At 67.6% G+C, this 115,343-nt stretch carries 103 protein-coding genes and 4 pseudogenes (1 of these 107 running past the window's edge); 63 read left to right on the forward strand and 44 right to left on the reverse strand.

What is annotated here, in order from left to right:
* Positions 1 to 128: 128 nt before the first annotated feature.
* The 4 genes from GVY39_RS16105 to GVY39_RS16120 all read right to left on the reverse strand — a co-directional run bounded on the left by GVY39_RS16105 (position 129) and on the right by GVY39_RS16120 (position 8,577).
* Positions 129 to 4,319, reverse strand: a complete 4,191-nt coding sequence (locus tag GVY39_RS16105; RefSeq protein ID WP_159925540.1) for a TIGR02680 family protein — start codon at positions 4,317 to 4,319, stop codon at positions 129 to 131.
* A 3-nt stretch (positions 4,320 to 4,322) separates the two neighbouring features.
* Complete coding sequence (locus GVY39_RS16110; protein ID WP_159925538.1) at positions 4,323 to 5,747, reverse strand: TIGR02678 family protein; 1,425 nt, start codon at positions 5,745 to 5,747, stop codon at positions 4,323 to 4,325.
* Positions 5,747 to 7,282, reverse strand: coding sequence for a TIGR02677 family protein (locus GVY39_RS16115; protein ID WP_195071414.1), 1,536 nt, complete (start codon positions 7,280 to 7,282; stop codon positions 5,747 to 5,749). Before GVY39_RS16115 ends, GVY39_RS16110 begins: the two co-directional genes overlap by 1 nt.
* A 155-nt stretch (positions 7,283 to 7,437) precedes the next feature.
* Positions 7,438 to 8,577: an XRE family transcriptional regulator gene (locus GVY39_RS16120; protein WP_159925590.1), complete on the reverse strand. Its 1,140-nt coding sequence runs from the start codon at positions 8,575 to 8,577 to the stop codon at positions 7,438 to 7,440.
* A 331-nt stretch (positions 8,578 to 8,908) separates the two neighbouring features.
* On the opposite strand from GVY39_RS16120, the gene GVY39_RS16125 reads away from it, so the two are divergent.
* Positions 8,909 to 9,214: a hypothetical protein gene (locus GVY39_RS16125; RefSeq protein WP_159925534.1), complete on the forward strand. Its 306-nt coding sequence runs from the start codon at positions 8,909 to 8,911 to the stop codon at positions 9,212 to 9,214.
* On the opposite strand, the gene GVY39_RS16130 is transcribed toward GVY39_RS16125, so the two are convergent.
* Together GVY39_RS16130 and GVY39_RS16135 are read right to left on the reverse strand one after the other, a co-directional pair.
* On the reverse strand, positions 9,116 to 11,716 hold the full coding sequence (locus GVY39_RS16130; RefSeq protein ID WP_159925532.1) for an AMP-binding protein: 2,601 nt from the start codon (positions 11,714 to 11,716) through the stop codon (positions 9,116 to 9,118). The two genes, GVY39_RS16125 and GVY39_RS16130, sit on opposite strands and share 99 nt — an antisense overlap.
* A 110-nt stretch (positions 11,717 to 11,826) precedes the next feature.
* Positions 11,827 to 12,711, reverse strand: a complete 885-nt coding sequence (locus GVY39_RS16135; RefSeq protein WP_039798445.1) for a PAC2 family protein — start codon at positions 12,709 to 12,711, stop codon at positions 11,827 to 11,829.
* A gap of 166 nt (positions 12,712 to 12,877) precedes the next feature.
* Between GVY39_RS16135 and metH the strand changes: the two genes are divergently transcribed.
* The 10 genes from metH (at position 12,878) to GVY39_RS16185 (ending at position 26,751) form a co-directional block, all read left to right on the forward strand.
* Positions 12,878 to 16,474 (forward strand): methionine synthase, encoded by a 3,597-nt coding sequence (gene metH / locus GVY39_RS16140; protein ID WP_159925530.1) that lies wholly within the window; start codon positions 12,878 to 12,880, stop codon positions 16,472 to 16,474.
* 341 nt (positions 16,475 to 16,815) lie between these two features.
* Positions 16,816 to 18,636 carry a serine/threonine-protein kinase gene (locus GVY39_RS16145; RefSeq protein WP_159925528.1) on the forward strand — a complete coding sequence of 607 codons (1,821 nt, stop codon included), beginning with the start codon at positions 16,816 to 16,818 and terminating at the stop codon, positions 18,634 to 18,636.
* Between the two features lie 286 nt (positions 18,637 to 18,922).
* The gene (locus tag GVY39_RS16150; RefSeq protein ID WP_321212605.1) at positions 18,923 to 19,594 is read left to right on the forward strand and encodes an HAD family phosphatase; all 672 of its coding nucleotides are present in this window, start codon (positions 18,923 to 18,925) and stop codon (positions 19,592 to 19,594) included.
* A gap of 159 nt (positions 19,595 to 19,753) precedes the next feature.
* On the forward strand, positions 19,754 to 20,617 hold the full coding sequence (locus tag GVY39_RS16155) for an arpA protein (protein ID WP_159925526.1): 864 nt from the start codon (positions 19,754 to 19,756) through the stop codon (positions 20,615 to 20,617).
* Positions 20,618 to 20,661: 44 nt separating this feature from the next.
* Entirely contained in the window at positions 20,662 to 21,498 is an 837-nt protein-coding gene (locus tag GVY39_RS16160; protein ID WP_201295244.1) for a class I SAM-dependent methyltransferase, read from the forward strand.
* Positions 21,495 to 23,309: a choline/carnitine O-acyltransferase gene (locus GVY39_RS16165; RefSeq protein WP_159925524.1), complete on the forward strand. Its 1,815-nt coding sequence runs from the start codon at positions 21,495 to 21,497 to the stop codon at positions 23,307 to 23,309. Before GVY39_RS16160 ends, GVY39_RS16165 begins: the two co-directional genes overlap by 4 nt.
* A 120-nt stretch (positions 23,310 to 23,429) precedes the next feature.
* Positions 23,430 to 23,693: a phosphoribosyl-ATP diphosphatase gene (locus GVY39_RS16170; protein ID WP_039798430.1), complete on the forward strand. Its 264-nt coding sequence runs from the start codon at positions 23,430 to 23,432 to the stop codon at positions 23,691 to 23,693.
* Positions 23,694 to 23,738: 45 nt separating this feature from the next.
* Positions 23,739 to 24,590: an ATP phosphoribosyltransferase gene (gene hisG / locus GVY39_RS16175; RefSeq protein ID WP_159925522.1), complete on the forward strand. Its 852-nt coding sequence runs from the start codon at positions 23,739 to 23,741 to the stop codon at positions 24,588 to 24,590.
* A gap of 141 nt (positions 24,591 to 24,731) precedes the next feature.
* Entirely contained in the window at positions 24,732 to 26,183 is a 1,452-nt protein-coding gene (locus tag GVY39_RS16180) for a DNA-binding transcriptional regulator (RefSeq protein ID WP_159925520.1), read from the forward strand.
* Entirely contained in the window at positions 26,176 to 26,751 is a 576-nt protein-coding gene (locus tag GVY39_RS16185) for a flavin reductase family protein (protein ID WP_159925518.1), read from the forward strand. The genes GVY39_RS16180 and GVY39_RS16185 overlap by 8 nt, the downstream gene beginning before the upstream one ends.
* A 20-nt stretch (positions 26,752 to 26,771) precedes the next feature.
* Here the strand turns inward: GVY39_RS16185 and GVY39_RS16190 are convergent, their stop codons facing one another.
* A complete protein-coding gene (locus tag GVY39_RS16190) occupies positions 26,772 to 27,683 on the reverse strand; it encodes a RecB family exonuclease (protein ID WP_159925516.1) in 912 nt (303 codons plus the stop codon).
* A 75-nt stretch (positions 27,684 to 27,758) separates the two neighbouring features.
* Here GVY39_RS16190 and GVY39_RS16195 point away from each other — a divergent pair, with 75 nt between their 5' ends.
* The gene (locus GVY39_RS16195; RefSeq protein ID WP_159925514.1) at positions 27,759 to 28,592 is read left to right on the forward strand and encodes a tRNA (adenine-N1)-methyltransferase; all 834 of its coding nucleotides are present in this window, start codon (positions 27,759 to 27,761) and stop codon (positions 28,590 to 28,592) included.
* A gap of 53 nt (positions 28,593 to 28,645) precedes the next feature.
* Here GVY39_RS16195 and GVY39_RS16200 read toward each other — a convergent pair whose 3' ends face one another.
* On the reverse strand, positions 28,646 to 29,182 hold the full coding sequence (locus GVY39_RS16200) for a hypothetical protein (RefSeq protein ID WP_159925512.1): 537 nt from the start codon (positions 29,180 to 29,182) through the stop codon (positions 28,646 to 28,648).
* A gap of 179 nt (positions 29,183 to 29,361) precedes the next feature.
* Between GVY39_RS16200 and arc the strand changes: the two genes are divergently transcribed.
* Together arc and GVY39_RS16210 are read left to right on the forward strand one after the other, a co-directional pair.
* The gene (gene arc, locus GVY39_RS16205; RefSeq protein ID WP_159925510.1) at positions 29,362 to 31,122 is read left to right on the forward strand and encodes a proteasome ATPase; all 1,761 of its coding nucleotides are present in this window, start codon (positions 29,362 to 29,364) and stop codon (positions 31,120 to 31,122) included.
* A 178-nt stretch (positions 31,123 to 31,300) separates the two neighbouring features.
* Entirely contained in the window at positions 31,301 to 32,824 is a 1,524-nt protein-coding gene (locus tag GVY39_RS16210) for a glycosyltransferase family 39 protein (RefSeq protein ID WP_159925508.1), read from the forward strand.
* Between the two features lie 6 nt (positions 32,825 to 32,830).
* On the opposite strand, the gene GVY39_RS16215 is transcribed toward GVY39_RS16210, so the two are convergent.
* Positions 32,831 to 34,936 carry an acyltransferase family protein gene (locus GVY39_RS16215; protein WP_321212607.1) on the reverse strand — a complete coding sequence of 702 codons (2,106 nt, stop codon included), beginning with the start codon at positions 34,934 to 34,936 and terminating at the stop codon, positions 32,831 to 32,833.
* A gap of 206 nt (positions 34,937 to 35,142) precedes the next feature.
* Between GVY39_RS16215 and GVY39_RS16220 the strand changes: the two genes are divergently transcribed.
* The 3 genes from GVY39_RS16220 (at position 35,143) to GVY39_RS16230 (ending at position 37,327) form a co-directional block, all read left to right on the forward strand.
* Complete coding sequence (locus tag GVY39_RS16220) at positions 35,143 to 35,625, forward strand: cation:proton antiporter regulatory subunit (RefSeq protein WP_159925506.1); 483 nt, start codon at positions 35,143 to 35,145, stop codon at positions 35,623 to 35,625.
* Between the two features lie 5 nt (positions 35,626 to 35,630).
* Entirely contained in the window at positions 35,631 to 36,812 is a 1,182-nt protein-coding gene (locus GVY39_RS16225) for a cation:proton antiporter (protein ID WP_159925504.1), read from the forward strand.
* Positions 36,813 to 36,874: 62 nt separating this feature from the next.
* The gene (locus GVY39_RS16230; protein WP_201295243.1) at positions 36,875 to 37,327 is read left to right on the forward strand and encodes a VOC family protein; all 453 of its coding nucleotides are present in this window, start codon (positions 36,875 to 36,877) and stop codon (positions 37,325 to 37,327) included.
* A gap of 51 nt (positions 37,328 to 37,378) precedes the next feature.
* Here GVY39_RS16230 and GVY39_RS16235 read toward each other — a convergent pair whose 3' ends face one another.
* Entirely contained in the window at positions 37,379 to 38,110 is a 732-nt protein-coding gene (locus tag GVY39_RS16235) for a peptidylprolyl isomerase (RefSeq protein ID WP_236565496.1), read from the reverse strand.
* Between the two features lie 206 nt (positions 38,111 to 38,316).
* Between GVY39_RS16235 and GVY39_RS16240 the strand changes: the two genes are divergently transcribed.
* From GVY39_RS16240 to GVY39_RS16250, 3 genes are read left to right on the forward strand one after another with little or no spacing between them, the layout of a single operon-like run.
* A complete protein-coding gene (locus GVY39_RS16240) occupies positions 38,317 to 39,153 on the forward strand; it encodes a nitrilase-related carbon-nitrogen hydrolase (RefSeq protein WP_159925502.1) in 837 nt (278 codons plus the stop codon).
* A 16-nt stretch (positions 39,154 to 39,169) separates the two neighbouring features.
* Complete coding sequence (hydA, locus tag GVY39_RS16245) at positions 39,170 to 40,591, forward strand: dihydropyrimidinase (protein ID WP_159925500.1); 1,422 nt, start codon at positions 39,170 to 39,172, stop codon at positions 40,589 to 40,591.
* A gap of 35 nt (positions 40,592 to 40,626) precedes the next feature.
* Positions 40,627 to 41,664 carry a TIGR03842 family LLM class F420-dependent oxidoreductase gene (locus tag GVY39_RS16250; protein ID WP_159925498.1) on the forward strand — a complete coding sequence of 346 codons (1,038 nt, stop codon included), beginning with the start codon at positions 40,627 to 40,629 and terminating at the stop codon, positions 41,662 to 41,664.
* Positions 41,665 to 41,703: 39 nt separating this feature from the next.
* Here the strand turns inward: GVY39_RS16250 and GVY39_RS16255 are convergent, their stop codons facing one another.
* Positions 41,704 to 42,114 carry a MarR family winged helix-turn-helix transcriptional regulator gene (locus GVY39_RS16255; RefSeq protein WP_159925496.1) on the reverse strand — a complete coding sequence of 137 codons (411 nt, stop codon included), beginning with the start codon at positions 42,112 to 42,114 and terminating at the stop codon, positions 41,704 to 41,706.
* Here GVY39_RS16255 and GVY39_RS34395 point away from each other — a divergent pair.
* On the forward strand, positions 42,106 to 42,549 hold the full coding sequence (locus GVY39_RS34395) for a cupin domain-containing protein (RefSeq protein WP_236565495.1): 444 nt from the start codon (positions 42,106 to 42,108) through the stop codon (positions 42,547 to 42,549). The genes GVY39_RS16255 and GVY39_RS34395 overlap by 9 nt on opposite strands.
* Before the next feature lie 261 nt (positions 42,550 to 42,810).
* On the opposite strand, the gene GVY39_RS16265 is transcribed toward GVY39_RS34395, so the two are convergent.
* From GVY39_RS16265 to GVY39_RS16300, 8 genes are all read right to left on the reverse strand, one after another.
* Positions 42,811 to 43,215 (reverse strand): hypothetical protein, encoded by a 405-nt coding sequence (locus GVY39_RS16265; protein ID WP_159925494.1) that lies wholly within the window; start codon positions 43,213 to 43,215, stop codon positions 42,811 to 42,813.
* Between the two features lie 73 nt (positions 43,216 to 43,288).
* Positions 43,289 to 43,618, reverse strand: coding sequence for a DoxX family protein (locus tag GVY39_RS16270; protein ID WP_201295241.1), 330 nt, complete (start codon positions 43,616 to 43,618; stop codon positions 43,289 to 43,291).
* An 86-nt stretch (positions 43,619 to 43,704) separates the two neighbouring features.
* Positions 43,705 to 45,018, reverse strand: a complete 1,314-nt coding sequence (locus GVY39_RS16275; RefSeq protein WP_159925492.1) for a flavin-dependent oxidoreductase — start codon at positions 45,016 to 45,018, stop codon at positions 43,705 to 43,707.
* Positions 45,011 to 46,159, reverse strand: coding sequence for a monodechloroaminopyrrolnitrin synthase PrnB family protein (locus GVY39_RS16280; RefSeq protein ID WP_159925490.1), 1,149 nt, complete (start codon positions 46,157 to 46,159; stop codon positions 45,011 to 45,013). The genes GVY39_RS16275 and GVY39_RS16280 overlap by 8 nt, the downstream gene beginning before the upstream one ends.
* A 12-nt stretch (positions 46,160 to 46,171) precedes the next feature.
* The gene (locus GVY39_RS16285; protein ID WP_159925488.1) at positions 46,172 to 47,764 is read right to left on the reverse strand and encodes a tryptophan halogenase family protein; all 1,593 of its coding nucleotides are present in this window, start codon (positions 47,762 to 47,764) and stop codon (positions 46,172 to 46,174) included.
* A gap of 130 nt (positions 47,765 to 47,894) precedes the next feature.
* Positions 47,895 to 48,482 (reverse strand): flavin reductase family protein, encoded by a 588-nt coding sequence (locus GVY39_RS16290; protein WP_201295240.1) that lies wholly within the window; start codon positions 48,480 to 48,482, stop codon positions 47,895 to 47,897.
* A gap of 291 nt (positions 48,483 to 48,773) precedes the next feature.
* Positions 48,774 to 52,457: an FkbM family methyltransferase gene (locus GVY39_RS16295; protein ID WP_159925486.1), complete on the reverse strand. Its 3,684-nt coding sequence runs from the start codon at positions 52,455 to 52,457 to the stop codon at positions 48,774 to 48,776.
* A 14-nt stretch (positions 52,458 to 52,471) separates the two neighbouring features.
* Positions 52,472 to 54,343: a type I polyketide synthase gene (locus GVY39_RS16300; protein ID WP_159925484.1), complete on the reverse strand. Its 1,872-nt coding sequence runs from the start codon at positions 54,341 to 54,343 to the stop codon at positions 52,472 to 52,474.
* A gap of 766 nt (positions 54,344 to 55,109) precedes the next feature.
* On the opposite strand from GVY39_RS16300, the gene GVY39_RS16305 reads away from it, so the two are divergent.
* Entirely contained in the window at positions 55,110 to 56,438 is a 1,329-nt protein-coding gene (locus GVY39_RS16305) for an aspartate aminotransferase family protein (RefSeq protein ID WP_195072385.1), read from the forward strand.
* 9 nt (positions 56,439 to 56,447) lie between these two features.
* Here GVY39_RS16305 and GVY39_RS16310 read toward each other — a convergent pair whose 3' ends face one another.
* Positions 56,448 to 56,951 (reverse strand): nitroreductase/quinone reductase family protein, encoded by a 504-nt coding sequence (locus tag GVY39_RS16310; protein WP_159925480.1) that lies wholly within the window; start codon positions 56,949 to 56,951, stop codon positions 56,448 to 56,450.
* A 103-nt stretch (positions 56,952 to 57,054) separates the two neighbouring features.
* On the opposite strand from GVY39_RS16310, the gene GVY39_RS16315 reads away from it, so the two are divergent.
* On the forward strand, positions 57,055 to 57,423 hold the full coding sequence (locus GVY39_RS16315) for an arsenate reductase family protein (RefSeq protein ID WP_159925470.1): 369 nt from the start codon (positions 57,055 to 57,057) through the stop codon (positions 57,421 to 57,423).
* Between the two features lie 117 nt (positions 57,424 to 57,540).
* Complete coding sequence (locus GVY39_RS16320; protein ID WP_159925468.1) at positions 57,541 to 58,221, forward strand: TIGR00266 family protein; 681 nt, start codon at positions 57,541 to 57,543, stop codon at positions 58,219 to 58,221.
* 16 nt (positions 58,222 to 58,237) lie between these two features.
* On the opposite strand, the gene GVY39_RS16325 is transcribed toward GVY39_RS16320, so the two are convergent.
* Positions 58,238 to 58,822 (reverse strand): NUDIX domain-containing protein, encoded by a 585-nt coding sequence (locus GVY39_RS16325; protein ID WP_159925466.1) that lies wholly within the window; start codon positions 58,820 to 58,822, stop codon positions 58,238 to 58,240.
* Positions 58,823 to 58,875: 53 nt separating this feature from the next.
* Between GVY39_RS16325 and GVY39_RS16330 the strand changes: the two genes are divergently transcribed.
* Positions 58,876 to 59,256: a nitroreductase family deazaflavin-dependent oxidoreductase gene (locus GVY39_RS16330; RefSeq protein WP_159925464.1), complete on the forward strand. Its 381-nt coding sequence runs from the start codon at positions 58,876 to 58,878 to the stop codon at positions 59,254 to 59,256.
* A gap of 275 nt (positions 59,257 to 59,531) precedes the next feature.
* On the opposite strand, the pseudogene GVY39_RS34400 reads toward GVY39_RS16330, so the two are convergent.
* Positions 59,532 to 59,821, reverse strand: a pseudogene (locus GVY39_RS34400) (transposase); the annotation flags it as partial.
* 124 nt (positions 59,822 to 59,945) lie between these two features.
* On the opposite strand from GVY39_RS34400, the gene GVY39_RS35270 reads away from it, so the two are divergent.
* The 6 genes and pseudogenes from GVY39_RS35270 to GVY39_RS16360 all read left to right on the forward strand — a co-directional run bounded on the left by GVY39_RS35270 (position 59,946) and on the right by GVY39_RS16360 (position 64,009).
* Positions 59,946 to 60,173, forward strand: coding sequence for an integrase core domain-containing protein (locus GVY39_RS35270; protein ID WP_369412156.1), 228 nt, complete (start codon positions 59,946 to 59,948; stop codon positions 60,171 to 60,173).
* Between the two features lie 227 nt (positions 60,174 to 60,400).
* Positions 60,401 to 61,192, forward strand: a complete 792-nt coding sequence (locus tag GVY39_RS16340) for an N-acetyltransferase (RefSeq protein WP_159925460.1) — start codon at positions 60,401 to 60,403, stop codon at positions 61,190 to 61,192.
* Between the two features lie 308 nt (positions 61,193 to 61,500).
* A pseudogene (locus tag GVY39_RS16345) lies at positions 61,501 to 61,731 on the forward strand (transposase); the annotation flags it as partial.
* Positions 61,732 to 61,777: 46 nt separating this feature from the next.
* Positions 61,778 to 62,526: pseudogene (locus GVY39_RS16350) on the forward strand (transposase); the annotation flags it as partial.
* Positions 62,493 to 62,987: pseudogene (locus tag GVY39_RS16355) on the forward strand (transposase); the annotation flags it as partial. The pseudogenes GVY39_RS16350 and GVY39_RS16355, both read left to right, overlap by 34 nt.
* Before the next feature lie 206 nt (positions 62,988 to 63,193).
* On the forward strand, positions 63,194 to 64,009 hold the full coding sequence (locus GVY39_RS16360) for a GNAT family N-acetyltransferase (RefSeq protein WP_159925458.1): 816 nt from the start codon (positions 63,194 to 63,196) through the stop codon (positions 64,007 to 64,009).
* A gap of 307 nt (positions 64,010 to 64,316) precedes the next feature.
* On the opposite strand, the gene GVY39_RS33905 is transcribed toward GVY39_RS16360, so the two are convergent.
* Complete coding sequence (locus GVY39_RS33905) at positions 64,317 to 64,856, reverse strand: hypothetical protein (protein WP_201295239.1); 540 nt, start codon at positions 64,854 to 64,856, stop codon at positions 64,317 to 64,319.
* Between the two features lie 296 nt (positions 64,857 to 65,152).
* On the opposite strand from GVY39_RS33905, the gene GVY39_RS35275 reads away from it, so the two are divergent.
* The 4 genes from GVY39_RS35275 (at position 65,153) to GVY39_RS16385 (ending at position 67,189) form a co-directional block, all read left to right on the forward strand.
* A complete protein-coding gene (locus GVY39_RS35275) occupies positions 65,153 to 65,323 on the forward strand; it encodes a hypothetical protein (RefSeq protein ID WP_370523798.1) in 171 nt (56 codons plus the stop codon).
* Positions 65,320 to 65,628, forward strand: coding sequence for a hypothetical protein (locus tag GVY39_RS16375; protein ID WP_159925452.1), 309 nt, complete (start codon positions 65,320 to 65,322; stop codon positions 65,626 to 65,628). Before GVY39_RS35275 ends, GVY39_RS16375 begins: the two co-directional genes overlap by 4 nt.
* 233 nt (positions 65,629 to 65,861) lie before the next feature.
* Positions 65,862 to 66,173 carry a hypothetical protein gene (locus GVY39_RS16380; protein ID WP_159925450.1) on the forward strand — a complete coding sequence of 104 codons (312 nt, stop codon included), beginning with the start codon at positions 65,862 to 65,864 and terminating at the stop codon, positions 66,171 to 66,173.
* A 203-nt stretch (positions 66,174 to 66,376) separates the two neighbouring features.
* The gene (locus tag GVY39_RS16385) at positions 66,377 to 67,189 is read left to right on the forward strand and encodes an HNH endonuclease (protein WP_159925448.1); all 813 of its coding nucleotides are present in this window, start codon (positions 66,377 to 66,379) and stop codon (positions 67,187 to 67,189) included.
* Positions 67,190 to 67,512: 323 nt separating this feature from the next.
* Here GVY39_RS16385 and GVY39_RS16390 read toward each other — a convergent pair whose 3' ends face one another.
* Positions 67,513 to 67,797: a hypothetical protein gene (locus GVY39_RS16390; RefSeq protein WP_159925446.1), complete on the reverse strand. Its 285-nt coding sequence runs from the start codon at positions 67,795 to 67,797 to the stop codon at positions 67,513 to 67,515.
* Between the two features lie 31 nt (positions 67,798 to 67,828).
* On the reverse strand, positions 67,829 to 68,026 hold the full coding sequence (locus GVY39_RS16395; RefSeq protein ID WP_159925444.1) for a hypothetical protein: 198 nt from the start codon (positions 68,024 to 68,026) through the stop codon (positions 67,829 to 67,831).
* A 250-nt stretch (positions 68,027 to 68,276) separates the two neighbouring features.
* Between GVY39_RS16395 and GVY39_RS16400 the strand changes: the two genes are divergently transcribed.
* The 3 genes from GVY39_RS16400 (at position 68,277) to GVY39_RS16410 (ending at position 69,989) form a co-directional block, all read left to right on the forward strand.
* Positions 68,277 to 69,209 (forward strand): helix-turn-helix transcriptional regulator, encoded by a 933-nt coding sequence (locus GVY39_RS16400; protein ID WP_159925442.1) that lies wholly within the window; start codon positions 68,277 to 68,279, stop codon positions 69,207 to 69,209.
* Complete coding sequence (locus tag GVY39_RS16405) at positions 69,199 to 69,405, forward strand: DUF397 domain-containing protein (RefSeq protein ID WP_159925440.1); 207 nt, start codon at positions 69,199 to 69,201, stop codon at positions 69,403 to 69,405. Before GVY39_RS16400 ends, GVY39_RS16405 begins: the two co-directional genes overlap by 11 nt.
* Positions 69,406 to 69,620: 215 nt before the next feature.
* Positions 69,621 to 69,989, forward strand: a complete 369-nt coding sequence (locus GVY39_RS16410) for a hypothetical protein (RefSeq protein ID WP_201295237.1) — start codon at positions 69,621 to 69,623, stop codon at positions 69,987 to 69,989.
* Positions 69,990 to 70,985: 996 nt separating this feature from the next.
* On the opposite strand, the gene GVY39_RS16415 is transcribed toward GVY39_RS16410, so the two are convergent.
* From GVY39_RS16415 to GVY39_RS16430, 4 genes are all read right to left on the reverse strand, one after another.
* Positions 70,986 to 71,780 carry a helix-turn-helix domain-containing protein gene (locus GVY39_RS16415; protein ID WP_369412155.1) on the reverse strand — a complete coding sequence of 265 codons (795 nt, stop codon included), beginning with the start codon at positions 71,778 to 71,780 and terminating at the stop codon, positions 70,986 to 70,988.
* Between the two features lie 230 nt (positions 71,781 to 72,010).
* A complete protein-coding gene (locus GVY39_RS16420) occupies positions 72,011 to 72,298 on the reverse strand; it encodes a DUF427 domain-containing protein (protein WP_159925438.1) in 288 nt (95 codons plus the stop codon).
* A gap of 64 nt (positions 72,299 to 72,362) precedes the next feature.
* On the reverse strand, positions 72,363 to 73,091 hold the full coding sequence (locus GVY39_RS16425; protein ID WP_240679463.1) for an NUDIX domain-containing protein: 729 nt from the start codon (positions 73,089 to 73,091) through the stop codon (positions 72,363 to 72,365).
* Positions 73,052 to 74,257: a DUF418 domain-containing protein gene (locus GVY39_RS16430; protein WP_159925436.1), complete on the reverse strand. Its 1,206-nt coding sequence runs from the start codon at positions 74,255 to 74,257 to the stop codon at positions 73,052 to 73,054. Before GVY39_RS16430 ends, GVY39_RS16425 begins: the two co-directional genes overlap by 40 nt.
* A gap of 122 nt (positions 74,258 to 74,379) precedes the next feature.
* Between GVY39_RS16430 and dop the strand changes: the two genes are divergently transcribed.
* From dop to GVY39_RS16495, 13 genes are all read left to right on the forward strand, one after another.
* Complete coding sequence (gene dop / locus GVY39_RS16435) at positions 74,380 to 75,879, forward strand: depupylase/deamidase Dop (protein ID WP_159925434.1); 1,500 nt, start codon at positions 74,380 to 74,382, stop codon at positions 75,877 to 75,879.
* Positions 75,880 to 76,266: 387 nt separating this feature from the next.
* Positions 76,267 to 76,461: a ubiquitin-like protein Pup gene (locus GVY39_RS16440; protein WP_014986166.1), complete on the forward strand. Its 195-nt coding sequence runs from the start codon at positions 76,267 to 76,269 to the stop codon at positions 76,459 to 76,461.
* The gene (gene prcB, locus GVY39_RS16445) at positions 76,458 to 77,312 is read left to right on the forward strand and encodes a proteasome subunit beta (RefSeq protein ID WP_159925432.1); all 855 of its coding nucleotides are present in this window, start codon (positions 76,458 to 76,460) and stop codon (positions 77,310 to 77,312) included. The genes GVY39_RS16440 and prcB overlap by 4 nt, the downstream gene beginning before the upstream one ends.
* Positions 77,313 to 77,314: 2 nt before the next feature.
* On the forward strand, positions 77,315 to 78,109 hold the full coding sequence (prcA, locus tag GVY39_RS16450; RefSeq protein ID WP_159925430.1) for a proteasome subunit alpha: 795 nt from the start codon (positions 77,315 to 77,317) through the stop codon (positions 78,107 to 78,109).
* Between the two features lie 220 nt (positions 78,110 to 78,329).
* Positions 78,330 to 79,688 (forward strand): Pup--protein ligase, encoded by a 1,359-nt coding sequence (gene pafA / locus GVY39_RS16455; protein WP_174186519.1) that lies wholly within the window; start codon positions 78,330 to 78,332, stop codon positions 79,686 to 79,688.
* An 18-nt stretch (positions 79,689 to 79,706) separates the two neighbouring features.
* Positions 79,707 to 80,003 carry an MTH1187 family thiamine-binding protein gene (locus tag GVY39_RS16460; protein ID WP_159925428.1) on the forward strand — a complete coding sequence of 99 codons (297 nt, stop codon included), beginning with the start codon at positions 79,707 to 79,709 and terminating at the stop codon, positions 80,001 to 80,003.
* A 90-nt stretch (positions 80,004 to 80,093) separates the two neighbouring features.
* Positions 80,094 to 81,089, forward strand: coding sequence for a YafY family protein (locus GVY39_RS16465; protein ID WP_159925426.1), 996 nt, complete (start codon positions 80,094 to 80,096; stop codon positions 81,087 to 81,089).
* Positions 81,086 to 82,063 (forward strand): YafY family protein, encoded by a 978-nt coding sequence (locus GVY39_RS16470; RefSeq protein WP_159925424.1) that lies wholly within the window; start codon positions 81,086 to 81,088, stop codon positions 82,061 to 82,063. Before GVY39_RS16465 ends, GVY39_RS16470 begins: the two co-directional genes overlap by 4 nt.
* Before the next feature lie 22 nt (positions 82,064 to 82,085).
* Positions 82,086 to 83,135, forward strand: a complete 1,050-nt coding sequence (locus GVY39_RS16475; protein WP_159925413.1) for a 2-dehydropantoate 2-reductase — start codon at positions 82,086 to 82,088, stop codon at positions 83,133 to 83,135.
* 64 nt (positions 83,136 to 83,199) lie between these two features.
* Positions 83,200 to 83,460 carry a Sec-independent protein translocase subunit TatA gene (tatA, locus tag GVY39_RS16480; RefSeq protein ID WP_159925411.1) on the forward strand — a complete coding sequence of 87 codons (261 nt, stop codon included), beginning with the start codon at positions 83,200 to 83,202 and terminating at the stop codon, positions 83,458 to 83,460.
* A gap of 98 nt (positions 83,461 to 83,558) precedes the next feature.
* Positions 83,559 to 84,512: a twin-arginine translocase subunit TatC gene (tatC, locus tag GVY39_RS16485; protein ID WP_159925409.1), complete on the forward strand. Its 954-nt coding sequence runs from the start codon at positions 83,559 to 83,561 to the stop codon at positions 84,510 to 84,512.
* Positions 84,513 to 84,515: 3 nt separating this feature from the next.
* Positions 84,516 to 87,218 (forward strand): RNA helicase, encoded by a 2,703-nt coding sequence (locus GVY39_RS16490; RefSeq protein WP_159925399.1) that lies wholly within the window; start codon positions 84,516 to 84,518, stop codon positions 87,216 to 87,218.
* Between the two features lie 161 nt (positions 87,219 to 87,379).
* On the forward strand, positions 87,380 to 88,063 hold the full coding sequence (locus GVY39_RS16495; RefSeq protein WP_159925397.1) for a DUF4333 domain-containing protein: 684 nt from the start codon (positions 87,380 to 87,382) through the stop codon (positions 88,061 to 88,063).
* 405 nt (positions 88,064 to 88,468) lie between these two features.
* Here the strand turns inward: GVY39_RS16495 and GVY39_RS16500 are convergent, their stop codons facing one another.
* The gene (locus GVY39_RS16500) at positions 88,469 to 89,434 is read right to left on the reverse strand and encodes a 5'-3' exonuclease (RefSeq protein WP_159925395.1); all 966 of its coding nucleotides are present in this window, start codon (positions 89,432 to 89,434) and stop codon (positions 88,469 to 88,471) included.
* An 83-nt stretch (positions 89,435 to 89,517) separates the two neighbouring features.
* Here GVY39_RS16500 and GVY39_RS16505 point away from each other — a divergent pair, with 83 nt between their 5' ends.
* Positions 89,518 to 90,645, forward strand: coding sequence for a Xaa-Pro peptidase family protein (locus tag GVY39_RS16505; RefSeq protein WP_159925393.1), 1,128 nt, complete (start codon positions 89,518 to 89,520; stop codon positions 90,643 to 90,645).
* A gap of 73 nt (positions 90,646 to 90,718) precedes the next feature.
* Here the strand turns inward: GVY39_RS16505 and GVY39_RS16510 are convergent, their stop codons facing one another.
* Positions 90,719 to 91,135, reverse strand: coding sequence for a PPOX class F420-dependent oxidoreductase (locus GVY39_RS16510; protein WP_159925391.1), 417 nt, complete (start codon positions 91,133 to 91,135; stop codon positions 90,719 to 90,721).
* 113 nt (positions 91,136 to 91,248) lie between these two features.
* On the opposite strand from GVY39_RS16510, the gene GVY39_RS16515 reads away from it, so the two are divergent.
* From GVY39_RS16515 to GVY39_RS16530, 4 genes are all read left to right on the forward strand, one after another.
* Positions 91,249 to 92,004 (forward strand): SDR family NAD(P)-dependent oxidoreductase, encoded by a 756-nt coding sequence (locus GVY39_RS16515; RefSeq protein ID WP_159925389.1) that lies wholly within the window; start codon positions 91,249 to 91,251, stop codon positions 92,002 to 92,004.
* Positions 91,983 to 93,266, forward strand: coding sequence for a precorrin-6y C5,15-methyltransferase (decarboxylating) subunit CbiE (gene cbiE / locus GVY39_RS16520; RefSeq protein WP_159925568.1), 1,284 nt, complete (start codon positions 91,983 to 91,985; stop codon positions 93,264 to 93,266). The genes GVY39_RS16515 and cbiE overlap by 22 nt, the downstream gene beginning before the upstream one ends.
* Before the next feature lie 78 nt (positions 93,267 to 93,344).
* Entirely contained in the window at positions 93,345 to 93,962 is a 618-nt protein-coding gene (locus tag GVY39_RS16525) for a hypothetical protein (protein WP_159925387.1), read from the forward strand.
* Positions 93,959 to 94,708 (forward strand): cobalt-precorrin-6A reductase, encoded by a 750-nt coding sequence (locus GVY39_RS16530; RefSeq protein WP_159925566.1) that lies wholly within the window; start codon positions 93,959 to 93,961, stop codon positions 94,706 to 94,708. Before GVY39_RS16525 ends, GVY39_RS16530 begins: the two co-directional genes overlap by 4 nt.
* Before the next feature lie 46 nt (positions 94,709 to 94,754).
* Here GVY39_RS16530 and GVY39_RS16535 read toward each other — a convergent pair whose 3' ends face one another.
* From GVY39_RS16535 to GVY39_RS16555, 5 genes are all read right to left on the reverse strand, one after another.
* Entirely contained in the window at positions 94,755 to 95,285 is a 531-nt protein-coding gene (locus GVY39_RS16535; RefSeq protein ID WP_159925385.1) for a PadR family transcriptional regulator, read from the reverse strand.
* Positions 95,286 to 95,342: 57 nt separating this feature from the next.
* Entirely contained in the window at positions 95,343 to 95,759 is a 417-nt protein-coding gene (locus GVY39_RS16540) for a hypothetical protein (protein ID WP_159925383.1), read from the reverse strand.
* A 32-nt stretch (positions 95,760 to 95,791) separates the two neighbouring features.
* A complete protein-coding gene (cobJ, locus tag GVY39_RS16545; RefSeq protein WP_159925381.1) occupies positions 95,792 to 97,360 on the reverse strand; it encodes a precorrin-3B C(17)-methyltransferase in 1,569 nt (522 codons plus the stop codon).
* Positions 97,357 to 97,992 (reverse strand): precorrin-8X methylmutase, encoded by a 636-nt coding sequence (locus GVY39_RS16550; protein WP_159925379.1) that lies wholly within the window; start codon positions 97,990 to 97,992, stop codon positions 97,357 to 97,359. The genes cobJ and GVY39_RS16550 overlap by 4 nt, the downstream gene beginning before the upstream one ends.
* A 102-nt stretch (positions 97,993 to 98,094) precedes the next feature.
* Positions 98,095 to 98,532 (reverse strand): Lrp/AsnC family transcriptional regulator, encoded by a 438-nt coding sequence (locus GVY39_RS16555; RefSeq protein ID WP_159925377.1) that lies wholly within the window; start codon positions 98,530 to 98,532, stop codon positions 98,095 to 98,097.
* Between the two features lie 137 nt (positions 98,533 to 98,669).
* On the opposite strand from GVY39_RS16555, the gene ddaH reads away from it, so the two are divergent.
* Positions 98,670 to 99,512 carry a dimethylargininase gene (ddaH, locus tag GVY39_RS16560; RefSeq protein ID WP_236565491.1) on the forward strand — a complete coding sequence of 281 codons (843 nt, stop codon included), beginning with the start codon at positions 98,670 to 98,672 and terminating at the stop codon, positions 99,510 to 99,512.
* Positions 99,513 to 99,535: 23 nt separating this feature from the next.
* Here the strand turns inward: ddaH and cobG are convergent, their stop codons facing one another.
* The 3 genes from cobG to GVY39_RS34410 all read right to left on the reverse strand — a co-directional run bounded on the left by cobG (position 99,536) and on the right by GVY39_RS34410 (position 102,113).
* Entirely contained in the window at positions 99,536 to 100,762 is a 1,227-nt protein-coding gene (gene cobG, locus GVY39_RS16565) for a precorrin-3B synthase (RefSeq protein ID WP_370523799.1), read from the reverse strand.
* A gap of 38 nt (positions 100,763 to 100,800) precedes the next feature.
* Positions 100,801 to 101,817: an alpha/beta fold hydrolase gene (locus GVY39_RS16570; RefSeq protein ID WP_236565490.1), complete on the reverse strand. Its 1,017-nt coding sequence runs from the start codon at positions 101,815 to 101,817 to the stop codon at positions 100,801 to 100,803.
* Between the two features lie 98 nt (positions 101,818 to 101,915).
* Entirely contained in the window at positions 101,916 to 102,113 is a 198-nt protein-coding gene (locus tag GVY39_RS34410; protein ID WP_236565489.1) for a hypothetical protein, read from the reverse strand.
* A gap of 199 nt (positions 102,114 to 102,312) precedes the next feature.
* Here GVY39_RS34410 and GVY39_RS16575 point away from each other — a divergent pair, with 199 nt between their 5' ends.
* The 3 genes from GVY39_RS16575 to GVY39_RS16585 all read left to right on the forward strand — a co-directional run bounded on the left by GVY39_RS16575 (position 102,313) and on the right by GVY39_RS16585 (position 104,788).
* Positions 102,313 to 103,386: a hypothetical protein gene (locus GVY39_RS16575; RefSeq protein WP_236565488.1), complete on the forward strand. Its 1,074-nt coding sequence runs from the start codon at positions 102,313 to 102,315 to the stop codon at positions 103,384 to 103,386.
* 151 nt (positions 103,387 to 103,537) lie between these two features.
* Positions 103,538 to 104,338, forward strand: coding sequence for an SAM-dependent methyltransferase (locus tag GVY39_RS16580; protein WP_159925371.1), 801 nt, complete (start codon positions 103,538 to 103,540; stop codon positions 104,336 to 104,338).
* Positions 104,339 to 104,347: 9 nt separating this feature from the next.
* Complete coding sequence (locus GVY39_RS16585) at positions 104,348 to 104,788, forward strand: nuclear transport factor 2 family protein (protein ID WP_159925369.1); 441 nt, start codon at positions 104,348 to 104,350, stop codon at positions 104,786 to 104,788.
* Positions 104,789 to 104,904: 116 nt separating this feature from the next.
* Here GVY39_RS16585 and GVY39_RS16590 read toward each other — a convergent pair whose 3' ends face one another.
* The gene (locus tag GVY39_RS16590) at positions 104,905 to 106,461 is read right to left on the reverse strand and encodes an MFS transporter (protein ID WP_159925367.1); all 1,557 of its coding nucleotides are present in this window, start codon (positions 106,459 to 106,461) and stop codon (positions 104,905 to 104,907) included.
* Positions 106,462 to 106,564: 103 nt separating this feature from the next.
* Between GVY39_RS16590 and GVY39_RS16595 the strand changes: the two genes are divergently transcribed.
* The 3 genes from GVY39_RS16595 to GVY39_RS16605 all read left to right on the forward strand — a co-directional run bounded on the left by GVY39_RS16595 (position 106,565) and on the right by GVY39_RS16605 (position 111,656).
* Positions 106,565 to 107,251 (forward strand): TetR/AcrR family transcriptional regulator, encoded by a 687-nt coding sequence (locus GVY39_RS16595; RefSeq protein WP_236565487.1) that lies wholly within the window; start codon positions 106,565 to 106,567, stop codon positions 107,249 to 107,251.
* A gap of 133 nt (positions 107,252 to 107,384) precedes the next feature.
* Positions 107,385 to 110,960 (forward strand): cobaltochelatase subunit CobN, encoded by a 3,576-nt coding sequence (gene cobN, locus GVY39_RS16600; RefSeq protein ID WP_159925365.1) that lies wholly within the window; start codon positions 107,385 to 107,387, stop codon positions 110,958 to 110,960.
* A gap of 171 nt (positions 110,961 to 111,131) precedes the next feature.
* Positions 111,132 to 111,656: a hypothetical protein gene (locus GVY39_RS16605; RefSeq protein WP_159925363.1), complete on the forward strand. Its 525-nt coding sequence runs from the start codon at positions 111,132 to 111,134 to the stop codon at positions 111,654 to 111,656.
* A 68-nt stretch (positions 111,657 to 111,724) separates the two neighbouring features.
* On the opposite strand, the gene GVY39_RS16610 is transcribed toward GVY39_RS16605, so the two are convergent.
* From GVY39_RS16610 to GVY39_RS16625, 4 genes are all read right to left on the reverse strand, one after another.
* Positions 111,725 to 112,684, reverse strand: a complete 960-nt coding sequence (locus GVY39_RS16610; protein ID WP_159925361.1) for a YafY family protein — start codon at positions 112,682 to 112,684, stop codon at positions 111,725 to 111,727.
* A 50-nt stretch (positions 112,685 to 112,734) separates the two neighbouring features.
* A complete protein-coding gene (locus GVY39_RS16615) occupies positions 112,735 to 114,087 on the reverse strand; it encodes a cytochrome P450 (protein WP_159925359.1) in 1,353 nt (450 codons plus the stop codon).
* Between the two features lie 115 nt (positions 114,088 to 114,202).
* The gene (locus GVY39_RS16620; RefSeq protein ID WP_159925357.1) at positions 114,203 to 114,571 is read right to left on the reverse strand and encodes an STAS domain-containing protein; all 369 of its coding nucleotides are present in this window, start codon (positions 114,569 to 114,571) and stop codon (positions 114,203 to 114,205) included.
* Between the two features lie 672 nt (positions 114,572 to 115,243).
* A protein-coding gene (locus GVY39_RS16625) for a DUF4235 domain-containing protein (RefSeq protein WP_159925355.1) crosses the window boundary here: on the reverse strand, positions 115,244 to 115,343 show its 3' end. It continues 158 nt past the right edge of the window; 100 of the gene's 258 nt are visible here — the last part of the coding sequence; its start codon lies off the right edge, out of view; the stop codon is at positions 115,244 to 115,246.

The raw sequence follows: 115,343 nt of genomic DNA on the forward strand, positions 1-115,343 counted from the left end.
GAAGGTCTCCTGTTCGTTGCAGTGGTTGTCTCAGCAACTCCCACTCCACGACAGGAGACCTTCGCCATTCAACGATCACCTACAGCGTGTCGTCACAAAACCTCGACCAACCTCCCTGGGCAGAACAGCTAGGTCACCGAGGTGAGTTCGAGCCCGCCCTCGATCGTGTCGGGCACCCGGCGCCGATCCGGGGATCCGAGCGCGGTCGTCAGATCGGCGCCGTCGTGTTCGGCGAGCAGGTCGCCGCTGTCCCACACCAGCAGGGTGGCGCTGACGGTGTTCTCGGCCGCGGCGTGCGCCAAGTCGTAGTGCGCACACGCCGGGACATGCGGATAGGTGATCCACAGGTCGTAGCCGGTCATGAACAGATCCAGATCGAATTGCACACTCAGTCCGAGCAATTCGCTGCGGCCGTTGTCGTCGACGCCCGCGAACGCCTCGTCCAGCGCCAGCAGACGGGGGGCCTGCGGGTCGGCCGAATCGAGCATCACGTGCGCCGCGGCGAACAGCGGCAGGTGCAGCGACACCGACTGCTCACCGCCCGACAGCGCGCTGTGCCTGGCCACGGTGAGCTTGTCCTCGCTGCCGTCGGCGGAGACCAAGGTGAACGAGAACACCCGCCAGGCGCGGTAATCCAGGGTCGCGGCGAGAATCTCGGGATAGGACCGTTCCGGATGCGCGGCCCGCGCCGCACGGATCTCCGACGCGAAGTGCGCCCGGATGGCCGACAGGTCCTCCGGCGTGAGCGCCGAGGTATCCCGGTCGAGCAGCTTGCACGTCGCCCGCGCCGCGTCGGACAGGCTGTCGGCGAGCACCCAGTGCACGCCGATGGTGTTGCCCGAGGACATCCGCCGCTGCTTCATCTCCGCGCCCATCCTGGCGATGAGATCGCGGGCGTCGCTCGTGCGTTCGTGGATCTGCTGGGCCAGGCCGGTCAGCAGAGCATCTTCCAGAATGCGCCGTTCGGCATCGGTGAGTAGCAGTTCCTGGTCACGGCGCGCGCCGTCGATGCGGGTGGCGAAGTCGGCAAGCGCGGAGACGCCGTGCTCGTCGTGCACTTGCACGACGGTGAGGCCGTCGGCGGCGTCCCATTGCAGCCGGTAGTCACGGCCGCAACCGGCGAGCGCGGCGTCGAATTCCTGCAGCGCCGCGGTCACCGCCGTGCGCGTGGACTTGCGCGTCGCCTCGCTCGCGCGCACCGACGCCGTGGCGGCGGCGAGGCTGTCGAACAGCACGGCGACTTCGTCGGGCAGAACGCGCGGCAGCGCCTGCGGTCCCGCCGCGGCGATCCGGTACAGCAGTTGCTCAGGTGTAGACCACGCGGCCTCGCTGCTGGGCCAGCGCTCGTCGGCCTGGGCGCCGAGCAGCCTGAGCAGATCCGGTTGGGCGTACGGCGCAAGGGCTTTGACCTCCGCGAGCACCTCGGTGAGCGCGGTGGCGAGGGACTCGTGCGCGGTGCGGTAGGCGGCTTCGGCGTCGCCGACCGCCTCGATGGCCTCGTTGGCGGCCTTGCGCGCGGCTTTCTGCTCGGCTTTGGTCGCCTCGATCCGGTGTCGGGCCTGCTCCAATTCGCGATCGATGTCGGCCGCGCCCGCGCCGAGCGCCTCACGCAAGGTCTCGAGCTTGCGCACCTGTTCCTGATAGCCCGATCGCGCGGCCTCGGCCTCTTCCGCGAACGCCTCGGCCAAGTCGGCGGCCTCGGTCAATCGGTCCTCGGCTTCGCGTTCGCGCTCGCGTTCCCGCTCGTGATCGCCTCGCAGCCGCAGCAGTCCCGTGCCGATGTTCTCGAAGTGCCGCACGGCGGCGGCGAGGGCGTCGATCTCGGCAGCGGTGCGCGGTGTGGCGTGGGCGGTGGCGGCGGCCCGCAACTTCTTCTCCGCGGCCGACACCTGCGCGACCGCCTGGTCGAGATCCCGCTCGGCGTGGGCGGCGGCTTCCGCACGCGACCGCATCACGCCCGCGGCCTCCGACACCGCCCGCAAGGCGGTGGTCACCGCGGTCGGACGCGGAAGGGCCTTGACGGCTGCGGAGATTCGCGCGAGGTCGGCGGTGGCTTCGGCCTCCTGTTGCTCGGCGGCGCGCAGGTCCTCCTCGGCGGCGGCCGCGGCGGCGGTCAGCTCGGCCGAGCGGATCTCGCGGCGCTTGGCTCGCGCGGTGGCGCCGATGAACTCGGCGTCCGGCTTGCGGTGCCTGCCGATCTGCACGCCTTGCCGGAACGCGCCGTCCGCTCCGATCGCCACCGTGCCGCCCGGCTCGCCCGCGCCCTCGTGCAGCGCGATGGAGGCCAGCACGTCGGCCACGACCTGCCGGGGCACGATCGAGCAGTCCGAATCGTCCTCCACGACGAGCACGTCGGCGAGTGTGCGACCGCTCGGGCGGTCCGGCGGGGGCAACGGCGCCAGGAACTGATCGGATTCGTAGTCCGGCGGCAGCTCGCCGCCCGGGCACACCCAGCCGTCGAGCAGATTCGCCGCCTGCAGCGCGGCCTCGATGCCTGCCGCGGTCTCGGGCGGCACGCCGTCGGCGAAACGGACCAGTCGCCACAGTGCGGCGCCGGGCCGATCGCCGGTCCGGCCGCGGCGCCCGGCGAATGCCGGTGGCGCGTCGTCGCGCTGGGCTGTGACCCGATCACGTTCGGCGACCAGCTCACCGATGCGCGCCGTCGCCGTGGCCGCGTGGGCGCGCGCCTCTTGGCGGCGGGACCGGATCTGTTCGAGCAAGGGTTCCGCGCGCTCGGTCAGCACCTCCGCGACGGTGGGCGCGTCCGAACCGGCCTCGGCCAGAGCCGAGTTCAGCGCCTCGAACAGACCGGCGCGCACCGGGGCGTAGGCCTCGCGGTGTTCGTCCCACCAGGCCCGCAACGCGGCCGCCGCCTCGGAGCGGGACAAGGTGACCGCCGCCTCGGCATGCGCGACCTCCGCCGCGGCCGCGTCGCGCAGTTCCCTGGCGCGCTCGGCGAGCCGCTCGGCCCTGGTGCGTTCGGCGGCGGCGGTGTCCACCGCTCCCACCGCCTTGCGCACGGCGCGCACGTCGGCGTCACGCTCCTCGGCGTGCCCGCGCACCGCGGCGGTGAGCTGCTCGTCTCGCGTCGACTCCGGCAGCGGCGTCCACGCGATCCCCGCCTGTTCGGCCGCGTCGCGCAGCTCTTGCTCGCCGCGGGCCAGCGCGGCGGCGGCGGTACGCACCGCGGTGCGGGCGCGCTCGGCCTCCTGGGTCCGCTGGTCCAGGGTCTGGCGCGCCTTGAGCGCCTTGTCGGCGTGCACGCCCGCCGAGGTCTCCAGTCGCCGCACCGCGTCGGCCAGATCCTCGAGTTGCTGTTTGCCCTCATAGGCGCTGGAACGCTGAAGATTCTCCCGATCGGCCAAGGCCTGTTCGTAGGCGCGGTCGGCATCCTCCGCCCTGGTCTCCGCCGCGGCGCGCTCGCCGTCCCTGCGCTCGCGCAGAGCCGTGGCGGCGAACAGCGCGGTGCTCGCGTGGGTCACCGCGTCGAGCCGCGCACGCACCTGGTCGACGTCCGTCTTCGCCTGGACCGCGAGATATCTGCGGTACACCTCGACGAACGCCCTCGTCGCGGTGTCGGCGTGCACCAAACCCTCCAGGGTGCGGCCGACTTCCTCCATATCGCTGAACGACCGGGCGGCGTCGAGGATCAGTTGCTCGTCGAGCGGGCGCAGACCGTCGGTGAGCGCCTGGGACAGGCCGCGCGGGTCCAGGTTCTTGGCCAGCTGCGGTCTGCGGAGCGTGAGAATCAGGTTGATCAACTGGTCGTAGCGTTGTGCGCCGAGACCGAACATCCGCGCGTCGATGGCGTTGCGGTAGTCCACCGGCCGGTCGACGATCGAATCGGTGCCGATCTGCTCGGCGAGCTGTTTGCGGGTGAACGGACGATCGTCCGGGCCGATGAGGGAGAAGTCCACCCCGACCCGGCCGTCGGCGACGAAGTACCAGCGGGTCACCTTGTCCGAGGAACGGGTGGCGCGCATGCCGATGCCGACGGTGACCGCCTCGGGATCCTCCCAGCGACCCCGTGCGAACTCCATCCACACATAGGAGTAGGCCGAGTCCTGCTTGCGGTAGAGCAGGTTCGACTTCATCGTGCGTTCCTCGCCGGCGAACGGGTTGAGCCTGCGCGGCTCGATTCGTCCGTCCAGGACGAAAGGGAACAGCACCTCCAGCGCTTTGGTCTTGCCCGACCCGTTCGGCCCGCGCAGCACCAATCTGCCGTCGGCGAAGCAGAACTCCTGGTCACGGTAGTCCCACAGGTTGACGATCCCGGCGCGGGTCGGGGTGAACCGCACTCCGCCGTGAATGAGCGACATACGTCAGTTCCCTTCCGTGCCGGTGCCGTCGGGTCCGTAGGTGTCGGCCGCGGTGACGAACAGTTCCGCGGCCCGCTTGGCGCGGACCGTGACCACCGCGCCACGGTAGCGGGCCAGCGCGGGCAGCACGAGCAGCCCCTCGTCGACCACCCGCACCAGCCGCAGCCGCTCGAGCAGGGCCACCACCTCGGTGGTCAGGCGCGGAACGTCGGCCTGCCACTGCGCGGCGAAGGTCGCGCCGTAGCGGTCGGCCAGCGCCCGCACGGTCTCGCGCAGCCAGTCCCGGTCGATGAGCGGATAGGCGGGCGGAGCCGGCCGGTCCCGCTGTTCGTGGGTGTCGTCCAGCGGATCCGTCTCGTCAGCGGGCGAATCCACCGCACGCAGTTCCGCCAGCGGGGCGAACACGGTGGATTCGGGGATGGCTCGGTCGAGCTGGTCGGCCAGGGCCGCGCTGGGGTCCTGGGTGGGGCGCAGCCGCGGCAGCGGGTTGTCGATATCCAGCACCCGGTCGGCGATCTCGCCCGCCAGCAGCAGAGCGACCTGCGCGAGCGTGCCGGTCCCCGGGAAGCGGACGTCCGACAGTCGCCCCGAAGTGTCGATCAGTGCGACGCCCTCGGCTCGGCGCTCGGCGCGCAGCCCGGTGAACAGCTCGACATCCGCGACGACACGGTCCTGGACGAGCACGGGGCGCTCTTCGGGCGCGAGGTCCTCGGCATACACCACCGGCTGCTCGACCAGCGCCCTGCGCACCCGGCGCGCGGTCTCGGCGATGGTCGCCGGGTGCGCGGAACCGCCGGCGGCCGTGGGCTCGTCGGCGAGCAGCCCGCGAACGCTGTGCAGATGTTGCAGCGCCCGCGGCGGCCGGAACAGGGCGAAGACCACCGGCCGGTCGATATCGTAGAGCGCCTCACCGGCCTCCGGATCGCTGGCCCAGCCGCCCGCGTCGCCGTCGGCCAAGGTGAGCGCGCCGCGCACGGTCAGCCAGGCCACCGCGTCGACGAACGCGTCGCGGTCGGCGGCCCGGTCGGTGGCGAGCTCGAGGCCGTCCACCCGGCCTGCGTAGGCGGCGACCTGATCGGCTAGCTCGGACAGTGTGATCTGATCCCCGGCGCGCCCCAGCGCGGCGAGCGCCAAGGCGAGGTAGGCGTAGCGGCGGCGGTCGAAGACGCGCTCGCCGGGTGTACGCGCGGGCCTGCCCGCGTCGAGGCGGTCGGAGACCGGGAACACCCGTGCGGTGGTCTCGGTGACTTCCAGCCGGTAACCGAACAATTCGGCGAGATCTTCGCGGAGTTCGGTGGCCCAGCGGCGGATCAGCGGCAGCGCGATCCGGTCCGGGTAGGTGCGGGTCACCAAGTGATTGGCCAGGATGACTCGGGCGGCGCGCTGATAATTGTCCAGCGCCAGCGCATCGATCGTGCGTCCGTGCATCAGCCGCGCCCCCCGAGCGGCCGGGTCCGGGTCGTCTGCTCTATCTTCAGCGCCCTGTTGTTCAGATGCAGCAGCCCACGGGCGGTGCGCACGACGGTCGGACCTTCGTGCTCGGACACCGTCAGGGTGACGCCGCTGTCGGAGCCGGTGGTGCCCGCCACCCGGCCGCGCACCGGAACCCAGGCGGTGGACGCGGCGTCCAGCAGCCGCAGCAGCACTTCGGTTTCCCGTTCGTCCAGGACCCGGTCGTGCACGTCGCCGGAGGCCAGCGATCTCGCGGCCTCGGCGCGGGCCCGCTGCGCGTCCAGCTGTGCCTCCCGCAGGCGCCGGATGCCCGCGTCGTTGCGGTGGATGCGCGCGGGCGCACCCGCAGAGGGTGGGCGCCCGGTCTCGGCGAGCGTGCGCGAGATCTCCAACGGCGGTGCGTCCCACCAGGATCGGATCGCCGGAATCACGTCGGCGTCCGGGTGCTCCATCGCCAGGTGCCGCGGCTTGCCCAGTCCGAACACCGCGTCGAACAGCGCGTGGGCGCCCTCCACCGTCGGCGCCGCGGTGAACCAGCCGGCCAGATGCCGCAGGGCCGACTCGCGGCTGACTCCGCCGCGCCGCGTCTCGGTGACCCGCCGCAGCAGCGACAGCACCGCGGCGATGGCGCTCATGGTGGCCTCGCGCAGCCGCTCGGCTTCCGTCGTCGCCTCCGGCTCCGCGCCTCCGGACGCGACGAACCAGATCCGCAGCCCGTCCCACCTGGCCTGCCAATCCGCCTGACGTTCATCGATACTCAGCAGCACCCGTTCGTCGCAGCGCGCCGCCCGCACGATCAGGTCCTCGACTCCGGTCTCCTCGATCTCGGCGATCGCCGCCGCCAGCCGGGGGGTGAACCTGGCCAGATCGAGGCTGAACTCCCGCATGTGCGCCAGCAGCGCGTCCTTGTGCGCTAGAAACGATTCCGGGGTGATCTCGGTGGTGCGGACCAGGTCGCCGAGTCCCAGGTAGAAGTGCGCGGCGCGGGCGGCGAGGTCGGACAGCGCGGTATCGAGGCGACGCAGGGTGCGGTAGACACGTTCGGCGTCGCCCGCCCGGTTGGCCTCGGCCAGGGTGTGCAGATCGGCCAGCAACTCGGGCAGGACCAGGCGCGACAACGAGGCTTCGTCGAGGCGGGCGCTGAGCACACCGGCGACCGCCCGGTATGCCTGGAATCCCGCCTGGGAGAACTGGTAGACGTAGTGCCGGTTGCGGTATTCGGCCAGCGTCGCGGCGCGGGTTCCGTCGTAACTGCGTTCCAGCACGCCCCATTGATGGAGCTGGTCGAGCAGCGGGCCGGCCTCGGCGGCGGACAGCCGTGGCGCCGTGGCCGGTTGGTACGCGGTGTCCGGATCGAGGCTGCGCGGTGTGTTCCTGTCGCGTTCGATCCACTCCGCGACGTCGTCCGCGTGCAGCAACACCACGTACGCCGCCCGCGCACTGTCGAACGCGCGCAGTACCCAGAGGTAATCGGCGCGCCGTTCGGCGGTGGCGAAGGAGAACAGCCGCAGCCGGTCGTCCCAGCGCGGGTCGGCACGGCCGTCATCGGAGTCGGTCACCGGGAACAGGGTAGTAGCGGGCCGGTCGCCGCCTGCGCGACGTTCCGGGGTCGGGCGTGGCCGCGTCCGGTTCGTCATCGTTCGCCGGCGCCGCGCCGCAGGTCGGCTCACTCGGCGGACAACGAACGCAACTGGTCCAGGTACGCGCGGGTGCGCGGGTCACCGGGGTAGCACTCGATGAGCTCGCGCGCGACTTCACCCGCGATCCACAGCAGCGACGGCAGCGAGCGCCTGCTTCCCGCGAACGCGCGTGTGCCCTCGGCCACCGCCAGTTCCAGGTCACGGTTGCGCACCGCGACCACGGCAAGGGTCAGGTGTGCCTCGGCGACCCGCATCGGGTGGCGCAGCGTGCCGTCGGGGCGGGTGGCGTGGCGGATCACCTCGCGCGCGTAGGTCTCGGCGAGCCGATCCTCGCCCGCCACCCGGCAGCAGTCCATCGCGTAGAAGTCGAACTTGTTCGCGTCGATGACGAAATGGTTGTCCAAATTGGCCGGATGGTCGAGTCGCTCCAAGATAGCTCGACCGTCGTCGAGTGCGGCATCCACCTCGCGCGGGTTACCCAGCCTGGCCCAGGCTTTGGCGCGCTGGGCAGCCAGCTGGACGCCGACGCGCAGGTTCTGGCTTACTTCCAGCGTCGGCTGCACGGCCTCGATGACGCCGCGGTAGTTACCCTCGGTGAGCGCGAACCACGCGGTCATTTCCGCTGCCCACGCGGAGATCTCGATGTTCTCCGCCTCCTGGCCCAGCGATTGGGCGGCGCGGCGGGTCGCCTCGGCGGCGGTGCGCCGGCCCAGGTCGTAGTCGACGCAGCCGACCAGCAGCGCGACCCATCCGGCGAGAACGAGGATTTCGCGGTGCTGCGCCAGGGTCAGGCGACCGTCCAGCAACGAGGTGATCCTGCGCAGCCACGCGGTGCCCTCGGCGTGCAGGTCGTGCGGGTCGGCGTAGGAGTATTCGCAGCACAGGCGTTCCGCGGTGATCCGGATTGCCTCCAGCGTCACCGAGGACACATCGGACATGCGCAGTCGTCCGATGAACTCGAGGGTGTCCATGCCCGTCGCCGAGAGCAATTCGTCGTCGCGGTTGGGCCTGGCTTTGGGGAAGAACGCCGCGGTCACCGTGTCGAAGGTGGCGGCGATGATGGGCGCGTAGAAGTCGTCGGGGCGCGATTCGCCCGATTCCCAACGGCGCCAGTTGCGTAGGAGAGTACTGTCGGTCGGCAGATTGTGCGAAGACTTTCCTCGCATCACGCGAACAGCGTCGGCTTGCGACCACCCCCTCGCGTCACGCTCGGAACGCATTCGGACTGCCCAGACGGGTCGATCGTCGGTAGCGGCCACATCTGTAGTATCGCACCAGTTAACGCTCGGTGGCCCCAATAGGGCAGAGGGATGTCCGTGTGTTGACAGCTACATTCGCTCGGCGATGCTGTGCATGCTGGACATGGCGCCGAAAGTTTGCCAGGCCCTCGTGTAAGAGCAACTGCAAGTACATCTGCTCTTGCATGAAGCGCAAATACCCCGTAAAACGGGTGGATCCACATAAGAGAACAGCGATCCCAATCCAACGGAGGTTCGGGTGGAAGCGTTGATCTATGGATACTTGCGTGACGATCTGGCCGATGGCCATGGCAAGGAGCTCGAGGCCGCGATGAGCAGCCTCGCCCGCGAGGAAGGGCTGTGCTTCGCCGCAACGTTCCATGAATCGACCGGAGGTGACGGGACGGCTTTCGCCGAACTCACGGCGGAACTCAAGCGCGCCGACGCGCATCACGTGGTGGTTCCGTCACTCGATCACTTTGCCGGTCAGACGATTCCGCGCGACATCCTGATCGCGAAACTGGCTCAGGAGGCGGCGGCGCGGGTATGGACCGTGGAGAGCTGACCGCCGCGACCGAATTGCCCGGTACCGCACCGGCCCCCAGCGTCGCAACACGGTCGCCGTCCCGGTCACGGCCAGGCCCGCTACCAGGGAAGCGAACAGCCCCGCGAGCCGGTGCTGTTCGAACAGCGGGTACACCTGCCAGTGCAGCAGATATGCGAACAGCGAGCTGTCGGCCAGCGCCGCCGCACAGACGGCGACCGCGGCGGGAACCCTGATCGTGGACAGCCACACCAGTGCGAGAAGGCCCACCACGATCAATCGTTCCCGATCGGTGACACCGAAATAGCCAGGTACGGCGATCAGTACGACGGCGCTGACCGTCATCCGCTGCCACATCGACGTCGCCTTCGCCGCCGCCCAGCCGAGCGCGAACAGCCACACCGCAAGCGGAGAGAACGGAATGTCCTTCGCCGAATACAGACCGAACGCCTGGTATCGGAAGACGAGGCTCAGCGCGACCAGCGCCATCGCGAACCAGAACGGCTCGGCGCGTTGCCACCGGTCCACCGAGGGAACCCGGATCAGCAGCGCGGCGGCCAGCATGAAGTACACGAGCACCTCGAGAAACCACAGGTGCCCGGCGGTGGCGCTGTCGTGCGGGCCGAGAATCTTGTTCAGCAACAGGACATTTTGCCAGCCGTAGTAGTCGGTGAACGTCAATGTCACCGCCACCCAGAGCGCCGTCGGCGCCGCTATGGAGCCCACGGTACGCAGGGTGTGGCGCAAACGCTCGGCCGGCGGCGCCGTGGTCACGGCGAACCGCCCGAAGTTGAAGCCCGCCACGCCGAGCAGCACGTGCGCCGCGCCCCACAGCACGAACACTCCGGCGTGCGAGCCGATGATGAGCACGATGCCGACAGCGCGTAGCAGCGTCGCGGTGTCGAGCGTCCGCCCGACGCCCCCCGGACTCCCGGGGGTCCGCTCCAGCTCCGCCACGGGCGTATTCGGCCAGTCGGTGGGCAGGCGCCCGAGTGCGCGCTCCAGCCGCGCCGCGGTGGTCACGTAGGTGAGTGAGTTCCCACCGAGATCGACGAACGTGCTGTGCGCGTGGATGCGCGCGGGGTCGATGCCGAGGGCGGAGGCGAACAGGGCGCGGATGTCACGCACCTGCGGCGCGCTACCGGCCAACCGGTGGATGGCCGGATAGTCGGGTTTGCCGTTGGGCAGCCGTGGCATCCGCTCGACCTGGCAGCTCCGGACCGCCGCGGCGGGCAGGCCGGACAGTCGCGCGGCCAGCTCGGTCGGATCGGACCGCGAGGTCTCCACCGCGACGACCAGGTGGGTGTCGTCTGCGGCGCAGCACGCGGTGCAGCCGGCCTCGGCCAGGCGGGATTCCAGACGTTCCAGATCGATGCGCAATCCGAAGATCTTCGCGAATCGGCTGCGTCTGCCGACCACCTGATAGAGGCCCTCGGGCGTGCGCCGGGCCAGATCGCCGGTGCGCAGAGCCTCGATCGTGTGACCGAGTGCCAGGCCGTCGGCGGACGTCGCGTACCCCATCATCACGTTGGGCCCGTGATAGACCAGCTCGCGGGGCGCGTCGTCACCGTCATCGTCATCGGCTTCCTCGACCGGTTCGAGGGTGAATTCGCCGCCGGGGATCGGTATCCCGATACAGTCGGGGTGGGCGTCGGCCAGATGCGCGGGCAGATAGGCCATCCGGGCGGTGGCCTCGGTCTGGCCGTACATGACCACGAAGTCCCAGCCGCGTTCGCGGCCGAGTTCGGCGTATGCGCGCACGCGCTCGGGCGCGAGCCTGCCGCCCGCCTGGGTGACGTAACGCAGGTGCGGCAGCGTCATATCGGCGAAACCGATCCGGTCGAGCAGATCGATGGTGTAGGGCACCGCGGCGAAAGACGTTGCGCGGCAATCCCGGAATTCGCGCCAAAATTCCTCGTCCAGTACCGACCGGTCGGTGAGTAGGAGGCTCGCCCCGCGCCATAGGTGGCTGTGCACCACCGACAGCCCGTAGCAGTAGAACATCGGCAAGGTGGTGGCCGCGCGGTCGTCCGGGCCGATGGCCAAGTACTCGGCGATGGCCGCGGCGTTGGAGCGCAGGTTCGTCGTCGAGAGCCGCACCAGCTTCGGCGACCCGGTGGATCCCGACGTGCTCAGCAGCAGCGCCAGATCCGGATGCAGGCGATGCGCCGAGTTCTCCCGGACCACGCGGGTGCGGCCCGCTTCGACGAGGACGTCTGGGTCGTAGGTGTCCCGCAATTCCGCAGTGATCTTCTCGGCCAGCAACACGACGCACCCGGCGCTGAGCGCGCCGAGATAAGCGACGAGCGAGGCGAGGTCATTGCGCGCGGCGAGCGCGACGAGGCGACGGGCCGGCCCCAGCTCGGTCGCGTAGTTCTCGACGAGCGTGGCAAGCCGTGCGTAGGTCACCTGCCGCGCGGAGCGCGCCCGGGCGGCGCCGTCCACGCCCGCGAAGCCGGGGCAATGGACGGCGATTCGGTCGTCGAAGCCGCGCAGACGCTCGACGATCGGATGCACGGTCACCGGCGAAGTGTAGGAGGCGGTCGTTTCCCGGTCCGAAGGTGCCCCCAGCGAACTTCCGGTGAACTCGGCGGCGTCCGGTCGCGGAAGCGAAGGCCCCGCCGCGCAACCGATCAGAGACCGAAGCTGCCCGGACCCCGTCTGCGCAGGTATTTCTCGAATTCGGCCGCGATGGCGTCGCCATCGATCTTGGCCATCGCCTCGTTCACGTCGACGGCGGCGTCGCCGCGCTCCTCCAGCGAGCGCACGTACTCGCTGATCTCCTCGTCACCCACGGTCATCTCGTTCACCGCGGTTTCCCAGTCCTCGGCCTGCTTGGGCAGCTCACCCAACGGCACCTCGATGTCGAGCACGTCCTCGACCCGGTGCAGCAGTGCGATGGTCGCCTTCGGGTTCGGCGGCTGGGAGACATAATGCGGGACGGCGGCCCAGAACGACACCGCGGGGACGCCCGCCTTCACGCACTGGTCCTGCAGTACGCCGGTGATCCCGGTGGGCCCCTCGTAGCGCGTCTGTTCCAGGTTGAACCGCTCGGCCGCCTCTTTGCTGTAGGCCGAGCCGGTGACCGGCACCGGTCTGGTGTGCGGAGTGTCGGCGAGCAGCGCGCCGAGGATGACCACGGTCTGCACTCCGAGCTGCTCGATGAACTCCAGCAGGTCGCCGCAGAAGCTGCGCCAGCGCATATTCGGTTCGATACCGCGCAGCAGCACCACGTCGCGGTCGCTGCCGGGCGGCGAGCAGACCGACAGCATGGTCGACGGCCACTGGATTTCCCTGGTCACACCGTCCACCTGACGCACGGTGGGCCGGTTGACCTGATAGTCGTAGTAGTCCTCGGAGTCGAGTTCGGCCAACGGTTCGGCGTCCCAGATCAGTTCCAGATGCTCGACGGCGCCGCTGGCCGCGTCACCGGCGTCGTTCCACCCCTCGAAGGCGGCGACCAGTACCGGATCCCGCAACGTCGGCAGTTCCGGATCGGGAGTTTCACTGGCGTTCACTCGGTCAGCCTACGGTGTGCGGCGATATGGCGTGTCGTATGACGGCCGGAGAGGGTGGCGTGTTTCCGCCCGCGCCCACGGCGGTGTGGCGCCGGACATGTGGTCCAGGCCACCGAGCCTCGATGTGGGGGCCGGATCGTCCGCCCCGCCCACTACGCTGGAACGCATGTCTGCGTCCATCCCCGCCGAGTTCGATACCACGCTACTCGACACGCTGCGCCGCCGTGTCGTCATCGGCGACGGTGCGATGGCCACCATGCTGCAAGCCGCCGATCTGACCCTGGACGATTTCCGCGGGCTGGAGGGCTGCAACGAGATCCTCAACGACACCCGCCCCGACGTCCTGCGCGGCATCCACCGGGCTTATTTCGAGGCGGGCGCCGACGCGGTCGAGACCAACACCTTCGGCTGCAACCTCCCCAACCTCGCCGACTACGACATCGCCGACCGGATCCGCGACCTCTCCGAGCGGGGCACCCGGCTGGCCCGCGAGGTCGCCGACGAGATGGGTCCGTCCTCCGACGGTACGCCACGGTACGTGCTCGCTTCGATGGGACCGGGCACGAAGCTGCCCACGCTGGGTCACGCTTCCTTCGCCGCGCTGCGCGACGCCTACACCGAGGCCGCCCTCGGCATGCTCGACGGCGGCGCCGACGCGATCCTCATCGAGACCTGCCAGGACCTGCTGCAGGTGAAGGCGGCGGTAACCGGCAGCAGGCGCGCGATGGCGAAGCTCGGCCGCCGGATCCCGGTCATCACGCACGTCACCGTCGAGACCACCGGCACAATGCTGGTCGGCAGCGAGATCGGCGCGGCGCTCACCGCGCTGGAGCCGCTCGGTATCGACATGATCGGCCTGAACTGCGCGACCGGCCCGGACGAGATGAGCGAGCATCTGCGCCATCTGTCCAAGCACGCGCAGGTGCCGGTCTCGGTGATGCCGAACGCCGGGTTGCCGGTACTCGGCGCGGGCGGGGCGGTGTACCCGCTCACGCCCGAGGAACTGGCGGTCGCGCTGCGCGGATTCGTCTCCGAATTCGGGCTGGCCCTGGTCGGCGGCTGCTGCGGGACCACGCCCGAACACATTCGCCAGGTCACCGCCGCGGTGCGTGAGGTAGAGGCCGCCCTGCCGCCGATCGCCGAGCGGCGCGCGCCGGTGCACGAGCCGAGCGTGTCCAGCATGTACACCGCGGTGCCGTTCGAACAGGACGCCTCGGTCCTGATGATCGGCGAGCGCACGAACGCCAACGGCTCCAAAGCCTTCCGCGAGGCCATGCTGGCCGAGGACTGGCAGAAGTGCCTGGACATCGCCAAGGACCAGACCCGCGACGGCGCGCACATGCTCGACCTGTGCGTCGACTACGTCGGCCGCGACGGCACCCGCGACATGGCGGAGCTGGCCGCGCGGCTGGCCACCGCCTCGACGCTGCCGATCATGCTCGACTCCACCGAGACCCCGGTGCTGCAGGCCGGGCTGGAACACCTCGGCGGACGCTGCGCGGTCAATTCGGTGAACTACGAGGACGGCGACGGTCCCGATTCGCGTTTCCAGCAGACCATGCGGCTGGTCGCCGAGCACGGGGCGGCGGTGGTCGCGCTGACCATCGACGAGGAGGGCCAGGCCCGCACCGCGGCGAAGAAGGTGGAGATCGCCGAACGGCTGATCGCCGACATCACCGGCAACTGGGGATTGTCGGAGAGCGACATCATCATCGACACGCTCACCTTCACCCTCGGCACCGGCCAGGAGGAGTCCCGTCGTGACGGCCTGGAGACCATCGAGGCCATCCGCGAGCTCAAGCGCCGCCACCCTCGGGTGCAGACGACGCTGGGTCTGTCCAATATCTCCTTCGGTCTCAACCCGGCGGCCCGGCAGGTGCTCAACTCGGTCTTCATGCACGAATGCGTGGAGGCCGGTCTGGATTCCGCGATCGTGCACGCCTCGAAGATCGTCCCGATCAGCCGGATTCCGGACGAGCAGCGCGAGGCTGCGCTGGATCTGGTGTACGACCGCCGCTCCGAGGACTACGACCCGCTGCAGAAGCTGATGGCGCTGTTCGAGGGCGTGTCCACCTCATCGTCGAGGGCGTCGCGGGCCGAGGAGTTGGCCGCGCTGCCGCTGTTCGAGCGGCTGGAGCGGCGGATCGTGGATGGCGAGCGGGCGGGGATCGAGGACGATCTGGACGCGGCCATGGCCGAGGTGCCGCCGCTGCAGATCATCAACGAGACCCTGCTGGCGGGGATGAAGACGGTCGGCGAGCTGTTCGGCTCCGGCCAGATGCAGCTGCCGTTCGTGCTGCAGTCCGCCGAGGTGATGAAGACCGCTGTCGCCTACCTGGAACCGCACATGGAAGCCACCGACGACAGCGGCAAAGGCCGCATCGTGCTGGCCACCGTCAAGGGCGACGTGCACGACATCGGCAAGAACCTGGTCGACATCATCCTGTCCAACAACGGCTACGAGGTGGTCAACCTCGGCATCAAGCAGCCGATTTCCACCATCCTCGACGCGGCGGTGGACAAGAAGGCCGACGTCATCGGCATGTCCGGCCTGCTGGTGAAGTCGACCGTGGTGATGAGGGAGAACCTCGAGGAGCTCAACGCCAAGGGCGTGGCCGAGCAATTCCCGGTGTTGCTGGGTGGTGCGGCGCTCACCCGCTCGTACGTGGAGAACGACCTGACCGAGGTCTACGAGGGCGACGTGCACTACGCGCGCGACGCGTTCGAGGGTTTGCGGCTGATGGGCGACATCATGACCCGCAAGCGCGGCGGCGGGCTCGATCCGGACAGTCCGGAGGCCATCGCCGAGCGCGAGAAGGCCGCCGAGCGCAAGGCGCGTCACGAGCGCTCGAAGCGGATCGCCGCCGAGCGCCGGGCGGCGGAGGTGCCCGTCGTGGTGCCCGAGCGCTCCGACGTCGCGGCGGACCTGCCGGTGCCGGTGCCGCCGTTCTGGGGCACGCGGGTGGTGAAAGGCCTCGCCCTGCACGAGTACTCGGGCTTGCTCGACGAACGGGCGTTGTTCCTGGGGCAGTGGGGGCTGCGCGGGCAGCGGGCCGGCGACGGCCCCAGCTACGAGGAACTGGTGGAGACGGAGGGCAGGCCGCGGCTGCGCGCCTGGCTGGACCGGCTGAGCACGGAAGGCGTGTTGCAGCACGCCGCGGTGGTCTACGGCTACTTCCCGGCGGTTTCCGAAGGCGACGATGTCGTCGTGCTCACCGAACCCGATCCCGATGCGCCGCAACGGTATCGGTTCACCTTCCCGCGCCAGCAGCGCGACCGATTCCTGTGCATCGCCGACTTCATCCGTTCGCGGGAGTACGCCAGGACGACCGGTCAGGTCGACGTCTTGCCGTTCCAGCTGGTCACCATGGGGCAGCCGATCGCGGACTTCGCCAACGAGCTGTTCGCGGGCGACAGCTACCGCGATTACCTCGAGGTGCACGGCATCGGCGTCCAGCTCACCGAGGCGCTCGCCGAGTACTGGCACCGCCGCATTCGCGAGGAACTCGTCCTCGACGGCCACGCCGTCGCCGACTCCGACCCCGACGACGTGCAGGAGTACTTCAAACTCGGCTATCGCGGCGCCCGCTACTCCTTCGGCTACGGCGCCTGTCCCGAGCTGGAGGACCGCGCCAAACTGGTCGACCTGCTCGAGGCCGATCGCCTCGGCGTCGTTCTCTCCGAAGAGCTGCAGCTGCATCCGGAGCAGTCCACCGACGCCTTCGTCCTGCTGCATCCGGAGGCGAAGTACTTCAACGCGTAAGCGTCCGCGGGAAGGCGGTGCGGCATCGCGCCAAGGGCCTTTGCTACCTGCCCGGATGCCGTATCGCACACGGAACGCGGCGCTCATCGGCGCGTCACGGTGCGCGGGCGCGCGGTGTTGACCTGGGCGATCGTCCGTCCCGGGACCGGGAGGTGGATGTGTGTCGGGTGGATGTGCCATTGTCGAAGGCGTTGTAACTGCATCCGGGGCAGTCGGCGGATGCGTTCGCGTCCCTGCTCAGTGGTGCAAAGCAGCTCGGCGCGTACGCCTTCGGAGACCTTCCGGGCTTGCGCGCGGAATGCGGGAACGGCTAGGCGCGCAAGTAGGAGAGGCACACCACCATGACGGCGGATCGATTGATCGCGGGACGGTACCGGCTCACGGATCCGATCGGCACCGGCGCCATGGGTGTGGTCTGGCGGGCCACCGATGTCCGGCTGCAGCGCACCGTCGCGGTCAAGCAGGTGCTGCTCGGTCCCGGACTGTCCGGGTCGGCGAAGCTGGAGGCCAAGCGGCGCGCCATGCGTGAGGGCCGGATCGCGGCGCGGCTGCACCATCCGAACGCCATCACCGTGTTCGACGTGGCCGAGGAGGACGGCCAGCCCTGGTTGGTCATGGAGTACATGGACGCCCCGAGCCTGGCGACCAAACTGTCGGGCGGTCGCACGCTGCCGCCGCTCGAGGTCGCCCGGATCGGCGCGCAGGCTGCGAGCGCCCTGACCGCCGCGCACGCCGCGGGGATCATGCACCGGGATGTGAAGCCGGCGAACCTGCTCGTCGCCGACGACGGCACGGTCAAGATCACCGACTTCGGCATCTCCCGCGCGGTCGGCGACGTGACAGTCACGGCCACAGGCTTTCTCGCCGGTACGCCGGCCTATCTGTCGCCCGAGGTCGCGCGCGGCGAGGATCCGGAACCCGCTTCCGACGTCTTCGCCCTCGGTTCGACGCTGTACGCGGCGGTGCAGGGTACTCCGCCGTTCGGCGAGGGCGACAACCCGCTCGCCCTGCTACACGCGGTCGCGCGGGCCGAGATCCCGCCACCCGAGTCCGCCGGCCCGCTGGGGCCGGCGCTGATGTACCTGCTCGCTCCGGCCGTCGCCGACCGCCCGAGCATGCCGGAGGCTCAGGCGGTCCTCGAAGCCGTTGCGACGGGCCGGGATCCACAATTGCCCGCGCCGGTGACGAAGGTGATTCCCACCTCCGCCACGGCCGCCGCCGAGACGACAGTGCTGCCGAGCCGCGCCGCTGCCGCATCGCCGGAGCAGCCGGGCGACTCCGGCGTCACCGCCGTCGTGCCCGCCGCTGTGCCGGGGCCGCCCGCGCCGCAAGCGGTGACGTCACCGCCGGTGCCGAGGCGCGGGGCCGCGGCGACGTTGCCGGGCGTTCTGAGTGGCCGACGGCGCGGCCGACTGATCGCCGTGGAAGTTGCCGCCGTGGTCGGGGTGTTGATTCTGGTCGGCATCATCGCGATGCTGGCCAGAGGAGACGGCGAGGGTGGCGCCGCGCCGACGTCGTCGATCGTCCCTCCGGCCGCCGTAGGTCCCGAGAACGCGCCGTCACCGGCGGACGCGGCCGGAACCGAGCCGCGACAGGCTCCTGCCCAAGCCCCGGCGCAAGCCCCCGCCTCTGCGGCACCAGTGCCCACTTCCGTGCCCGTGCCGGGGCCCGCGACCACTTCAGCGGTTGCCCCGCCGCCTCCGCCCGCCCCGGGAACCACCGCTCCGGCGCCGACGACGAACCCCGCCCCGAGCGCCACCACCGCGCCTCCCAGCCCCACGCCCCAGCCCACCACGTCGAGCCATGCCCCGACCACCACCGGCCCGGCTACCACCGCGACGACCACTCCGTCCGGTCCGCCGACGCCCGACCGGATCGCCTCGTTCATCCAGGGTTACTACGGCATGCTGCCCGCCAACGTGTCCGGCGCTTGGACGCAGCTGGCCCCCGGATACCAGGCCAGGACCGGTTACGACTCCTACGTGAACTTCTGGGGCACGATCCGCTCGGTAAGCGTGGGCCCGGTCACACAGAACGGTGCGAATCGGGCGGTGGTCGCGCTCACCTATACCCTGAAGAACGGCACGACGACCTCTGAGAACCGATGGATCGAGGTCGTCGGGGACAACGCCAAGCTGCAGATCGCCGCCTCGGGAACATAGGTGCTGCTCGCCTCTGCCGCGGCCCGCGGTGGTGCCGCTCGCCCGGCCGAGCGCGGGATGGTGGCCGCACGTTGTCGCGCGGTGCCGGTCCCGCCGACTGGTCAGCGCCGTCCGTTCCGGCGCGATGGGCGCCGGGCCGCGCTGTTCGATACGGCCGCATCAGCTGGGCGGCGCTACAGCCGGTCTTCGTCCGGCGACACGGTTCGTGCGGCCGTCTCGGACGGGTGATCGGGTTCGCGCCGGGCAGTACGCATGACATGAACGAGATCGAGGAGACGCACCGAACGTGACAGCGCGATTGGCCGGAGTGCTCTGGGACATGGACGGCACGCTGCTCGACTCCGAGAAGCTCTGGGACGTAGCGGTGCGCGAACTGGCGCGTGAGCACGGCCACGAGATGACCGACGCGATCCGGCACGCGCTGATCGGTGCATCGGGTCCGGACGCTCTGCGGATCATGTTCACCGGCCTGGGGATCGAGCCCACCCCCGACTCGCTGCGGGCGGCGGGGGAGTACTTGGAACGGCGGGTGACCGAGTTGATGACCGGCCCCATCCCGTGGCGCCCTGGGGCGAAGGACGCGCTGGCGATGGTGCGCGCGGCGGGGCTGCCGAGCGCGCTCGTCACCAATACCAAGCGGTCGCTCGCGGAGTTCGGGCTCGACACGCTGGGGCGCGACTTCTTCGATGTCTCGGTCTGCGGCGACGAGGTGGCGCACGGTAAGCCGGAGCCGGATGTCTACCTGCGCGCCGCCGAACTGCTCGGGCTCGACCCGCAATGCTGTGTGGCGGTGGAGGACTCGCCCACCGGTGCCCGCGCCGCTGAGGCGGCGGGCTGCGCACTGGTGGTCGTGCCGTGCGAGATCCCGGTGCCGCGCACACCGCGACGAGTGTTCCGGGATTCGCTCATCGGCTTGGCCGTCACGGATCTCGAACGCGCTCTGCGCGTGCGCGGTTGAGTCGTCCGGCCCACGTCATCGCGCGACACACCCGACTCCCGTACACCGAGAGTTACTGTGCCGCAACAGGAGTGCGCGCAGATAGTATGTGTGACCGTGATCACCGGCAATCTCGCCGAATCCCGGGCGTGTCGGCGGGCGCTCCACCAAAATGACGCCATGGCAGCGTTGGGCGTACTCGACGAGATCGTAGATACGGCACGGTATCCTCTCGGGGATCAGGACGGACCAGGGCTGCGGGAAGCGGTGCGACGCGCCCGTGCGGAACTGGCCGACACCGGCTGCACCGTCCTGCGGGGTTTCATCCGGCCGGAGCTGACCGAGACACTGCGGGCGCAAGGGGAGCTGATGGCTCCACACGCGCACTACGAGGTCGAACAGGTCAACGCCTACAACATTCCACTGGACGCCGAACTGCCGGAGGATCATCCCGGCCGGATCGTCTTGGAGCGGGGTAACGCCTTCGTGCCCCGCGACCGCATCCCCGCCGACGCGCTGATCCACCGGCTCTACACCGACGAGCTGTTCCAGCGGTTCGTCGCCGACTGCTTCGGCCTGCCCGAACTGCATGAGTTCGCCGATCCCCTCGCCGGACTGTGCCTCAACGTCGTCGCGCCGGGTATGTCGCATCCCTGGCATTTCGACACCAACGAATTCACCGTCTCGATGCTGACCCAGCCCGCCGAGGACGGTGGCGTCTTCGAGTACTGCCCGAACATCCGCACACCCGAGGCGGAACACCTCGACGACGTCCGCGCCGTGCTGACCGGCACCGGCGATCGTTTCGTCCAGCGGCTCGAACTGCGTCCTGGCGACCTGCAGCTGTTCCAGGGTCGCTTCTCGTTGCACCGCGTCTCACCCGTCGGCGGTGCGCGTCAGCGCCATTCGGCCATCTTCGCCTATACCGATCGTCCCGGAATGGTCGGCACGGTGGAACGCACTCGGCAGTTGTTCGGCCGCGTGCTACCCGACCACCTGGCCGCCGCGGCCGCCGCCGTCCGGGGCGATCGACTGCTCGACTGAGCCGAACGGCTCGACTGACCGAGCTCGACCCGAGAGGACCGACAGTGCCAGTGCCGTTACACACGACCGGGAAAGCGTCTTTCGACGACATCTACGACCGCCCCGATCCACGTGCGTATTACGCGCGCATGTCCGATCTGGACTACCGCATACCGGAACTGGCGAAACCGTTCTTCCAGCAGCAGATCCGGGAGTTCCGTGCCTCCGCGCGGATCGCCGTGCCGACCGTGCTCGACATCGGCTGTTCCTACGGCGTGAACGCCGCGCTGTTGCATTTCGACACGACGATCGGCGAACTGGCCGGGCACTACGCCGTCACCGACATCGATCGAGCCGGTCTGATCCAGCGCGACCGGGCACGCGTCGCGGCGCGGGCCGGAGCCGACGACGTCCGGTTCCTCGGCATGGACGCCTCCCGCCCCGCCCTCGACTACGCGCGGGAAGCCGGTCTCCTGCACGAGGTCGTGCACGCCGACCTGGAGTCCGGCGAACCGACCGACGAGCAGCGCGCCCTGCTGGCGAGCGCCGATCTCGTCGTCTCGACCGGCTGCATCGGCTACGTCACCGAAAAAACTCTGACTCGCGTGGCCACCGCGCATCCGCGCAGGCGGCCGTGGATGGCACACTTCGTACTGCGCATGTTCGACTTCGCACCGATCGAGGCGGAACTCGCCGCGCTCGGCTACCGGACCGAGCAGGCGCCGGGGTTGTACGAGCAACGCAGGTTCGCCTCCGCGACCGAGCAAGCGCAGGTGCTGAACACCCTGTCCGCCAACGGAATCGACACCACCGGCCGGGAAGACCAGGGATGGCTGTATGCCAACCTGTACGTATCCAGGCCGCTGCCGAAACATCACGCCGACACCGAGGACTCGCATTGACCGAACGCACCTTCGCCGCCGACGACCACCTACCCCGGGTGCCCCTGCCGACGCTGGAGGACAGCTGTGGCCGGTTCCTGCAGTGGTGCGAGCCGCTGCTGACCGCCGACGAACTCGCCGCCACCCGGGGGGCGGTCGAGGACCTGTTGCGACCCGACGGGCCGGGACGCAGGTTGCACGCGGCGCTCGCGGAATACGACGCGACGCCGGGTGTAGGCAGCTGGCTGGACTTGTTCTGGCCGTCGCGATACCTGGGCAGGCGGGACCGGATCGCCCTGAACGCGAACTTCTTCTTCCTGTTCCGGGACGACACCCCGCTGGCCACCTCCACTGCCGCTACCCAGGTGGACCGCGCCGCCGGCATCATCTCCGCCGCGGTCGACTACAAACTGGCCCTCGACCAGGAGGCCGTCCCGCCGGTGACCCAGCGGGGACAGAAGCTGTCGATGTGGCAGAACAAGTATCTGTTCTCCGAGACCAGGATCCCGGGCGAGGAACAGGACTCGGTGCGGGTCCCTTACAGCGAGGAGTGGCCGGGCCCCTCGCAGGCCCGGCACATCGTGGTGTTCTTCCGGGGTAGCACGTTCAGGATGGACGTTCTGGGCCCGGAAGGGGCGCCGTACTCGCCGGAGGATCTCGCCGACGGGTTGCGCGCGGTCTTGAAGGCGGGCGCACGCCCGGCCCGCGCCGACAGCGCAGTCGGACACCTCACCACCAAGCCCCGCGCGGAATGGGCGCGCAGCAGGCAGCGGCTGCTGGACGAGCCTGCCAACGCCGCGGCGCTCGACGCCATCGAGACCGCGCTGTTCGCCGTCTGCCTGGAGGACTTCGCTCCGCGCGACGAACTGCACGCCTGCGATCAGCTGCTGCACGGCGACAGTGCGAACCGGTGGTTCGACAAGTCGGTGTCCTTCATCGTCTTCGGTGACGGACAGGCGGGCATCAATGTCGAACACTGCGGCCTGGACGGCACCACCATCCTCTCGTTCGTGGACAACCTGCTGGAAACCCCGGTGCGGGAGCACGCCACCCGCTCCGGCGCCCAGGCGCAGGGGCTGCCCGCGGTCGAGCCGATCGAGTTCGTGCTGGACGAGGCGCAGCGCGGCGATATCGCCGCGGCGGGCGCGGCCTTCGCCGACTACGCCGCCGCGAACGCCACCCAGACGGTGTCGTTCCCGGACTTCGGCACCACCGAAGCCAAGCAGCTGGGCATCTCGCCGGACGCGTTCGCGCAGCTGAGCTACCAGTTGGCCCATCGGCGCAGCAAGGGGCTCACCGGCGCCACCTACGAGTCCATCGCGACCAGGCAGTACCGCAACGGCCGCACCGAGGCCATGCGGGTGGTCACCCCGGAGATGATCGCGTTCGTGGACACGATGCAGGACCCGGACGCGGGCGTCGAGGCCCGGCTCGCCGCGGCGCGGACGGCTGCGGCCGCGCACGTGGAACGGGCCAAGCAATGTCAGGCCGGAGACGCGCCGGAGCAGCACCTGTGGGAGCTGCAGTGGATCCAGCGCCGTCGCGGGGCGGAGCTGGGTCTCACCGACCCGATCCCGCTCTACGACAGCCCTGGCTGGACGATCATGCGCGACGACTACTTGAGCACCAGCTCGGCGCCCTCGGTGAACATCCGCTACTTCGGTTTCGGCTCCACCAGCTCCAAGTGCATCGGCATCGCCTACGTCCTGCTTCCGGACCGCTGGAATCTCTACCTGGCCACGCCGAAGCCGGTCGCCGACCAGATGTACGCCTTCGCCGACCACCTCCGCACGGCGGTCGCCGACCTGCGGGCGCTGCTCGCCGGAAACTAGGCGCAACCCGCCCGGTTCTTCCGTACCCGGCCGGGTACGGAAGAACCGGGCGGTCGCCGTTCAGGGCCATCGTGGGCCGGAGCAACGGGTCCTCATCCGGGTCTGAAACAATGGCTCATCGTGAAGAACTTCGAATCCCTGTTCGCCGAGCTGCAGGATCGTGCGGTCAACCGCCCCGAGGGGTCCGGAACCGTCGCCGCGCTGGACGCGGGCGTGCACACCCAGGGTAAGAAGGTGCTCGAGGAGGCAGGCGAGGTGTGGCTGGCCGCCGAACACGAGAGCGACGAGTCGCTCGCCGAGGAGATCTCCCAGCTGCTGTATTGGGTACAGGTGCTGATGGTGGGGCGCGGGCTGAAGCTCGAAGACGTGTACCGACATCTGTGACGGCCGTCCGATACCCCGATTCTCCTCCCGAAAGGACTTCCTCCCATGCTGCGCGTCGCAGTTCCCAACAAAGGCGCCCTCTCCGAATCCGCCGTCTCGATCCTCGCCGAAGCCGGTTATCGCAAGCGCACCGATTCGCGTGACCTGACCGTCCTGGACCCGGCGAACCAGGTCGAGTTCTTCTTCCTGCGGCCCAAGGACATCGCGATCTACGTCGGCTCCGGTGAACTCGATCTCGGTATCACCGGACGTGATCTGGCACTGGACTCCGGCGCACCGGTGCAGGAACGGCTCGCCTTGGGTTTCGGCCGCTCCACCTTCCGCTACGCCGCACCTGCCGAGCTGGAGTGGAAGGTCGAGGATCTCCACGACAAGCGCATCGCCACCTCCTACCCGAACCTGGTGCTGAACGATCTGCGCCGCCGCGGCATCGAGGCGGAGGTGATCCGACTGGACGGCGCGGTGGAGATCTCCATCCAGCTCGGCGTCGCCGACGCCATCGCCGACGTCGTCGGCTCGGGGCGGACGCTGCGTCAGCACAATCTGGTGGCCTTCGGAGAATCGCTGTGCGACTCCGAGGGCGTGCTGGTCGAACGCAAGGATGCCGACCAGGGTGACCGGGTGCGCAACCAACTCGTCGCCAGGGTGCAGGGCGTGGTCTTCGCCCAGCAGTACGTCATGCTGGACTACGACTGCCCGAAGGACCTGCTCGACCAAGCGTTCGTCATCACCCCGGGGCTGGAGTCGCCGACCGTGGCCCCGCTGGCCGATACCGGCTGGGTCGCGGTGCGCGCGCTCGTTCCACGCAAGCAGAGCAACGAGTTGATGGACCAGCTGGCGGATCTGGGTGCGAAAGCCATCCTGGCCACCGACATCCGCTCCTGCCGCGCGTTCTGAACGCCGGATGAGCCCGACCGCCTGATCCATTCAGGCTGAGCGCAATCGGTGTGCGCGCAGCACCGCCGCCATTGGAGTCACACGACCCCCACAGACGCTCTACGCTGCCTATGCGTAGACCACTACGCGGATGGGGCTGGGATGATCGTGACGAGGTGGACCGGCGTCGAGGTTCGTGCACTGCGTCAGGCGGCATTGCGTCGCAGCCAAGAAGAGTTCGCCGCGATGACAGGCTTTTCCGATGCCGTCGTGCGCAAGTGGGCGCGGCGCGGCGCGTCCATCACCCTGACAGGCATGTTCGCGGCCGGCATGGACACTGTGCTGGAGAGTTTGGATGCGCGCCAGCTCGCGCGTTTCCGAATGGAGCTGTCGTCGTCCACCGGCATTGCCGATCACAGGCTGAAGTCGGACACTGAGCAGATCTCGGCAGGGGATCGGGCAGACACCGGTGAGTGGACGGGTCCCCAGATCGGCAGCACACTGGTCGATGGTTCCGTCGCCGAGGCGGAGCCGGCTGTGCCGGAGTCGGGAGGTGATCCTACGGACCGTCGGGATGCCCTGCGTGCGCTGGGAATCACCGGGGTTGCTACCAGCGCGGGTTTACAAGCCTTGGTGTTCGATTCCGCTCGCGAATCGGCGCGTCTGGTCAGCGCTGTCGCTCGCCCCGGTATCGATCCTGACAGCCTGCACGATGCAGCCGAAGACCTTCATCGGCTGGCAAGCGAATATGCTCTCGCGCCAGACTTGCCCAGGCTTTTTCGCGCCTTGACCGTGTTACGTGACCAGCTGGCGGCGGCAATGCACCACGCGGGCAAGCCGGCGGATATGCGCGAGCTGTATGCCTTGTTCGCCGCAACCTGCATACTGCTGGCGTCGGTGTCGCACGACCTGGCCGAGCCGCAGGCCGCAATGATCCAGACGCGCGCTGCCACCAGGTTCGCGGTGCTTGCCGGACATCGCAGCCTCGAATCCTGGGTTCGATGCACCCGCGCAATGATCGCCTCGTGGTGGGGCCGGCCTGAACAAGTGCTCAGCGAAGTGCGGAATGCCGCCGACGCACACGGCATCTCTCGGATCAGATTGGCGGGGCTCGGTGCCCGAGCTCACGCTCAGCTCGGCGATCGAACTGCCGCCGTTGCCGCTATGCGCTTGGCCCGCGCGGAACGTGAGCGTGTACCGGATGTCGACAGCCTGACCGATCTGGGTCCGGTTTTCGATTTCTCCCATGCGCGCCAGCATTATTACGACGCCATCACCTACGCGACACTCGGTGAATGGACGCAAGCTCAATCGGAAGCCGAGAGAGTGACCGAGCTTTACGCACCTACGAGGTCACAGGCGTGGCCGACGACGCTGACTCTGGCCCAGACCACTCTCGCCCGCGCGCGGTTGCACAGTGACGGACCGAGTGCTGCCCTGGAAGAACTCGGCTCGGTGTTCACGATTCCGGTAGGTCAGCGCATCCCGCAGGTTGTGACGGCACTGCGCGCACTGAAGACCGATCTGCAAGCCCAGTCGGTCGGCAAGAGGTCGGATAGTCGCACACTGGTCGATGCCGTCGATGCTTTCATCCCGGAATTCGCGCATGGCTGATGACAACCCGCTCGGTATAGCGCATCGTCTGTTGGCACCGCGCATTGCCTACCTGATCGGAACTCGTAGCCGAAGCGGCACGGCGAATCTCATTCCGGTCTCCAATTTGACGTCGGTTTCGACTGATCCGCAGCAGATCGCCCTCGCTGTATACAAGCAATGGGCGACTTACGAAAGCCTGCACAGCGCTGCGGGATTCAGTGTGACCGTGCCAACCATCGAACAATTGGATGGGGTGTGGAAGCTCGGTGCCCGATATTCGAAGTACCCGGCTACCGAGCCAGCCGAAAAGCTCTCCCGCAGTGGGCTGGAGATCGATTACGGATTGTCCGACTACGGGCCCGTGGTGCCTGCCGGTCTCGGGTGGCTGAGCTGTCGCACGATCGCTCGATTGGATCTGGGAGGCGACCACGGGATCATCATCGGGGCAGTCGAGACGGTCTGGTTCAACCCACGCCATCTCAACAGTGACGGCACACCGAAGGATGCCACGCATCCGCTGATGCAACAGACCGGGAATCTGTTCACGACCACGGCCGAAGCGCTGACCTCGGTGCGGTACTTCTAGCGTTGAACGGCAGTTGGTGCTCAGTCGGACACCGCTTCGGCCAGGGTCTCGTCCGGAGATTCGGTCGCGCCGCCGCTCGGCCAGCCGGGGTAGGGCGGCGGCGTGCCGCCGAACGCCGGGCACAGGGGCTTGTAGTCGCAGTACGAGCACAGCCAGCTGGTGTTCGGCTGGAAGTCTCCGGTACGGCCCGCCTCGAGGATGGCCGTCCACAGTGCCGAGAGCGTGCGCTCGAAGCGCAGCAACTCCTGCTCGTCGGGCGCGTAGGTGAGGATCTGCTCGTCGGCCAGGTAGATCAGCCGTAGCTGGGCAGGCACGAGGCCGCGGGTGCGCAGCACCACCAGCGCGTAGAACTTCAGCTGGAACAGCGCCTTGGTCTCTTGCGTGGGCCCCGGCGCACGACCGGTCTTGTAGTCCACGACGCGCAGCGCGCCGGTCGGCGCGATATCGATCCGGTCGACGAACCCGCGCAGCAGCGCGCCGTCGGCGAGTTCGACCTCCACCCGCGCCTCGCGCGATTCCGGCTCGAACCGGGTCGGATCCTCCAGCCGGTAGTAGCGCCGCACCAGCGCGCGAACCTCGCCGAGGAACGCGTCGAGCTGCTCGTCGGCGATCAACTGCGCGACCTCCGCCCGCTCGGCGCGCACCCGCGCCCACGCCGCCGGGACCAGGGCGTCGGCGCGCTCGGGCACCCGCTCGGCGGCGGGCAGGCCGTAGAGGTCCTCCAGCACCGCGTGCACCACCGTGCCGCGTACGGCGTGCACGGACGGCTGTTCCGGTATCCGATCGATCGCCCGCAACCGGTATTTGAGCGGGCATTGCTTGAAATCCATTGCCCGCGAGGGCGACAACGCGGGCCGGGTACGGCCCGCCGTCATGTCGGGCTCCGACGTCCGCGCGTCGTCGGCAGGGGGCGTGGACACGGGCGAGCACATACCTGGCAGGCTATCCCGCGGCACCGACACGCCGGTGCGCGACAGCACGGATTCCAACCAGCGGAACGGAGATTCATGACGGCCAGACGGACCGGGCCATTCACCATCGGTGACCGGGTGCAGCTGACCGATGCCAAAGGGCGCCTGCACACGGTGGTCTTGGAGCCGGGCAAGGAGTTCCACACCCACCGCGGCGGGATCAAGCACGACAGCCTGATCGGCGCCGACGAGGGCAGCGTGGTGCACTCCACCAACGGCACGCCGTACCTCGCGCTGCGTCCGCTGCTGGTCGACTACGTGCTGTCCATGCCGCGCGGCGCAGCGGTGATCTATCCCAAGGACGCCGCGCAGATCGTGCACGAGGGCGACATGTTCCCCGGCGCGCGCGTGCTCGAAGCGGGCGCGGGGTCCGGTGCGCTCACCTGCTCGCTGCTGCGCGCGGTCGGGCCGCAAGGCCAGGTGGTCTCCTACGAGATCCGCGCCGACCATGCCGAGCACGCGGTCCGCAACGTCGAGACGTTCTTCGGTGAACGACCGCCCAATTGGTCGCTGACCATCGGCGATGTGGCCGACTACACCGGAGAGCCCGTCGATCGCGCCGTGCTGGACATGCTGGCGCCCTGGGACGCGCTGCCCGCGGTGTCCGAGGCACTCGTGCCGGGCGGCGTGCTGATCGTCTATGTGGCGACCGTCACCCAGCTGTCCAAGGTGGTCGAGGCGCTGCGCGAGCAGGAGTGCTGGACCGAGCCGCGCTCCTGGGAGTCGCTGGTGCGGCCGTGGCATGTGGTCGGCCTCGCGGTGCGGCCCGAGCATCGCATGCAGGGCCATACCGCTTTCCTGGTCAGCGCCCGTAGGCTCGCCGAGGGCACCGTCACCCCCAAGCCGCAGCGCAGGCCCTCCAAGGGCTGAGCGTGGCCAGGGGGAACGACGACGCGGAACTCCCGGCGCCGGGCGCGCGAAGCTCAGGCGGGGACGCAGGGCGCCTGCGCGAAGCCGAACAGCAGGCAGCCGCTCGCGTCCGACAGCTTCCAGGCGCCGTCGACTTTCTCCCAGGTCAGCGGCACGGCGGGGGCCGCGCCGTGCGGGGAGTTGATGGTCACCTGCGCGTTCGCGGTGTCGCCCTGGGTGGTGATGTCGGCGACGGTGAAGGTGAGCGTGTAGCCCTGCAGGCCCGCGTTCATCTGGTCGATGTTGGCGGTGCGCTTCTCACCGTTGACGATCAGCTTGGACTTCTCCGCGGTGGGTACGTTCGGATCGGCGAGCTTGACCAGCACCGCCTGCAAGGTCTCGGCGGTCGGTGCGCCGGTCGCATGGTCGCCGTGACCGTGGGTATCAGACGCGGCGGCGCTGGTGGTGGCCGAGGTCGCCGAGGTCGCCGAGGTCGCGGCATCGGTGGTCGAGTCGTCGTCGGAGCCGCACGCCGCCAACGCGCCGGAGATGGCCAGCGCCGCCGCGGCGGTGGCAAGGGAAACGCGCAGGGTTCGCGTGGGAAGGAGCATGGTCGGGCAACCTTTCGGCTCGGGCGGCCAGCAGGCTCGCCAGGGTCTGGTTAGGGCAGGCTAACATGGTGTCCGGCCGCCGATCGCGGCCCAGATGTGATCACCAAGAAACCATGTCGGAAAGCGAGAACGGGTCGCGCCCGGTAGCGTTGATAGACCGGGACTGGGAGGAGCAGCACATGAGCCCCATCGAGAATTCGGATTCGGCGGCCTGGAGAGAGCTCGAGGCAGTACGCGCCGAGGCGGCTGCACTCCGAAGGCAACTCGCCGACTCGCCGGATCGCGCACGGGAATTGGAAGCCCGCATCGATTCGCTGACCATTCGCAACACGAAGCTGATGGACACCCTCAAGGAAGCGCGCCAGCAGTTGGTCGCGCTGCGTGAGGAGGTCGATCGGCTGGGTCAGCCGCCGAGCGGATACGGCATTCTGATCGGTGTGTACGACGATCAGACGGTCGACGTGTTCACTTCGGGTCGCAAGATGCGGTTGACATGTTCCCCGAACATCGAGACCTCCACGCTCGAATACGGTCAGACCGTCCGTCTCAACGAGGCGCTCACGGTCGTCGAGGCAGGGCGCTACGACGCGGTCGGCGAGATCGGCACCTTGAGGGAGATCCTCGACGACGGACGTCGCGCCCTCGTGGTCGGCCATGCCGACGAGGAGCGTGTGGTGTGGCTGGCCGGCCCGCTCGCCAAGGTCGCCGAGATGGACGACCTCGACGATCCCGATTCCCCCATCCGGAAGCTGCGGCCGGGCGACTCGCTGCTGGTCGACACGAAGGCCGGATTCGCCTTCGAGCGCATTCCCAAAGCCGAGGTCGAGGACCTCGTGCTGGAAGAGGTGCCCGACGTCGACTACAGCGACATCGGTGGTCTCGGCAGGCAGATCGAGCAGATCCGCGACGCGGTGGAGCTGCCGTTCCTGCACAAGGACCTGTTCCGCGAATACGCGCTGCGTCCGCCGAAGGGTGTGCTGCTCTACGGCCCGCCCGGCTGCGGTAAGACGCTCATCGCCAAGGCGGTGGCCAACTCGCTGGCCAAGAAGATCGCCGAGGCGCGCGGTGAGGATGCCAAGGAAGCCAAGTCGTTCTTCCTGAACATCAAGGGCCCGGAGCTGCTCAACAAGTTCGTCGGCGAGACCGAGCGGCACATCCGGATCATCTTCCAGCGGGCACGTGAGAAGGCGTCCGAAGGCACACCGGTGATCGTGTTCTTCGACGAGATGGACTCGATCTTCCGCACCCGTGGTTCGGGCGTCTCCTCGGACGTGGAGACCACGGTGGTGCCCCAGCTGCTGTCGGAGATCGACGGTGTCGAGGGCTTGGAGAACGTCATCGTGATCGGCGCCTCCAACCGGGAGGACATGATCGATCCCGCGATCCTGCGGCCGGGCCGCTTGGACGTGAAGATCAAGATCGAGCGTCCCGACGCGGAGTCGGCGCAGGACATTTTCTCGAAGTACCTCACCGAGGACCTGCCGTTGCACGACGACGACCTGGCGGAGTTCGGCGGCGACAAGAGCCTGTGCATCAACGCCATGATCGAGCGGGTCGTCGACCGGATGTACGCCGAGAGCGAGGACAACCGCTTCCTGGAGGTCACCTACGCCAACGGTGACAAAGAGGTCCTGTACTTCAAGGACTTCAACTCCGGCGCCATGATCCAGAACATCGTGGACCGCTCCAAGAAGTACGCCATCAAGGCGGTGCTCGACACGGGCAGCCCCGGCCTGCGCATCCAGCATCTCTACGATTCGATCGTGGACGAGTTCTCCGAGAACGAGGACCTGCCCAACACGACGAATCCGGACGACTGGGCACGCATCTCGGGTAAGAAGGGCGAGCGGATCGTCTACATCCGCACGCTGGTCACCGGCAAGAACGCCAGCGCCAGCCGCGCCATCGACACCGAGTCGAACACCGGTCAGTACCTGTAAGGTTCCGCCGGACCACGAGGGCCGCGTCTCCCAGGAGGCGCGGCCCTTCGCTTCGGACTCCGGCTGCAGCGAAGTGAATGTGACCTACGTGGCCGCGCTGGTGGACGTCGTGACGAAAGCGCGGTATGCGGAGGGGCGATCCGGGATCCGCCTCCGTTGACGCGGAGGGCGGGCAAGGATGACCGAAGGGCTGGATGTCAGAAGGCGCCCGGCATATCCGGGGGAGCCGCTGCCGCCGTTCGCCCTCGGCGGTGTAGGCGTGGTGGCGGCACTCGGCGCGCTGGCGCTGCTGGTCTCGATCGGACGGTACGGATTCTTCGGCGACGAGCTGTATTTCGTCGCCGCCGGTCGCAGGCTCGCCGTCGGTTACGCCGACCAAGGGCCGCTGCTGCCTGCGATCGCCCGCTCGATGGATATGCTCGCCCCGAATTCGCTGGTGGCGCTGCGTCTTCCGGCGGTTGTGGTAACCGTCGCGGCCGTAGTGGTGACCGCCCAGATCGCCAGGGAGTTCGGGGGCGCCCGTTGCGCGCAGGTGCTGGCCGCCGCGGGCTACGCCACCGCGCCGTTCCTGCTGGTGCAGGGCAGTCTGCTGGCCACCAACACCATCGACACGGCACTGTGGGTGGTGACGAGCTGGCTGGTGGTCCGCTGGGTCCGCACCCGACGCGACGGCCTGCTACTGGCCTCCGGTCTGGTCACCGCGCTGGATATGCAGGTCAAGTGGTTGATCCCGTTCTTCTGGATCGCGATCGCGGTGGGGGTGGCGGTCTACGGACCGCGTGAGCTGCTGCGCCGCCCGGCCCTGTGGTGGGGCGCCGCGATCGTCGCGCTGACCACCGTGCCCAGCTTGGTGTGGCAGGCGGCGCACGGTTGGCCGCAGCTGCGTCTGGGTGGCGTGGTCGCCGCGGAGCAGGCCACGATCGGCGGTCGGGCCGTCTGGCTGCCGCTGGCCCTCGCCTCCGCCGGATTGATCGGCGGCATGCTGCTGGTCTACGGCGTGTGGACGCTGTTTCGCGCCGAGAGCTGGCGGCCGTACCGTTTTCTCGGACTGCTGCCGCTGGTGCTTGTGGTGATCTTCATCGCGACCAACGGACGCCCGTACTACGCCGCGGGCTGCTACGGGGTGCTGATCGCGGTGGGCGCGGTGCGCTGGACGCAGAACCCGCGGCGCCGACGCGTGCTGCTCACCGTCCCGGTGCTGGCGATGTCCGTCGCACTGCTGGTGTTCTCACTGCCGTTGCGTCCGGAGGCGGAGATCGAGCCGGTCGCCACCCAGGCCCAAGCGGGCCTCGAGATCGCGGTCTACGGGCGATTCGGGTGGTCGGAGCTGGCGGCGGGCACGGCGGCCGCCTACCGGACGCTGCCGGAACCGCAGCGGACGTCGGCCGTGGTGATCGCGGATTCCTATTGGCAGGCGAGCTCACTGGATATCGATCGCGCGGCATACGGCTTGCCCGCCGTGTACAGCCCGAATCGAGGGTTCGGTTACTTCGGCTCCCCGCCGGACACGGCGACCACGGTGCTGTGGGTGGGCGGTACCGAGGACGGTGTGCGGGCGCGCTGCGCCGAGGTGGCCGCGATCGGGCGGGTGGACGCCCAGCTCGGATATCCCGGTGTCACTCGCGGCGTCACCGTCTGGCGCTGCGCGCAACCGCGTGCGCCGTGGTCGCAGGCCTGGCCGGCTATGTTGCGGCTGAACTGATCCGTCTCACCACCAGCCCAGGATCGGCGACAGATGCCTGCCGAGCTCCGGTGCGAGCGAGCGCGAATAGCTGGCGGTGAGGTGGTGCTCGTCGTGGTAGATCAAGATGTTGCCCTCGGTGACCGCGCACACGTCGCGTTGACACAGCGCGTCGGACAGGTCCAGCGGGAACACGTTCGGAAACGAGGCGGCGAACTCCAGCGCCGGATTGACCTCGTCCAGCGCGACCGCGCGCGGCATCCCGCAGCTGATCCGGTCGCCCTGCTGGGCGAGGCAATCGATCGCCCGGTACCGAACGCCGTCGCGGCGCAGCCACGGGGTGTCGCGGATGGCGAGCACGTTGAGTCCACGGTCGGCCAGGCGGGTCCACACGTCCAGATACTCGGCCGGCGTCTCGTCGCCCGCGCCGTCACGCGGTCGCGTGGCCGTGGTGAAGACCCACTCCGGACGTTCGACACCCAGGCGATCGATCACCTCGACGGACCAGTCCCGGCAATCCGGGATCGCTTCGCCCTTGTACATCGCCTCCGCCGCCACCGTCAGCGGGCATCCCATCTTCAAGTAGACCTCGACCCGGAAGGCGTGTTCGCGGCCCAGCGCGTCCAGAGCGGGCACCCAGTGCTCGGCGTGCGAGCTGCCGGCCACCGCGACGGTGCGTTCGGCATCTGCGTCCCCATAGGTGCAGGTGATGACGTCGCGGGTGTCCCAATCCGCGATGCAGCCGTCACGGGAGGGGTAGGCGGCGTCCGCGGGCCCTTCGTACACGGTGGGGCGCATGGGGGCTTCGGGCGTGCTCGCTCCGTTGACCAGTGCCTCCGCCCCGGGGTAAGGGTCCGGGTCCAGGAATGCCACCGCCTGCGGCGGGTTCGCTCTGGTCGCCACCTGATGACCGACGGCCGCCGCGAGCACCGCTGCGCCGAGTGCCGCGACCAATCGGCCGGTACGCGTGCTGCGCGCGGGCGTCGCTTGCGCCGACCGGTCCGACCGCATCCGCAACGGCTCCTCGACGAACCGGTTCGTAAGGTGGGCCAGCCCTAGCGACGCCCCGACGACCCCGATGCCCACGACGAGTCCGGCTGTCGCGGCTGCGGTCCGCGCCAGCACGAAGATCAGGATCGGCCAGTGCCAGAGGTACAGCGCGTAGGACAACTCGCCCAAACGCACCGCGGCCGGCGCGGCGAGCAGCCGATTGGGCAGCGGATGCCCGGCGGCGGTCAGGTTGTTGCCCGCCACGATCAACGCCAGCGCGGCGCCGACCGGCACCAGCGCAGCCGGACCGGGGAACCGATCGGCTCCGTCGATCAGCCAACCACAGGTGAGCACCCCCACCGAGCCGAGCACGGCAGCCGCCACCCGCACCAGCCGAGGCGGCGACAGCCAGGGAGCGACGACCGCCAGCAGCGCCCCGGCCGAGAGCTCCCAGGCGCGGGCGAAGCTGTCGTAGTAGTTCCAGCCCTGATGCACCGCGGTGCCGTGCGCGGCGTAGAGGAACGAGGCCACCGCGCCCGCGGCCAGAACCACCGCCAGTGCGGGGCGCAGCGCCGCGGGACCGGCGAAACGCAGGCACAGGCGTGCAGCCGCCGCCACGCCGAGCAGCGCCAGCAGATAGAACTGCATCTGCACCGACATCGACCACAGGTGCTGTAGCGGACTCACCGACGGATCGGCGGCCAGGTAGTCCGACCAGGACAGCGCCAGCTGCCAGTTCTGGTAGTACAGCAGCGACGCCAGCGTCTGCGCCGCCATCTCGCCCCAACGGGTGAACGGGCGCAGCAGCAGGGTCGCCGCGACCACGGCGGCCAGCACCGTCACGAGCGCGGGCAACAACCTGCGGACGAGCCTGCGAGCGGTGGTGACGACGCGGACCGCGCCGGTGGCTTCCGCGCCGCGCAGCAGCGAACCGGTGAAGAAGAACCCGGACAGCACCAGGAACACGTCGACCCCGCCCGAGACGCGACCGAACCAGATGTGAAAGGCCACGACCAGCGCTATCGCCACGCCGCGCAACCCGTCCAGATCGTGCCGGTACTCCTGCGCGTCCTCTCGCAGCGCAGCCGCCGTGGCGGTCGTGTCCGGGCGGAGGAACCGATCCAGCAGTCGGGCCACCGTCACCGGACCCGTACGGCGCGGTCGCTGCGGCAACGGAAGGCGACGGCTCGGTGACGAGGAGAGGTGCGGGACACGTCATTCTCTTATCACGGGCGGCGAAGCACGGTCCAACTCGCCCGATCCGTGTGGTGTGCGCAAACACCCGAGGTATACGGACAATTCGGTCACCCTTCGGGCGGGTGATGACGGTGGGTCGATAGGGTGGAGTCGTGAACGTTGAGGTGACACCCCTGCCCGGTATCGGTGTGCGTAAAGATTTCCCGCTGGCCAATACCCGGCGCCGCATAGGAGTGATCAATCATCGCGACGGCACGATGGACCTGATCGTGAGCAAGCTCGACAACCCCGACGAAACCGAACAGGTGCCCCTGTCGGGGAAGGAAGCGGCCGTGCTGGCCAGCCTGCTGGGCGCCCCGCAGCTGGTCGAGCAGTTGCGTGAGGAGCACCGCCAGTTCACCGGCCTGACCACCCGGCAGCTGTCCATCCCCGACCGATCCCGCTACGACGGGCGCAGGCTGGGCGACACCCAGATACGCACCCGGACGAAGACATCGATCGTCGCCGTGGTGCGCAGCGGACAGCCCATTCCCTCGCCTGGACCGGACTTCACCTTCACCGCCGGGGACGTGCTCGTCGTCGTCGGCACCGTGGAGGGCCTGGAGGCCGCCGCCAAGATCCTGTTAGACGGCTGAGCGGCATGGTGGCACACGAGACCGCGCTCGCGCTGATCCAGCTGGGCGCGGTGTTTTTCGGCCTGGGCCTGCTGGGACGAATCGCCGCGCGCATCGGCATGTCGCCCATCCCGTTGTACCTGATCGGCGGCCTGGTGTTCGGCACCGGCGGCCTGGTCGAGTTGCGGCAGGTCGACGACTTCATCCACCTCGCCAGCGAAATCGGCGTCGTCCTGCTGCTCTTGCTGCTCGGCCTGGAATACAGTGCGCCGGAACTGGTCACGGGCATGCGCCGGTCGTGGGCGGCCGGTGTCGTCGATATCGTGCTCAACGCGACTCCGGGTGTGCTCGTGGCGCTCGGGCTCGGCTGGGGGTTCACCGGCGCGATCGCGATGGCCGGGGTGACCTACATCTCGTCCTCCGGCATCGTCGCGAAAGTGCTCAACGACCTGGGCAGGCTCGGCAACCGGGAGACGCCGGTGATCCTGTCCATCCTGGTGTTCGAAGACTTGGTGATGGCCGGATACCTACCGGTGCTGACGGCGGTGCTGGCCGGTGTCGGCTTCCTGGCCGGGCTGAAGACGCTGGCCATCGCGTTGACGGCGGTCACAGTCGTCCTGATCGTCGCGCTGCGCTACGGCCGCTACGTCTCCGCGATAGTCGACAGCGAGGACCGGGAGATCTTCCTGTTGAAGCTGCTCGGCTCCGCGCTGCTGGTGGCGGGCGTGGCCTCCGCGGTGCAGGTGTCCGCGGCGGTCGGCGCCTTCCTGCTCGGCATCGCGATCTCCGACTCCACCGCGCACAACGCCACCAAGATCCTGGAACCGCTGCGTGATCTGTTCGCCGCGCTGTTCTTCGTGCTGTTCGGCCTGAGCACCGACCCGGCGAGCATTCCGCCGGTGCTGGGCTGGGCGTGCCTGCTGGCGCTGGTCACCACGGCCAGCAAGATCGCCACCGGATGGTGGGCGGCCAAGCGAGCCGGTGCGGGCCGCCTCGGCCGGGCGCGGGCGGGCACCGCACTGGTCGCCCACGGTGAATTCTCGATCGTCATCGCAGGCCTGGCCGTCGCCGCGGGCGCGGTTCCCGCGGAATTCGCCGCCCTCGCCACCACCTACGTGCTGCTGATGGCGGTTCTCGGTCCGATCGCAAGCCGCTTCGTCGAGCCGGTCATGGCGCTGGTGCTGCGACGGCGTGCCGAGGTGTCCTGACCGATTCGTTCAAGACCTCCGGCGGGCGGCCGAGTTGTACTGAGGTCGTCGGGATATCGGTCGTGAGTTCGGAGGTGCGGGCCGTGCAGGCGCACATCAGTGTGATCACTCTCGGTGTGAGCGACCTGGATCGCTCACTGCGGTTCTACCGGCAACTCGGCGTGTCGTTCCCCGGGATCGTCGGTACCGAATTCGTCGGCGACGAGCGGGAACCCGGCGGTTCGGCGGCCATGTTCACCTTCGGGAACGGGCTCATCCTGTCGCTGTACGGGCGTGAGGACCTGGCCAAGGACGCCGGAATCCCGGTGGAGCGGGTCGCGGGCTCACCGGTGAGCCTGGGCTGGTTCCTCGGCAGTCGCGCGGAGGTGGACAGCGCTCTGCAACTCGCGCGCGTGGCGGGCGGCGCCATCGTGCATCCGCCGCGGCAGCGGCCCTGGGGCATCTACGCGGGCTATTTCGCCGATCCGGACGGTCACCTCTGGGAAGTCGTGTTCTTCGAGGACCGGGCGAGCTGAGTTCCACGGTGGCGGCGCCGACTCGGCGCCGCCACCGGGCTGGTACGGAAGTCAGTTGCGGACGGCCGCGACCGAATCGAGCACGACATCCACGGCCGGTGCGCCGTCGGCCGACCCGTCCTTGACGCCGGCGGCCGCGATGGAGTCGAGCACGTCCATGCCCGCGGTGACCCTGCCGAACGGCGTGTAACTCGGCGGCAGCGGCGCATCACGGTAGACCAGGAAGAATTGGCTGCCGTTGGTGCCGGGCCCGGCGTTCGCCATGGCGACCGTGCCTGCCGGGTAGGTTGCGCCGGCCAGGTTCTCGTCGGGGAAGAAGTAGCCGGGGCCGCCCATGCCGGTCGCGGTCGGGTCGCCGCACTGCAGGACGAAGATGCCCTCGGTGGTCATCCGGTGGCACTTCGTGTGGTCGAAGAACCGCTCACCGGCCAGGAACACGAACGAGTTGACCGTGCGCGGCGCGCGGGCCGCGTCCAGGGCGATGGTCACGGTGCCACACGTGGTGGCCAGCGTCGCCGTGTATCCGGCGTTGGTGTCGATGCTCATGCCGGGTTCGGCGGGCCACTGCTTGCCGTTCGGCTGCCCCGCAGCCGGTGCGGCGCAACCGGTCGGCCCCTGCTCCCGAGCCGGTGCCGGGGTCGCCGAGACGATACCCGCTGTGGAGGCCACCAGCGTCACACCGACGGCGAGAACCCCGAGGATCCGCAGCGATCGCCACGGTAAACTCCGGCGCCCCGCGCGCCGACCGTCGACGAGTTCTCGTGCTTGCACTTCGCTGCTCACCGCTGGAAATCTCCTTCACTCGGGTTTGCGCACCGGACGATGCAGCGCGAATCATTCCATCTCCCCGATCGTGGTGGGGGAATACGGCTCGATCGACCGGGTGCGCGGTCCGATATGTGGGGCCTCGATGGCTGCAGATCGGCCACAAAATGTTTCCGGCAACTTGTTGGACAACAGTATTTGTTCCCGGTGATGTAGAACGAAGCATGGGAATCGTTCGAGCGGCGCTGGTCCAAACGAACTGGACCGGTGACAAAGAGTCGATGATCAAGGCCCACGAGGACTACGCGCGCCGGGCCGCCGCGCAGGGGGCCACGGTGATCTGCTTCCAGGAGCTGTTCTACGGGCCGTACTTCTGTCAGCAGCAGGACACGGAGTTCTACGAGTACGCCGAGTCCGTCCCGGGGCCGACGACCGAGAGATTCGCCGAATTGGCGGAGCAATTGCGCATGGTGATGATCCTGCCGGTGTACGAGCAGCAGCAGCCGGGTCTGCTGTACAACACGGCGGCGGTGATCGACGCCGACGGCAGCTATCTCGGCAAGTACCGCAAACATCACCTCCCGCACGTCCACGGGTTCTGGGAGAAGTTCTACTTCCGGCCGGGCAACCTGGGCTGGCCGGTTTTCGACACCGCGGTCGGCAAAGTCGGCGTCTACATCTGCTACGACCGGCACTTCCCGGAGGGTTGGCGCGCGCTGGGCCTCGCGGGCGCCGAGATCGTGTTCAACCCGTCGGCCACCTCGCGGGGCCTGTCCGGCTACCTCTGGAAACTGGAGCAGCCGGCCGCCGCGGTGGCCAACGAGTATTTCATCGGCGCCATCAACCGGGTCGGCGTCGAGGAGTACGGCGACGACGACTTCTACGGCACCAGCTATTTCGCCGACCCCGAAGGCAGATTCGTCGGCGACGTCGCCTCCGATATCGACCCCGAACTGGTCGTCCGCGATCTGGATATGGACTTGATCAAGGTGGTGCGCGACCGCTGGGCGTTCTACCGCGACCGCCGCCCCGACGCCTATGGGCCGCTGGTGGCCCCCTGAGAAGGGGGAGAAGGAGATGGCGCGCACTTTCATCCACGGCGGCACGGTGGTCTGCGCCACCGGAGCCCAACCGCTCGACGTGCTCGTCGACGGCGAGAGCATCGCCGCCGTTCTCCAGCCGGGTTCCACCGCGCTGGGCGCGGACCTCGCCGCGTCCGCCGATCGGGTATTCGACGCGACCGGCAGATACGTGATCCCCGGCGGCGTGGACGGCCACACCCACATGCAAATGCCCTTCGGGGGGACCGAAGCCTCCGACACCTTCGAGACAGGCACCCGTGCCGCCGCGTGGGGTGGCACCACCACGATCATCGACTTCGCCGTCCAGAAGCCGGGGGAGCGCGTCCAGGAGACCCTGGCCGCCTGGCACCACAAGGCGGCCGGACAGTGCGCGATCGACTACGGGTTCCACCAGATCATCGGCGAAGTCGACGACGAGTCCCTGAAGGGGATGAGCGAATTGGTGGCAGAGGGCGTCACCAGCTTCAAGCTGTTCATGGCCTACCCGGGTGTCTTCTACTCCACCGACGGCCAGATATTGCGCGCCATGCAGTCGGCGGCGGAGCTGGGTGCGCTGGTGATGATGCACGCCGAGAACGGCATCGCCATCGATGTGCTGGTCGAGCAAGCGCTCGCGCGCGGGGAGACCGCACCGTACTTCCACGGCACGACCAGGCCGTGGCAGCTGGAGGAGGAGGCGACCCACCGCGCGATCATGCTGGCCGAGCTGACCGGCGTGCCGCTGTATGTCGTGCACGTATCGGCCGAGCAGGCACTGGCGCAGATCGCCGCCGCCCGCGACGCCGGACGCAACGTCTTCGGCGAGACCTGCCCGCAGTACCTGTACCTCTCGCTCGAAGAGCAGCTCGGCGCACCCGGTTTCGAAGGCGCCAAATGGGTGTGTTCCACCCCGCTGCGGTCGAAAGCCGAAGGGCATCAGGACGAGTTGTGGCGCTATATACGCACCGGTGACGTCACGACGGTCGGCACCGACCACTGTCCGTTCTGCATGAAGGACCAGAAGGACATGGGCTTCGGCGACTTCAGCAAGATCCCCAACGGCATCGGCGGCGTGGAGCATCGGATGGACCTGATGTTCCAGGGCGTCCGATCCGGCCGGATCTCGCTGGAACGATGGGTCGAGGTCTGCTGCACCACGCCGGCCCGGATGTTCGGCATGTACCCGCGCAAAGGGGTGATCAGCCCGGGCGCGGACGCCGACATCGTGATCTACGACCCGGGCGGCCACACCAGCATCGGTCTCGGCAAGACACATCACATGAACATGGACTATTCGGCCTACGAGGGCTTCGAGATCGACGGACACGTCGACACGGTGCTGTCGCGGGGCCGTGTGGTCGTCGATGACGGCGTCTACCTCGGTCACGCGGGGCACGGCCGGTTCGTCGAGCGCGCACTGTCACAGAACCTGATCTGACGCCGCATCTCGATCCTCGGAACGGAGAGTGCCGAATGGACATCGGTCTGGTGCTGCAATGCACGCCCCCTGCCTCGCGCGTGATCGAACTGGCCAGGCTGGCGGAGACATACGGGTTCTCGCACGTCTGGACGTTCGACTCGCATCTGCTCTGGCAGGAGCCCTACGTCATCCACAGCCAGATCCTGGCGGCCACGCGCAAGGTCATGGTCGGTCCGATGGTGACCAATCCGTCCACCCGGGACTGGACGGTGACCGCGTCGACCTTCGCCACGCTGAACGAGATGTTCGGTAATCGCACGCTGTGCGGGATCGGCCGCGGGGATTCGGCTGTGCGCACCCAGGGCGGGAACCCGGCCACTCTCGCCACCCTGCGACAGGCGGTCGAGGTGATCCGGGAGCTGGGTAACGGACGCAGCGCGCGCGTGGGCGACACTCTGGTCCGCTTGCCGTGGGCGACCGGCTCGCGGCTGGAGGTGTGGGTGGCGGGCTACGGACCACGCGCCCTCGACCTGACCGGCGCGGTGGCGGACGGTTTCATCCTGCAACTGGCCGACCCGGACATCACCGCCTGGACGATCGCGCGGGTGCGGGCGGCGGCCGAGCGCGCAGGAAGGGACCCGGCGGCGATCCGGATGTGCGTGGCCGCACCCGCGTACGTCACCGACGGGACGGACGCGGCGCTCGCGCACGCGCGGCAGCAGTGCCGATGGTTCGGTGGAATGGTCGGCAACCACGTGGCGGAGATCGTCACGAAATACGGTACGGCGGGCGACATCCCGGCCGCACTCACCGACTACGTCGAAGGCAGGCGGGGCTACGACTACACCCAGCACGGACGCGCGGGCAACGTCCACGCCGAGTATGTGCCCGATGCCATCGTGGACCGCTTCTGCCTGCTGGGCACGCCCGACGAGCACCTGTCCCGGTTGCGGGAGCTGGCGGGGCTCGGCGTGGACCAATTCGCTGTCTACCTCCAGCACGACGCGAAGACGACGACCCTGGAGGCGTACGGTGAATCGGTGCTGCCTCGTCTCGCCCCTTTCCTGACCGCCGCCCGATCGACAGGGTAGCGATGGTCGGATCTGGCCGCAGTAACCCGTCGATGGCTCTCATAGCGGCCGAAAGGTGCGCTCTTCGCCGGAAAGCGCTGCCATGCCGATAACCTCGCCCAGCACCGCGCGCACAGTGGCGACCTGGTCCCCGCCTACCCTGGCGATCAGCTCGCGCTCGTAGGCGGCGTGGAATTCGCGCACCGCGACCAGTAGGTCGCGCCCTCGGGCGGACAGGTGCAGCAACTTGGCCCGCTTGTCGGCCGGATCCGGGCGCCGCTCCACGTACCCGCGCCGCACCATTTCGTCGACGACCTTGGCCGCGCCCTGCGCGCTGATACCGAGCCCCTCAGCCAGTTGACTTGCAGTGCGGGCGTTCTCGGCCAGCGAACGCAGGACGTAGCCGTAGGACGCACCGAGTCCGCGATAGCCGCGCTCATGGTTGAAGATTAGGAGACACGCATGCCACACCTCACCGCCGACAGCGCGCCACGCTTCGAGAACGACCACGCGATATTCATCGGCCTGGCCGCACCCAGCCGCGGCTCCACCGAGAACAGCGCCTGGCGACTGACCCTGAAGCCCGGCATCGACGCTCCCGCACACGCCCTGGACCGCGAGGAGATCTTCATCGCGCTGTCCGGAACGATGACCGTCACCATGGGCGACGAAACCTTCACCGTCACAGCCGGAGACGCACTAATCGTGCCCGCATACCAACAGTTCGCAATGTCCACGCCCAGTGATGAACCCTTCGAGGCAATCGTCGTATTACCCGTGGCGGACAGGGACTCATCCCCGGCCCCCCATCGTCGCCCCCTGGGCCCGCTGACCCCCATAGAAATCCAACCCGTCCCCGATTCGCGGTTCAGAGCGAGGTTTTCTTCGCCCGGAGGATCGGCATAGCCAGCGACGATCGGCGGCGACCAGAGGGAGTGTCGGATTGCCGGTGGATCCGACCTCGGTAAGGGGTAGGCATGCTCGGCTCATCGGACCGAGATCAGATCCACCGGAGTTCCGACACTCTCATTCCTCGCTGAATGAGTCTCGGCCGCGCAGGTAGTCATCGTCACAGCTGGCCATCGCGGCGATCCCCGAGATCGCGCTCATATGCGCACCGTGCGACAGACCGCGCAGGGATGGTCCCGCTGAGCCCGATACATCTGGTCAGCGGTCGAATTCGAGCCGTTCCCAGCTCAGTGCTGTTCGCCAGTCTCCGCGCTGGAATGCCCAGTCCTGGACGGCGTTCACCACGGTGTCGAACGCGGGAGAGAAGGCGCTGTCCCACGGAGCGTCGTCGCTGACGGTGGCACGGAAATGCGCATCCGGTCCTCCGTCGCGAAATTCGACGATATAGCCGTGCCCCTGCTCTGGATCCACTTGTTCATCGAGGTGAACCTGAATGTAGTAGTCACCGGGTTCGGGGCCGTCGAGCCGGTCGACGATCACGAAGGGCGCACTCAGGTTCATGTCCGCGAGGATGTCGTGCAGCTGCGTCTCGGATGGATTCTCGACCGTCCGGTAGGAATCTGTCGCTACGACTCTCGGCGATGCGGTCTGGTCTCGAGTCACTCGAGCAGAGTACGGGGTGTGTCCAGCATCAGTCGAACCACGACATAGTGGCGCACCTGGCCTATGCGGAGTTTCACTGGATAACACTCATAACCCCTGCCACTGCCGAGAGAACACCCATCACGGCGGCCGCGGCCGGCTTTATTCTCGGATCGTTCGCCCGCAGATGGCACACCACTGCTCCGATGGTCAGCCCGACCAACCCTATTGCAGAAACGATTGCCAGTGGTTTCAATGCCAACCCGCCCATCAGGCCCGCGCCACCACACACCTCCAGCGCGCCGATTACCCGGTAAGCCCAGTAGGGGAAGCCAAATCGCGCCGCATCGTCCCTCATCACTTGGAAGCCCACTAGCTTGGCCACGCCTGCCCCCATAAAACTAACCCCCAGCAGCACGATCACTATGACGACCACCTTTACCTACCTTCCGCATGAGGTCTTGATTCGAACGAATTGAGTTTTACCGCTGCTGCCCAGTCCACCAGCGTTCACCAGGACTCTGCTGGCTGTGGGAACGAATCTTGCAGGGGCTGACCGACGGCGTAGGGCGAGGTCGGTTCAGCGTTGAGTTGTGCTGGAGTGAACCCGCCGGTCTGGGCGTACCGGCGGGAGATCTCCCGGAGTTCGTCTATCGAGATCACGTCCTCGACCGCGGTGAAGCCGCCAGGGGCGCGCCGGTGCACGAGGTCGATCGCCTGCTCCGGCCCCATCCTTCGGTTCGCTGCCTGGACCCCGGTCATCTTAGGTCTGCGATCGGCCTCGAACGCCGCCAGCGCCTCACCAGGGTCATCCAAGGTGGCGAGGTAGTACGCGACCGCGCGACCGTCCACGATCGCCTGCGTCGCCCCGTTCGAGCCGACCGGATACATGGGGTGCGCGGCGTCACCGAGCAGGACAACATGGCCGAATGCCCACCGTGGCAGGGGATCCCGGTCCAGCATCGGGTACTCGAGGATGTCCACCGCCTCGGAGATCAGCGCCGAGATGTCCAGCCACGGCTGCGCCCAGCTACTGTAGTGGCGTAGCACGTGGGCGCGTCGCTCGGCGGAATTGGTTCCCCCTGGCGGCAGGGCCGTGGATGGCAGGCCGGTCACCCAGTTGATCAATGAGGGGCTGCCTGAGCTGGCCGGAGGGACGATCGGATAGACCACAATCTTCTGCTGGTCGTCGCCGATGACGATCATCGACCGTCCAGACAGGTATGGCTCGGCCCAAGTGGTCCCTCGCCACATCACGAGACCGTTGCCGCAAGGCTCGCCCTCTGCTGGATAGAGGGCGGCGCGAACCGTCGAGTGCAGGCCATCCGCGCCGATGAGGACATCGGCCTCGTGGACGCTGCTGCCGCCGGCCGCTGGGTGCTGAAGCGCCACCTTCACGCGGTCAGCGCCACGCGGCTCGAAGCCGACAACCCGCGCGTCAGTCACCAACGAATCCTGGCCCAGCCTGTGCACCACCGCGGCCGCCAGCGTTTGCTGCAGGTGACCGCGGTGCACGGACAGCTGCGGCCACCGGTGCCCGGCTGCGACTCCGCGTGGCTCCCGCCAGATGAGGCTGCCGCAACGGTGGTACAGCGAGAAGTCCAGCGTTTTCACCGCGCGGCGGGAGACCGCATCGAACACGCCGAGCCCAGTCAGCTCGCGGACCGCGTTCGGCAGGATATTGAGGCCGACACCTATCGGCTGGATGGAGGGCACCGCCTCGACCACCACGACGTTGGTGAACCCGGCCGCGTGCAACGACAGGGCCGCGCTGAGGCCACCGATCCCGGCCCCGGCGATGACAATTCGGAGATCGCTATCCACCTGAGCCGTCCTTACCGCCGTTGGCGACCCCCTGCAGTCGCGTCGGCCCGCTTGCCCCGCGGCCGTCGGCCCGCGCGACCAGCCACGCGTTCTCCCGGGTGAGATCAAGGATCTGGCGCAGCAGTTCAATGCTCCCGTTGCCACTACCCAGCTCGTACAACCGAATCTCGTCGCGGTAGGCCTTGCGTGCGATCGTCAAGTGCTTGCCGCGGAACAGCGTCAGCGCGCGAAGTGTCATGGACAGCGCCACCGCCGCATCCCGCAGCGCGGGTGGAGGCTCATGCGGGGCCACCGACTGCAACGCTTGGGTGACCTTGGTGACCACCGACGGCGAGCGTCGCCAGGCGTCCACCAACGACCGCCACTGCGGCAGCGTGTGCTGGGCGGCTTCGTCGATGAAGTCGTCGTACGTCAGCGCGCTGTGGTCGGAGGCCCAGACCAACAGATCGACGAGGAACAGCGGGACATGCGCCGCTGCAGGCCCGAGGAATGTCATCTCCGCAACGGTGACCTCCTCGAAGTAGGGCCGCATCTCGCGGGCGAAGAACTCCGGCGTGACTTTCTCCACCACCATGCTGATCGCTTTGTCGAAACAGCCGATATTCTCCGCGATGCTGGCCAGTAGTGCCGGGAATGCAGCATCATCCGGTTCCAGCGCGGCCAGCCGGACGCACTGGTCGACGGCGTCGCCGAGGTGCGGCATCGACATCCGCGGCCCGTTCATGAGGAATCCCTCTTGGGGATCGCCGGTGTACATCCGCTGGCGGCCGTCGGTCGGGTTCCACTCGGTGTAGTGGTGCACGGTGTCTCTCGGAATCATGTCGGTGCGCCGGCCCAGCGCCACCAACACCGGTTCGACCTCGGGCACTGCCTCGACGGGCTGGACGCCGTGGCGTTTCAACGAGCCGAGGAACAGGCCGAGGTCGCGCATCGCGCCCAGCGCCTGCTCCAAGGAGAACGAGGCGACCAGGCCCATATCCGGGACCAACTCCCGCAGCCGCGCGGCCAGGGCCAGCACGTCGGCCGAGGCGTTCATCGCCGGAAGGCTAGGGCAGAACTCGTCAGCGTGCAGCGGGTCCAGCGCGCTGATCACTGTGCAGTCGACGGTGCCTGCCTGGTTGGGTAACCGGGTGAACGGCATGAGTGCGCCTCCTTACTTGGCATGCAACTGGCGCAAGTACTCATAGGTAGACGGCAGGGTCCGCAACAGCTCCTGCTGTGTCTGCTTGATCTCGGCGAACACCGGTTCCGCGGAGGCGGTGTCGTCCGGGCGGTAGGCCAGGGCCGGCACCGGATGGTCCGGCACGAGGCCGAGCCCGGCGAAAATGCAGTAGTAGCTGCTGTTGGTCCAGTAGTTGCGGAACTCGGCCTCGAAGTTGGCGTAGTACGTCTGCTCGTCGGTGACCGGCATATTCACCGCCAGCCCTGCCCGGTACATCGCGATCTTCTCGGTGATGTCGTCGGCGAGCTCCAGCTCCTTGCAGGCCTTCCAGAACGGGGTGTCCTCGCGCGGGGCGAAAGTGAAGTGCGCCTGGATGAAGTCCCGGGAGTCGTCGAACATCGTCTCGATCTCCCGGTTGAACCGGTTGACCAGGACCTGGTCGAACCGCCGGTCGGGGAAGTGCTTGGCCAGCTGGTAGAGCGAGGCCGTGATGAAGTAGATGCCCGTGGACTCCAACGGCTCGAGGAAGCAGCCGGACAGGCCGATACTGACGCAGTTTTTCACCCAGGCGCGGCGGTTGCGGCCGACGCGGAAGCGGATCTGGTTGAGCGGCTGCTCTGCCGGGTCGAGGTTCCACATGCGGCAGAACTCCTCGGTGGCGTCGTCCTGGTTCTGGAACCGGCTGGAGTACACATACCCGGTGCCGAACCGGCCCAACATGGGAATCTTCCAGGTCCACCCTGACGACATAGCGATCGCTGAGGTGTAGGGCTCGATGCCGTTCGCGGCATCGTCATGCGGCACAGCAGTGGCCACTGCGCTGTCGTTCAGCAGGTGCTCGCTCATGTCCAGGAACGGCTCCCGCATCGCCTGATTGATCAGCAGGCCGCGGAACCCTGAGCAGTCGATGAACAGATCGCCTTCGAGCACCCGACCGGACTTGGTCTTCAGGGCCGAGATATAGCCACGTTGGTCGAAGACCACCTCGGTCATCTCGTCCTGGACGTGCACTGCTCCCTGCTTGTTCACTGCGAACCGGCGCAGGAAGTCGGCGACCAGGTTGGCGTCGAAGTGCCACGCGTAGTTCGTCCACCGCGAACCGTCGACGTGGCGGGGAGCCAGGTTCTTGTCCAGAATCGGCGGCTCGCGGTAGCAGGCGTAGTCGAAGGGTTCGTCGGTCTGGCCGGCCAGCTTCTTGTTCACCCAGTAGTGCGACAATGGCAAGTTGGCGTGGTTGGGCAGCAATCCGAACAGGTGGTAGTAATGATCAGTGGCGTCGCGGAAGCGCCGCCCGGTCGCCTCGCCGACACCCGGAGTGCGCCAGTTGATGAACTTGATGCCCATCTTGAAGCTGGCGTTGCACTCACGCATCCAGTCTTCCTCCGTCAACCCGAGAAAATCGAAGAACGTCTTATGCAGGTTGGGTACTGTTGCCTCGCCGACCCCGATCTTGGGGATGGCCGGGGCCTCGAGGACTGTGATGGATACTTCGTCGCCGAGTGCCTTGCCGAGATAGGATGCGGTCATCCATCCGGCAGTCCCGCCGCCGAGTACAACAACTTTATTGATACGGTTATCGTTCATTTGAGTGGTTCCTCATTGAGCATCGAAATAAGGTAGCTATGAATAGATGGCGAACCGAAAATAAAAGATAATACTTCTAGTAGGTAGGTAGCCTGTGACCCTGCCCTTGTGACCAGGCGAACTCACGTTTTTATTCAATAGTTCTGTTCGATAGTTCGCAGTCGTGCACATTCTGGTTGCAGGTAGTTCCATTGGCCTCCATCTCCGGCCAGAAGCGGTACTGGCCCAGTCCGTAAAGCAACGGCTCGAGACCAGAGTTCCGGGTGATACTGAGCGTTTCGCCGAAGACGACGGTGTGGTCACCGACCGTGGCGGTGTGGATGACACGGCACTCGGCGATAGCATGCGCGTCGCGGCTCAGACGTGGACTACCGTTCACGGACGATTGCTCCCAGTAGATGAGGTCGAACCGGTTCGGCGCGCCGGAAGCGAACAACTCGGCAGCCGATTGTGCGGCGCTGTGAAGCAGGTTCACGGAGAAGGTGCCACTGCTCACGACCGCCTCGAGCGTAGGGCTCCCGTCGCGCAGGCAGACCAGTAACGTTGGCGGGCGCAGAGTCACGCTGCTCACCGACGTGCAGGTCATACCGCGTGGTGCGCCCGAGACATCAGTGGCAGTGACGATCGAGACTCCGGTGGGAAAGCCGCGCATCATGGCCCGAAACCCCTCGGCTGTCATGTGCCGTATATCGCCGGTTGCCGTGATCGATTCGGTCATGACGGGAAGGTCTCCAACTTGACGAGGTGCGTCGTGGGTTGCCGACGCGACGCACGGTCCGCAAACGGGGTAGCCGGGCGTACACGGCGCTCATACCGTGGTGTTCGCCACGGCGTGTATATGTGGTTGAATGCGGCAGGCAATTTTGATCACCAATTTCACTCGTGGAATACTGGCCCACCCAGATGCGTTAGCGCTGAGGGAATATCGTTTCCCTGTGCTCGGCCACGCCCAGAGTCCGTGTCGTAGCGGCAGTCACGGCAATCTTCGACCGGGCCCGTCCCCGCCTCGCTACGCATCCCGCCTGTGCTGGGTTCCGCGCTCGGCATGCTCGGTGCTGTCGTCCGAACCGCCGCTGTCTGTTCGCAGCATTGCGGCTATGGACCGGATCGTGTTGTTCTCGAAGGTGCTGATCGGGGGCATGCGCCTGCCGGTCAGTTCGCTCAGTTCGGCCATCACCTGGACAGCCCGGAGCGATGTGCCACCGAGATCGAAGAAATTGTCGTCCACTCCGACCTCGTCGACACCGAGTACGTGCTGCCACAGATCGACCAGTTTGCCTTCGATCTCATCGTTCGGCCTTGTGGGTGCGGCTTGCCGCGCCGGCCTGCTCCGGATTCGACCAGCGTCGATGGCTGCGACGATGGCATCCAGATCTCGAAGCTCTTCGACGATTCTCGTGTAAGGTATGTCTGAATTCCTGGAATTGGACACGAACCCACGTCCTGTGGGCAGCTTGCGTTGCACGGTGTTCGTCGTGGTTTCCGTTTTCACTCCACGGCTACGATCTATAGATCCCCCAAACGCTATTGAGGCATTGCCTGTCAGGATGAACCGGAACTCCTCCCCTTCTGAATGCGAACTGCTCGATACAGTTTCGAAATACGCGCGAGCCGGTTCGTTTCGTCCCGTCGGTACGAACACGATCTCGATGCGGTCGCGACCATAGTTCCTGGCGATTTCACCGAGTGCGGTCACCATCTGGTCCTCGACACCTCGGCTCAGGGCGCGGCAACTCAGGAAGAATGAATTCACTTGCAGAGCGGTCTCGGTTGGTCGGAACAGCGTCGCGCCGACAAGGCCGTAGTCACCGAACCGATCCTGGACCCGAACCGTGAAGCAATCGAAGGACCCTGAGGTCAGCGCCTCGTTCAGTTGGGCCTCGGTCTGCCGTGCCCCGGTGGTGGTGAACTGGTTGGTGCGCTCGGTGAGCTGGGCAACCCGTGGTAGGTCGCTGGGCTTCCATGGATGTATATCCACTTGGAGATCGAGGCTCGCCAGGAAAGATTCGAAGGTGATGGACTCGGCTCGTGCCGCCTGCCGTTGCTGCTCCTGGCGGTACCGTTCGTTTCGTGCTCGGTCCTCATCGGTGAGTCTAGCCCGATCCAACGTCCAGATATGGTCGAGGAAGCGCGGAATTTCCGATGTAGTATCTGGGATTCGGAGGGTCAATACTTCAGGCAGGTTCGCCTGAACCTCGGCGCACTCGACCGGGTTGTCGTCGAGGAAGACAAAGTCGGAGAGGCTGAGGCCGAGTTCCTCGGCCAGTGAAACGAGATTGGCCGACTTGTGCTGCCAATTCAGCCGGTGTGCGGCAATGTGGTCGAGCTGGAGGGGCATATCGGTCCGCTGGGCGAAGACATCCAGAACGTCTGCTGGATTGTTTTTGCTACACAGGCAGATGAGCACTCCCAAGTCATGCTGGCGGACGACGAATTCTTGGAGTTCTTTCCGGTACGGATCTATGTGCACACCATGCGGGCCATCCTCGCCGCATACACCGGTCCACAGAGTCTGGTCACAGTCCAAGACAAGTACCTTGGCCGGTGGCTGCCGAGTGGTTAGATACCGTCGGGTGATCATGGTGCCGAGGGCTGCGAAGAATCGATTGGTGTAAGGGATACGCCCGAGTCGTTCAGCACGTACGTCAACATAATCTGATACTGCGTAGTAACGTTGAAGTTCGTCGGGCGTGATCACCACAACATCAGGCAAGTCGGTGACCACTTGCACAAGTGCATCGTCGACTGGCGGACACAACACGAAAATGCACGGACCTTCGACACGCTGACGGAAAGCTTCGAATGCGCCGGCCAACTCCTTGCCTAGCGTAGTTGCTGGACCGGGAGTGCCCTCGAAGCGTGCCTTCGGCGACGTTCCGATTGACAAGTTATTGTGGTTTTGAGGCCAAGACGACGTATTTCGCGCGTAGACGTTCACGAATCCGGTGCCCATCAGGAGTTCGTCCTGATCATCGACGTGGACGGTGAACCCGTGGTCCGACAGCATCTCCGCGACACGAATCCCGTCTTCTGGAGTATGCACCTCGGCTACGACCTGCCTGATGAGCTGCCAGTGCTCGTCACGGATTCCGGCCAGGATGCCAACTTCACTGCCTTCAGCGTCGATCTTCAATAGATCGACTCGCTCGATGGAGTGCTCGGTAAGCACGCTGGAAAGGGTTCTGGTCTCAACGCGGTGAGTCTCGCCAGCAAGTCTGTCGGCAGTGAATTGCGCTACCAGCGGGTCGAAGTCGGGTGATTCGGCCGGCATGTTCCGGCGTAGCATGTTCCGGACCACAGCCTCCACCGCCCGGCGGTCCCTTGTCTCATTTGCGGCAAACCCCGAGTATGCTGGAGAATTCGGATAAAAAGTGAATTCCTGCACTGAATTCTTGTCCGCGAGGCCATAATTGAATAGTATTGCGTCCGGGCAGTTGCGCAGAAGAATATCGAATGTCGCCGGTGCCGGCTCGAATGCATACACTCGAGCGTTTGGGCATCTACTGCGCACGAACATTGTGAACATCCCGATGTTCGCACCTACATCGAAAACGCAGGGATCGTCGGGAAGTTCAATCCCATGCCGAAGGTACACTTGCCGCTCGAAGATCTCCTTGTACAGGTACTCGGTTTCATATGGCACGAGTTCCGCAATATCTTGCGGACCGCCTCGTAACAGATCTTCCGGGCGAACGAGGACCACATTCAGGCCTTCGGTATTGGTGGACAGCAGGCTGCCTGGATCGAGTAGTTGCTGGAAAACCTGGTTGTACCCGGCGAACTTGATGTCTGCAGATATGCCGAGCGCATCGAACCAGAATTCCAGTGAGTCCTCGAGCGGCTCGGCCGTGAATGTAGCCGCGACTGCGACTTGCAGCGCCTCACTCGCCGAGTGTGACGAGTCCAAACAGCGCAGGCGCATACCCGTCAGTTCAACGATCAGCTGACCCTCATCATCGAGCAGTACCGCATCGCCGGTCACCTCATCGGGGTCTGCTCGCCACCCTGGCCGAAGTTTTGCATATACTTTTCCGATTTGCGGTGAAGTCGGAGTGTCTGTCAGGCGCAGCCGCTCGAGGCCTACAAGTGCGAACGTACGATCGGAAACCCCGGTCGCTGCGGTCAGCGCTTGCATGGCAGTGTCAACGGTAGTCAGGCTCGGGGTCGTCGGTGACTGCCAGGTCGCGACAACTCGGCCATCGCCGACTCGGCACCTCTGGATGCTGCGAAACCTGGGACCGAAATAGTTTCCAGCGGAAGCCATCTGGGCGTACAGTGCCTCACCGGTGATTTCCGTACCCTGTTGCCACAATGGATCCGCGATATCAAGTAGAGGGTCGTCTTGCGCGGACTGAGTGGGGATCAAGGCGGTTGCGTGTTGTACGTCGGTTGCTGCCCCGGTCGCCGTGAACTCCCACCTGTTGTCCTGCCCAGGGATCAGTTCGATCTGGAGTTCACGTGGCGCGTCTGGTGACAGGACCAACGCGTGGTCGAAGGACACATCCTCCAGGACCGATGGTCGGACTCCGATAGTCACGGTCGCTGCGGTCAACGCCAAGTCCAGGTACACCGAGCCCGGAAAGACGACCATATCCTGGAGCTTGTGGTCGGCAAACGAGTCGGCAGTCAGCTCCACTACCCAACGGTTACCGGGTGGTATCGCACGTCCGAGAAGGCTGTCGTACAGTGCCATGCGAACCATCCCGGTCACGATTGGACCCCCTCGGGCGTCGGAGCCGCCACTTCGGATATGCGTGGATCCGGCTCGAGCCAATAACGTTCGGTCTGCCAGGGATAAGTCGGTGCGGGAACGAAACGCGCACCTGGTTCGGCGAGCACGCTCCAATCAATGGGCTGGCCGGTGACGTAGCGCACAGCGACATGATCGAGAGGCAGGTTGGACTGTTGTCCTGCCTGCAGGCGTCGGCCTGTCTGCAGATCGGGATTACTCACGTGGCCGACGGCGAGTCCGGGGGCATTCGTGCGGTCCAGGAAGCAGCCGAGGGCGATAATCAGTGCGTCATGGTCTGCCGCAGTAATCGCCAAGCGGTAGGCGTGATGGTGACGGCGGTTTGCGGCCGTATAGCAGACATCACGGAGCTCGAACTCTCGCCCGATGCCTTCGGGCCCGAGATAGCGAATGTAGGCGCGAGCAAGGTCGTCGAGCGCATTCGATGTATGCGCAGATACGACTAATGTGTGTGCTTGCCCGACCTGGGCTGAAGAACGCGGGGCGACCCACCGAGCGTCAGCTTGTCCGATGACAAGATGGGTATTGGCCGAGGAAATACCTTGCCCACTGATTCCCGCGATCGCGGGACGGTCCACGGTTGGTAAGGACTGGACCGTTGTAGGAACGATCAACGGAAGATCGTCCCACGGAATCGCTGGGTTCGGTGTGTTGTAGTGCAGGCTTGGCACTACCTGGTGATGTTCGAGACACAGGACAGTCTTGATCAGCCCGGCGATGCCGGCGGCCCCTTCAGTGTGTCCGATGTTGGTCTTGATGGAGCCCACGAAGCACGGATGGTCCGGGGAACGTTCTTTGCCGAGAACTGCGGCGAGCCCGGCGAACTCAGCGGGGTCGATCAGCGGTGTCCCGGTCCCATGTGCCTCGATGAAGTCCACATCGGCCGGATCTATGCCGGCGTCGGCGTAAGCCCATCGGAGCATCTCTATCTGTCCCTCGACCGACGGGGTGAGAAGTGAGTTGCTGCTGGCACCATCATTTCCGATAGCGCTGCCCAGAACGACAGCCCGCACCCGGTCGTTGTCAGCGAGAGCCTGGGCGAGGGGTTTCAGCACAACCACTCCTACTCCGTCGGAAGCGGCGAACCCGTCAGCCGAAGCATCACCGAACTTGCATCGACCGTCCGGCGCGAGCGTTCCCGCCTGGGACAGCAGAACATCCTCATCTGCAGTAAGTTTGAGGTTGACACCTGCCGCTATCGCGAGCGTGGTCTCTCCCGCACGCAGACTTTGACATGCCAGATGCACAGCAACAAGGGAGGATGAGCACGCTGTATCCACGGTGATGCACGGTCCACGCAGGTCGAATGTGTAGGCCAATCGACCGGACAAAACACTGCGGTAGTTGTAGATCGAGAATGGTGTGAATTTGCGTAATCCGCGTTGAGCGATAAGATCCCAGTAGTCCAGATGCATGCTGCCGACGTAAACGCCAGTGCGAGTACCGGCGACCCGATCGGGCGGCATTCCGGCATCTTCGAAAGCTTCCCAGGCCGTCATCATGAGTAGGCGTTGTTGCGGATCCAAGTTTTCGGCTTCTCCTGCGGATAAGCCGAAAAATCGGGCGTCGAACTGGTCTATATCACTAAGGTAGCCTGCGCGACGACTACTCACCTTGCCGAGTGCCGGATAATCGGAGTACAAGTCCTCTGTATTGTAACGGGATGCCGGCGTTTCACTCGTCGCATCCGTGCCGCTGGAGAGGAGCTCCCAAAGTTCGTCCGCGTTATTCGCGCCGGGAAAGCGACACGACATCCCTACTATCGCGATCGGTTGTGGCTGCGTTCTGGGAGTAGTTAGCTGCCCGGCGCCTTGCTGAGGTTGCGTCATGCGCATTCCTTCTTCGTGGTTCGACAATCCCCGACGTCCCGATGTTGCTGGCAGAGCCGTTCCTCGACGTCCCGATGTTGCTGGCAGAACCGTTCAGATTGCCTGTTGCGAGCCGATGGCCAGCGAGTTTTCCCTCACGGCGGCAACCGTGATTTTTCGGTCCAGGACCAGTTATTCTAAATTTTTAGAGGCTGCATAAATCGTTCATGACCGGCGTGCTTCTTTGTCGGAATCATCCATGCGTAGTCCGCTGGGGACCGCACTCAGTGGCACGGTTGCGATGCAATAATCCATACCCGAAGTCCTGAAGCGGATCCCTTGATCGGGGTATTTCGAAATCAAGGCCGCAGAGCGTTTCGTTGTACCTTCAAATAGCGTACCGTTCGTCAGCGGCATGTATCAAGAGCGTGGAACGATTTGAACCTTCAACGAGTTGATCGGGAGTCCGAGCGGTTGGAGGCCGCCGCATCGCTACCTCGGCGACGAACAGCGCAGGATCGGCGCGCGGTCGCGCACCATCGGAGAACATTTTGCAGTCGCGAAACCACTGTTGGTTCCGCTGCCGGACGAGACTCCGGAGACCGCCCGCTGGTTCACACCCCGGGTCGACAAATGATCCCAAGTCCGTGTCGGCGTCGCTGAGGCTTCCTGACCTGCGAGAAATCACAGGCGGGACAGTTCCGTCATATGCCGCGCCTTCGGCCGCGCAGGCGCCCCGATAGGGCTAGGGTGCCAATGTGCTGTTCTATCCAGGTTCGAAGGGGGAATGCGCCCCATGAGCGGGTCAGATCACGTCTTCTATCCGTGGAGCGCACAGGCCGAGTTGAATCCGGCCCCGATCACCGGGGCGTTCGGCTCGTACTTCTGGGACGAGACCGGCAAACGCTATCTCGACTTCTCCTCCCAGCTGGTCAACGTGAACATCGGGCACCAGCATCCGGACATCGTCGCCGCGATCGTCGCCCAGGCACAGCGGTTGGCGACCATCTCGCCGACGGTCGGCAACGACGTGCGCAGCGAACTGGCACGGTTGATCGTCGAGCGGGCGCCGGGGGACCTGAACCGAATCCTGTTCACCACGGGCGGCGCGGAGGCCGTCGAGCACGCGGTGCGCTTGGCGCGAAGCTATACCGGACGCACGAAAATGCTTGCCGCGTATCGCTCCTACCATGGCGGCACGGGTGTCGCGATCGGCCTGACGGGGGAACCGCGCCGCTGGGGCGCGGAGCCGACAAACGTCGACGTGGTGCGCTTCTTCGGGCCCTACCCGTACCGCTCACCGTGGGGCACGACCGGTCCCGAGGAGGAGACCGCCGCGGCGCTGGCGCACCTGCGGCAGGTCATCGAGCTGGAAGGCCCCCAGCACATTGCGGGGCTGATCCTGGAAACGGTCGTCGGCACCAACGGTGTGCTCGTGCCGCCGCCCGGTTACCTCGCGGGAGTACGGGCGTTGTGCGACGAATTCGGCATCGTCTACATCGCCGACGAGGTGATGGTCGGATTCGGCCGCGTGGGCGAATGGTTCGCGGTGCAGGCGTTCGGCGTCGAGCCGGACATCATCACCTTCGCCAAGGGGGTGAACTCCGGCTATGTCCCGCTCGGTGGCGTACTCATGGCGGAACGCATCGCGCAGCGCTACGACCACGTGGCGTATCCGGGCGGCCTCACCTACGCCGGGCACCCTCTGGCCTGCGCGGCGGGCGTGGCCTCGATCGCGGTGTTCGAGCGCGAGGAAATCCTGGATCACGTGCGGACGGTAGGCGCCGACGTACTCGGAAAGGGATTGCACGAACTCGCCGGTCGCCATCCGAGCGTCGGCGAGGTCCGTGGACTCGGCTTCTTCTGGGCGCTGGAGCTGGTTCGCAACCCGCGCACCAGGCAGCCGCTGGTCCCCTTCGCCGCGGCGGGCGCGGACGCCGCACCGATGGCCGCGGTCACCGCGGCGGCGAAAGAGCGCGGGTTGTGGCCGTTCAACGCGGGCAATCGTTTCCAGATCGCGCCGCCGCTGACCACGACGGCCGACGAACTGCGGATCGGGCTGGAAATCGTCGACGAAGTACTCGAGGTGGCCGACGGCTACGTCGAGGCGAGCTGACCCGACCGCTCAGTGCGGCGTCAGTTCCACCACGACGCCGCCCTGCTGCCAGGTCTGATAGATGTCGGCCTTCGAAGGCTCACCGTCGGCGGTGAAGCCGATACCGTTGTATTGCGCGTTCTGCTTGTTGTCCCGTGCGATGACTTCGTAGAGCCGCAGCACGTCGGCCTCGGAGGTGTGGACAACCGGATCGAACGTGCGCGGCTTGCCGCCGAACGAAGCCCGCACGGGCTCGCCCGCCCGGAGGTTCTTCACCCACGGCCGCAGGGCGGTACCGATCAGCAAGGTGTCGCCGTGCCGGGTGTAGGCCACCGGCACGTCGTAGACCGTGCCCGACTTGCGTCCGACGACGTGCAGGACCATCAATCGTTTGCCGACGATGCCGGAGAGGCCCGGGACGCGCAGCAGCGTCCGTACGACCCGATTCACCACGGACTGATACGACGGAATGGGCTCGGGACCGGACGTGGTCGGTGTGCCATAGGGGTTTTCGGACGACGCGTGCTCACTCATGCTCCCAGTATCGAAGCGTCGGCCGCGCTTCGCTGCACGACGTCCGAGATCCGCTGGCCCGCCGCCGGACGGTGGCGGTGTGCGCCCTCGGTATCCTGCGTGCATGACTTCCCGGCAGACCGAGATCTGGCACAACCCGCGGTGCACCAAAAGCCGCAATGCCACGGCGTTCCTGGACGAGGCCGGTGTCGACTACACCGTGCGGAAGTATCTGGACCAGCCGCCGACCGCCGCCGAGTTGCACGAGGTGCTGCGGCGGCTGGGCGCCGAACCATGGGACATCACCCGCACCGGCGAGCAGATCGCCGAGGATCTCGGCATGGCGAGCTGGACGCGGACCGCCGCGGACCGGGAACGCTGGATCGAAGCGCTGGTCGGGCATCCGAAGCTGATCCAGCGCCCCATCGTGCTGACAGCTGACGGCCGGGCGGTGCTGGCCCGCGACGACGCCACGCTGCGCGACCTGCTCTGACGACAGTGCTCGCCGGGCGGGCCGTCCGACGGCCCGCGGGCGACGGTTCCGGCACACGGCGTGCTCGGTGATCCATCCGGTCCTGCGGCGCGGGACATGGCGGTAGGGTCGGCGGACATGAAGGTACAACTGCGCCACAGTCCTGCCTCCGCCGTCGCTCGGTGCTTCCTGGCAAGCGGCGAACCGATGCGCGTCGAGAGCGGCGCCATGGTGGCCCACTCGGCGGGAGTCACCTTGCAGGCCAAGGCCGAGGGCGGCATCCTGGCCGGGCTGAAGCGGTCGGTGCTGGCCGGGGAATCGTTCTTCGTCTCGACCTTCACCGCGCCGGCGCAGGGCGGATGGGTCGATGTGGCGCCCGCGCTCCCCGGCGACATGCTCAACCTGCAGATCACCCCGGACCGGCCGTTCTTCATCAGCCGCGGGGGCTGGATCGCCAATTCGCATGGCGTGCAGGTGGAAAGCAAATGGGGAGGTTTCGCCAATCTGTTCGGCGGCGAGGGCGGGTTCGGCCTGCGCGCGCACGGCGAGGGCGAGATCGTGGTCGGTGTGTTCGGCGCGGTCGATGTGATCGACCTGCAGCCGGGCGAGCCGATCACGATCGACACCGGCCATGTGGTCGCCTACGACCTGGCGATGAATTTCACTATGCGGCGCGCGGTTTCGGGCCGTTCGATCCAGTCGTTGAAGTCCGGCGAGGGCTTCGTCTTCGACTTCACCGGCCCCGGCCGGGTGTTGCTGCAGACCCGCAATCCCGGTGCGTTCGCCGCGTGGGCCGGGTCGTCGGCCTCGTCCAGCTGAGCGCGGTGTCGTCCCGTCATACTTCCGTGTCCCGGTCCGGGGTCAGCAGGTCGGTGATCAGCAGGCGGGTATCGGGAACGAACGGCCAGTCCGGGTCGGCCAGGTGTGCCCGCAACTGTCCGTCGGTCCACCACCATCCGTCGGCGATCTCGTCGGGTTGGTGGCGGACGGGCCCGTCATAGCGCAGTTCGTACGCGAACAGGTGGCAGCGCATCGGTCGGCCCTCCCATTCGCCGTCCCAGGAGAGCGTGGCCACCGGTTCCGCGGAGAGGTCGGCGGGGTCGGGCGTGATGCCCAATTCCTCGGTCAATTCGCGCAGGGCGGTCTTCCGCGGCGCTTCTCCCGGTGCTACCACACCGCCGGCCAGACAGTCGTGCATGCCCGCGAAGACCAGCTTGGTTTCGGTGCGGCGGTGCACGTAGACGCGCTCGCCGTCACCGGATCGCAGGAGCACACCGGCGCTGGCGTGCCACAATCCTTCGCGGTAGACCGTGGCCCGCTCGGCGACGCCGACCGGGTCGCCCGCCCGATCGTAGAGCGCGATCGGTTCGACGCTCGGATCTGCGGAGTAGGGCGTCCCGGGAGGCGGCGGAGCGGACATCGGTCGAGAGTAACGTGCACACCGCACGCCACAGGGAGAGAGGATCGCCGCCCATGGTGCTTCCGCACGCACTGGCGAGATTCAACCGGCATGTCACCAACCCGACCGCGGGGCTGGTCGCGGGACGGGCGCCCGGCTTCGGCATCGTGCTGCACAAGGGCAGGAAGTCGGGGCGGTCCTACCGCACCCCGGTGATGGTCTTCGCACAGGACGACGCCTACCGGATCGCCCTGACGTACGGCCGGAACGTCGACTGGGTCAAGAACATTCGAGCGGCGGGCGGTTTTACGCTGGAGACCCGAGGACGCGCCGTCGAGCTGACCGATCCGGTCGTCCGGCACGACCCGTCCGCGGCGTGGGCGCCGGTGGGTGTCCGGCAGATATTGAAGACGATTTCGGCGGAGTACTACGTCGAGGCCCGTCCGGCGGACTGAACGCGCCGTCGGCCTGCGATTACTGCGCACACCTCCCCGAGCCGCTCTGCTTGGTGGAAAGCGAATCTCAATGTTCGAGCCCGCGGGAAAAAGTAGACGCACAGGCTCGGCTTCCTCGTGACCTTCTTCAGCACTTGCTCACACTTCCTTCGCATCACCGCTGACGTCGCCAGGATGTTCTACCGAATCGGCGCCCTATAGCACCGAGACCCCTGCCACTCGAGCTGCTACGGGGTGGGATGTGCGGGCCGTGTGGATGGGTTTGCGTCGCCAGCCGGGATCGCCCGCACGAGCGGGCGCAGCGCTTCGGCGTCATTGGTATTGGCTGCCGAAATACCCACGGCCAGGGGCAGTCTTACGCGGTCGGACAGCACATGAATCTTCGAACCGGACTTGCCTCTATCGACCGGGCTCGGGGCCGGTCAGATCGCCCCTCTTTTCGCTCGCACCGACGCTGCGTCGATCACCGCCCGCGACAAGTCGATCAAGCCCTGGCTACCCAACTCATCGAGCACCGCGCGGTGTAATCGCCGCCAGAGACTGCCTCGGTCCACACGGTGAAGCGCGTTGTGCCGAACTCTGACCGGCGCTCACGCCCCATCCCCTCGCACTCGGATCCGACGACCAACGCCAGCCTGCCACCCAAAAAGCGGCGACCGAGCCCGCAGCCGCTCCGCTTCGGTGCCGAAATGATTTCCTCTGCGCTGCAACGGTTCTGCGCCGATCGGGTGGATATCGTATACTTGCCGCCCGGTACGCCGTGGAACAACGGGCATATCGAATCGTTCAACCGGCGGCTACACAGCGAGTCCTCAACCGCAACCACTGGACGAGCCTGCTCGGGGCCCGGGTTCTCATCGGCGACTTCGAGGACGAACACAATCGGCGGCATCGCCATTCGGCGCTGGGCTACCTGACCCCGGCCGAGTACGCTGCCCGCTGCAACCACACCCATCACCCCGTGGACTGCGGCATCAACTGGAACTGGATCGAATCAACCCCGGACTCCGATGCCGGGTGGTCGCCTTATCGGGACCGGCCACACCCACCCTGCAGGACGCTTCCACCTTGGGGCAGCGGTAGTGATAATACTGATCACTGCACATCAGCCACTGCGGAGCGCATGAAAGGTAGGAGAGCGGGGGTGCTGGGGACAAAGATAGTGCAAGCTCTCCTGCTCGCGACCGAAAAGCTGGACTTCCAGGCGACACGTGTGGCGAGACACCTCGCCGACACCACCCGTGGCAAGCACATTGGCGCGCAAGCCCTCGAAACCGTGAGCCAGACATACACCGATGGCGACCTGTCGAACGCCGCAAAACTGAAACGCTCCTTCGACTTGTGGATGACATCCGGTCGACGGAATGCGGACGGACTGTACTTGGACTCGGACGGACGGCCCATTCCCTGGTCTCTTACTCGCACAAAGATACAACAACTGACCTCGGACGACTGGCAGCTGGATCGAGAGATCGCTCTGAAAGCATTCGCCTCAGCGCCTGAGGAGTACAAGACAACGCTCGATGAAGCGCTTGAGTTTACCGACGACGAGTGGCGCCGAGCCGTGCAGGGATACCATGCCGAGTTCGTCGCCCTACAGGATGGCAAACCGATCGGTATGGTTGCGGCGGCGAAACACGACCGGCCGGATACCGTCATGGTGAAGTCTATGTTCGTAGTACCGGAGGCCCGTGGTAGCAGCGCCGCGGACCGCTTGGTTGAAGCGGTCGTGGATTGGGCCTGGAACAACGGCTACCGTCGTGTGGCTCTCTGGGTACGGGAAGAAAACCTGCCCGCCGAAAGCGTCTATCGCAGGAACGGCTTCGGGTGGACGGGTCGTGAGGAGGAAGGTCCGCGTGGCCTCCGGGTCGAAATGCATCGCTTGTTAGGCGAGTCGAGATGGAGTGCTTACGACTCAAATGGTCCACGGCCTTGAGCCGAGAGGTGGATAGGCAGTCCTGCTCGCCGGCCCGGAACAGCCAGCAGCTGTCCGGTTGACGGTATTCATGGACTGGCGGTTGCCGATCAGTTCGAGCAGCAGACCGGCGAGTGGTTTCCTGATCGGTGACGGTGGTTCACCGAGCCACACGAGCACCTGGTCGCCGCGAGAACCGGGTTGCGTCCGGCAGAGTGGTGTACCAGCGATTTCGGAGCGACCGTGTGAGCGTGTCGTAGCCGGATTGTGGGCGGTCACCGCGTGATCCTTCTTGAACCCCCAAGCTCAACGAAGGAGAAGTTCACGCGATGACCTCTGTCGAGCCTATCGACCCGTCGAAGTTGTTGTCCGATCAACTCGCCGTCGCCAGCCCTGACCTGCTGCGCACCATGCTCTCGATGTTCATCCAGTCGCTGCTGAGCGCCGAAGCCGACGCGGTGTGCGGTGCCGGCTACGGCGAACGCTCGCCCGAGCGGGTCAACTCCCGCAACGGCTACCGGCGTCGCGATTTCGACACCCGGGTCGGCACGATTGACCTGACCCCGTGAGGTCGGTCCGTCGGCTGTGTGAGTCTTGCGGCCCACGCTGTGGGCGGGAAGGCTCGATGGCGATGACACGAGGAAGCGGCACACCCCTGAGCAGGTCGTGCGGAAGTTGACCGAGGCCGATCGGCTGCTCGGCGAGGGCAAGGACGTCGCGGATGTGTGCCGGGCGCTGCAGATCACCGAAGCCACCTACTACCGGTGGCGTAACCAGTTCGGTGGACTGAAAGTTGACGACGCGAAGCGGTTGAAAGACCTCGAACGCGAAAACACGACGCTCAAGCGGCTGTTGGCTGAAGCGGAGCTGGAGAAGGCGGCGTTGAAGGAGATCGCGCAGGGAAACTTCTAGACCCGGAACGCCGGCGGGCGGCCGTGGCGCATCTGATGCGGCTGATGGGCGTCAGCGAACGGTTCGCTTGCCGGGTGACCGGGCAGCATCGCAGTACGCAGCGCCGTGCTCCGGGAGCGCAGCAGCCCACGGATCGGGATGGTCCGTTGCGGGCATGGTTGCGTGACTGGGCGCGCAGTCATCCCCGTCAAGGGTTCCGTCGCGCTTATCACGATGCCGGTGCCGAGGGCTGGATGGTGAATCACAAGAAGGTTCAACGCCTGTGGCGTCAGGAAGGGCTACGGTTGCCGCAGCGACGGCGCCGAAAACGAATCGGTGACTCGACGATCACGGCGGTGACCGCGGATGCGCCGAATCGAGTGTGGGCAGTTGATTTCCAGTTCGACGCCACCGACGACGGCCGTCCGGTGCGAGCTGGCAGCGCTGCCGCACCCACTACACGGTCAACCTGATGTCGGTGTGTCCGAAAACGTCGTGGCCGTGGGTGCGGACCCTGCTGCACTCGGTGTTTGATCAAGCAGACCCGGAATCAGTTGCCGCCCAATACGACCGGATGTTCGACGCGTTGACCGAGAAACTGCCGAAAGTCGCCGACCACCTCGACACCGCCCGCGCCGACCTGCTGGCGTTCACCAGCTTCCCCAAACAGATCTGGCGCCAGATCTGGTCCAACAACCCCCAAGAACGGTTGAACAAGGAAATCCGCCGCCGCACCGACGTCGTCGGCATCTTCCCCGACCGCGCCGCGATCATCCGCCTCGTCGGCGCCGTGCTCGCCGAACAACACGACGAATGGATCGAAGGCCGCCGCTACCTCGGCCTCGACGTCCTGGCCCGATCCCGCGCCACCGACACCAACCCAGACCACCAGGAGGAAACCACCACCCCAGCCCTCACCGCCTGACCACCAACCGGATCAGCAGTGACCGCCCCTCCTACACCACGCCCCTGGACTTGACCCAACCCCGGACTCCGATGCCGGGTGGTCGCCTTATCGGGGACCGGCCACACCTACCCTGCAGGACGCTTCCACCTTGGGGCAGCGGTAGTGATAATACTGATCACTGCGCATCAGCCACTGCGGAGCGCATGAAAGGTAGGAGAGCGGGGGTGCTGGGGACAAAGATAGTGCAAGCTCTCCTGCTCGCGACCGAAAAGCTGGACTTCCAGGCGACACGTGTGGCGAGACACCTCGCCGACACCACCCGCGGCAAGCACATTGGCGCGCAAGCCCTCGAAACCGTGAGCCAGACATACACCGACAGCGACCTGTCGAACGCCGCAATACTGGAACGCTGGAACAAGCGGGAGCGCCGGGTCGTGGAGGAGATCACCAACTGCCGATTGGATCGTGACGGTGCTCCCGTGCCTTACTATCCTCTCGCTCTCTCTACCCAGCAGCCTCTCACTCCCACAGAGGTACAACAACTGACCGCAGACGACTGGCAGCTGAATCGAGAGATCACGCTGAAGATGCTCGCCTCAGCGCCTGACGACTACAAGACAACGCTCGATGAAGCGCTCGAGCGTACCGCCGACGAGTGGCGCCGACACACGCAGTCATTCCAGGCGAAGTTCGTGGCCCTACAGGATGGCAAACTGGTCGGTGCGGTGGCGGTGGTGGAACACGACCGGCCGGATACCGTCGAGATGGTGTCGATGTTCGTGGTACCAGAAGCCCGTGGTAGCGGCGCCGCGGACCACTTGGTTGAAGCGGTCGTGGATTGGTCCCGGAACAACGGCTACCGTCGTGTGGCTCTCTCGGTACGAGAAGAAAACCTGCCCGCCGATGGCGCCTATCGAAGACACGGCTTCGGGTGGACGGGTCGTGAGGAGGAAGGTCCGCGTGGCCTCCGGGTCGAAATGCATCGCTTGTTAGGCGAGTCGACATCGACTGATTACGACTCAAATGGTCCACGGCCTTGAGCCGAGAGGTGGATAGGCAGTCCTGCTCGCCGGCCCGGAACAGCCAGCAGCTGTCCGGTTGACGGTATTCACGGACTGGCGGTTGCCGATCAGTTCGAGCAGCAGACCGGCGAGTGGTTTCCTGATCGGTGACGGTGGTTCACCGAGCCACACGAGCACCTGGTCGCCGCGAGAACCGAAGTCGTTGCCGCAATCGGCAATTGGATCGACTTCGACAACACGATCCGGCGACACGCAGCAATCGGATGCAGAGCTTTGGCAATTCCGAGATGTCACTTCGCGGAATAACCTCGACTAAGACCGTGTCTCACGTCGTTGTGACTGGTTGTCGGTGGGTCGCGATGGACTGTGATCGGTTGTGGTGCATGATGTTCGGCCGTGTCGGACAGGTTGTCGAAGCGTCTCGTTCCGGACGAGCTTTGGGCGATGTGGAGCCGTTGCTGCCGAAGTTCGAGCTACGACCGCAGGGTGGGGGTACCGCTCCGGCCGCCGAGCGCAGCGCTTTGCGCCGTTCGTCGGTGTGGCGTCGTCGCGGAACAACGGCCCCGGACTCGAGACCGAGTTCCCGGAGTTGTAAGACAAGGTCGTCGCCAAGCTCGCGGGTGACAAAGTCCCCGACGGTGACACCAACAAGCTCGACCGCGCGGCCCAAGCGTGGAAAGCCTTCGCCGACAACAACACGATCTTCGCCGCCGGACCCCGCCTGCGAGTCGTCGCCGCCGGACTCGGCAAGTTCGATGCACCCGACATCCCGAACCTGACCGGTCACCTCGAAACACTGGCGAAGGACGCGGACGACATCAAGCTGGTCGCCGACGATCTGGCGAAATCGACAAGCAGCCACCACGCCGCTGTCGTCGCAGTTCGCGCGGACATCAATACTCAGGTGGCCGCAACGCTCGTCGTCGCGTCGGTCGTAATCGCCGTCACCGCCGTGGCAATTCGCAACCCGCGGGCGGCGACGGTGGAGGGCACTGCCCTGGACACCGCCGCGACCGCCATCGCCGGTGCAGTCGGGTCGTTCTTCACAGCACTGGCCGGGATCAAGTTCAGCGCCGCAGCACTCGCCGCAGGTGCACTCGCCACCATCACCGGCCTGGCGAGGCGGAAGGATTCGTGCCTCCCAAGGGTGGTGACCGGTGGGTGCCGAATCCGAGCCCCAAGGGGCCTCGCTTCGGCTGGGAAGATGCCGATGGAAATGTGTGGGTGCCGACCGGGCAGGGTCCTCTCGCCCATGGTGGACCCCACTGGGACGTGCAAGGCAAAGACGGCAAGGATTATGACAATGTTTATCCAGGAGGCAAACGGCGATGAGCGACACTGAGATCACGCTGGAGGCAACCGGTGTGAGATACGGGTCACCGTTCGACGAAGCGGCCTTTTTTGAATGGCTCGACAAGATTCCTGCCGTGCGGTCATACGAAGGTGAGCTGCGAACGCTCTACATCAAGGTCGAAGCCACAGCCGGTGACGAATCGGTATACGAACTCGTATCCCTGTTCCATCGATACCACGTCGATATGTCGCAGTTGCGGGTGTTCGACACGGAGCGAATCGGGGAATGGTTCCGAAAGCCCAAAAGTTACTGGTACGCGGCTGTGTTCGGTACGTCTAGCTAGGTTGGTTGTTCGCGCACCGGACCTGTTTCGAGCTCGCGTATAGCACTGGAGCTGCCAAAAGGCGATGACTACCGGGTGCCCCGATCTCAGCGGTCGCCGCTACGGCTGGGAGCATGACGATGGAAATGTGCGGGCGCCGACCGGGAGGGCGGTGCTGCACACGGCGGCTCGCATTGGAATGTGAAGTCCCCGAAAGGCGGTTACGGAAACGTTGGACCAGGAACAGGAAGCTGATGGGCGGCGGGTCGACGGTGGTATTGGAAGCGACCGACGTCTGGTACCACTCGCGCGGTGACGAGGCGGCGTTCTTCGAGTGGCTGAATAGCATCCCCTCGGTCCGCTCGTACGGTGGGCGGCTCAGCACGTTGGAGATCGTCGTCGAGACCCCAGTAGACGACGGCTCCCTGCGAGAGCTCCTGGCCCTCTTCTACCGGTACCGCATCGGATTGGCCCAACTACGCCAGCTCGACAACAGTCAAATCGGCCACTGGTTTCGCGACCCTCAGAAGCGCTGGCACCGAGATGTTTTCGGCCCTCCTGCATAGCAGTCCCGCTCATCAGGGCAACTGAACTCGCTCGTGATTTCAGCAGGCGGCGTCGGCGCAGTCCGCGGGCCAACTCCACCCTCATCTTGCGATCGACCGGGACAGTCGACGGATCGGGGCTGAGCAGCCCGGTGGATCGAATCACGATATTTGTGCCTGATTCAGTACTCACTGGGCGATGGGCGTATGACACGCTCGACTGCGTGAGTGCCATCTTGTTGACCTGGAACCCGAAGATGTGGAACCACTGGCATCCCGACTACGACTCGTACGCCCGGGGCGTGCGAGACAACGGCCCACGGCGATCCGATTGGTCCGTAGGCAACCACCGGAACGGGATCACCCCCGGCACCGAGGCATGGCTCCTGCAGCAAGGCGGTCCCGATGCCCGCTGCCGTGGGATCCTGGGGCATGCCATCGTGAGGTCCATCCCTTTGCCTGACACTCATCACTCGGATTCGAGCAGAACGACCCAATACATCGACATCGATTTCGATTGGCTGCTGCCCGAGGCGGACCTCATCGATATACCCACACTGGAAGGCACTGCTACAGCGACAAAGTGGCGCCAAATCTATAGTTCCGGCACCCGTGTTGATCCCGCAGATCTCCCCGCCCTCCGCACGTTGTGGATAGAGCACGCCCAGCCTACGGCTTATGACCTGGGCGATGAAGAAGTGCCTGGCACCTACCCGGAGGGCGCGACGCGCACCGTCCAGGTCAATAAATACGAACGCAGTCGCGCAGCTCGCGATGCATGTATCGCCCACCACGGCACGGTGTGCATGGCCTGCGGCTTCGACTACGGACAGGTGTATGGCCCGATCGGCGCCGACTACATCCAAGTGCATCACACGGTGCTGGTCTCTCAGATGGGCGAGAACTATGAAGTAGATCCGATAACGGACCTGGTCCCTCTGTGCGCCAATTGCCATGTCATGGCTCACCGTCGGAAACCCAGCCCCTACACGGTTCGAGAACTCGAGGCCCGCGTCAGGCGACGACTGACGAAGTGAGTGCCCGGTTCCTCCGTGCACTGCCCCAGTTCTGGGGCATCACCTTGCCCAGCGGAAGGCTAGTCGCCGTTACCGTCAGCCACCCCGCCACTCGCGCTCGCACCGCCGACTAGTCATAGCCTGCTGGCGAAACGCGGCAGCGGACCTGGTTGGCCAGGTGAACTTGATGGCTCTGCCGACGATGATGAGCAAGGTCTTCTCGTGACCAAGGACAACCCACCGTTCCGGCTGCGGGCGCGGCGTCGATAATGGCGCCGATGTCTTCGCGGAGAAGGCCGCAGCGGTCCTCTCGGATCATGGCGACCTCCATCCTCGGACCCAAGTCACGCTGGCAGTGTGCGCGCCGCCTGTTCTCCCGGCGGCTGCCATCGCGTCAGTGCCCGGCATCCCATCGCGAACTCGTCCGCGTCGCGCAACGCTCTGCCCGCGACGAGGTCGAGTTCGAACGAGTCGTTGTCGTGTCCGGTCATCGCCGCAATCATCTGCCGGGCGGTGGACCGGATCGCCGACTTGTTCCCGGTCACCGTCCAGCGGTCCACGGCAGGCACGTGGATGAGCCAGCGCGGGCCGCAGCAGTGCACTGTGACGCGGTGATGGAGCGCGGTCACGACCTCCGCGCGCGGACGGCCCTGCATCGGATCACTCGGTCCACGACAAGGCTTCGGTGAGGGTCACCGGAGGCGGGGGAGGGGTCGTCACCCCGCCTCCGGGACGTTCGGGAGCATCGGCCCACTGCCGCAGCGCGACGGCGTAGCGCTCGAGCACGGGCGGCGGCACAGCCTTGTAGGGAGCACGGGCTCGTGGGAACGGAACGCGTTGCGGCAGCGCCTTGGTCATGTGTCCTCCGCTGGTCGAGTGGCGGCGAAAAGGGCTTATGCCGCGCCGATCACGCGGCCAGTGGAGCACCGGATCCGGGCCGCGTGGACATTTCCGAGCGGATTCGCGACACAAAGTGGCAAATGCCCTGGACACCTTCCAGCGACCCTGCACAATGTCTTTCAAGCGGCCGAATTATGGCCTTCCACAATTACTTTGAGGATTATTCCAGTCAGCGAGTGCGGATATTCCACAGAAAGGAGAAAACAGTATGGGGGAGAGGGATGTGGACCCCGATAATCGGCAGCTCAGGGCCGACATTCGCGGGACCGGGGGCGTTCCACACCGCAGCCTCGGCCGCTGCCTGCGCGGGATGAGACAGGAGGCGGGACTGTCCATCGAAGTGGCATCGCGGGCGATCGGGCGCGGGGCGGGGACGCTGCACCGGCTGGAGACCGGCGCGCCGAACGTGGTCGTCAGGGAGGAAGACTTGCGGCGGTTGTGCAAGTTGTATCAGCGAGTGGAAATGCTCCCAGTGCTGAAATCGCTGGCGGCGCAGGGGAGGACGCCGTCGTGGTTGGACGAGTTTCCCGATCAGGTGAATCCGACGTTCAACGCCTACGTGCAGATGGAGGCGTCGGCGTCGGCCTCTCATATCACTGTCTATCGCCCTGATATGGTGCCTGGACTGTTTCAGGTCCCCGACTACGCGCGGGCGTTGGATCGTGTCTACTTTCCGATGGACACCGTAGAGGAGATCGAGCGTCGCGTCCGGGTACGGCGTAACAGGCAAGCGTTGATCACTCGTGACTTCTCGCCACTGACAGCTGTACTGGTCGTGGATGAGGCTGTCACCAGGCGAGTTGTCGGAGGTCCCCGCGTGATATCGACACAGCTGCGTCACCTGGCTGATCTGCCACCGAACGTACGGGTGCAAGTGTTGCCCTTCGGGGTTGGCTTCCCGCTGGGAGTCTCGACCGGTCCTTTCACGATCTTGGATTTCGCCGGTGACGGAGAGGGGCGACCTTTGGAGCCGCCAGTGGTCTACGTCGAGAGCTACACAGGCAACATCTACCTGGAGCGCACCAGCACCGTGCGGCGGTACAGAGCTGGATTCGAGGTGATCCAGCGAGTAGCTTTGGACGTGCCGAATAGCAAACGCCTACTGCGGCAGGTAGCGAAGGAGTTCGACCGTGTCCGTTGACCTATCCGGAGCGCGCTGGTTCAAAAGCACTCGTAGTGCCGCCGGGAACGACTGCGTCGAGATAGCGCATCTGGATGGTGGGCATGTGGGGGTTCGTGACTCGAAGAACATCGGCGGTGGAGTGCTGGTGTTCACGCCCTCGGAGTGGGATGTATTCCTGGCGGGCGCGCGGAATGGAGACTTCGACCGGCTTTGAGCTGAGCGCCAGTCTCGCCTGTGGTACCGATCTCGTCGCAAGGTCGGGGCGTGATTACGCCTACCGACATCGATTGCGGTGGAGATTCGTGGCGCGTGTTCTGCGGCCAGGACGACGATCTTGCCAACCTCTCGGGCTGAGGTCTCCGCGAAATCGACGGTGTTTCAGCATCGGCACCGCACCGTTTCAGGGGAGCGCGAGAACCGGAAAACACGATGAGTAGCACACCTATTCAGCCACGGATGCTGACCGATATCGAAACCAGCGTCGTCACCAAGCTGCTGTCGTCGGGGGTGCCCGGCGCCTCCGAGTACCTGGCGCAGGTGCCGTATTCGCAGGTAGTCGCTACCTGGGGTACGGGTTCACCCAGTGTCGATCTCGCGGTACGGCCCGGCGCGGTACAAGTATCCGGTTCGCCGGAGGGAATCCTGGCCAGCGGAGCGGTCAACGACCACAACGGATCACCGATCGGCGAGGTCATTCTATGGGTGGAGAACGGCTGGCTCAGCGGGATCGAGTACGCCTGGTATACGGACAAACGCCCACACGCACTGCCCGAGCATGATCAGATCGAGCTTCTGTAGAGCCTTACCCGAACTGCACTGACCTACCCCGGAATTTCCCGCCACTATGTGGTCGGCGATTGGGAATCATCGCTGAGGCAGCCGGGGCACCATCTGGTCGTTTGTGAGAGGAGCGCCCGTGCATCCCCTGACTGTATGTGCCGTATACAGTTTTGTGATTTCGGCATATCGCAAACACGTTCGGGACGGCTCTCGAGGAGAGCTGGCGCCGTCGAGCGTGGACCCTACGACGACCAGTTCATGTACTGCCAGCGCCTACTGGCCGAGTGCACTCTCAACCTCGGTTACACGAGCGAGGCCGTCGACAGGTTCCTGCGACTGAAAGAGCATCTGGAGGCGCGGTACGGCCGATCGGATCGCCGGGTGGCAGAACTTGCCGAGATCGTCGGCAACCTCCGACGGTGAGCGCTGCCCGGGGTTGCGTCGATCAATCCGCCAGCCGTCGTAACAATTCACTAAGACACCTATCAGGACCGACCTGCCGTCCCTGATCGCCACGCGCTGCACATCGGTCGATCCCAGCCACGGATCGGGCACGCTTCCCACCGATGGCCGAGTGGACCCGCGACCGTCACCGTCCGGATGAGCTCGCATTCGCGATCCCGTTGTGAGGTCCAGCCGCCGCAGCCCGTGGCAGTCGTCGCGGTGACGACCAGCCTGCCGATCACCCCGAGCACACCCCGGCACACGCGTCCCAAGGCGGCCACGCCCGGTCTCGGCGGCGCATTCGGCCAATGTCACAGAGTTACGAACTGCATTGCCGCGGATGGGCATGTTTGCGGCGCCGTGTCATGGGGTCCGGAGAGGACCCATGACACGGCTTGCCGCGCGGGTCGGCATCTCTGTCAGGCGGCGTCGAGAGCTGCGGTGATCTTGCGGGTCATCTCGGCCAGGGTTAGGCTGGGCTCGCCGGGTGGGTCCGTTGCGCCTCTGACGACCGAGAAACGGTAGGCAAGTAGGCGTGCCGAATGTCGGGCCGTGCTCGCCCGGGAACGGTTATGCGTCCGGAACGGGATCGCCGATGTGGCTCAGCGCCGAAGGAGGAAGTCCGAAAGTTCGGCGGCAGGTGCGAGTGAGGTCCGCGCCGTCGGAGAATCCCGCCGCCCGCGCGGCGGCCGTGAGATCGTCTCCGGCCAGCGCGCGGGTCCGTGCGATGTGCAGCCGCAGCCAGAGGATGTAGCGGCGCAACGGAATCCCCATCTGCTCGGTGAACAGATGGGACAACCGGGCCGCCGGAATGCCCAATTGCCGTGCGACATCCGCGCCGCGCACCGAGCCCGTGCGTACCAGCACGGGCAGCAGTTGCAGGGCTGCCGTGACCACCGCGTGCCGCTCGCCTGCGGATGCGCCGTCCTGCGGCAGCAACTCGTCGACGACCGCGGTGACCTGTGCGGTCAGGGTCCCGCTACCGGCGGTGATGCCGAGGGTGTCCGCGCTGTCGGCCCAGCCGTTGAGGTGGGCCCTGCGGTCGGCCGCGGCGCCGGCGGCGGTCTCGGGGTCGAGGTAGACGGCCGTGCCGTGCGCGGAGCCCACGTCGATCCGGTGCGGCGCGTCGGTCGGCACGATGACGTGGGTGCCCTGCCTGCGGACGCCGCTGCCGTCCACCAGCACGATCGGGGTGCTCGCGGCGATGATCTGCACGGCGTGGTGCGCGTGCAACTCCGTCGGGCCGATCGATCCGGCGAAGGCAAGGAGTCCGGGGCGGAGCAGCGCGACGCCTGCCTGCGACGGGTCGTCCGCCGCGCCCCCAGGCGACATCGAGAAGCCGTTGGTGACCAGAGCCTTCATCATGGGATGCTCCCGGCTGAGACACTCGCGCTGAAACCTGGGATGAGCGTATCGGTTTCGCGCACGCGGCATTCGTGATTTTCCGATTACCGCTGGCCGCCGAGAATCCGGCGAGCACGCGGCTGCCCGGGTGGCGAACCTATCGGCGGTCGCCGCACGGCAGCGCCACCGGCCGGATTCCGCTATCGATCACCAGCACCGCTCTGGATTCCTCGTCCCGGAAGGGCTGCCGGTCAGTCGTCGGTCACGTCGACGCCGCGCCAGAACGCGACGTGGTCCTTGATCTGCGCCGCCTTGGTCTTCGGCTCGGGGTAGTACCAGGCGGCGTCGGGATTCGTGTCGCCGTCGACCACCACGGTGTAGTAGCTGGCGGTGCCCTTCCAGGGGCAATAGGTGTGGGTCTCGGAGGGCTGGAAATACTCCGGCCGGATCGAGTCGGTCGGGAAGTAGTGATTGCCCTCGATGATGATGGTGTCGTCGCTGGTCGCGAGGACGCGGCCGTGCCAGGTTGCCGTTGCCATATATCGATTCTGCCGCACTATCGGGTGCAGGCGGCGGTCGCGCGTATTCCCCGCGGCTACGAGGTCACACGGGATGATCGGGACGCGACGCCCGCCGGTGGAGTTCGACGGCGAGAGCCACGAGTTCGCTCAGGTGCTCGCCGTCGGATCCGGCGCGCCGCATCGCCTCGTCGACGGGAAAAGTACGCACCTCGAGAATCTGCTCGGCATCGTCGGGATTGGTCGGCGCGGAATCGATGACCACGTCCGCGGTGCACCAGAGCCACGCCTTGTGCGGATGGGGCTGCCACTCGCGGTGCGGCGCGGGCCGGTTGCTCCTGGCGTGGTGGGCGCCGAACCATCGGATCGGTCCGACCGGGCGCGCTCCCGCCTCTTCGCGCAGTTCGCGGCGCACGCACGCGTCGACGGACTCGCCGCGTTCCCTCGTGCCGCCCGGGATCAGCCAGATGTCGCGCTCGTCGCGGCAGAGCACGATCTCCTCGCCGATGAAGCAGACGACGTGGATATTCGTCACCAGTTCGTCGGACGGGAGCGTGGTGGAGAACCGCACGTCCAGGTCGCCCCACGCCCAGTGGGCCGGTGTGTGCAGCAACGGGTAGCGGTCGGCGAGTGTCACGGCACGACGGTAGCGGCCGCCGACCGCGATGTCCCCCGATTCGCCGCGGGCGGTGTCGCGGTTCGGTCGCGAAGTATCCGGCGGCGCAAGGTATTCGGCGAGACGGAGGTGCAGGGCGCGGGCCACCTCGGCGGCTGTCAGCGTTCCCGGGCCAGTCTCTGGTAGCTGACGTGCCACAACCACTCCACCGGTCCCCGCTCGAACCGGCGTGACCACATGTGCGCCCCACCGGCGACGATCAGCGCAACCAGCAGGTAGATCCCGACGGTGAACGGAACACGGTCATCGGGTGCGACGCGCGCGGCGAGTCCGAAGCCCCAGCCGTAGCACAGGGCCGAGGCCACCAGGTTCTGCAGGATGTAGCAGCTGAGCGCGGTGCGGCCGATCTCGGTGAGGCGCCGCCCGGCGAACCCGGCGTGCGGACGCCGCACGTACCACTCCGCGACGGCTGCCAGAATCCCGAGAGCGACGAACGGCGCGCTGCCGTAGCGGGTGAACAGAATGACGTCACCGCCGCCCAGGATGCCCGCCGACAGGTCGATCGGCGCGGCGATGCCGAAGCCGATGATCATGAGCCGCTTCCGGAGCGGCGCGCCCGCCGGGGCGAACACTCCCGCGCGCAACAGCCGCGAACCGACCAGGAACAGGGCGACCGACATGGCGAAGACGAAGACCGCCTCGACCCGGAACAGCCCGGCGTTGCCGAGCCGGAACATCGCGAGATCCCAGAACGAGCCCTCCGCGTAGGGGTTGGGGTCCAGCGCCGGGCGCTCCGCGGAATCCTGTCGCGGCGCGAACGCCATGGCGAGCGCGATCAGCGTCAACAGCGCCACGTGCACCGCCGCCGCGCCGACCAGCCAGCGCCGCTGCGCCCGCTCACCGGTGGCCAGCACGAACGCGACGACCAGGCCGGTCACCGCGTAACCCATCAGCACGTCGAACTCGGCGACGAACACGAAATTCAGCAGACCGTCCAGCAGCAGCAGTCCCGCCCGCCAGGGATACTTGCCCGGCCAGCGGCGCCCGGCCTTGGCCGCGGAGCGTTGCTGGATGGCCAGGCCGATGCCGAACATGATGGTGAGCAGTCCGAGGAACTTGCCCTGCGCCACCTGCTGGAGCACCCGCTCGGTCCACATCCACTCGCCGTCGCGGCCACCCAGGTCGTGCAGATAGCCGACCAGCCCCTCCGGGTTGGTCATGATCCAGACGTTGGTGCCGAGGGTGCCGAGGATCGCGATCCCGCGTAGCACGTCCAACGCGACGAGCCGGGCGGATGCGTGTGGCGGCGCCGCATGGGGCTGCTCGATGGTCTGCGCCCGGGGGTCGGCAATCGATTCGGACATGTCCCCGACTATCGCGCCGACCTGGGCCGAAACGGGTCCTCCGGAAGTACCACCTGCGGTATGACATTCGACTCCGCCGGTCGCGACGGATTCGGCAGGGTGCGTCGCCTAGGCTCGATGCCATGCAGCGCATCATCGGAATAGAGGTCGAATACGGCATCTCGACCCCGACCGAGCCGTCGGCCAACCCGATCCTCACCTCGACCCAGGCGGTCCTGGCCTACGCCGCGGCCGAGGGCGTGCCGCGCGCGAAGCGCACCCGCTGGGACTACGAGGTGGAGTCGCCGCTGCGCGACGCGCGCGGCTTCGACCTGAGCCGGATGAACGGGCCCGCGCCGGTGATCGACGCCGACGAGGTCGGCGCGGCCAACATGATCCTCACCAACGGCGCCCGGCTCTACGTCGACCACGCTCACCCGGAATACTCCGCGCCGGAGGTCACCGACCCGCTGGACGCGGTGATCTGGGACAAGGCGGGCGAGCGGGTGATGGAGGCCGCCGCACGGCACGCCTCGAGCGTGCCGGGGGCCCCGCGGCTGCAGCTGTACAAGAACAACGTCGACGGCAAGGGCGCCTCTTACGGCACCCACGAGAACTACCTGATGAGCCGGGACACCCCGTTCAACCAGATCATCCTCGGGCTCACGCCGTTCTTCGTGTCCCGCCAGGTGGTGTGCGGCTCCGGGCGGGTCGGCATCGGACAGTCCGGCGACCAGGCGGGCTTCCAGCTGTCCCAGCGCTCGGACTACATCGAGGTCGAGGTCGGCCTGGAGACCACGCTCAAGCGGGGCATCATCAACACCCGCGACGAGCCGCACGCCGACGCCGACAAATACCGCAGGCTGCACGTCATCATCGGGGACGCCAACCTGGCCGAGATGTCGACCTACCTGAAGGTCGGCACCACCGCCCTGGTCCTCGACCTGATCGAAGCCGGCGAGGACCTGTCGGATCTGCAACTGGCCCGCCCGGTCACCGCGGTGCACACGATCAGCCACGACCCGACGCTGCGGGCGACCGTCGCGCTCGCCGACGGCCGCGAGCTCACCGGCCTCGCGTTGCAGCGGGTGTACCTGGACCGGGTGATGAAATTCGTCGACCGCACCGGCAACGACGACAAACGCGTGCAGGACATCATCGAGAACTGGGCCATGGTGCTCGACCTGCTCGAACGAGATCCGATGGAATGCGCGCACCTGCTCGACTGGCCCGCGAAACTCCGCCTGCTCGAGGGCATGCGCAGCCGCGAGGGGCTCGGCTGGGCTGCTCCCAAGCTGCACCTGATGGATCTGCAGTACTCCGATGTGCGCTTGGACAAGGGTCTCTACAACCGTCTCGTCGCCCGCGGCTCGATGAAGCGGCTGGTCAACGAGCAACAAGTCCTCGACGCCATGACCAACCCGCCCACCGACACTCGCGCCTACTTCCGCGGTGAATGCCTGCGCCGCTTCGGCGCCGACATCGCAGCGGCCAGCTGGGACTCGGTGATCTTCGACCTGGGCGGCGACTCCCTGGTCCGCATCCCCACCCTGGAACCCCGCCGCGGCACCAAGGCCCACGTCGGCAAGCTGCTCGACGGCGTGGACACCGCCGCCGACCTGGTGGAGCAGCTCACGACGTAGTTCGCGCAGCGAGCCCGCGTCGCTGCCCGTTCCAGGCTTGTTCGCGACTCGTGCCCGAGCCACCGCCATGGCGTCCCGACCTACGCGCCCACACCAGCTCAGCCGCAGGTTTCGAGCGGAGCGAGACCGAGCATGCGTCGGTTCGCGGCCCGGCTCGTGTCCGAGTGGCCGCCGCGTAGGCGACGAAGGAGCAAGCGGCGGTCGCTCGGACGCGAGCCATCGGGGGGCCGCGAACACGCCGCGCCCGCGCGGCCGAGGAGACAGCAAAATAAGCACACTGTCGGTGCTGGTAGGTAGTGTTGAGGGACGAGCACGGACAATGCTCATGATCGGGACCGTGCTCAGGATGGGTTCCGATCATGGTGAGGACAGAGGAGGTCGGCTGCCATGGCACAAGAGCAGACCAAGCGCGCCGGGGGTGGCGACGAGGACGAGGGCCCCGACGGTGTGGACGCCGCGGGTCAGGAGCGCCGCGAGAAGCTGGCGGAGGAAACCGACGACCTGCTCGACGAGATCGATGACGTGCTGGAGGAGAACGCCGAGGACTTCGTCCGCGCGTACGTGCAGAAAGGTGGCCAGTGACAGTCGGTGACCCCTCGCGTCTCCACCTGGGGTACGCCCTCTCTTCCTTCTCCGACTATCTCCGTATGTATGCTCCGGACTTGTTGCCTGCCAACAGGTTCGGGCAAGGTGCCGCCGGAATTCCCGGCGGCACTTCCGCGAAGGAGATCGCTCCGCACGGCACCACCATCGTCGCGGTCAGTTATCGCGGCGGTGTGCTGATCGCGGGCGACCGGCGCGCCACCCAGGGCAACCTTCTGGCCAGCCGGGATATCGAGAAGGTCTACATCACCGACAGCTATTCCGCCGCCGGCATCGCGGGCACCGCGGGCATGGCGGTGGAGATGGTGCGGATCTTCGCGGTGGAGTTGGAGCACTACGAGAAGCTCGAAGGCGTGTCGCTGACCTTCGACGGCAAGGCCAACAAGCTGTCGAAGATGGTGCGCGAGAATCTGCCAGCGGCCCTGCAGGGTCTGGCGGTGGTACCGATGCTGGTCGGCTACGACCTGGACGCCACCGACCCGGACAAAGCGGGTCGCATCGTGTCGTTCGATGTGGTGGGTGGACGCAGCGAGGAACGTTTCGGATACGCCGCGGTCGGTTCCGGCTCGGTGTTCGCGAAGTCCGCGCTGAAGAAGTTGTACGCCAAGGGAATCGATCAGGATCGCGCGCTGCGCATCGCCGTCGAGTCGCTGTACGACGCGGCCGACGACGACACCGCGACGGGCGGCCCGGATCTGGTGCGCGGCATCTTCCCGACGGCGATCGTGATCGATGAGGAGGGTGCGGCCGAGGTGACCGATTCGCGGCTCGCGGACATCACTCGCGGGATCGTCGCCGACCGTGAGGCCGCCGAAGAAGGGAACGCCTGATCATGACGTTGCCGTACTACGCGTCGGCCGAGCAGATCATGCGCGACAAGACCGAACTCGCCCGCAAGGGCATCGGTCGTGGGCGCAGCGTCGTCGTGTTGACCTACGACAAGGGTGTGCTTTTCGTGGCGGAGAATCCCTCCGCGACGCTGCACAAGGTGAGTGAGCTCTACGACCGGATCGGGTTCGCGGCGGTCGGCAAGTACAACGAGTTCGAGAACCTGCGCAGGAGCGGCATCCTGCAGGCCGACATCCGCGGGTATCAGTACGACCGCCGCGATGTCACCGGCCGTGCGCTGGCCAACGCCTACGCGCAGGCTCTCGGCGCGATCTTCACCGATCAGCTCAAGCCGTACGAGGTCGAGATCTGTGTGGCGGAGGTGGGCTATCCGGAGCAGGCCGCGCAGTCGGTGCTGTACCGGATCACCTTCGACGGGTCGATCGTGGACGAGCGGGAGTTCGTGGTGATGGGCGGCACGACCGAGCCGATCCTCACCGCGTTGAAGTCCTCCTACCAGCCGGGTCTCGACTTGGCCGCCGCGATCGGCGTCGCGGTGCGCGCGCTGCAGGCGGGCGTGCCGGAAGGCGCGGAGAAGCGGGCGCTCGGTGTGAGCTCGCTCGAGGTCGCGACCTTGGAGCAGGCTCGTCCGCGCCGGGCGTTCCGGCGGGTGGCCAATACCGCGCTGGAGCGCCTGCTGAGCCCGGCGAAGACGGCCGGGGCCGACGGGTCGGAAGAGAGCGCATCCGGCTCGACGGACGCCGAGCCCTCGGCGAAGGACACTCCCCCCGGGGAGTGATCGGCGAGGGCCGAAGAAGCTGGACGGCCCGCGAACGGCCCCTCGTTCGCGGGCCGCGTCGGCGTGCTCCCGGCCGGTGGCCAACTGTGCATCCTTCGGTCGAAGCGGCGTTTCACCCGGGCAAATTCCGACAAAGCGGGCCAAATCGTTGTGAAGACGTATGCATCCGGGTTCTTCGGTGCACCCCGCAAGTCGCTGACATGGCTGTAATGTCGATGGTGTGCAGCGACGAATTATGGGGATCGAGACCGAGTTCGGTGTGACATGCACCTTCCACGGTCACCGTCGACTGTCCCCCGACGAGGTGGCCCGGTATCTGTTCCGCCGGGTGGTGTCCTGGGGCCGTAGCTCGAACGTGTTCCTCCGCAACGGTGCTCGGCTCTACCTCGATGTCGGGTCCCATCCGGAGTACGCGACCGCGGAGTGCGACAACCTGGCGCAACTGGTGACCCACGACCGTGCGGGCGAGCGGGTCCTCGAAGAGTTGCTGATCGACGCCGAGCAGCGTCTGGCCGAAGAAGGCATCGGCGGCGACATCTACCTGTTCAAGAACAACACCGATTCCGCGGGCAACTCCTACGGCTGTCACGAGAACTTCCTGGTGGTCCGCGCGGGGGAGTTCTCCCGGATCTCGGACGTGCTGCTGCCGTTCCTGGTCACCCGCCAGCTGATCTGCGGTGCGGGCAAGGTGTTGCAGACGCCGAAGGCAGCCACGTTCTGCCTGTCGCAGCGCGCCGAGCACATCTGGGAGGGCGTCTCCTCGGCCACCACCCGCTCGCGGCCGATCATCAACACCCGCGACGAGCCGCACGCCGACGCGGAGAAGTACCGCCGCCTGCATGTGATCGTCGGCGACTCCAACATGTCCGAGACCACCACCATGCTGAAGGTCGGCACGGCCGCCCTGGTGCTGGAGATGATCGAGGCGGGCGTCTCGTTCCGCGACTTCGCCCTGGACAACCCGATCCGTGCGATTCGCGAGGTCAGCCACGACCTGACCGGCCGTCGTCCGGTGCGGCTTGCCGGTGGACGGCAGGCCAGCGCCCTGGACATCCAGCGCGAGTACTACGCCCGCGCCGTGGAGCATCTGCGCAATCGGGATCGCGATCCCCAGATCGACCAGGTCGTCGACCTGTGGGGCCGCACCCTCGACGCGGTCGAGGCCCAGGACTTCGCGAAGGTCGACACCGAGATCGACTGGGTGATCAAGCGCAAGCTGTTCCAGCGCTACCAGGACCGTTACGGCATGGAGCTGTCCGATCCCAAGATCGCCCAGCTGGATCTGGCCTATCACGACATCAAGCGCGGACGCGGCGTGTTCGATCTGCTGCAGCGCAAGGGCCTGGCCAAGCGCGTCACCGAGGACGAAGCCGTGGACGCCGCGGTGGACACCCCGCCGCAGACCACCAGGGCCAAGTTGCGTGGCGACTTCATCACCGCCGCTCAGGAGGCCGGTCGCGACTTCACCGTCGACTGGGTGCACCTGAAGCTGAACGATCAGGCGCAGCGCACGGTGCTGTGCAAGGACCCGTTCCGCTCGGTCGACGAGCGCGTGGATCGCCTGATCGCATCCATGTGAGGCGGGCATGATCGAGGCATGATCATCGCCTTCTCCGTGACGCCGCTCGGGACCGGCGTCGACGTCGGGCGCGCCGTCGCCGAAGCGGTCCGTGTGGTGCGTGCCAGCGGACTGCCCAATCGCACCGATGCCATGTTCACCACCGTCGAGGGCGAATGGGACGAGGTGATGGCCGTGGTGAAACAGGCGACCGATGCCGTCCTCGCCGCCGCACCACGGTGCAGCCTCGTGTTGAAGGCCGACATCCGGCCCGGCGTGACCGACGCGATGACCACCAAGGTGGAGAAGGTCGAGCGTTACCTGTCCGAGGGATGACGCCCTGCGCCAGGCGCAGGCGCCGGCAAAACACCACCGAAACGCGCGCCGCCGCGCGAGGCTGGGGCGACGCAGATTACCCTCTATCGGGTGGCGATATCCAAGGTCGAGCGGCTGATGAATCTGGTCATCGCGCTGCTGTCGACCCGGCAGTTCCTGACCGCGGAGCGGATCCGGGACAGTGTCGCCGGATACGAGGACTCCGCCAGCGACGAGGCGTTCAGCCGGATGTTCGAGCGGGACAAGAACGAACTGCGCGATCTGGGCGTTCCGCTGGAGGTCGGTCCGGTGAGCCGGTACTCGACGATCGAGGGCTACCGGATCAACCGCGACGCCTACGAGCTACCCGACATCGACCTGACCGACCAGGAGGCCGCCGCCGTCGCGGTGGCCGTGCAGATGTGGGAATCGCCCGAGCTGGCCGCCGCCGCGGAGGGCGCGCTGCTCAAACTTCGCGCGGCAGGCGTTCATGTGGAGACCGATGTCGCCGTGGCCTCGGTGCCTGCCGTTCCGGCCCGTACCCGCGGCTCGGAACCGGTGCTCGGCAAGCTTCTGGCCGCCATCGACGCCGGACAGGCGGTGCGGTTCGAGCACCGCGGCGCCATCAACGCCCCCTATCTGATGCGCGACGTCGAGCCGTGGGGTGTCGTGACCCATCGCGGCCGCTGGTATCTGGTCGGGCACGACCGGGACCGGGACGCGGTGCGCAGCTTCCGGCTGTCCCGCATCGGCGACGATGTGACGGCGTACGGCGCGCGCAACGTGGTCCGCAAGCCCGAGGGCGTGGATCTGCGCGCCATCGTGGACCAGGTCACCAGCACCGCGCCGGTCAGCGGTTCGGCCACGGTATGGGTGGCCGAGGGCCGAGGGCGTGAGCTTCGCAGAATCGGCCAGGTGATCGGCGAGCGCACCGTATGCGGCCGCGCGGGCGCCGTGGTCGAGCTTCCGGTGCGATCCCGCGACTGGCTGGCCCGGCTCATCACGGGTCTGGGGCCGGACGCCGTGGTGCTGGCCCCCGAGTCCCTCCGTGCCGATGTCATCGCGCGGTTGCGTTCGGTGTTCGACCGCACGGAGGTGCGGGCATGAGCTCGCGGCTCTCGGTACGCCTTTCCCGGCTGCTCAACATGATCCCGTACTTCATCGCGCATCCCGGCATCAGCGCCGCCGAGGCCGCCGCCGACCTGGGCGTGACCACCAAGCAGCTGATGAGCGACCTGAATCAGCTGTGGATGTGCGGGCTGCCCGGGTACGGCCCCGGCGACCTGATCGATCTGTCGTTCTCCGAGGAGAGCATCGAGGTCACCTTCTCCGCGGGCATCGACCGGCCGTTGCGGCTGACCTCCACCGAAGCGACCGCGCTGCTGGTCGCGCTGCGCTCGATCGTGGACATGCCCGGCATGGTCGACCCGACCGCGGCCAACGCGGCCATCGCGAAGATCGAATCGGCGATCTCCGGCGGCGCGGCTCCCGCCGAGGAGGGGCAAACGCGAACGCCGCCGCCGGAGGCGCCCGCGGTGGCCGCCGTGCGGTCGGCGCTGGCACTCGGCCGGGCACTGCGGCTGGTGTACTACTCCGCCAGCCGTGACGTGGTGTCCGAACGCCTCGTCGACCCGATCCGCATCGTCCTCGTGGACGACAACAGCTATTTGCAAGCCTGGTGCAGGCAGGCCGAGGGCGTGCGCCTGTTCCGCTTCGACCGGATCGAGGCCGCGACCGAGCTGGACGAGCCCGCTCGGCCGCCCAAGCATGCCACCGAGGCGACGGCGGGCCTGGACCTGTTCCAGGACGATCCGGCGGTCCCGCAAGCGCATCTGCGTATTCACGCCGACTACGCTTGGGTTCTCGATCAGTACCCCATGCATCGGCTGGCGGTGCACCCGGACGGCAGCTTGGAGGCGACCATGCGGTTCGCCACGCTGGACTGGATGGCCCGCCTGCTGCTCGGTTTCGGGGCAGGCGTCACCGTCCTCGGCCCGCCGGAGCTGGTCGCGGCGGTGCGCGAGCGCTCGAACGCCGCGCTGGCCGCCTACGAGGAAGCCGGATATCTGGAGGCCCGATGAGGGACGAAGAGGCGCTGCCGGCATGAACAATCGCGTGCTCGTTCTGGGTGCGGGCAGTATCGGCAACTTCGTCGGCGGCAAGCTCGGTGTGGCGGGCGCGGATGTCACCCTGGTCGGCCGCAGACGCGTGCTGGACGAGCTCAGCGCGTCCGGGCTCCGGCTCACCGACCTCGACGGCGGCGACGACGCGTTACCGGCGGGCCGGTTCCACCTCGCCACCGATCCCGATGACGTCGGATCGGCCGATCTGGTTCTGGTCACGGTGAAATCGGCCGCCACCGCGGAGGCGGTGCGCGACCTGGCGGGCAAGATCCGGCCGGGCACCGTGGTGCTGAGCCTGCAGAACGGCATCGGCAACGACTCGGTGATCCGGGAGATCCTGCCGCACTGCGTGGTGCTGGCGGGGATGGTGATGTTCAACGTCGTGCACCATCCCGGGGGCCGTTTCCACCGCGGCACCGAGGGCGGTCTCGCGGCGCAGGACGATCCGGCGCTGGCGCCGTTCCTGGAGATGTTCGAGCGGGCGGGGCTCGGCTTGCGCCGGTATGCCGACCTGCGACCGGTGCAGTGGGCGAAGCTGCTGCTCAACCTCAACAACCCGATCAACGCGCTGTCGGGGCGCCCGCTGCGGGAGGAGCTCGCCGACCGGGACTATCGGCGCTGCCTCGCGCTGACGCAGCGCGAAGCGCTCGCGGTGATGAACAAGGCGCGAATTCGCCCGGCCCGGCTGACCGCGCTGCCGCCGCGGGTGATGGCCACGCTGCTGACCGTTCCCGATGGCCTGTTCCAGTGGGTGGCCGGGCAGGTGCTGGCCATCGATCCGATGGCCCGTTCATCCATGGCCGACGACCTCGAGCGGGGCCGCACGACCGAAATCTCCTGGCTGTGCGGGGAAATCGTCGGACTGGGCGCGATGGTCGGGATGCCGACACCGGTGAATCAGCGGCTGATCGAACTGATCGTCGCCGCCGAGCAGGGCGATCGGCGCGCGTGGACCGGGGGTGAGCTGCTCGGCCAGTTGCGGGCCGCCGCGGCGGGCGCGCTGCCCGAACGCCGGGCGAACGAGCAGTGACGGCGGCGTTCGCGCACGTCACGGTCCGGTAGCATCGAGACATCACAGTCTTGGGAGGTAGATCATGGGCAGTCTGAGCATCTGGCACTGGCTGATCATTGCGGTGGTTTTCGTGATGTTCTTCGGCGCGAAGCGGATGCCCGACGCGGCCCGCAGCCTGGGCCGGTCGTTGCGCATCTTCAAGAGCGAGGTCAGTCAGATGCAGAACGAGAGCAACGCGCCCAGCAACGGCTCCTCGGCTCAGCAGCCCGCGCCGCAGTTGCCCGCCGCGCAGCAGCCGGCCCCGTCGGCCACCGAGCCCCGCACCGAGCAGAAGTCGGTCTGAGCGGATCCGCTCGCGCCGGAGTGAGGAACGACTCACTCCGGACCTAGTGCTGGTGCCGAGCTGAGCGAGGCACGTCGACCCAGGGGCGATCACCAACAATGCGAATCCCGTTCGATCCGCGGCGCAGCAAGCGCAGGACCAATCCCGACGGCACGATGTCGTTGGTCGAGCATCTGCAGGAGTTGCGTTACCGGTTGCTGGTGTCGATCGCGGCGGTGATCGCGACGACGGTGCTGGGATTCCTGTGGTACGCGCACGGGTTCCTGGGGATCGACAGCCTGGGCGAGATCCTGCGCGGGCCGTACTGTTCGCTGCCCGCGTCCGCGCGCGCCACATTGAGCCCCGACGGTGAGTGCCGTCTGCTGGCCACCGCGCCGTTCGAGCAGTTCACGTTGCGGTTGAAGGTCGGCATGACCGCGGGTGTGGTGTTGGCCGCGCCGATCTGGCTGTATCAGCTGTGGGCGTTCATCACCCCGGGGCTCTATGCCAAGGAACGCAAGTACGCGATCGGGTTCGTGTCCTCGGGCACGGTGTTGTTCGCCGCGGGTGCGGTGCTGGCGTACGTGGTGATCGCGCACGCGTTGAGTTTCTTGTTGACCATCGGCGACAACGTGCAGATCACCGCGTTGAGCGGGTCGCAGTACTTCAGTTTCATCATCCAGTTGCTGGTCATCTTCGGGGTCAGTTTCGAGACGCCGTTGCTGATCATCGGATTGAACCTGGTCGGGGTGCTGACCTATGCGCGGCTCAAGGCGTGGCGGCGCGGAATCACGTTCGGGTTGTTCGTGTTCGCGGCGATCGTGACGCCGCAGGACCCGTTCTCGATGCTGGCGCTGGCGTTCGCGTTGACGGTGCTGTTCGAGGTGGCGATCCAGTTCTCCCGGATCAACGATATGCGCAAGGCGCGCAAGGAACGGGAGCGTTTGGACGCGTTGTCCGACGAAGAGGCTTCCGAGCTGAGCGGGCCGGAGCCGATCGACCCGGCCGAGTCGATCACCACTCCCGCGGAGAAATCCACACGACCGGTGTCGGACTACTCCGATACCCTCTGACAAGTGACAGATGCACGGTCGCAGACGGGCGAGTTGGCCGCATTTTCCGCCGAGCTGAAGTTCCGGCTGGATCCGTTTCAGAGTGCTGCCTGTGCGGCGCTCGAAGAAGGCCACAGTGTCCTGGTCTGCGCCCCGACGGGGGCGGGTAAGACGGTCGTCGGCGAATTCGCCGTGTATTTGGCGCTGGCCGCGGGTGGGAAATGCTTCTACACCACGCCCATCAAGGCACTGTCGAACCAGAAATTCGCCGATCTCACCGAGCGGCACGGCCGCGAGAGCGTCGGACTGCTGACCGGCGACCAGTCGATCAACCCGGACGCGCCCGTGGTCGTGATGACCACGGAGGTGCTGCGCAACATGCTCTACGCGTCCTCCGACTCGCTGCGCGGTCTGTCCTACGTCGTGATGGACGAGGTGCACTACCTCGCCGACCGGTTCCGCGGGGCCGTGTGGGAGGAGGTCATCCTGCATCTGCCGCCGGATGTGCGGCTGGTCAGCCTGTCGGCCACGGTCAGCAACGCCGAGGAGTTCGGCGCCTGGATGGAGACCGTGCGCGGCGACACCGCGGTGGTGGTTGACGAGACCAGGCCGGTGCCGCTGTGGCAGCACGTCATGGTGGGGCGGCGGATGTTCGACCTGTTCGACACCAAATCCACCGAACAGAAGGTGCTCGTCGACGAAGACCTGGTGCGGTTCATCCGTCATCGGGAGGCCGCCGACCGGATGAACAGCTGGGGCGCCCCGCGCAACGGCCGCGGCGGACCGCGCCGGGACTTCCGTCCGCTGCCGCGACCCGAGGTGCTCGCCAAACTGGACGACGAAGGCCTGCTGCCCGCGATCACGTTCATCTTCAGCCGGGCGGGGTGCGACGGCGCGCTCGCGCAGTGCCTGCGGTCGCGGCTGGACCTGAGCCGTCCGGAGGAGCGCGACCAGGTCGACGCCATCATCGACAAGCACACCGGCGATCTGCCCAAGACCGATCTGGAGGTGCTCGGTTACTGGGAGTGGCGCGAGGCGCTGCACCGCGGCCTGGCCGCGCATCACGCGGGGATGCTGCCCGCCTTCCGGCACACCGTCGAGGAACTGTTCGTCAACGGCCTGGTGCGGGCGGTCTTCGCCACGGAGACGTTGGCCCTCGGCATCAACATGCCCGCGCGCACCGTGGTGCTGGAACGGCTGGTCAAGTTCAACGGGGAGTCGCACGCGGAACTCACGCCGGGGGAGTACACCCAGCTGACCGGGCGGGCCGGGCGGCGTGGCATCGACGTCGAAGGCCACGCGGTGGTGCTGTGGCAGCCCGAGGTGGACACCAGCGCGGTCGCAGGTCTCGCCTCGACGCGCACCTATCCACTGCGCAGCTCGTTCCGGCCCGGCTACAACATGTCGATCAACCTCATCGACCGGATGGGCGCCGACGAATCGCGTGCCCTGCTGGAGCGATCCTTCGCCCAGTTCCAAGCGGACCGGTCGGTGGTCGGGCTGGTCCGCGGCATCGAGCGCAACGAGGCCGCGCTGCGCAAGCTGCGCTCGCAGCTCGGCGGCACCGAAGGCGGATTCCTGGAATACCTGTCGCTGCGCGAGCGGATCAAGCAGCGGGAGCGGCAGCTGGCCCAGCAGAGCCGCGCCGACCGGCGGGGCGCCGCGGTGGACGCCCTCGGCGCTCTTCGCCGCGGCGACGTGGTGGCCATTCCGTCCGGCCGCCGCGCCGGGCTCGCGGTGATCTTGGAGCCGGACGCGACGCCCGGCGATCCGCGCCCGCTGGTACTCACCGAGGACAAGTGGGCCGGGCGGGTGTCGGTGGCCGATTTCCCCGTGCCGGCCGAGGCGCTCGGACACATGCGGCTGCCGCGTCGGGTGGATCATCGCACCGCGCGCACACGCCGCGATCTGGCCTCCGCACTGCGCAGCACCGGGATCTCGGTGCCCGGTAGGCCCCGGCGCGGCAGGAACTCCGCCGCCGCCGACGACCGGGAACTCGCCACGCTGCGCCGCAGCCTGCGCGCGCATCCGGCGCACTCCCGGCCCGATCGCGAGCAACTGTCTCGGGTGGGCGAACGCTACAACCGGTTGCTGCGCGAGACGGAAGCGATGCGCCAGAAGGTTGCCGCGACCACCAACTCGCTGGCTCGCACCTTCGATCGGATTCTCGGCCTGCTGGAGGAACGCGGATTCGTGCACGAGAGCGAGGTGACGCCGGACGGGCGCCGGTTGGCCCGCATCTACGCAGAGAGCGACCTGCTGGTAGCCGAATGCCTGCGGAAGGGGCTGTGGCGCGGCCTCGGCCCGGCCGAGCTGGCCGGCGTGGTGTCGACCCTGGTGTACGAATCCCGTCAGGAGGGTGGATATCTCGGCGCGAGCGGACCCACGGCGCCGATCCGGCGGGCCGTGGGCGCGACCATCGGCGTCTGGTCGGAGCTGCGGTCCGACGAAGCGCGGCACAAGCTGCCGCCGACCCGGGAACCCGATCTGGGTTTCGTCGACGGCGTCTACAAATGGGCGCGCGGGGACGGGTTGGCCGAGTCGTTGCTCGCCAGCGGTGACCAGGGTGCTCCGCTGTCGGCCGGTGATTTCGTGCGCTGGTGCCGGCAGGTGATCGATCTGCTCGATCAAATCCACGGCACCGCCGACGATCCCGAGGTCGCCGCCACCGCGGCCAAGGCGGTGCGAGCGATCCGGCGGGGTGTGGTGGCGGTGGACGCCGCCTGAGCGGCCTGGGCGACGGGCCCGGCGACGGCAATATCAACACGGCGGATTCGATTGTGATTTGATTTCTTTCGCGTACCGACCGTGGCGGAGTAGTCGTGTCATGCGACGAGGCCCACGCGGGGGGCTACCGTGTGTACAACGATGCGAGTGGAGGCAAGCAGATGAGCGGCCCGTACGGACCGAACGACCCCGGGGAGGGACGCAACGATCCCACCCAGCAGTGGGGTGGACAGCAGGCGCCGGGCGCGGCCGGTCCCACACAGCAGTGGGGCGGTCAGCCGCAGACCCCGGCCTCGGCCCAGCCGACCCAGCATTGGGGTGAGCAGCAACCGCAGCAGCAGTGGGGACAACCGCAGCAGCAGTGGGGCCAGCAGCCGCAGCAGCCGCAGTGGGGTCAGCAACCCGCCCAGGGGCAGCCGCAGTGGGGCCAACCGCAGCAGGACTGGGGCCAGCAGGGCCAGCAGCCGCAGTGGGGGCAACCGCAGCAGCCGCAGCCGCAGTGGGGCGCGCCGGGCCAGCCGCCGCCGCAAGGCGGCAAGGGCAAAGGCCTGATCATCGGTCTGTCCGTGCTCGGTGTCGCGGTGGTCGGCGCGATCGTCGCGCTCGTGCTCGTGCTGACCGCCAAGGACCAGCTGGACCAGGCGGCGGTGCAGGACGGCGTGAAGAAGGTGCTGTCGGACTCCTACGGCATCCAGGACATCAGCGACGTCTCCTGCCCGTCCGGCCAGGAGGTCAAGGTCGACGCCACCTTCGAATGCAGCGTGAAGGTCAGCGGTGAGGCCAAGAAGGTGAACATCAAGATCACCAAGGACGACGGCACCTACGAGGTCGGCCGCCCCAGCTAGGTCGCGTTCATTTCCCAGCGCTTTGCGGCGCTGGGTGTTCGGGACCTGCTCGGCTCGCGTGCGAGCGGCCACCGCTTGCTCCTTCGTCGCGTACGCGGCGGCTCCTCGGACGCGAGCCGGGTTGTGCTGGTCCAGCCAGTGCTTGCGGCGCTAGGTGTTCGCCGGCTCGGCTCGCTGCCGATCGACCGCCGCCTGCTCCTTCGCCGTTTACGCTGCCGCCCCTCGGGCGCGAGCCGGGCCGCGAACGGACAACGCTCGGCCTCGCTTTGCTCGAAACCGGGAGTCGAGCCGGTGTGTTGCCTGCGGCGATGGTCGCGCTACTCGGGGGTGGTGGCCGGTGTATGCCCGATTCACCGCGAAATCGGCCTTTCGCAGAGGGAGCGGCGGAACTCTCGCGTTCCCGGGTCAGGCGGTGCGCGCGCCCAATGCCGTGATCAATCGCGTGATCGGGCTTTCGGCGTTGTAGGCGGTGGCCAGGGCGCGCAGGCGGTCCGGGTCGGCCGGTTCGGTGGGGAGCGCGTCGCTGCGAGACAGCGCCACCTCGGCGTCGCGGACCACTCGGACGACCGGTGCGGCGGCCTTCAGGTAGTCCTCGGCGGCCCGCATCCGGGCGCGCACGCCTTGTGCCAGGTCGGCGTCGGGATCCTCGACGGCCGCGATCAGGGCCTCCAGTGAACCGAAACGGGATATCAGCGTGGAGGCGGACTTCTCCCCGATACCCGCGACCCCGGGCAGACCGTCGGAGGCATCGCCGCGCAATGTGGCCATGTCGGCGTAGGCCGGGCCCGCATTGCGCAGCGGCACACCGTACTTCGCCGAGACCTCGGCCGGGCCGAACAGTTCCGCCTTGGCCAGCCCCCGTCCGGCGTAGAGCACCCGTACCTGTGGCGCGGGCTCGTCCCGCACGAGCTGCAGCAGGTCGCGGTCGCCGCTGACCACGACCACCTCGTCGGTGCGTTCCCGAGTCGCCAAGGTGCCCAGCACGTCGTCGGCTTCCAGACCGTCCGCGCCGCCGGTCGCGATGCCCGCCGCCGCGAGTACCTCCAGGATCATCTCGACCTGCGGCGTGAGCGTGTCGGGAACGCTCTCGGCGCCGGGTGCGGCCTCCGGCGACGGATCCAGCCGGTGCGCCTTGTAGGACGGCACCAGAGCGACCCGGTACGCCGGTCGCCAGTCCAGATCCAGGCACACCACCAGCCTGCTCGGGGCGAACTTGGTGATCAGCGAGGCAACCATGTCGGTGAAACCACGCAGCGCGTTCACCGACCGGCCGTCGGGCGCGGTGATCTTGTCGGGGATGGCGTGATAGGCGCGGAACCACAGACTGGCTCCGTCCAGCAGCAACAGGGGCCCACCGGCAGCAGAGGTCACGGGCTGAGGCTACTCGCTCGCACCGACACCACCGGGCGAAGTTCGGCGTTCATCGGCCGTGCGGGACGGGTAACGTCGGACGAATGAGCTCGCATACGGATTCCCCATTCGCGGCGGACGTCTACGGTGCACGACTGGAACGGGCGGTGGAACTGATGCGGGCCGCCCACCTCGACGCCTTGCTCATCACTCCGGGGCCCGACCTGCGCTACCTGATCGGCTCGGCGGCCGAATCGTTCGAGCGGCTGACCTGCCTGGTGATCCCGGCCGACGGCGCGCCCGCGTCGGTGGTGATCCCGAAACTGGAGCTGGCGTCGCTGGAAGCCTCGGCGGCGGGGGAGCTGGGCCTGCAGGTACTGGACTGGGTCGACGGCACCGACCCGTACGCGCTGGTGAAGTCGACGCTGCACGTCGGCTCCCGGGTAGCGGTCGCCGACGTCATGCCCGCCCTGCACCTGTTGCCGTTGGCCGAGTCGTTCACCGGTCTGCCGGTATCGGCCACGCCCGTATTGCGGGAGCTGCGCATGATCAAAGATCCGGCCGAGGTGGACGCGCTGCGCCGGGCAGGCGCCGCGATCGACCGGGTGCACGCGCGCATGGGGGAGTTCTTGCAGGTTGGACGCACCGAGGCAGAGGTCGGCCGCGACATCGCCGCCGCGATCGTGGCGGAGGGGCACACCGAGGCCGCGTTCGTCATCGTCGGCAGCGGTCCGCACGGGGCAGATCCGCATCACGCGGTGTCCGAGCGCCGGATCGAGGCCGGGGACGTGGTGGTCGTCGACATCGGCGGCCCGGTCGAGCCCGGCTACTATTCCGACTGCACCCGCACCTACGTTCTGGGCGAGCCGGATCCGCAGGTGGCCGCCAGGTACGCCGAACTGGAGAGCGCACAGGCGGCGGCGGTCGCGGCGGTCCGGCCAGGTGTCACCGCGGCCGCGGTGGACGCCGCCGCGCGGAACCCGTTGACGGAGGCCGGTCTCGGCTCCGCCTTCGTGCACCGTACCGGCCACGGCATCGGTTTGTCGGTGCACGAGGAGCCCTACATCGTCGCGGGCAACGATGTCGTGCTGCGACCCGGCATGGCCTTCAGCGTCGAGCCCGGTATCTACTTCCGAGGCGAGTGGGGTGCGCGCATCGAGGACATCGTGGTCGTCACCGAGGATGGCGGCGAATCGGTGAACAAGCGCCCGCACGGCCTCACGGTGCTGTGACCGACGGCTGACCGCGGCGCGGACCCCTACGCGCCTGTGCCGTTCGCCACGCGCCTGCTCCGTTCGCCGCGGCTCAGCCCTCGGCGGCCGGTGCGACGAGCGTGCTGCTGGACAGCACGCGCCGGACCTGGATGGCGATCACCACGCGTGTCGGGTTCTCGCGCGGCACGCGATAGCGACCGGCGTACCGCTCGACCGCTTCGGCGACCTCGTCCGGGGCGTCGAGCACGGTCGCCGGGCCTTCCAAGGTGATCCACCGGATCCCGTCGACCTGACTGACCGCCGCGTACCCGGAGCGGCGCACATTGCGGACCTTCACCGACCCGTCGTTGGTGATCACGCGCGCGATCCCGGCTTCGCCGTCCCAGGTGAACCCCACCGCTACGACATGGGGCGTCCCGTCCGCCCGCAATGTCGTCAGTGTGGCGAGGTGCCGTTCGGCGACGAACTCGAGGGCGGCGGGCGACAACTCAGCGGTACTCGTCGGCATTCCCTGACCGTAGCTCTCGGCGCCTCCGCGCGCCCCATCGGCCCGGGCGGTGACGCGTGCCGCGCCGGTGAGCGATGACGGGCCGCACCCACGCCAATGACAGACTGGGGCGCATGGGAACGCGTGGATTGGTCGACGGGACCGTACTGCTGCTGGGCGGCCGCAGCGAGATCGGGCTCGAAGTGGCGCGGCGGCTGGCGCGCGGGCGAGCGGTTGTGCTCGCGGCCCGGCGCAGCGACGAGCTGGACGCGCAGTGTGCGGAAATCGCGGCCGCGGGCGCGAGTGCGGTGCACACCGCCGAGTTCGACGCCGACGACACCGCGAGTCATGCGGCGCTGCTGGAGAAGATCGCCGCGGAGCACGGGCCCATCGGCATCGCGGTGCTCGCCTTCGGCGTGCTCGGCGATCAGCAGCGCGCCGAGCGGGATCCCGCCCACGCGGCGGCGATCCTGCACACCGACTTCGTCGCCCAGGCCAGTGTGCTCACCATCGTGGCGAATCTGCTGCGCGCCCGAGGCGCGGGACAGATCGTCGTGTTCGGCTCGGTCGCGGGCGTGCGCGTGCGACGCGCCAATTACGTCTATGGATCGGCCAAAGCGGGACTGGACGGATTCGCGTCCGGTCTCGCGGACGCGTTGCACGGAAGCGGAGTTCGATTGCTGCTGGTCCGTCCCGGATTCGTCATCGGCCGGATGACCGAGGGGATGTCTGCGGCTCCGTTCTCCAGCACTCCGGACCAGGTCGCCGACGCCGTGGTCAAGGGTTTGCGCCGCGGCGCGAGCAGGGTCTGGGTGCCCCGGGTCCTGCGACCGGTGTTCTTCGCGATGCGCCTGCTGCCGCAAGCGATCTGGCGCCGGATGCCCCGGTGAGCGCCGGGCCCGTGACGTGGACCGGCACGCCCATCGCGGTCGTCGGGATCGGCGCCGACGGCTGGGACGGTCTCGGTCGCTCCGCACGGGACGCGGTCGGCGATGCCGAGATCCTGTTCGGTTCCGCGCGCCAGCTCGACCTCGTGCCGTCCACCGTGGCCGCGCGGCGGGTGAGCTGGCCGTCGCCCTTGCTGCCCGCGCTGCCCGGCCTGCTCGGGCAGCACGGCGGTGCGCGGCTGTGCGTGCTGGCCAGCGGCGATCCGATGTTCTACGGGATCGGCGTCACCTTGTCCCGTCTGCTCGGTCCACGCGCCCTGCGGGTGCTGCCGCAGCCGTCGTCGGCCTCGCTGGCCTGCGCCCGGCTGGGGTGGCCGCTGGCCGAAACGCCGGTGGTCAGCGTGGTGGGGCGGCCATCGGCGACGGTGCTGCCCGAACTGGCCGACCGCAGGCGGCTGCTGGTGCTCAGTGCCGACGAGCACACGCCGGGAGAGCTGGCGCGTCTACTGGGGCGCCATGGTTTCGCCGATTCCGAGCTCACGGTCCTCGAGCAGCTGGGCGGGTCCGCCGAACGACACCGCACCGGAATCGCGAAGCAGTGGGAACACCCGCCGGGCGACCCGCTGAACATAGTGGCGATCACTTGCGCGGCCGACCCGGGCCGGCCGCGTGCGACGCGCCTTCCGGGCTTGCCGGACGAATTGTTCGGCGGCGACGGGCAGCTCACCAAGCACGAGGTCCGCGCTCTGACGCTGGCGGCGCTGGCGCCCGCTCCCGGCGAACTGCTCTGGGATGTGGGCGGTGGGTCGGGCAGTATCGCCATCGAATGGTGCCGGTCGCATCCGGGTAACCGGGCCGTCGCGTTCGAACGGCTCGAGCACCGGCGGCGGCAGATCGCGGACAACGCCGCCGCCCTGGGGGTCCCGCACATTCTCGTGCGCGGCGAGGTGCGCGCCGAACTCGCCGCCGACACCGAAACAGCCGCTCCCGACGCGATTTTCGTCGGTGGCGGCCTCACGCAGGATGGCGTGCTCGAGACATGCTGGTCGCAGTTGCGTCAGGGTGGGCGGCTCGTCGCGAACGCGGTGACGGCGGAGTCGGAATCGTTGCTGCTCAGCTGGTCGAACGCCCAGGGCGGCATGTTGCGGAAGTTCCAGATCTACCGTGGCGAACCGCTGGGCTCCTTCACCACGTGGCGTCCCCAGCTTCCGGTCACCCAGTGGTCGGTGGTGAAATCCGCGACGGCGTTCCCCGCTGAGGGGTGAACACGTTACCGGTCACGCGGTAGGGTCGGGGCCGAGTTCCGATCGTGATCGGAAATCCGATTCCTATTGGAGAGATAGATGAAGTACAAGAAGTTCGCCGCCACGGCATTGCTGGCAGTCGCCGCCACCGGAGTCACCGCCGGTACTTCCTACGCCGCTCCCGCACCGCCCGCGGTGCAGGACCAGACCGCGGCCGCGCCTACGGTCACGGGCACGGACCAGGGCGTCGGCTACGCGCTGCAGCTCGCCGAGGCGGGTAAGTCCGTGGTCACCAGCGTCACCGGGGGCGCCTTCAGCGTCGACACCGGCAACCAGTCGGTCACCCTGAAGAACTCCGCGGGCGAGACCGTCACCACCATTCCGCTCACCGCGACGGCCAAGGGTCAAGAGGTGAAGATCGCCGCGAACGTCGCCGACGAGGGCAGGCAGCTGACGCTGACCCCGCAGGTGGCGCCGACCGCGAACGCGCCGGTCGCCGCCGAGTTCATCGGCGCGCAGGAGTGGTTCTTCGCCGAGTTGCAGCGCGCCTCGCTCGGCGCCCTGGTCGGTGGCCTGATCGGCGCGGCCATCGGCATCGTGTTCTTCGGTGTCGGCATCCTGCCGGGCGCGGTGCTCGGCGCGCTGATCGGTCTCGCCGTCGCGGGCGGGCCGTCGCTGCTGAACGCGGGCATCGCCTACTTCAGCGGCCAGCCCTGAGAGTTCTGATTCTGGGTGGCACCCGAGAAGCGCGGGAGCTGGCCCACATCGCCACCGGCGAGCGAGGATTCGAGATCGTGTCCTCGCTCGCCGGTCGTGTGCGTGCGCCCTTGCTGCCCGAAGGGGCGGTCCGCATCGGCGGTTTCGGCGGCGCCGAGGGGCTGCGCGCCTGGCTGGCGGCCAACGATGTGACCGCGATGGTGGACGCCACCCATCCGTTCGCCGCGGGTATCAGCGCCAATGCTGCGGCGGCCGCACGGATGTCGGGCGTGCCGCTGGTGCACCTGCGTCGGCCCGGGTGGGTGCGGCAGGCGGGGGACCGTTGGATTCGCGTGCCCGATCTGGCCGCGGCCGCGTCGCAGACGGCGGCTATCGGTGAACGTGTCTTCCTGACCATCGGCAGGCAGGGCGTGGACGCGTTCGCGGGACTGACCAGGCAGTGGTTCCTGATCCGTGCCATCGATCCGCCGGAGGGCGCACTGCCGCCGCGCCACGAACTGCTCCTCGCCCGTGGACCGTATGCGTTCGAGGACGAGTCGCGACTGCTCATCCAGCACCGGATCGACGTGCTCGTCACCAAGGACAGCGGCGGCGATCAGACCGAAGCCAAACTGGTCGCCGCACGCACGGCGCGAATCCCGGTTGTCGTCATCGACCGTCCACCAATGCCAGAGGGGGCGCAGGTCGTGGAATCGGCGGCGCAGGCGCTGGATTGGCTGCGCGAGAGGCCGATTCGTCGCGACTGACCGACGTTCCGGGGTTTCACGCGCTGTCCGGCAGCGTGCTGGATGGTCAGCTGTCGAGTATCTCCGGCAGATGGTCGAACCACTCCAGCACCGCCCGCTCGTAGCGGATTCCGAAATCCAGGGTGGCGCGGGCGAAGGCCGACATCCCCTCCGGATCCTGGGCGAGATACCGCGTGAGCCGCGCCTGATGGATTTCCCGGTTGGCCGCGACGATGCCGTGGAGCCGATCGCGATCGAGATGCTCTCCGAAGGAGAGCGTGAGCAGCAACGGCACCCGGATGGTCTCCCCGCCCGGATCGCGGGCGACCCACTCCAGGAACGCTTCGCGCCCCGCGTCGGTGAGGTGGTAGGGCGTCCGTTCCCGGGCTCCGGTCTCACCCTTCTCGACGAGTCCCGCCGCGTCCATCGTGGCGAGTTCCCGGTAGACCTGACTCTGCGTGATCGTCCAGAAATCGCCGATGCGGTCTTGGGCCTCGGCGACCAGATCCCACCCCGACATGGGCCCTTCGTGCAGAAATCCGAGCAATGACGCCGCTGTCGAGTTCAGTGGCTTGAGTCTGGTCGCGGTGTTGGTCAACGACTGCTCCCTTCGCTCTCAACATTCCATAGTGGAATATTACCTGAACGGTTCGAGTCAGGCGTCGCCGGTCAACTTGCCGAGCTGGGCGAGCACCCGCGCCATGCCCTGCTCCAGCCGCGCCTGTCCCTGTTCGAGCTGTGCCTGTCCTTGTTCGAGCTGCGCTTGGCTGCGCGCCAGCGCCGCCTGACCCTGTTCCAAACGGACCTGTCCTTGTTCGAGCACCGTGACCCTGCGGGTCAGTTCGCCCACGTTCTCACGCAGATCGCCGACATCGCGGCGAAGCTCGCCCGCGGCTTCGCCGATCGTCTCCGCGCGTCGATCGATCCGGCCGATGCCGTCGAGCGCCTTCCTGGTCAGCGCCGCGAGTTCGCCGAGGACGTCGCCCTGCTCGTCGAGTGCTTGTTCGCTCGCGGTGGCCCTGGCCTCCAGGGCGCGGGCGCGCAGCGTCAGCTCCGACAGTGTCGCGGCCAAGGTCCCTCCGATCTTCGGTGCGTCAGGCGATCCTACGCGCCGTCGGTCGCCGCGTCGCGCGCGTGACCGTAGCGCCGGGAGGTGTAGACCCGGATGCCCTGGTCGGTTTCGAGCGCCGTGGTGGTGGACGCGCCGATGATCAGCAGCGTGCGCATGTCCACCTCGTCGGGGTCGAGATCGCCGAGTTGCACCACCCGGACCGATTCGGTGGGTCCGCCGACGTCGCGCCCGACGACGACGGGAGTATCGGGCTTGCGGTGCTCGAGCAACAGGTCCCGCATCGCGCCCACCTGCCAGGTGCGTTGCGAGGACGCCGGGTTGTAGATAGCGATCGCCATGTCGGCCGCGGCGACAGCGGAAAGGCGTTGCGCCACCACCTCCCACGGCTTGAGCCGATCGGAGAGTGAGATCATCGCGTAGTCGTGCCCGAGCGGCGCGCCCACCCGGCTGGCCACCGCGTTGGCCGCGGTGAGGCCGGGCAGCACGCGCACCGGCACGGTACGCCACCGCGGGTCCGCGGATTCCTCGAGCACCGCCGCCGCCATCGCGAAGACCCCGGGGTCACCCGAGGAGACGACCGCGACCCGTGCGCCGCGTCCGGCCAGATCCAAGGCCATGGCCGCGCGCTCGGACTCGACGCGGTTGTCGCTGGCATGACGACGTTGGCCCGCACGCTCGGGGACCCGGTTCAGATAGGTGGTGTAGCCGACCAGATCGGTGGCGTCCGCCAAGGCCGCGCGCACCTCGTCGGTGGTCCACTCCGCTGCGCCGGGACCCAGCCCCACGACCACGACCTCACCGGCGCGGTCGGTCGTGTCCGTCTCGTGAATCCGCTGATCCGCGATGGGATCCGGCTCGAGGCGGGGTAGTGGGGTGGTCGGCTCGGGGCCGGGCACGAGGGTGATGGCGAAGTACGGCACCTCCGTGTCATCGACCGCTCCGGCGTGCAGTACGCGCTGGTCGGTGCTGCTCGCGCGCTCCACATAGTAGGCGCCCGCCAGCCGGCCGGAATCCGAAAGCGCCTGACGCACACCGGGATAGGTGCGTCCCAGTTTCATGATCGCGGCCGCGTCGGTCGTGCGCAGCCGCCGGGTGAGCTCCTCGACCGGCATGGTGCCCGGCAGCACGGTGAGCACCTGTTCGCCCTCGACCAGCGGCGTACCCAGCGCTGCGGACGCCGCGCTGACCGAGGTGACGCCGGGAATGATCTCGGCGTCGAACCGATCGGCCAGCCGCCGGTGCATGTGCATGTACGAGCTGTAGAACAGCGGGTCGCCCGCGGCGAGCAGCGCGACGGAGCGGCCTGCGGCCAGATGCGCGGCCAGCCGCTCGGCGGCCTCTTCGTAGAACTCGTCGATCGCTCCCTGGTAACCGCCGGGGTGGTCGGTGGTCTCGGTGGTGACCGGGTAGACGAGATGCTCCTCCAGCTGGCCCGGCCGCATGTACGGCGCGGCGATGCGGCGGGAGATGCTGCGGCCGTGGCGGGCGCTGTGGAACGCGACGACGTCGGCCGCGCCGATCACGTTGGCCGCCTTGACCGTCACCAGTTCCGGATCACCCGGACCGAGTCCGACGCCCCACAGCTTGCCCGGAGTGCTCATTCCTGTTCGCTCGCAATCGCGTTCAGCGCGGACGCGGTGATGGCGCTACCGCCACGCCTGCCGCGCACCGTGAGGTATTCGACGCCGCCGAACTCGATCAGCGCGTCTTTCGATTCGGCCGCCCCGACGAACCCGACCGGGATGCCGAGCACGGCGGCGGGCCGGGGCGCTCCCGCGTCCAGGAGGTCGAGCAGATGGAACAGCGCCGTTGGTGCGTTGCCGATCGCGACGACGGCGCCGTCGAGACGGTCGCGCCACAGCTCGAGCGCGGCGGCGGAGCGGGTCGTGCCCTTGGCCGCGGCCAGCTCCGGCACGCGCGAATCCGCGAGGGTGCACAGCACCTCGTTGTCGGCAGGCAGTCGTTTCCTGGTCACGCCAGAGGCGACCATGGTCGCGTCACACAGAATCGGCGCGCCCGCGCGCAGCGCCGCTCGTGCCGAGGCGACGACACCGGGTGAGAAGGCAACGTCCGCGGCGAGATCCACCTGACCGCAGCCGTGGATCATCCGCACCACGACCTGTGCCACGTCCGGCGGGAATCCGCTCAGATCGGCTTCGGCGCGGATCGTCGCGAACGAGCGACGGTAGATCTCGGCCCCGTCGGTCAGGTAGCTGGCACGTACGTCGGACATGCGGTCCACCATATGGGTGCGGGTCCGGACAGGTCGGTCCGGGTCGGGCGCGTCGCATGGCCGCCCGAGCCGCCGGATACCGGGCGCCCGAGCGCCGCCGGATCAGGTCCGGGGACGCTCGAGAATCCGTGACATGACGATGGCGCTGCGGGTACGCCCGACCCGCGCGTTCTCCCGGATCCGTTCCACGGTCACCTCGATCTCGGCCATGTCGGTGGCCATGACGTGCACCAGCGCGTCGGCCTCGCCCGCGATCGTCCACACACCGACCACCTGCGGGATCGGGTCCAAGCTGCGTTTGAGTTCGGTAGGGGAGATGTTGTCGCGGTAGTACACCTCGACGTACGCCTCCGTCTTCCAGCCCAGCGCCGCGGGATTGACCAGCGCGGTGAACCCGGTGATCTGTTTGGCGGCGACCAGCCGGTCGACGCGCCGCTTCACCGCGGGCGCGGACAGTCCCACCACGCCGCCGATCTCCTGGAACGAAGCCCGGGCATTCCTCAGCAATTGTTCGAGGATCCGCCGGTCGAGGTCGTCCACGTCACACCTTCTCTCCTCCTCCGCAACGAATCATCGCTTTTCTGGGCAGATGCACAACGAATCGTTGTTTCTGGCGCAATACTAGGCGACTTACCTTCATATCAGCCGAAAGTCCCCGCTGATCTCCGGGAGTTCCGTTGACTTCTGTAGCCACCCTCCCCGCCGAGTCCGCCGTCCGCCGTTCGTCGCCGCGCAAGTTCGTGATGTGCCGTCCCGATCACTTCGACGTCGTCTACTCCATCAATCCATGGATGAATCCCGCCGAGCCCGTCGACCGCGCGCTGGCTGTCGAGCAGTGGGAAACGTTGCGCGCCACCTACGCCGAGTACGGGCACACCGTGGAAGTGGTCCCCGGTGTGGCGGGTCTGCCCGACATGGTGTTCGCCGCCAACGGCGGGCTGATCGTCGGAAACCGCGCCATGTCGGCCCGGTTCACCCACCCGGAACGTGCTGCGGAAGGCCCGGCCTACCACGCCTGGTTCGCCCGATACGGCTTGCCGGAGCTGGTGGCGGCCGAGGAATGCAACGAAGGCGAAGGCGACTTCCTCCTCGTCGGTGATCGGCTTCTGGCCGGTATGGGATTCCGCAGCTCCCCGGCCGCGCACGAGGAGGTGTCGCGGCATTTCGGTCTTCCCGTGGTCTCACTGGAACTGATCGATCCGCGCTTCTATCACCTGGACACGGTGCTGCTTCCACTGAGCGACACCATTGCCTACTATCCGGCCGCCTTCAGCCCGGCGGCACGCGCGGTGCTCGCCGAGTTCTATCCCGATGCGATCGTGGCCACCCACGCGGACGCGGCGGTACTCGGGTTGAACGGAGTCTGCGACGGTTTCAACGTCTTCCTCAGCAGCGCCGCCACCGCCTTGTGCGAAGCCCTGCGCGCGCGTGGCTACCATCCGGTCGGCATCGAGATGTCCGAGCTGCTCAAGGCCGGGGGCTCCGTCAAATGCTGCACCCTCGAGATCCATGGCGGGTGAGGTGCCTGGGCAGCGCGGATGAGTCAGTCGACGCGATAGCCCTCATCTGTCGCGACGATATCGGTGACCTCCCCTTGGGGCCGGCCGCAGCGGCGAGCGCAGCCGGACCAATGCTGACGCCCGGCCACCGCGACGTCTGTTGGGGGCATCGCCTGCGGGACATCTTGGCCCGCGGAGGTTCCGGAAACCGGCGACTCGGCCTGCTCGGTTCGGGCGGGTAGCACGCGGCCCGTGTCGATCGCCGCGGCGACGTCGGCTCGGACGTCGGTGTGCGACTTCGCGCAGCCCGGTTGCCCGGCGCAGGCGCTGACCAGCAGCCACGGCGAGTCGGCGTCGAAGATCAAGCCCATCGGGGCGAGCACGCGCACGACCTGCTCGGCGGCCCATTCCTCCAGGTCGGTGACCACCAGACTGCGCCACGGCGTGAGGAAGACCGGTCGCTCGACCGCCGCGAGGAACTCGGCCGTACGGGCGGGCAGGGACCCGAGGCGCACACCGGCGCCGAGACCGACCAGTCCGTTGTCCTGCTCGAGCCATCCGATCGGAATGCTCCGGGGCGGGCAGAAGTGGAGCCGCTCGGCGCCGGGAGACAGGCCGAGGAGATCGACGACGCGTTCGGCGCCCCGTTCGATGTCGCGCAGCCGCCAGCGGCCCGCGTCGTCACCCCGCAGTCGCAGGAACCCGTGGGCGGCGGCGAGCATGACATCGACCGCGTCGGCGGCGGCCACCCGCACGCCGCTGTCACCGCCTGCCAGCAACAACGCGAACTCGTCCCTCCCGACCGCGTGCACGCCGATGTCGGCGCCGAGTCCGCTGACGTCACCGCGCCCGTCGTCGAGGGTGAACAGCACTCGGCCGGGAAGCTGCGCCAGCCGCGGCGCCGCGCGCAAGCCCGCGTCCAGCACGGGAACCAGCGGGTGCACGTCCGCCGAGCCGCCGATCCGGCCGGACAGCGGCGAGGCGATGATATTGCGCACCCGTTCGTGCGTGCTGCTCGGCAGCAGGCCCGCGGCGGCCAGCCGGTCCGTCAGTGCCCCGGCGTCGCGCACCTGGCGCAACTGGACGTTTCCCCGTGAGGTGAGCTCGATGTTCCCGTCCGCGAGATCGTGCGCGGCCTCCGCCAGCGTCTGCACCTGCACGGGCCCCAGGCGCCCGCCGGGCACCCGGATTCGCGCGAGCGGCCCGTCGGCCGCGTCGTGCAACCGCAACACACCCGGGCAGGAATCAGGAGCACGTCGTGTCATAACGATCCCAGCCTACGGACGCGCCGGGCGCGGCGAACGGCCGGTTACGCCGCGATCGTCCGCACCCAATCGATGACGGCGGCCCGATACTCGGCGGTGTTCCGCGCGAGATTGACCGAATGGCCGCTGTCGCGCAGCACATAGGTGCGCAGCTGGGCGGCCGGGCCGAAGAACGGCGCTTCGGCGGCGTGCAATGTCTCGGCGTTCGCGCAGACCGCGTACCCGGGGCCGCAGGAGAGCCGGTCCAGGCTGCCGTCGACGACCAGGACCGGGACGTCGATGAAGTTGGTCATCGGCGGGATGGTGGAGGTCAGGCCATCGGGATACTCCATCGGCGAGAACACTTCCTTGGTCGCCTCGTCGACGGCGAGAACTTCGGGATCGGCCGTCTCGGGCGCGAAGAAATTGCCCGCGCGGGTACCGGGCCGGGTCGTCAGATAACCGGGATCGTATCCGCCCGCGGCGAATCGCGGATCCTGGGCGGCTTGGTGGTAGGTGGAGATCACGCCGAGGACTTCGGCCACATCGAGAGCGTGGGAGAAGCCGGTGAGCAGCACGCCGTCGACGTCCTGGTACGTGCTGGCCTCCAAGACGTCGATACCCGAGCTGAGCGAATGACCGCCGGTGACGACTGTGCCGAACGGCGGCGCGCCCGCCAGCCCTCGGCGCAGGGCCTGAACGATGTCGTGCAGGGCGCGAGCCGAGACCGACGCCGTGACCTGCGTGCTCGGCGGTCTCGTGCTCGCGCCGTTGCCGAGCCGATCGACCACCAGCGTCGCGATCCCCGCGGCATTCATCGCGCGCCGGAAACTGTAGGTCTCGGGTGCGTAAGGGAAGTCCCAGTACGTGTGGTTGTAATTGGATCCCGCGATGAGCACCATGACGGTGTCGGTCGCGTGTGCCGTGGGAGTGCACAGGGAACCGGCCATCACGCCCAGTGGGACGGGGATGGACAACGATTCGCAGCGACCCGGATCATCCTCGGCATAGGCCACGCCGGGTGTCAGGCAGAGCAGGAGCGCCGCCGCGGACGCGGCGATCGACCGTAGCGAGGTTCGCACGCGACGCAGGCTATGCGCGAAAATAATGGCGCGCAATACCTTTCGCCCACGCACATCCCCGCTCGGGTCCTGGCCAGCTGGACCGTCACTCGTTCCCATCAGGCTGTTTCACTATGTTCGCGGGCCGGTGTCGGCATGGCGAGAAGGAACTCGGTGACGTCGTCGATCGCTCCGGTCCGACGACCTCGAACGAGCGGCGTCGAGAGGGCGCAACCCAACTCGGGGCGGCGGCGAAGCGGTATCAGCTGTCGAGACCCGCATTGCTTGTCGAGGTCTTCGGGGGTGTCGTAGATCATGATGGAGAACACGGTGGCCTGCGACCCGCCCGAGCCCGGGGGTCGGTAGCGCGCCTGACTACCCGGCGAACGCCGATACCCCACATAATTTTCCGTGGCTATCACATAGTTGGTGCCGCCGAGCGTGCACTCGGACGCAACGAGATCGCGTCCGGAGGGTGAATGTCCGGGACGAGCGGTGAACAAGGAGCGCGGGGACGTGGGGTCGACGAGACAAGGGGCGGATACCCGGGCGGTGCATTTCGTCGGTAGTTTTCCGGCCGAGAGCACGGAAGTGGCGATGCGGGCCATGCTCGACAGCGCTGGGGCGCGATTACATACCCTGCCCACCGGAGAGACGCGCCGTTACGAGTTCTACATTCAGCCCATCATCGAAGACCTGGTCGCCCGAGGTGTCCTGGCGGTGAAGAAGCCCGGATCGTGGCGCTCGAGCCGGGAGCGGACGATCCATCGCGCCCCGCGCGGCACCGAATTGTCCGGCGCGGGCCTGGATCTCGGATATCTCCGCGAGGCCGAAGAGGCGCTGCCCCTCCTCCGTGAGCTCCGCGGCGAGCGGGAGCTGCCCGATCTCGCGCTCCAGATCGGCATGCCGACCGACTTCACGTTGACGTTCATCGCCATGGGGGCATCAGGCGTGCGGCGGCATCGCCGGGCATTCTTCGACGCCACCGTGCGCGACATCACGGCCATGCGGGAGCTGGCAGGCGACGACATTGTCGTGCAGCTCGAGGCCACCGCGGAGCTGGTGCTCATGTCGAAAACGCAACCGCTGCACCGGCTGATCGATCGGGCGCTGGGGCTGGGGGAGGGAATCGCCGCGCTGGCCGCGGCCGCTCCGGAGGGAACCCGTTTCGGGGTCCACCTCTGCCTCGGCAGCTTGCGCAACAAAGCCCGGGGAAGGTTGCGGAACGCGCGGCCCCTGGTCGATCTGGCCAATTCCGTCGTCCGGCATTGGCCGCGGGGGCGCGCTCTGGAATTCGTGCACGGCCCCGTGGCGGCAGGTGACATACCACCGTCGACGAAAGCCGAATTCTATGCGCCCCTGGCGGAGTTGTCCTTGGGTGCGGGCACGGATTTCTATGCCGGGTTGGTGCACGACCTACCCACCGCCTCGCAACAGTCGCACACATTGCGGGTCATCGAGAACGCGCTGGGGCGCCCGGTCGACGGAGTCGCCTGCGCGTGCGGTCTCGGCCGCCGTCCCCGCCCGGTCGCGGACGAACTCATGGCCCGAGCCCAATTGCTCGCGGCGAGCGGGGCGACGGACGATTGAATTCGTGCACCCCTGTGCGCAGTGACATCGGACCTTCTCTCCCGCAACGTCAATTGGTGCGCACGTTTCGTCCCCGGAGCGAATCTGGGCGGCTGGCAATGACTTTTGTTACGATCCCGATCAGCGAGATCGGGGAGGTATGGTGTCCGGCATGGAGCGAGCACCGCGTGGCGTCGATCCGAACCTGCCGAATTCAGCCCGGGTATACGACTATCTCCTCGGCGGCAAAGACAATTACGAAGTGGACCGGGCGGTCGCGCACCGAATGCTGTCCATCGCCCCGGACACCCGGACCCTCGCCTGGTTCAGTCGCAAATTCCTGGTGCACGCGGTCCAGTTCGCCGCGGAGGCCGGGATCCGGCAGTTCATCGACCTCGGCGCGGGTATCCCGACCTCGCCCAATGTGCACGAAGTCGTCCACGAGATCGATCCGTCGGCGCGGGTGGTGTACGTCGATTTCGACCCGGTCGTGTACGCGCATTGCAATGCCCTGCTGACCGGTGCGGAGGGCGTGACGGCGATGCTGGGTGATGTGCGCCGTACGGACGACCTTCTCGACCGGCTGCGGCACGAAGAGTTCATCGACTTCGATGAGCCGGTGGCGATCACGTTGGTCGGGGTCCTGCACTTCGTGATGGACGGCGAGGGCCCGGCCGACATCGTCGCCCGGCTCCGTGCGGCCATGGCGCCGGGAAGCTATCTGGCATTCACGCACGGCTCCGACGACAGCGATCGGGACTTCATCGACCAGTCGTCGTCGGACACCGCCAACTCCTCGGCCCAGGTGGCGTATCGCTCCCCCGCCCGAGTCGAATCGTTCTTCGAGGGCTTCGACATGATCGATCCCGGCGTAGTCCCCCTGCAACAGTGGCTCGAGGAGGACCTTCCGGCCACCAAGCTGGTGCTCCTGGGCGGGGTGGTCCGCAAGACCTCGGACCGAAGCGACGACTAAGGTCGGCGTATGTCCGAAATCTCGGCCCTCGCAGACCGGCTGGCCATCGTCGATGTGATCACCAAGATGTTCGTCTACACCGATCAAAAACGCTGGGAAGGCCTGTCGGCCGAGGTGTTCACGCCGAAGGTGGATTTCGACGGCGGTTTCGGCGGGCCGGTCGGTGAGCGGTCCGCGGCCGACATCATCGCTGATTGGCGCACCGGCCTGGCCGACCTCGACGAAGTGCACCACCAGTCCGGTAATCACCTCATCGATGTGGACGGTGACACGGCGCGGGTGCACGCCGACGCCATCGCGGTGCACGTCAAGAACGCCGCGGTCGAGGGCAAGACCCGTACGTTCGTCGGCAGCTACTCCCTCGGCGTCGAACGCACCGCGGACGGGTGGCGGGTCAATCGGTTCCACTACCACCTCAAGGTGATCGACGGGAACGCCGACTTGGTGTAGGTCCGGGCATCGCTCGCGACTTCGGATCGTATCGGTGCGCAATGGGCTCGCGATCCGCGATCTGATCGGCGGCGGTATCGTGAACGACTGGTCGCCTTGTCACCGACGAGCGATCGTCACGGTGCGGTGGCCGGTTCCGCTTCCTGCCGAGCGCGCGCGGGTTTCGTTTTCGCGTGTGAGCGTCCCGGCGCCCACACGCCGATGAGGACTGCGGCGACGAGAGTGACTATGCCCAGCGCCAGCGCGGATTGCTGCGCTCCGTGGACGAATGCGGTCTCGGCGAACTCGGCCAGCGGTGCGGCTTGTGGCCCCATCCGCTCGGTCACCTGCAACGCCGCGGCCAGCGAGTCGCCGACCGGTTCGCGGATCGGTTCGGGCAACCGGGGCAGGGCAGGCGCGATGCGGTCGCTGTACCCCGCGGCCAAGACGCTGCCCGAGATGGCGATGCCGACGGCCGCGCCGACTTCGCGCGCCGCGTCGTTCACCGCCGCCGCTACGCCGTGCTTCTCCACCGGGGTGCCCGCGATGATCGCCGCCGTCGCCGGCGCGGTGCACAAGCCGACGCCCGTGCTCATCACCAGCAACGACCAGACCAGATCGAGGTAGGTGGTGTGGGTGTCGATCCTGGACATCGCGAGCAGCGCGATGGCGATGATCGCCAGCCCGGAGGCGATCGGCAACCGCAACCCGACCCGCTCGGCGAGCCGCGGCGCCACGACCGAGACCGCCACCATCGGCACCATCATCGGCGCCATCGCCAAAGCCGACGTCAGCGGCCCATACCCGAGAATCAGCTGAAGGAACTGGACCATCAGGAGGAAGGCGCCGAAGGACACCAGGAACTGCACCATCACCGCCGCGGTACCGGAGCCGAACCCCCGATCGGCGAACAACCGCACATCCAGCAGCGGGTGCGCCACCCGTGACTCGACCGTCACGAACACCACCCCCGCCAGCACCGCCGCGACGGCCATGGCGATCACCACCGGATCCAGCCAGCCGCGCTCGGGCGCCTCGATCGCGGCCACGACGAGCAATCCCACCGCGACGGCAGCCGTCGCCGCCCCCCACAGGTCGATCCGCGGGCGAGTCCGGTCCACCGACTCCGGCACAGTGAACCCGGCGATCATCAGCAACAGTCCCGCTACGGCCATGGCGAGAAAGACCGAGACCCAGGACCAGGGCTCCAGCAGCAGACCGGAACCGAGGATGCCGAGCACCGCGCCGATACCGGCGACACCCGCCCACAGCCCCACGGCGTACGCCCGGCGGGATTCCGGGAACCCGGCGGTGATCAGCGACAGCGTCGACGGCATGACCAGGGCGGCGCCCGCACCTGCCGCCGCCCGCGTCGCGATCAGCCAGCCGGGTGTGTCCAGCAGCAGCGGCGCCGCGGAGGCGGCCGCGAACACGAAGAGCCCGATGATCAGCATCGCCCGCCGCCCGTACCGGTCGCCGAGCGCGCCCGCCGGAAGCACCAGGCAGGCCAGCGCGAGGGTGTACCCGTCGACGACCCAGGTCAGCTGTTGCTGACTGGCTCCGGTCGCGGCGGCGATCTCGGGCAGCGCGGTGTACAGGGCCGCCATCGACGCGACCACCAGGGCCACGGCGGAGCAGGATATCGCCAACATCCACCGCTGGGCGGCGGACAACCGTGTCGCGGTGGATTCCATGACGCCTCCCCAAAAAGGAAACCAACAGTATCGCTACGCTACTATCAGTAGCATAAGTGGGCCAGGTGGCGATAGGCGTCGCGGAAGGAGGAATGTTCGTTCCATGACCGGTGCCGCCGACCCGATGCCGCACGACTCCGCTCGCGACGACGATGTCGATCCGCGCAAGCTGCGTTCCCGAGCCAGGCTGCTCGACGCCGCGACCGCCCTGCTCCAAGCCGGTGGGCTGGAAGCGGTCACCGTCGAGGCGGTCACGACGATGTCCAAAGTCGCGCGCACCACGCTGTACCGGCATTTCGACAACGCCATGCAGTTGCGCGCCGCCACGCTCGAGCGCCTGCTTCCTCCGGTCATCGAGGCGCCGCCCGCCGGTCCGCTACGGCAGCGTCTGACCGAAATGCTCAGCAGGCAGGCCGCGGTCGTCGACGAGGCTCCGCTGCAGACGTCCACATTGGCGTGGCTGGCTACCGGTGAACGCGGCGAGTCCGGCGCGGGCCCGGCGTTCACGTCGCTTCGTCAGCGGCTCATCGAGCAGTATCGCCAGCCCTTCGACCAGCTCTTCGACGATCCGGAGGTGCGCGGGCAACTCGGCGAGTTCGACGTGACGCATGCGTTGACCCAGCTCGTCGGTCCGATCGTCTTCGCCAGGCTGGTCGGCCTCGGCCCCACCACCCCGGCCGACTGTGCGCGGCTCGTGGACGACTTCTTGGCCGCCCGCGCGAGCGACCGTGACCGCCGCGCGGCCGAGCCGGCCGGACACGTGGACGAAGCCGATCGGGACGGCAGGTAGGCTCGGCGTGCTCGGCGGACGACGAGGAAACCGGTGGAAGTCCGGTGCGGTCGCGCCACTGTAGAAAAGCCAGACCCTCCCCGGCGAGCAGCGAACCCCCGATGGGCGCGTCACCCGAGGAAGGCTGCCACCCGTGATAGTGCTGTTGTCCACGTCCGACACCGATCTGCTCAGTGCCCGCGCCAGCGGGGCCGACTACCGATGGGGGAATCCGGCTCGCCTGCTGGTCGACGACCTGCCCGGCCTGCTCGACGGCGCCGATCTGGTGATCGTGCGCATCCTCGGCGGCAAACGGGCCTGGGAAGACGGGCTGGAGGCGCTGCGCGCGAGCGGGATTCCGCTGGTCGCCCTCGGCGGTGAGCTCGCTCCGGATGCCGAGCTGATGGAATGCTCCACCGTGCCGGGCGGCGTCGCGGCCGACGCGCACAACTACCTCGCCGCCGGTGGCCCGGAGAACCTGCGCCAGCTACACAATTTCCTGTCCGACACCGTGCTGCTGACCGGCCACGGCTTCGAGCCGCCGGTCCAGCTGCCCAGCTGGGGCGAACTGGACCGGGTCGCCGCCGATCGGGCCGATGGGCCGACCGTGGCGGTGATCTACTACCGCGCACAGCATCTGGCCGGCAACACCGCCTACATCGAAGCCCTGTGCACCGCGATCGAACAGGCCGGCGCGCGAGCACTGCCGCTGTACTGCGCGTCACTGCGCACCGCCGAACCCGAGTTGCTGGCGATCCTGCGCCGCGCCGACGCATTGGTGGTCACCGTGCTGGCCGCCGGAGGCACCAAGCCCGCCACCGCGTCGGCGGGCGGCGAGGACGAGGCGTGGGACGTCGGCGCACTCGCCGAGCTGGACGTGCCCATCCTGCAGGGACTTTGCCTGACCACCGGCCGCGACCAATGGGAAGCCAACGACGACGGGTTGTCACCGCTGGACGTCGCCACCCAGGTCGCCGTGCCGGAATTCGACGGGCGAATCATCACGGTCCCGTTCTCGTTCAAGGAATTCGACGCCGACGGCCTGTCCACGTACGTCCCCGATCCCGAGCGCGCCGCCCGCGTCGCCGGCATCGCGACACGCTACGCGAGGCTGCGCCACATCCCCGCCGCGCGCAAGCGCGTCGCCGTCATGCTGTCGGCCTACCCGACCAAGCACGCCCGCATCGGCAACGCCGTCGGACTGGACACCCCGGCGAGCGCGATCCGTCTACTCACCGAAATGCGAGCCGCTGGTTACGATCTCGGCGCGCCCGGCGAGGTGCCCGGACTGGACGAACAAGACGGCGACGCCCTCATCCACGCCCTGATCGCGGCCGGCGGCCAAGATCCCGACTGGTTGACCGCCGAGCAGTTGGAAGGCAACCCGATTCGCATCGGCGCGGCGACCTACGCGGCCTGGTTCGACACCCTGCCCGAGGACCTGCGTGCCGCCGTCGTGGCGGCATGGGGCCCGCCGCCGGGTGAACTGTACGTCGACCGCTCGTCCGATCCGGCCGGTGAGATCGTCATCGCCGCGCTGCGTTTCGGCAATGTCGTGCTCATGGTGCAGCCGCCGCGCGGCTTCGGCGAGAACCCCGTCGCGATCTACCACGACCCAGACCTGCCGCCCAGCCACCACTACCTCGCCGCCTATCGCTGGCTCAGCGCGCCCGAGGGATTCGGTGCCGACGCGATGGTGCACTTGGGCAAGCACGGAAACCTGGAATGGCTGCCCGGCAAGACGCTCGGCATGTCGGCCTCCTGCGGCACCGACGCCGCCCTCGGCGACCTGCCGCTGATCTACCCGTTCCTGGTGAACGATCCGGGCGAGGGCACCCAGGCCAAGCGCCGCGCGCACGCCACTCTCGTCGATCACTTGATCCCGCCGATGGCCAGGGCCGAGAGCTACGGCGACATCTCCCGCCTGGAGCAACTGCTCGACGAGCACGCGAACATCTCCGCGCTGGATCCGGCCAAGCTTCCCGCCATCCGCCAGCAGATCTGGACGTTGATGCGCGCTGCGAAGATGGACCACGACCTCGGCCTCACCGAGCGCCCGGATGAGGATTCCTTCGACGACATGCTGCTGCACGTCGACGGCTGGCTGTGCGAGATCAAGGACGTGCAGATCCGCGACGGCCTGCACGTCCTCGGCCAGGCGCCCGCCGGAGAGAGCGAACTCGACCTGGTGCTGGCGATGCTGCGCGCGCGCCAGCTCTGGGGCGGCGAGCGCAGCGTGCCCGGCCTGCGCGAAGCCCTCGGCCTCGACGAGTCCGGCGGCGAGGCGCGCGAGCGCGTGGACGCGGTCGAGGACAGCGCCCGCACGCTGGTCGGGGCGTTGCAGGCGGCGGGCTGGTCGCCGGACGCGGTCGACGGCATCACCGACAACCCCGAGGTTCGGCGCGTGCTGCGCTTCGCGGCCATCGAGGTGGTGCCGCGCCTGCGCCAGACCGGCGTGGAGATCGACCGGGTGCTGCACGCGCTCGACGGCGGATTCATCCCGGCGGGGCCGAGTGGTTCGCCGCTGCGCGGCCTGATCAACGTCCTGCCGACCGGACGTAATTTCTACTCGGTCGACCCCAAAGCCGTGCCGTCCCGGCTGGCCTGGGAGACCGGGCAGGCCATGGCGGAATCCCTGCTGGATCGCTATCGCGCCGACCACGACGAATACCCCCGATCGGTGGGCCTGTCGATCTGGGGCACCTCGGCCATGCGCACCTCGGGTGACGACATCGCCGAAGTCTTCGCCCTGCTGGGCGTCCGGCCGGTCTGGGATGAGGCGAGCCGCCGGGTCAGCACGCTCGAGGTGATCTCGCTCGAGGAACTGGGCCGCCCGCGCATCGATGTCACCGTGCGCATCAGCGGCTTCTTCCGGGATGCCTTCCCGCACGTGCTCGCCCTGCTGGACGACGCGGTCCGCCTGGTGGCGGACCTCGACGAGCCGGAAGAAGCGAATTACGTGCGTGCGCACGCTCGGGCGGATCTGGCCGAACACGGCGACCAGCGGCGCGCGACCACCCGCATCTTCGGCTCCAAACCCGGCACGTACGGGGCGGGTCTGCTGCAGTTGATCGATGCGAAGAGCTGGCGCACCGACGACGACCTCGCGCAGGTGTACACCGCCTGGGGCGGCTATGCCTACGGGCGCGACCTCGACGGCGCGCCCGCCGCCGAGGACATGCGCGGCGCCTATCGGCGGATTGCGGTGGCGGCCAAGAACACCGACACCCGCGAGCACGACATCGCCGACTCCGACGACTATTTCCAGTTCCACGGCGGCATGATCGCCACTGTGCGTGCGCTGACCGGCAAGAACCCGGCAGCCTACATCGGCGACAGCACCCGTCCGGACGCGGTGCGCACCCGGACGCTGTCGGAGGAGACGGCGCGGGTGTTCCGGGCACGCGTGGTGAATCCGCGCTGGCTCGAGGCCATGCGCAGGCACGGCTACAAGGGCGCGTTCGAGATGGCGGCCACCGTCGACTACTTGTTCGGCTACGACGCCACCACCAACGTGGTGGCCGACTGGATGTACGAGAAATTGACGGAGAGCTACGTTTTCGACGACGTGAACCGGAAGTTCATGGAGCAGTCCAATCCCTGGGCGCTACACGGCATTGCCGAGCGTCTGCTGGAGGCGGCCGAGCGGAAACTGTGGGAACATCCCGACCAGGAAACGCTCGATCGGTTGCGTCAGGTGTACCTGGAGGCCGAAGGCGAGCTGGAGTAGCCTCCAGTCGCTCTCCCGTTCTCTTCGATCGGCACGAGATGTGCTGGCGGGCAAGACATTTCGGGCATTTTCAACTGCCGGAAATGGTGATGCAGAACGTCTATAATCGCTAGTGTTTCACGGCTGTACCCAGGTAACGACAGATCGAATCTGCTGAGGATGGGAAGGCTCATGAAGTTCAGGAATTTGGTTGCGACCACGCTGCTGACCATTGCCGCCACCGGCGTGACCGCGGCGACCGCATTTGGGCAAGCCGAGATCGATGGTGCGGCGGTGAGCGAGAACCACAGCGGTGTCGCCTACACCGCGTCCGTCGCGCCGGACCGGTCGAGCGCCGCGGTCACGCTCGCTTCCGGTACGTTCGCCCGCACGCCGGACGGCATCGCGGTGCTGGGGCCCGACGGTGCGGTGGTGACGACGGTGCCGACAACCCTGCAGTCCATGTTCGGCCAGCAGGTCGGGGTGGCTCCCCACATCGATGCGGCCGGGACGACGCTGACCTTGACGCCGGTCGGCACCGCGATTCCGGAGCCGGGTGCGCCGCGGTTCATCGGTGACGCGGCGGCCACGTTGGGCGGTGTGGCGATCGGCTGTGCCGTCGGGGCGCTGATCGGCCTCGTCTTCTTCGTTGTCGGGGTGTTCCCCGGCTGCGTGGTCGGCGGACTCATCGGTGCCGCCGCGGGCGCGAGCCGGTAGGTGCGGGACTGATCCGCCAGTCGGCGGCATCGGCCGCGCTCGGCGCTCGCGCCGGGCGCGGCCGCGTGCTATTGCCGTCCCGCCGCCCGCCGGAAACGCGCTGCGGTGGCGACCAGATGCTCGGCCAGGGCCGGGGAGTCCAGGACCTCGAATTCGACGTCGGCCAGACCGAGATACAGCGTCAGCATCCGGGGCGAATCCGAACCCACATGTGCGACACAGTGATCCGGCCCGTCCGGTTCGACCTCCACCGCCGCGGGCATGCGGGCCCGGATCACCTCCGCCGGGGCGGCCATCCGTACCCGGGCGCGATAGGCCCAGGTGGCCGTGCCCACTCCGCGCCGGACTCGCTCGGCGATCTCCTCTTCGGACAGGGCACGGGGAGTGAATCGTGGCCCGTTCGGGATCTTCGGGATGATCCGGTCGACACGGAAAGTACGCCAGTCGCCGCGCTCCACATCCCAGGCGACGAGGTACCAGCGGCGCCCCCAGTGCACCATCCGGTGCGGTTCGACATCCCGGCTGGACGGTGTGCCGGAATGGCTTTCGTAGTCGAAGCGCAATCGCTCGCTCGCTCTGATCGCCCCCGCGACCGCGGTGAGCACCGCCGCGTCCACGGTCGACTCCTCGTCGCCGGGCACGTGCACGGTGGCGGCCGTCAGCACCTCGACCCGGTGCCGTAATCGAGACGGCAACACCTGCTGCAGTTTCGCCAGCGCGCGCACCGCCATCTCCTCGATGCCGGTGATCGCCCCGTTGGCGGCGGTGACCAGCCCGATCGTCACCGCGACGGCCTCGTCATCGTCCAGCAGCAACGGCGGCAGCGCCGATCCGGACCCGAGCCGGTACCCGCCCGCGACACCCGGCGTCGCGTGGACGGGGTAGCCGAGCGTCCGCAGCCGCTCGATGTCGGTCCGAACAGTGCGCGTGGACACGCCCAACCTGTCGGCCAGCGCGGGCCCGGGCCAGTCGCGCCGGAGCTGCAGCAGCGACAACAGCCGCAACAGACGTGCGGAGGTTTCCAGCATCGCTAGATCATGACAGCTATCGCGGAAGTGTCGCTTCCGCGATGGACGAACTAGCCAGCCTGTGTCATACACGGCTCGACAGTGAAGTCGAGCCCGAAGTTGTTCAACGCCACCGGCAGCGGTGCGTCCGGGTTGGGCCGCGGCGTGGACCGCAGCCGGAAGTCGGCGGAGGTCAGCAAGTGCGCGAGTAGCGTGCTGGTGACGAACAGCACCAGATTGCGGCCGGGGCAGTCGGCCGGACCCGCGCTGAACGGCACGAGTTGTGGGTACTGCTCCGCGCGGCCGTCCAGCCAGATCTCCGGGACGAATTGGTCGGCGAACGGCAGCAGATCGGGATCCCGGTGGAACGCCGGGACCGCGATCATCAGGGCGGCGCCCGCCGCGATGGTGAAGCGCTCGTCGCCGTCGCGCCACTGGGTGTCGGCGGTGATGTCCCGCAGCAGCATGGGCGTGGTCGGCCACAGCCGCACCGATTCGAGCACGCAGGCGCGTAGGTAGCCGCGCAGGTCGGCACGCTCCGGGTCGACGGCGTCGGCGAGCGCCCTGGCGTGATGCTCGGGATGGGTGGTCAGCACGGCGAGCGCGCGGCTGAGCGCGATGCCCGCCGCGTCGAAGGCGAACAACCAGTGCGGTATCTGCCCGACCGGATCGGTGGCGCCGCCCGCGGGCACCGCGGCCAGCGCACCGGCGAGGCTGTCCGGCGGAGCGGACTCCACGTGGCGATATAACCGGTTGGTGAACTGATCGCGCTGCCTGCGATGCGCAGGCGCCAGGAACGACCAGTTGCCCGCCGAGCGGAGCCGGGACAACTCGTCGGTGAGGACGGTGTCGTCGCGTCCCCGCAGCCCGAGCACGATCCGCCGGACCAGCCGCCACCACTGCGTGGTGAACTGCCGCGCGTCCAGGTGGCCGCGGTGCAGGGCCGACACGATCATCTCGCGCGCCTCCTCCGCGATGGCCTCCGCGAACGGCCCGGCCAGACGGTGCAGCGGCTCGGCGGAGTCCAGCGCGGCCTCGTTCACGGCGCGGCGCTGGTCGCGGATCGGCCCGTCGGACAGCAGGACGCCGTGCGGCTGGAACTGGCGCAGCGAGGCCCGCTTCTCACGATTGGCGGGATGAAAAGGGGCCGGCGCGTCGGCCAGCACCCGCCCGACGTCCTGCGGGTCGAGAACGACGACGATCCGGCGGCCTGGCACCACGAGCTCGACCGGTCCCGCCCCGAACTCGCGCCGCAACTGCCGCACGCGCTCGATCGCCCGGGAATCGGCGCCGGTGCGTTCGAGCAAGCCGAGCACCGGCCGACGCCGCGCGATGACGCCCGAGGCGACCGAGGCGAATCCGAGATCCGCCAGTGCCGCTACCGCGGGCACTCCCACCAGTCGGTGTTCGCGGTTGTCTGCCATACGGCCTCCTCCCGGTGCGCTCAGATCGGCACGGTGCCGACGACCGGGCACATACCCGGCGACCGGAGGTCGAAACCGTGGCGGGCTCTGTACTGCACCGATGCGGTGCCGAGGCTCAGCTCGGTGACTGGGTCTCGTCCACCGCGAGCGCGTCCTCGACCGAGTCGAACACGGTGAGCAAGCGGTCCAGCGCGGTCACCTCGATCGGCCTGCGCGCCGCGTCACTGGGGACCACGCGCAAGCCGCGCGAGCCGGTGGCCTCCGAAGCCGCCAGCAGGACGCTCAGCCCCGCGGAGCCGAGGAACCCGACGTTCGACATGTCCACCACAACCGCGGCCGGTGTGTCGCGCAGCGCCTCGTCGAGCGCCGATTGCAAGCGTGGCGCGGACGCCATGTCTATCTCGCCGTGCACGGTCACGATCGCCGTGTCCTCCGACGACCGCACCTCGACCTCCAGCGCTCGGGGCGCGCTATCGGAACTCACAATCCACCTCCCGTGCCAGCGACGCGTCCTCGGCAGTGCGCCACGTCGACCTCCCGCTCCGGTTCGCGTCTCTTGCGCACAGGCGCGGCGCAGAGAGCGAGCATTCCGCGGTCAACTTACCCCATCCTGCCGCGCGGCAATCACGCTGTGCGCCTCATCCCGCATCGGAAGGGGGCGTGTCACCGTTCCAGAGGGGGACGGACGCCGGTTGTGAAGTGGACGCCCGAGTACTCGTCGCTGTGGCAAAGATGCGGCATGCCTGCGAATGCGTCACCGTGAACACGAACCGGGCACAGGAGGGGAGACCGAGGTTGCGAGCCGGTTCTCGACCCGGTGACAAGTCACACAACGGGCGGCAGCGATGGGTCGATCGCGTCCGGAACCGGGGGGGGGGCGGTGAGTCCCTGCGCTCCGCGATTCGTACCGGTCGAACCGGGCGGGCTGCGGGAAACGCTTGGGACTGCAGCGAATACCGATCGCCACACCCGAGAACGGCTCTCGTGTCATGACCGCAGCTCGGCCACCATCTCAGGAGTGAGGGAGTATCCATACGCAGGATCGACGGCCGGACAACGCACGACCGCCGCCGGGATCCGGCTACTCCGAGAGTGCCGAATCACGGCGGCGGCAGTGGATTCCAGCCGGCGAGGCGCGGTTATCGCATCATCGTCCCTATTCGGGCCAAGTGCCGGTGAGTGATTCGTAGCCCGTCGCGCCGGCGCGATCGATCGCAGCCTTGACCAGCCCGAAGATGGCGCCTTGCAGGGCAGCG

The sequence above is a fragment of the Nocardia sp. CY15 genome, assembly GCF_009829295.1.
GTDB classification, from domain to species: domain Bacteria; phylum Actinomycetota; class Actinomycetes; order Mycobacteriales; family Mycobacteriaceae; genus Nocardia; species Nocardia sputi.

What these genes read in the sequence shown, in the direction of transcription:
- GVY39_RS16105 (WP_159925540.1), bottom strand. Translation starts at nt 4,319, where the DNA reads ATGTCGCTCATTCACGGCGGAGTGCGGTTCACCCCGACCCGCGCCGGG.
- GVY39_RS16110 (WP_159925538.1), bottom strand. Translation starts at nt 5,747, where the DNA reads ATGCACGGACGCACGATCGATGCGCTGGCGCTGGACAATTATCAGCGC.
- GVY39_RS16120 (WP_159925590.1), bottom strand. Translation starts at nt 8,577, where the DNA reads ATGCGAGGAAAGTCTTCGCACAATCTGCCGACCGACAGTACTCTCCTA.
- metH (WP_159925530.1), top strand. Translation starts at nt 12,878, where the DNA reads ATGTCTGCGTCCATCCCCGCCGAGTTCGATACCACGCTACTCGACACG.
- GVY39_RS16145 (WP_159925528.1), top strand. Translation starts at nt 16,816, where the DNA reads ATGACGGCGGATCGATTGATCGCGGGACGGTACCGGCTCACGGATCCG.
- GVY39_RS16155 (WP_159925526.1), top strand. Translation starts at nt 19,754, where the DNA reads ATGGCAGCGTTGGGCGTACTCGACGAGATCGTAGATACGGCACGGTAT.
- hisG (WP_159925522.1), top strand. Translation starts at nt 23,739, where the DNA reads ATGCTGCGCGTCGCAGTTCCCAACAAAGGCGCCCTCTCCGAATCCGCC.
- GVY39_RS16180 (WP_159925520.1), top strand. Translation starts at nt 24,732, where the DNA reads ATGATCGTGACGAGGTGGACCGGCGTCGAGGTTCGTGCACTGCGTCAG.
- GVY39_RS16185 (WP_159925518.1), top strand. Translation starts at nt 26,176, where the DNA reads ATGGCTGATGACAACCCGCTCGGTATAGCGCATCGTCTGTTGGCACCG.
- GVY39_RS16190 (WP_159925516.1), bottom strand. Translation starts at nt 27,683, where the DNA reads ATGTGCTCGCCCGTGTCCACGCCCCCTGCCGACGACGCGCGGACGTCG.
- GVY39_RS16195 (WP_159925514.1), top strand. Translation starts at nt 27,759, where the DNA reads ATGACGGCCAGACGGACCGGGCCATTCACCATCGGTGACCGGGTGCAG.
- GVY39_RS16200 (WP_159925512.1), bottom strand. Translation starts at nt 29,182, where the DNA reads ATGCTCCTTCCCACGCGAACCCTGCGCGTTTCCCTTGCCACCGCCGCG.
- arc (WP_159925510.1), top strand. Translation starts at nt 29,362, where the DNA reads ATGAGCCCCATCGAGAATTCGGATTCGGCGGCCTGGAGAGAGCTCGAG.
- GVY39_RS16210 (WP_159925508.1), top strand. Translation starts at nt 31,301, where the DNA reads ATGACCGAAGGGCTGGATGTCAGAAGGCGCCCGGCATATCCGGGGGAG.
- GVY39_RS16225 (WP_159925504.1), top strand. Translation starts at nt 35,631, where the DNA reads ATGGTGGCACACGAGACCGCGCTCGCGCTGATCCAGCTGGGCGCGGTG.
- GVY39_RS16240 (WP_159925502.1), top strand. Translation starts at nt 38,317, where the DNA reads ATGGGAATCGTTCGAGCGGCGCTGGTCCAAACGAACTGGACCGGTGAC.
- hydA (WP_159925500.1), top strand. Translation starts at nt 39,170, where the DNA reads ATGGCGCGCACTTTCATCCACGGCGGCACGGTGGTCTGCGCCACCGGA.
- GVY39_RS16250 (WP_159925498.1), top strand. Translation starts at nt 40,627, where the DNA reads ATGGACATCGGTCTGGTGCTGCAATGCACGCCCCCTGCCTCGCGCGTG.
- GVY39_RS34395 (WP_236565495.1), top strand. Translation starts at nt 42,106, where the DNA reads ATGCCACACCTCACCGCCGACAGCGCGCCACGCTTCGAGAACGACCAC.
- GVY39_RS16280 (WP_159925490.1), bottom strand. Translation starts at nt 46,159, where the DNA reads ATGCCGTTCACCCGGTTACCCAACCAGGCAGGCACCGTCGACTGCACA.
- GVY39_RS16285 (WP_159925488.1), bottom strand. Translation starts at nt 47,764, where the DNA reads ATGAACGATAACCGTATCAATAAAGTTGTTGTACTCGGCGGCGGGACT.
- GVY39_RS16290 (WP_201295240.1), bottom strand. Translation starts at nt 48,482, where the DNA reads ATGACCGAATCGATCACGGCAACCGGCGATATACGGCACATGACAGCC.
- GVY39_RS16295 (WP_159925486.1), bottom strand. Translation starts at nt 52,457, where the DNA reads ATGGCACTGTACGACAGCCTTCTCGGACGTGCGATACCACCCGGTAAC.
- GVY39_RS16300 (WP_159925484.1), bottom strand. Translation starts at nt 54,343, where the DNA reads ATGACGCAACCTCAGCAAGGCGCCGGGCAGCTAACTACTCCCAGAACG.
- GVY39_RS16305 (WP_195072385.1), top strand. Translation starts at nt 55,110, where the DNA reads ATGCGCCCCATGAGCGGGTCAGATCACGTCTTCTATCCGTGGAGCGCA.
- GVY39_RS16310 (WP_159925480.1), bottom strand. Translation starts at nt 56,951, where the DNA reads ATGAGTGAGCACGCGTCGTCCGAAAACCCCTATGGCACACCGACCACG.
- GVY39_RS16315 (WP_159925470.1), top strand. Translation starts at nt 57,055, where the DNA reads ATGACTTCCCGGCAGACCGAGATCTGGCACAACCCGCGGTGCACCAAA.
- GVY39_RS16320 (WP_159925468.1), top strand. Translation starts at nt 57,541, where the DNA reads ATGAAGGTACAACTGCGCCACAGTCCTGCCTCCGCCGTCGCTCGGTGC.
- GVY39_RS16325 (WP_159925466.1), bottom strand. Translation starts at nt 58,822, where the DNA reads ATGTCCGCTCCGCCGCCTCCCGGGACGCCCTACTCCGCAGATCCGAGC.
- GVY39_RS16330 (WP_159925464.1), top strand. Translation starts at nt 58,876, where the DNA reads ATGGTGCTTCCGCACGCACTGGCGAGATTCAACCGGCATGTCACCAAC.
- GVY39_RS35270 (WP_369412156.1), top strand. Translation starts at nt 59,946, where the DNA reads ATGATTTCCTCTGCGCTGCAACGGTTCTGCGCCGATCGGGTGGATATC.
- GVY39_RS16375 (WP_159925452.1), top strand. Translation starts at nt 65,320, where the DNA reads ATGAGCGACACTGAGATCACGCTGGAGGCAACCGGTGTGAGATACGGG.
- GVY39_RS16380 (WP_159925450.1), top strand. Translation starts at nt 65,862, where the DNA reads ATGGGCGGCGGGTCGACGGTGGTATTGGAAGCGACCGACGTCTGGTAC.
- GVY39_RS16395 (WP_159925444.1), bottom strand. Translation starts at nt 68,026, where the DNA reads ATGACCAAGGCGCTGCCGCAACGCGTTCCGTTCCCACGAGCCCGTGCT.
- GVY39_RS16400 (WP_159925442.1), top strand. Translation starts at nt 68,277, where the DNA reads ATGGGGGAGAGGGATGTGGACCCCGATAATCGGCAGCTCAGGGCCGAC.
- GVY39_RS16410 (WP_201295237.1), top strand. Translation starts at nt 69,621, where the DNA reads ATGAGTAGCACACCTATTCAGCCACGGATGCTGACCGATATCGAAACC.
- GVY39_RS16415 (WP_369412155.1), bottom strand. Translation starts at nt 71,780, where the DNA reads ATGATGAAGGCTCTGGTCACCAACGGCTTCTCGATGTCGCCTGGGGGC.
- GVY39_RS16420 (WP_159925438.1), bottom strand. Translation starts at nt 72,298, where the DNA reads ATGGCAACGGCAACCTGGCACGGCCGCGTCCTCGCGACCAGCGACGAC.
- GVY39_RS16430 (WP_159925436.1), bottom strand. Translation starts at nt 74,257, where the DNA reads ATGTCCGAATCGATTGCCGACCCCCGGGCGCAGACCATCGAGCAGCCC.
- dop (WP_159925434.1), top strand. Translation starts at nt 74,380, where the DNA reads ATGCAGCGCATCATCGGAATAGAGGTCGAATACGGCATCTCGACCCCG.
- GVY39_RS16440 (WP_014986166.1), top strand. Translation starts at nt 76,267, where the DNA reads ATGGCACAAGAGCAGACCAAGCGCGCCGGGGGTGGCGACGAGGACGAG.
- prcA (WP_159925430.1), top strand. Translation starts at nt 77,315, where the DNA reads ATGACGTTGCCGTACTACGCGTCGGCCGAGCAGATCATGCGCGACAAG.
- GVY39_RS16460 (WP_159925428.1), top strand. Translation starts at nt 79,707, where the DNA reads ATGATCATCGCCTTCTCCGTGACGCCGCTCGGGACCGGCGTCGACGTC.
- GVY39_RS16470 (WP_159925424.1), top strand. Translation starts at nt 81,086, where the DNA reads ATGAGCTCGCGGCTCTCGGTACGCCTTTCCCGGCTGCTCAACATGATC.
- GVY39_RS16475 (WP_159925413.1), top strand. Translation starts at nt 82,086, where the DNA reads ATGAACAATCGCGTGCTCGTTCTGGGTGCGGGCAGTATCGGCAACTTC.
- tatA (WP_159925411.1), top strand. Translation starts at nt 83,200, where the DNA reads ATGGGCAGTCTGAGCATCTGGCACTGGCTGATCATTGCGGTGGTTTTC.
- tatC (WP_159925409.1), top strand. Translation starts at nt 83,559, where the DNA reads ATGCGAATCCCGTTCGATCCGCGGCGCAGCAAGCGCAGGACCAATCCC.
- GVY39_RS16495 (WP_159925397.1), top strand. Translation starts at nt 87,380, where the DNA reads ATGAGCGGCCCGTACGGACCGAACGACCCCGGGGAGGGACGCAACGAT.
- GVY39_RS16505 (WP_159925393.1), top strand. Translation starts at nt 89,518, where the DNA reads ATGAGCTCGCATACGGATTCCCCATTCGCGGCGGACGTCTACGGTGCA.
- GVY39_RS16510 (WP_159925391.1), bottom strand. Translation starts at nt 91,135, where the DNA reads ATGCCGACGAGTACCGCTGAGTTGTCGCCCGCCGCCCTCGAGTTCGTC.
- GVY39_RS16515 (WP_159925389.1), top strand. Translation starts at nt 91,249, where the DNA reads ATGGGAACGCGTGGATTGGTCGACGGGACCGTACTGCTGCTGGGCGGC.
- GVY39_RS16525 (WP_159925387.1), top strand. Translation starts at nt 93,345, where the DNA reads ATGAAGTACAAGAAGTTCGCCGCCACGGCATTGCTGGCAGTCGCCGCC.
- cobJ (WP_159925381.1), bottom strand. Translation starts at nt 97,360, where the DNA reads ATGAGCACTCCGGGCAAGCTGTGGGGCGTCGGACTCGGTCCGGGTGAT.
- GVY39_RS16550 (WP_159925379.1), bottom strand. Translation starts at nt 97,992, where the DNA reads ATGTCCGACGTACGTGCCAGCTACCTGACCGACGGGGCCGAGATCTAC.
- GVY39_RS34410 (WP_236565489.1), bottom strand. Translation starts at nt 102,113, where the DNA reads ATGATCTACGACACCCCCGAAGACCTCGACAAGCAATGCGGGTCTCGA.
- GVY39_RS16580 (WP_159925371.1), top strand. Translation starts at nt 103,538, where the DNA reads ATGGAGCGAGCACCGCGTGGCGTCGATCCGAACCTGCCGAATTCAGCC.
- GVY39_RS16585 (WP_159925369.1), top strand. Translation starts at nt 104,348, where the DNA reads ATGTCCGAAATCTCGGCCCTCGCAGACCGGCTGGCCATCGTCGATGTG.
- GVY39_RS16590 (WP_159925367.1), bottom strand. Translation starts at nt 106,461, where the DNA reads ATGGAATCCACCGCGACACGGTTGTCCGCCGCCCAGCGGTGGATGTTG.
- GVY39_RS16595 (WP_236565487.1), top strand. Translation starts at nt 106,565, where the DNA reads ATGACCGGTGCCGCCGACCCGATGCCGCACGACTCCGCTCGCGACGAC.
- GVY39_RS16605 (WP_159925363.1), top strand. Translation starts at nt 111,132, where the DNA reads ATGAAGTTCAGGAATTTGGTTGCGACCACGCTGCTGACCATTGCCGCC.
- GVY39_RS16610 (WP_159925361.1), bottom strand. Translation starts at nt 112,684, where the DNA reads ATGCTGGAAACCTCCGCACGTCTGTTGCGGCTGTTGTCGCTGCTGCAG.
- GVY39_RS16615 (WP_159925359.1), bottom strand. Translation starts at nt 114,087, where the DNA reads ATGGCAGACAACCGCGAACACCGACTGGTGGGAGTGCCCGCGGTAGCG.